This is a genomic window from Pelatocladus sp. BLCC-F211 (assembly GCF_041928655.1).
In the GTDB taxonomy this organism is placed as follows: domain Bacteria; phylum Cyanobacteriota; class Cyanobacteriia; order Cyanobacteriales; family Nostocaceae; genus Pelatocladus.
Genome location: NZ_JBHFLM010000242.1, coordinates 1 through 86,841, shown reverse-complemented (window position 1 = coordinate 86,841; position 86,841 = coordinate 1). Strand labels below are relative to the sequence as shown.

Sequence of the window (86,841 nt, the reverse complement as noted above, 5' to 3'; positions counted from 1 at the left end):
CCACGTTTTTTTGTCTGATTATTAACAACAAATATCTCAAATCCCTATTCTATCGTATAAACTAGCCTGATTACGAAACTGGCGATCGCACCCTATAAGCTAGTTACAGAGATACTTAGGCAGTTTTTGGAGATGTCTATTAGATCAGCCGACTGTGGGCGGTGTAATTGTAGGTGCCAAACTTGGGGTATCGGAACACATTGAAGATAATGCCAAGGTATTTACGTTTGGCCTTGATGCTGAAGACATACATAATATAGATGTCATATCTAGCAAGTCACGAGATTTGTATCAACTCATTGGTGACTGCGGCGATGAATATCGAAAATAGAAAATTCAGAAATCAAAACGTCAACCGCCCCACCCACAAGGGAATGTGCTTTTACCGTAATCAATAAAAAAGACTGGAGTTAAGTTTCAACTCCAGTCTTTTAGTCACAATTGTCAACCTCTATAAACTAGACCGTGAACTAGTGAATAGATGTTCTAGGGTGTCGTACTAAATAGAACATCCACCCAGTAATTGCTTGCAGCATAAGAGGAAGTAGGGAAAGCAGGGTTGGCACTATAAGTATAAAGGCCGTTACCCCCACTGTCGCCATCACGCAACGCGTGTAGTGGTGGTTTGTCCACACTGGAGGTAAAGTAATTCTCAGTTACGGAGTACTTACCAACATTGGTGTGATAAGACATTACGTAGACAGTATTGGCGTTAATTGCTACTGAATTAGCAAAGTTTGCTTGCTGCCAGCCGGAAGCTGATTCGCTGGTAAAGGTGACTTGAGCTAACTGATTACCACTGCTATCCCATAATGTTCCCACATGGGTGCTTGTATTTTGCGGACTCTTATAGAACCTGATACCTTTGATATAGCCGTTGACATCAGAGCGGAACTTCACACCTAATTCGACAGACGAATTGTCTGGGTCTGTAATAACCGCAGGTGTGGCACTATTATCCCAGATACTAACTAGTGATGTGGCAGATGTAGTAAATGACCAACTGTAGTTCTGGGCTAGGGCATTACCTGCCTGGTCTTTGACCCCATTTGTACCACCTTTGACTGTAGCAGTGTAAGTTGTGGAAGTTGTTAGTGGACTACTCGGTGTCAGGGTGGCGGTGTTGCTTGCCGTATCATAGCTAACTGTGGCAGCTACGGACGTGTTATTTGCATCACGTAACTCAAAGTTAGTAGTGTTAATTGTTGTTGTGTTTATCGCCTCACTAAAAGTGGCTCTAACGGATGTGCTGGTACTAACTCCTGTTGCATTGCTAGTTGGAGTTGTAGAAGTTACTGTTGGCGGCGTGGTGTCAGGGGCAACGCTAGTTGTAAATACTACATCTACCCAGTAGTTACTAGAGTTATAGCTGGAGTTGGGGAAAGTCGGGTTGGCGTTATAAGCATAAACCCCATTCCCACCGCTTTCACCATTACGTAAGGCATAAAGCGGATAGCTATCTACGCCGGAACTGGCAAAGTATCCTTCGTTAATAGAATAGCGGCCGACATTAGTGTGGTAGGAAGCAACGTAGGTAGTGTTTGCAGTAATCGCCACTGGATTAGAAAAATTAACTTGTTGCCAACCAGAAGCTGATTCGTTGGTAAAAGTTGCCCTTGCTAGTTGTGTTCCATTACTGCTCCATAGGGTGCCGACATGGGTTCCTGTATTTTGAGGGCCTTTATAGAAGCGGATACCAGTAATAGAACCGTTCACTTGAGAGCGGAATTTCACACCTAATTCTGTCGCAGAAGTTTCGGGATCTGTAACTACGCTTGGTGTGGCGCTATTATCCCAAATAGTGCTACACGGATTATTTGCGCTACATCTAGATCCAACTGTGACAGTAACCTGTGTTTCTGATGTCTGAAGATTACCGCTATCATCTATAGCACGGCTTTTTATAGTGACAGTTCCAGCTGTTGAAGGTGTCCAACTGTAACTCCAACTTTCACGACCATTAGCTGGATGCCAAGTTGCTCCACCATCAACTGATACTTCTACACCACCGACGACACCGCCACCAAAATCACTTGCTGTACCACTGATTGTGACTGAGGTATTAGTTTGTACAGTTGTGCCATTTGTAGGTGAGGTGATGGTCGATGTTGGAACTTGGATATCCCCTGAGACAAAGGCTTGCACCAGACCAGACTGGAGGGTAGCAGGCTGCACACCCATGTCAGCAAACAAGTTAACAGTTGCCTGCTGCATACGCACATCTGGTGTAGCACCTGATGGTACACGATCATGATTGATATCTAAACCCCAAGACCACTGTACAGTTCCGGCGCCGAATACTAAGGCATCTTTGCCAGTACTACCTTTATATTTATATAGCGTTAGGCTGTGAATGGCTGTACCAGATCCAAAAGTTGATCCGTAGTCTGTGAGTATAGGAGCATTGTTAACCGTGGTTTTTGACATGCGAAACGAGCCAGCAGGTCGAAAGCCGTTATCGATGTCTTCATCCCATTCATAGCCTAAGGTTTGACTGGACAGTGTAGCTGTACTTCCTGCTGAGAGATTGGCAATGCTAGTGTTACGCCAGAAGCGCATTTTTCCATCTGCTGCTGGTACTTGAATGGCGGTTGTAGCCCCATCGTTGACTGTAAAAAGAGTACCAGTCAGGGCATTTTCAGGACGACCGCCGTCAGCTGGTGGACTAAAGCGAGGGTCACGCCAGGTTCCCGTCCACTCTGAGGTGGGATCAATTTTTGCATTGGCATGTGTCTCTTTATAACAGACCAGCGTGCGATAGGCTGTACCGGAACCATCAATACTGTTTTCCCAACGAGTTTTCCAGAAGACCTCGTTACCACTAAAAAATGCTAGATGGACGCCCCCATCCCTCGCAGCTTCAACTTTCTGGCGCTGTTGCTTCGACCAATACTCGTCGTGACCTACGGATAGGAATAGCTTATGATTCTTGATCAAGTCCCCATAGCGATCGCTATCTACACCAGTAAAGTAGCTAACATTGTAACCATTAGCCTCTAACCAGCGCACCATAGGGTATTCAGCGTTGAATAACCAATCCTGACCGTTATCCACAGAACGAGTGTTGAAGGGACGGTTGTAGCTGACTTTGTAAGCACCTCCTTTAGGACCTGGCCCTCCGGTGTAGAGGCTTGCACCACCGTAACTGTTGTACGCTTGCCAAGTTGTATCTGATGTCTGGAAGAGGATATCTGATGTGCTGGAGTCATCCCTGACAATGAAAACAATATGGCTGCTTCCCGTCGCTCCAGAAGTAAGTACCGCTTTGGCAAAATAAATTCCTGACGTGGCATTTGTTGGAATAGTCCATGTTCCAGACACATTCCAGTTACCGCAATCATATAGTGCAGTTGTTGCGTTTGTATTACAAGCTGCTTGATTGCGAGCGTTGGAAATCTGTTGTGCGCTCGGCTGTACAGTAGCTACTTTGCGCGCACCGTTCCCACTGTAGTAACCCATACGGTAGATATCGAGGCGATAGTTAGTAGCATTGCTACTAGTTTTGATCTTGAAATTGACTGTCTCACCTCGGTTGTAACTAATATCAGTAGTAAAACCCTGGATATTGGAACTTCCAGCACCACTGATATCCCATTCTGATTTGGGATTACCTGGTAAAGAGTTCTCAATGGTTATCGGGTTATCTACGGCAAGCGCGCGCTGCATCGGCAGTTGAAAACCTGTATTCAGGGCGAACACCAGCAACGTCGTCAGCAACATAGTTGCGAGTATGCGAATGAGCTTTTTCATCTCGTCTCCTTCGCATATTGATCAGACTTAGCTGAGAAAGGCAGCCCTACATATATCTTGTGTGGTTTGAAGAAATTAGTTATCCCTTCTATCTCAGTAGTCTGCCAATTTAATTTGGTTGGATCAATAATGACTAAAAAGCCTTTCATACACTGCTTCCATTTGCAAAAAAAGTTTCATTAGGGCTGTATGCAACTGCCCCAATTTTGTTAAAAGTTGTTTTTGATTAAGTACAAAAAGGCAAATCAAAAAATATGCATATTTACACCAGTATTTCTGATTCCAGACCGAAAATTTTACACTGGTTTACATATTTTTATAATTGCCATCTGATTGCTAGTTAGTCTCGAAAGACCTACAAGTAATAAAATATCCAGACATGTCCCAGTCTCCTAGACTAGAACTACTTTAAAGCAGGAATTTAGGGGAATTAATCAATTATACGACTGGACATTGTGTTTTTTGGATATCCCCTAAATCTAATCCAAGTATTCATTGAAAATTATACAATTAAACTAGTCAAATTTCAGTAGCTCAAAAAGTTCTGCGACTACAAAAAAATAGTAGTTTATGATACTATTTTTTTAAGTATGTACAACAGATGATTACTCATAAATTCCGCAGTACGCTATATATTAGATCAGCTAACTGTGGGTGGTGTAATTGTTATTACTAAACTTTGGGTATCGGAACACATTGAAAATAGCGCCAACGTATTTACGTTTTGCTTTGAAGCTGAAGAAATACATAATTCATAGATGTCATATCTAGCAAGTCACGAGATTTACATCAACTCATTGGAAACTGCGATGATGAATACCACAGATAGCTGATAGCTTAATAGGCTGAGTTTTGCTTATGATCGTTGCTAACGACACCTAAAACGTTCATCCGGGACGTTTTCAAACTCTCTAAAGCCCGCTTCAGTACGGAAGAGTCTGTTTTTTCCATCCTCACTATTAGTAAAATGCCATCTGTATGGGGTGCTATTAAACTAGCATCAGCTAACCCAAGCAAGGGGGGAGCATCATAAATCACTAAATCATAGGTATTTTGAAAATCTTCCATCAGTCGCTTCATTTTTTCTGATGAGAGCAACTTTGTTGGATCAGGTGGTATTGGGCCAGAAGTCAATATAGAGAGTTGCTTCATAAATGGTGCTGGGCGGATTGCTTCTGTGATTGGCAAGTTTGTAGTAATTAAATTACTTAAACCCCAAAAGTTGCTGAGATTTGCTAGCTCATGAATCACAGGTTGGCGCAAATTAGCATCTACAAGTAAAACTCGTTGTTCCATTGCACAGGCGATCTCGGCCAAGTGGAATGCAACTGTAGATTTACCATCTCCTGGCATAGCTGAACTAATAACTATAGATTTGATTGGGCGATCGCTACTGAGTAGTTGAATATTTGTACTCAATACACGCAAAGCCTCTAAAAAACCTGTGCTGTAGCTAGTAGTATCTCGCAGAGCGATCGCGCCAGGTTCAGAAATGTCCTTTGGTAGGGAATCTGGTGTTGCCCTTGCCAAAATTTTTGGTAGAGAAGTATGCTGTTGGCTACCTTGTAGATGTCTCTCAAAAGGTATTGATCCTAATAAAGGCTCTTGAATCTTTTGCTTGAGAACATGAGCACTATGATAAGTACTATCCAACTTCTCCAGTAGCAAAGCCAGAGCAATTCCTAAGATTAAACCAGCCAACAATCCTGATATTAAACTACGTTTGATATCTACTAATGCAGGATTTTCTGGCAGAGTAGGTGCTTGAATTAATTCCCAGGGCAATTCTGTTTGTGCTACCTGAATTTCTAAGGTTTCGCGGGTATTGAGAAAACGGTTTAAACTCTCAGTTGCAACTTGTAATTTCCGTTGTAACTCAGTATATTGTCTTGTTAGGACAGGCAATTGCTTACGTCTTTCTTCAAGTTGCTGCTCTGCCTTGGCCAGTTCTTGGCTCTGCACCTCTAAAGCTTGAAGTTGTGTTGCCGCCTCCGCAAGCCTTGTACTCATAAAGCGTTCTGCTTCTTGACGTAGCAGCGGTAACAGGCTTTCTCGTTTTTCTTGCAAATTCTTGATAGTAGGATTTTCCTCCTGGAAAACAGTTGTCTGGGCAGCTATTTGAACCTCTAATGTACGCAACTGGGCAAGTAACTGTTGATACAGTGGCGCATTATTCAGTGTAGCCAGTTCTCCTTCTTCTCCCTGTAAGCTCGCTAAATTGTTACGAGCTACAGCTAACTCCTGATTGATGGTTTGTCTTTGTTGAGATAGACTACTAGCCTGAGCAACTATTTGTTGTGCCTGTGTTTCTGGATCAACAAAATCATACTTTTGTCGGAATATCTGCTGTTCTTTTTGCAGCTGATCTACCCGCCTCTGCATGACTACCAGTTGCTCTTTTACAAACTTGAGACCTTGTCGCAGACTAGTTTGCCGCTGTTCCAAACTATACTTTAAATAAGTTTTAGCAATCTCATCCAGTACAGCTTTGACTTTTACGGGATTATCACTCTGATAACCAACTTCTATAATCCTGGTTTCACCGAGACGAGTAATAGTCAAAGATTTTAGTAAATAATCATAATTAATGTCTGGATAGTCTCTTTGCAATCTCATAACAATATTTTTCATTAGTCCCGGACTTTTGAGAACCTGTATTTGGCTTTGATAATCCAGACTAGGGTTTGATGAACTAGAGTTTTGCTGAGAATTCAGTTCTGACAACTTGTTCTCATTATTCAGAGGTTCGACTAATAGCCTAAAACTGTTTTCATACACAGGCTTTTGCTTTAGGGATGAGTATACTGTAGCTGTCATCACAACAGCTACTACTCCGGCTATGACTAGTACTCGTCGCCTGACAACATTTAAAATATCTCGTAAATTCCAATCATCTCCCTGGGTGTCGGATAAAGGAAAAGGTGGAAATTGATTACTCAGTTGTTGCGGTAAGAAGTTCGGATTTCTGTCAGAACTTGATGGTTGATATGACCGATTATCCATAATTTATAAAGATTTGGTAAATATGTAGGTGCTATTTGCTATACGCAGTTTGAATGTAAGTGCAATCCCACAGAAAGTAGCTATAGTAATGTTTTTGTATAATTTTTAAGCATCACAGTATATATACTTGTCTTTGATTAAATAGCGATGATTACATAATTGTGACTAAAGTATATCATCGGTTTATAAATTCATGTGCTGCCTTACTCAAGCTTAATACCGTGCTTAATAATGTACTATGTGCAGCTAAATAGTACAGCTTGGTCAAAAGAGAATAGACAAAGATTTGTTTTACTAATACTATGCCGTCTAAATACTAAATTTTTCACGGTAGTTTTCAGCAATACAATCCTGTTTTATTAGTTTGGTAAATATTCAATCTGCATTTGGAATTGCTGTGATTTTGAGTAGCACTTTATGGCATTGCCCAATAATGGGATGATTTAGGCTGACTCTCAAACACTGAGACACGGTAATTACTGTTGATGAAAATGCCAAAATAATCGCGTAATTATGCAACGCCCACTTTATTTTCAAAGCAATAGAAATAGAAAACTCAACGACAGATTGTATTTCATACCCAGAAACCATCATGACAGTACGTTTTATACCACTAAAGTGATAAAAGAGGACTAAATTATATGTTTTCAAAAATCAAGCAAATAAGCACTTGATGCATTGCTAACATTAAAGATATATTAACGTTTTACCTCATGCCAAAGTAAATTTAATCACACTTAGTTTAAATAATTGCTATATAAGAGTCATTATTTATACAATATTTTTTTGTTTACTTTTCTTGGATTAAATTTAAGTTCTTTTGGAAGAGCAATTTAGAGACAGTTCTGCAAATAGGATACTTGACAACAAGAAAAACATGTATTTTTTATTACATGTCTTATTTTTAATATAAGACTAACATATTGTCTTCAGAGTCTCAATATAAGAATAAATTTGAAACATGCTAATATACTCATGCAGATCGATGTTATGACAAACAACCAGCAAAGTGATGATTTTTAATTATGTAAGATATAAAACAGCGTGTGTATCCTCCGAAATTTACAGGTGAAGATAAGTAAAAGATGTAGCTTCCTTAAAAAGCTATATTGCCACGGCTTTTAAGTAATGTTGTATAAGTGCATCAAATACACCAATAACAACATCATATTAAAAAATCGATATTCGAGTAGTTTTGTTTTTACATGTTGTGTTGTTCTATACTTTTGAACCTACACATGCCAATTCATGTAAGCAAACTAACTTTGTTTTTGGATGCAGTATAAAATTAACCAAGTCATTATCTTATAGTCTTAGAAAACCTCAATTAATAATTAACTAACAACTAGTTAGTATCAAAAAATACAATTAACTATCCAAAGTGTTTTCCCCTATTAGTGCTGAAAGAAGTTCAGCGCCATTTAGATAAGTCTTTTGATACAGGATAAAGTTGATGACGCTAATTAGTATTTTGTCAGAGTTACAGTTTGTTTATGAAACATATCTTTAAACACCGGAGATATTTCCATGTTTAAAAATTAGATAATGCTGATTGAGTGAAAATAGATTAGTTATCTTACAGCTTCTGTTGTAGGTTCTGTGTCTGTTTGACAAATACTTACCATGCTTTGAAATATTTTTTATGGCGATATTCGTTTACACACAATTTTACTCGTCTCAATTTTGTTTGTCTGTTCACCGAAAACTATGCAATTAATTTACTTTTTAAAGATTCCTTGAAACTTATATGAAAATACTTGTATTTTATGCCAAATATATTACCTTGACATCTAAATAACTATATAATTAAATCTACGGAGAAAAGCTTGTATATTTTCTAGAAAATAAATTCTTCTATTTAGTTTAGATTAAGTATTCTGAAGACACATAAAAATACTTTTCCCCTTTATTTGTGTTGGATTCAGTACTGAGAGATTCAAAATGTTTTTATTAAGTAATGTGTATTTTATTGCCTTCTTATATTAGAAACGGCGTCTAGAAAAGTATTTGTACAGGATATAGCCAATGACACTCAGTAAATGGATTAATCAGAAATTGTTTCTATCTAACTCGACTCATTCAGATAATTCAGAAGCTAAAAGTGAGCAGTTGCTAAAAACTGGAAAAATGGTCAAATTGTCGGTCATGACTCAGTTTTTTCCTCCAGATTACGCTGCCACAGGACAATTGCTAGAAGAACTCACCAGACAATTGGGATATCTTGGGGTGGACATTGAAGTTTTTACAAGTCAACCAGGATATGCTTTTAAATCTTCTCATGCCCCATCGGTACAGCACTTAGGTAAAGTACTAGTGCAGCGATCGCGTACTGCTCAATTATGGCCAGGACGAATTCGAGGTAAAGCAGTTAATGGAGTTCTATTTACTCTGCGTGCTGCACTCCATTTACTAAAAAATGGTCGTCGTTTCAACTTATTATTATTGACCACAGCACCACCATTTTTGCCAATTCTGGGATATCTTGCCCATACCTGGTTTAGACTTCCGTATGTTTGCATACTCTATGATCTTTATCCAGATATTGCGATCGCTCTGAATGTCATCTCAAAAGACCATTGGGTAGCAAAGCTGTGGCGAAAACTAAATAAGTTAGTTTGGCAAAAAGCCAAAGCAATAATAGTTCTGAGTCCCGCAATGAAAATGCGAGTGACTGCTATTTGTCCACAGGTCGAAGATAAGGTTTTTGTAATTCACAGTTGGGGAGATCCTGATTTAATTGTACCTATTGCCAAACAAGAAAACTGGTTTGCATGGAAGCATAACTTAGTCAATAAGTTTACTGTGCTCTACTCAGGTAACATGGGTCGTTGTCACGATATGGATACTATCTTGGAGACTGCAAAACTACTCCAAGATGAACCAATTCAGTTTGTGTTTATCGGTAGTGGAGCAAAACAAGAAGAAGTTATTAAGGAGGTAAATCGCTTAGGGCTAAAAAATTTTGTATTTTTACCTTATCAAGACAAAGAAGTATTACCCTACTCGCTCACAGCTGGTGACTTATCTCTAGTAAGTGTTGATGAGGGTATGGAAAGTTTGGTTGCTCCCAGTAAACTTTATCCAGCCTTGGCGACTGGGCGACCAGTTGCAGTCATTTGTTCCGAGTATTCATACTTAAGACAAATGATTACACAAGCCAATTGTGGTGACACCTTTGAAAATGGGGATAGCCATGGTTTGGCTGAGTTTATTCGCCTGCTGAGTCAAGATCGGGAATTAGCAAAGCGTATGGGTAAGGCTGGTCGTCAGTATATGCGATCGCACTATACGCCTGAGATCATATCTCGACAATATTTAGATGTATTGCAGCGGAGTATTAGTTAGGAACGTTATTAAAAGGCAAGCAACCCTATTTTTTAGTTACATACCTTTTTTTGCCTGATAACGAGCAAAACCAAATTTACTTAAAAACATAATAGATTGCTATTTGTTTAGGAGTTGGGCTTCGATGGTCTTTTGATCTCAGTCCCTCTAACGTAACCTTCATTTCTACTATTTGGAGGCGAATTGTAGAGAAGGTGTGATCATCATCGGAAACGTTCAAAACGAAGAGCTATATACAGATAATTATGAATAGTCGAGAAATCGCCTCTGACCAAGAATTAGTGATTGAGGCTGGACGCACCGAACGTCAGTATTGGAAAGACATTTGGCGCTACCGGGAGCTATTATATTTTCTTGCTTGGCGAGATATTTTGGTGCGTTACAAACAAACTGCGATCGGCATAGCCTGGGCATTAATCCGACCATTTTTAACAATGGTTGTTTTCACCGTAGTATTTGGAAATTTAGCTAAATTGCCTTCAGAGGGATCGCCCTATCCAATTTTAGTATTTTCTGCGATGCTCCCCTGGCAGTTTTTTGCCAATGCGTTGAGTGAGAGTAGTAATAGTTTAATTAGCAACGCCAACTTAGTTTCTAAAGTATATTTTCCCCGTTTGATAGTACCAATTAGTGCAGTAATAGTCAGCTTTGTAGATTTCATGATCTCCGGCATGATACTGTTAGCACTAATGGCATGGTATAACTTTGTACCAGACTGGCGAATTGTAACTCTACCAGTATTTATCTTGATTGCCTTTGCAGCATCAATTGGAGTGGGTTTGTGGTTGGCAGCATTGAATGTTGAATATCGTGATTTTCGCTACATAGTACCTTTTATTGTGCAGTTTGGCTTGTATATCTCACCTGTGGGCTTTAGCAGTAGTGTTGTACCGCAGCAGTGGCGATTACTTTACTCATTAAATCCTATGGTGGGTGTGATTGATGGCTTTCGCTGGGCAATTTTAGGTGGGGAGTCACAAATTTACTTACCTGGATTTACACTGTCTGTCGGATTAGTTGCCTTGTTACTAGTAAGTGGCATTTGGTACTTCCGTAAAATGGAACGGACGTTTGCTGACGTTATTTAGGAAGGAGTAGAGCAGATGTCTAATACCATAATTCGCGTCGAAAATCTGGGTAAAAAATTTATTATTGCTCACCAACAAGACAACTCTGGCCGCTACCGTTACAAGGCTCTACGAGATGTAATTGCGAATGGAGCTAAGTCTCTGGCAAAGAGACTGATTAAGCCCGACCCCAAAAAAATATCTAACCCTACCCGTGAAGAATTTTGGGCATTAAAAGATGTTTCTTTTGAGATTAAGCAGGGTGAAGCTATTGGTGTGATTGGACGGAACGGAGCCGGAAAATCGACACTCCTAAAAGTCCTGAGCCGCATTACCGAACCAACAAAGGGACGCATTGCTATCAAAGGGCGAGTAGCAAGCCTCTTAGAAGTAGGAACGGGATTTCACCCAGAACTTACAGGGCGGGAGAATATCTTCCTCAACGGTTCTATATTGGGGATGAGTAGAGTCGAGATTAAGAAGAAGTTTGATGAAATAGTTGCTTTTGCGGAAGTAGAAAAGTTTTTAGATACACCAGTCAAGCGCTATTCTTCTGGAATGTATGTACGCCTTGCTTTTTCCGTTGCTGCTCACTTAGAGCCAGAAATTTTAATTGTAGATGAAGTGCTAGCAGTGGGCGATTCCGCATTTCAAAAGAAATGCTTAGGGAAAATGGGAGATGTCGCCACCAAAGAAGGGCGGACAGTTTTGTTTGTCAGCCACAGTATGCAGGCTATTGCCCAGCTAACCAAACGTTGCATATTGCTTTCTAAAGGTAACATCCAGTTTGATGGTAATACTTCCAAAGCAGTGCAGTTATATCTTACAGGGCAAAAAGATGATTCCGAGCAAGCTGGCTATTACCAAGCTCCTACAAGCAAAACAGGCAATTATGTAGCTTGGGCGCGGGTACATGCTTCCGAAGGAGAAGGAATTCACTGCTGGGGAAAACCTATTACCTTTGAGTTTGCCTTAAATATAGAGAAACCTCATGAAAGTCTTTCCTTTTCGTTTCAAATAGTTAGTGCTTTGCAACAGCCTATAGCTATTTTTTGGTTTTTCTCTGATGCACCTTTTCGCCATGAACCGGGAACTCATATTTTTCGATGTGAGATACCTAAATTGCGGCTTTACATGGGTTCCTACACCTTAACAACATGGTTTTCCGAACGACGTAGCGATACTCTTTTAGAAAATCTCCGAGAAATTTGCCAATTTGAAGTCAGTATGCACGAATTTGAACGACCAGATTATCCATGGCAAGCTGATGAATGTACTTACTTAGAAGATGCGGTTTGGAAAACTGGAGAAAAATATTAATCAATTAATTAAAGGGGAATGAATAATGCCAATAAATGATGATGTCAAGCTAGGGAAGAATGTAAAAATTTTTCATCCCCAACTTGTAAATCTGTATAACTGCACCGTTGGGGATGACACAAAGATTGGTACGTTTGTGGAAATTCAGAAAAATGTCACCGTAGGCAGTCGGTGTAAAATTTCGTCCCATAGCTTTCTTTGTGAAGGCGTCATCATCGAAGATGAGGTGTTTATCGGTCATGGTGTGATGTTTACTAATGACCTTTATCCGCGTGCCACTAATGAAGATGGTAGTTTAAAAACAGATGATGACTGGGATGTTGTAGAGACACGAGTCAAACGCTGTGCATCTATTGGTAGCAATACCACCATCTTAGCAGGTGTGACCGTTGGAGAAAAAGCCATCGTTGGCGCTGGGGCAGTAGTTACTCGTGATGTTCCCGATTATGCAATTGTGGTGGGAATACCTGCTCGTGTCATCGGTGATGTACGCGATCGCTCTCAAAATGCAGAAATGACAGCCAGTATTTGTAGCTAATCAATCAGCATGAACACCAAAACTAGCAAACCAATGAAATATCAAAGCATCTGTAACCCCTAATTGAGAAGTTACGGATGTTGCATTTATGTAAAGTCAAAAGTTCATTAACAAAAACGTATAAGACAAAAATGGGTAACAACATTAATATCGGTGTCATCGGTTACGGATACTGGGGTCCGAATCTGGTCAGAAACTTTGCTGAAATTCCAGGAACACAAGTAAAAACAGTCAGTGATTTTAAACCAGAACTGCTGGCAAGAGTACAAGCAAGATACCCGAAAATAGATATTACAACAGATTGCCGTGATATATTTAACGACCCCAAAATAGACGCTGTGGCGATCGCCACACCTGTGTCTACCCATTTCGACTTGGCTTTGGCTGCATTACAGGCTGGTAAGCACGTACTGGTAGAGAAACCAATGACTGTCTCTTCAGAACAAGCTCTGCGGCTAATTGAAGAGGCTGAAAAACGCAACCTAGTATTAATGGTAGATCACACCTTTGTCTATACGGGTGCAGTACGTAAAATGCGGGATCTAGTAGTTACCAATGCCATTGGTGATATTTATTACTACGATTCTGTACGCGTCAACTTGGGACTCTTCCAACATGATGTCAATGTGATTTGGGATTTGGCAGTCCACGACCTCTCAATTATGAACTATGTATTGCCATCTCGGCCTTATGCAGTTTCGGCCACAGGCATGAGTCATGTTCCTGGAGAACCGGAAAATATTGCCTATCTGACTTTGTTCTTTGAAGGTAACTTAATTGCTCACATTCATGTCAACTGGTTAGCACCAGTGAAAGTACGCCGCACATTGATTGGTGGTAGCCAACGCATGATTGTTTATGATGACTTAGAACCAAGCGAAAAAGTCAAAATCTACGACAAAGGTATTACAGTCAATGGCAGTAATTCTGCGGAAAACGTATATCAAATGTTGATTGGTTATCGCACAGGAGATATGTGGTCTCCTCATTTAGATATGACGGAAGCACTACGGACAGAAGGGTTGCACTTTATTGATTGTATTGAAAAAGGCGATCGCCCCATAACAGATGGTCAAGCCGGATTGCAAGTAGTAAGAATTTTGGAAGCTGCTACCCAATCTATGAAGCAGCATGGTCAATTAGTTGAACTAAATTTAGCACAGGTAGCACTATGATTCCATTTGTAGATTTAAAAGCCCAGTACTTAAGTATTAAAGAAGAGATTGATACTGCCGTTCTCAAGCTATTGGAAAGTACCCAATTTATTTTGGGCAGTGAAGTCGCAGCTTTTGAGCAAGAATTTGCTGACTATTGCAATGCCGATTACGGTATAGCCTTAAATACAGGAACCAGCGCCCTGCACTTAGCATTACTGGCAGCTGGTATTGGTCCAGGAGACGAAGTCATTACTACACCTTTTACTTTTGTTGCAACGGTTGCGGCAATTGTGTATACCGGAGCGACGCCCGTATTTGTAGATATTGACCCGGTTTCCTACACCATCGATGTCACCAAAATTGAACAAGCCATTACCGAAAAAACTAAAGCCATTTTGCCGGTTCATTTGTATGGTCAACCAGCAGACATGAACCCGATTATGGAAATTGCTCGGCGTCATGGTTTGACTGTAATTGAAGATGCTGCCCAAGCTCACCGCGCTGAGTACAAAGGACAACGAATAGGTAGTATTGGGGATATTGGCTGTTTTAGTTTTTACCCAGGCAAGAATCTAGGTGCTTACGGCGAGGGTGGCGCAGTAGTCACTAATAATCCTGAATATGCCCGTACCATCAAGATGTTGCGGGACTGGGGACAAGAGCAAAGATATCACCATGTTCTTAAGGGTTATAACTATCGCATGGATGGTATCCAGGGTGCAATTTTGCGAGTCAAGTTGCGCTATTTAGATGCTTGGACGGAAGCACGCAGGAAACATGCAGCCTTGTATGATCAACTCTTGGCAAACTCAAGCATCACAACACCAAGGGTGATGCCCTATAGTTATCATGTTTACCACGTTTATGCCGTGCGTACTCACCAGCGGGATGCACTACAACAAAAACTAAAAGAGCGGGAAATTCAGACAGGTATTCATTATCCCATTCCTGTACACTTGCAGCAGGCTTATGCAGACTTAGGATATAAAGTTGGTGATTTTCCTTGTGCTGAATTGGTAGCCAATGAAGTGCTTTCCTTGCCAATGTGTGCAGAACTTTCTTCAGAGCAAATAGAATTTGTCAGTGCTGCCGTGCGTGAGAGTATTTAAATGTCTGAGCTAGTTAAAAGTAGGATAGTCAAAGCTGTACATGGTTCACAAGAATTGAAGCCAGACCCAGATTATGAGATGGGACTAGCAGAGTATTTACGCCATCAATACGGTAATAACGGATTAATCGAATTGTACGCTCGCTTTGCTATCGGTGATGGAGATTTTGATGTGTTAATGCGACGAGTCATTTGGCGTGCAGTCGCAAGTAGATTCGGACACGGCGTTCGTATTAGTAGTGGTGTAGGTTTCAAGCATTTAGAAACCTTTGAAATTGGTAATAAGGTCTTCATCGGCTCCCAAACTTATATTCAGGGAAGATTCGATGGTAGGTGTGTAATAGGGAATCAAGTTTGGATTGGTCCACAGAGTTACTTTGATGCCCGTGATTTAATTATTGAAGATTATGTAGGCTGGGGACCAGGTGCAAAAGTCTTGGGTTCGACCCATACCGCATTGCCGATTGATGTTCCGATTATCCAAACAGACTTGGAGATTAAATCGGTAAAAGTTGAAGAAGGAGCCGATATTGGCATGAATGCAGTTATTTTGCCTGGAGTGACAATCGGTAAGGGTAGTATTGTCGGTGCTGGGGCAGTTGTAAATAAGGATGTAGCACCTTATGCAATTGTAGCAGGCGTCCCAGCTCGGTTTTTACGTTGGCGAGAAGGATACGAACCATCGGAGAATATGGAAAACGCAAAATAGTGGAGTATTAATTGATAGAATTGTTGGGAATGCTTATCCTAACCTTGACAAAGTAAAATTTTTAGCAATTGTTAATGTTGATTTCCCAACCTCTCTAATCCTTTAATTTCATTTAGTATTTATCTTTTTAGTTCGTTATTAGTATGTAGTTGCACTACACACAACTGCACACTTTTTTGTTGGCAATCGCAGGCATATCAGGGTGTAAAAGTAAATAATTATACTTTGCAAAAAAGCCATGACTTTCCTCTTTACTAATCAAGCCCCAAGTATTACAAATTTCAGTGATGGCGTTCCCTACGAATTAGGCATGAAATTCCGCAGTGCGACAGCAGGGCAAATTTCTGCCATTCGCTTCTGGAAAGCTGCTAGCGAAACCGGAACTCATACTGGCAGGATCTGGACGGCAACGGGAACTCTCCTGGGAAGTGTCACTTTTGCTAACGAAACTGCCTCTGGCTGGCAACAGCAGACTCTCAGCACCCCAGTTGACATCCAAGCTAATACGACCTACGTGGTCTCTGTCAACGTAAATGCTTATTATGTAGCCACTTATGATCAACTGGGTAGTTCCATAACCAATGGCGATCTTAGCTCAGTAGCTGACGGCAACAATGGGGTATTTAATGGAACTCCAGGAGCCTTTCCAAGCAATTCCTACCGGAATACTAATTATTTTCGTGACATCAACTTTGTTGCTGTTGCTCTTCCAACGATCACCAAAGTTAGCGGCGACAATCAGACTGGTGCAACAGGGGCAACTCTGCCCAATCCCTTGGTTGTCCAAGTCAAAGACAGTGCAGGGAATCCTCAATCAGGGGTCACGGTGAACTTTGCTGTTACTGCTGGTGGGGGGTCAGTTTCGCCCACTAGTGCAGTAACTAATGCTAGCGGTCAGGCTAGTACCACCTTGACACTCGGAGCTAATCCTGGTGCGACACTTCCTATAACTAATACTGTAAGTGCCACAGCAAACGGAATAGGTAGTGTTACTTTCTCAGCCACTGCTACTCCATCAGGAAACGCACAAACAGTTTTGACGACTCAATCTCCGACTATTCCAAATTTCACTGATAACGTTCCCTACGAATTAGGGATGAAATTCCGCAGTTCTAAAGGGGGACAGATTACTGCCATTCGATTCTGGAAAGCCGCTAGCGAGACAGGAACTCATGTTGGCAAGATATGGACACAAACGGGAACTCTTCTGGCAAGCGTCACTTTTACTAACGAAACTGCCTCTGGCTGGCAGGAACAGCTTCTAGCAACGCCAGTTAGCATTCAAGCTAATACGACCTACGTCGTCTCTGTCAACGTCAATGCCTATTATGCCATAACTTATAACGAACTGGGAAGTTCCATAGTCAACGGCGATCTTAGCTCAGTAGCTGACGGCAACAATGGGGTGTATAACGTCAATCCGAATTCTTTCCCAACCAGTTCTTATCAGAATAGTAACTATTATCGCGATATCGCCTTTGTTGCTGGCAGTGCCTTGGTTAAAGTCAGTGGAGACAATCAGGTTGGCGCGATAGGAACGACTCTACCCAACCCCCTAGTCGTGCGAGTCGTAAATGCTCAAAACAATCCTCAGTCAGGGGTCACGGTGAACTTTGCCGTTACCAATGGCGGAGGGTCAGTCTCACCTGGGAGTGCAGTAACTAATGCTAGCGGTGAAGCAAGTACGACCTTGACACTAGGATCTGTTCCTAGCGGACCTGATGGGGTGATAGTAACTGCGACGGCAGTGGGCATAGGCAGTACCACCTTCTCAGCGACAGCAACTCCGGTCAATCCTAATCCCATCTATTTGGAAAACCAGAATCCTGGCACGACTAACTGGAAGGTTGTCAACCAAGCCAATGGCGAGATCGCCGGCTATGCCTCAGCGACCAGTGTCAATAAAGGGGGATCGCTGGACATTAAGGTTTCTCTTGGACAAGCAGGACAATACACCATCGACGTATACCGCCTGGGCTACTATGGTGGCACGGGAGGAAGGCTGATAGCGAGTAGTGGCCCGCTCAATGGCGTAACCCAACCTGCCTGTACCTTAGATCCCAATACCCGCCTAGTCGAGTGTAACTGGACAACTTCCTACGTCTTGCAAGTAGGCAATAACTGGACTAGCGGTATTTATGTTGCCAAGCTGACTGATCAGGCAACTAACAGGATGACACATGTGTGGTTTGTTGTCCGGGATGATAGCAGCACTGCCGACATCTTATTCCAGAGCGCCATTTCTACTGTTCTGGCCTATAGCACAACGGGGGGTTACAGCTTGTACAGCTTTAACAGCCTTGGTGGTCAGAGAGCTTACAAGGTTTCCTACGACCGACCCTTTTCCCAGTCAAGCAATCAAGGCGAGACTAATACACCCCTGCGATGGGAATACAATATGGTGCGTTGGCTGGAATCTCAAGCTTACAATGTCACCTACACTGACAACATGCAGATTCACGCCAACGGGCAAACATCGCTCAATCCCAACAATCACAAAGTATTCCTGTCTATAGGTCACGATGAGTACTGGTCTAAAGAAATGCGTGATGCCGTCGAAGCTGGACGCAATGCTGGAATTAATTTGGGATTTTTCTCTGCCAATACTTGCTATTGGCGAGTGAGGTTTGAAAATTCTACTTCTGCTGCTGGGCAAGTGAAGCCAAACCGGGTGATGGCGTGCTACAAACAAGATTGGGACTTAGATTCAGTCGCCCAGCAACAAGGAGCATCAGCAGCAACTAATAAATTCCGCAGTTTCCAGAATCAGCGACCGGAAAACGCCTTGTTAGGAGTCATGTACGGTAGTGATACCGGAAATATTTACGGCGGTTATAATTATGTTGTCACTAACAGTGGTAATCCTTACTATGCGAACACGGGACTCCAAAACGGGGATCAACTCGCTCTGTTAGTAGGCTATGAATGGGATTTTACCGTTAATAATGGATCTGCTCCTTCAGGTCTTGTGACCTTGTCCGAGTCAACAGTTGTGCCTGCTGGCGTATTGCCAAACTTCGACGAACCGCCTGGAGAAGAAGCCCTCCCTGCGAACCAGGATTTTACCAAGGCTAACTCAGTTCGCTACACAGCTAGTAGTGGAGCTAAAGTTTTTGCATCCGGCACCGTTCAATGGGCCTGGGGGCTAGACAGTGATGGTGTCAGCCCGGCTAGGGAAGATACTCGCGCCAAGCAAATAACTGTCAACATTTTAGCAGACATGGGAGCTAGACCCCAAACGCCAAATGCAAACCTCATTGTTCCTTAAAGTCTCCCAAAAAATATAATCATGTCACCTTTGAAACGCCGACAATTTACCCAACTGGCCGCTGCCGGTTTGACTTCCACCATTGTTGCCGATATCTCTAGTAAGGCACTTGCTCAAAATAATGATCAAAATAATGGGAAGAGTGAGGAGGTTCTTTATGGAATAAACCTTCCTAGTACATCCAATGCTCTAAATCGGGAAGACCAAACTCCGCCAGTGGAACTGAGTACTGCTGATGCGAAAACAGGAAAGGTTGTCTCAAAAACCAATGTACCAGTTCAATCTGTTGACAATCCATCGTCTGTACGGAAAAAATCTCGGGCCTTCTTTACTGGTGACTCTGACCGGATTACGAAATTGACAGCACTTGGAGATGGGAATCTAGTAATTCCCATAGTCTCTAACACGAGAGATGGTTATTTCAACCGTCTCATTTATACTGTCGGAAGTGCTAAGAACCCTCAATTCAGAGCGAAAAAAGTTCTAGATTTAGAGACAGCCGACCAGACTATTGAAAGCTTGTTAAGCCTTTCCAAAGATCAACTTTTGTGTATAGTGGGAACTGAAGGTCTTCCTCCTTTTACGTTCAAAACGATAGATTCCAGAAACGGTAAAATTATTTCTGAGGATGATCTGGATCTACCCTCATTGCCGCCCGCTCATCGATTTGCTAACCTATGCCAAGATCCGAAAGGAAATATTTTTGCAACCGAAACTGGTTCAGAAGGTGTGCCAATTTTAATCTCAATGAATTTGCAAGAGAAAGCTATTGTTACGGGCAAAGTCAAAATTCAGAGACTGACTCCATTGAACTTTGAAGGACGCCCTCAGATCAACGATGTTAAAGACTTGAACTTCTCTTCTTCTGGTCAATTGTATGCGCTTGCTGCTGACAAGAGTGGAAAAAAGAATGCCCTGTTTACGGTAGACGTGAGAAGCGGCAAGATGGGACTAGTAAATGAAGACTTTGCAGTCGAGAAGTTTGCATTCTCTGTCTAGTATTACTTAGTTAAAATTTACCAGAAAAATAGACTGTTTTGTTCAGTCGTGATTTTCTTCTTTTCCTAGCATTTATATATAACTTTCAGGAAAGTATTCAAATTCCTGAACGGGAAATAATTCAACTCAAAGAAAATGCAAAATAGTCGCGTATTAATTACAGGTGGCGCAGGTTTAGTTGGCTCCCATATTGCTGATTTACTAGTTAACGAGGGAGTTGCGGAAATTATTGTTTTAGATAATTTTACGCGCGGACGATTGGCGAACCTGGCTTGGGCAAAAGAACATGGCCCTCTGGTGATTGTTGAAGGCGATATTCGGGATCAAAAACTTTTAGGGGAAGTCATGCAAGGTGTAGATTATGTCTTTCACCAAGCAGCAATCCGTATTACGCAATGTGCTGAGGAACCCCGTTTGGCGTTAGAAGTGCTGGCTGATGGCACGTTTAATGTTTTGGAAGCCGCAGTCAACGCTAAAGTCAAAAAAGTAGTCGCTGCTTCTTCTGCTTCGATTTACGGAATGGCAGAGGATTTCCCCACCACGGAATCTCATCATCCCTATAATAACCGTACCCTTTACGGTGCAGCGAAAGTCTTTAATGAAGGATTATTACGTAGTTTCTACGAGATGTACGGTTTAGACTATGTAGCTTTACGCTATTTCAACGTCTACGGACCGCGTATGGATATTTATGGTGTTTACACCGAAGTACTGATCCGGTGGATGGATCGGATCGCCGCAGGTCAACCACCACTTATTTTTGGTGATGGTAAGCAGACTATGGACTTTGTGTATATCGAAGATATCGCCAGAGCCAATATTTTAGCTGCTAAAGCCGATGTTACAGATGAGGTATTTAATGTTGCTAGTGGTGTCGAAAGTAGTTTGAATGACCTCGCCTATAGCTTGACTAAGGTAATGGGATCGGACTTGCAGCCAGAATACGGTCCAGAACGCAAAGTCAACCCCGTACAGCGCCGACTTGCAGATGTTAGTAAAGCTCAGAAATTATTGGGTTTTGCAGCAGAAGTGTCTTTAGAAGAGGGGTTACGTCGGTTAGTGAATTGGTGGCGTTCTGAAAAGCAGACAAAGGAAACAAGTAATGTCTGAAAAGATACAAACTATTCCTATTGCTAAACCCTGGATGGGTGAAGCCGAAGCAGAGGCATCTAGGCGTGCAATTATGTCTGGGTGGGTGACACAGGGACCAGAAGTCTCCGGCTTTGAACAAGAGTTTGCGGCTTACGTAGGAGCAAGATTTGCTTGTGCTGTCTCCAATTGTACAACGGCGCTACACCTGGCCCTGTTAGCTTTGGGAGTGCAGCCAGGGGATGAAGTGATTACCGTCAGTCATTCCTATATTGCTACCGCCAACAGCATCCGCTATTGTGGGGCAATCCCAGTGTTTGTGGATATTGAGCCACAAACATATAACATTAACCCGATGCTGATTGAAGATGTGATTAGCGATCGCACTCGCGCTATTCTCATTGTCCACCAAATGGGGATGCCTTGCGACCTCAAACCCATCTTGGACATTGCCCGCAGTCACAATTTACCAGTAATTGAAGATGCAGCCTGTGCGATCGCCAGTGAAATTCTTTGGGATGGAAAGTGGGAGAAAATCGGTAAACCACACGGTGATATTGCTTGTTTTTCCTTTCACCCCCGCAAAGTGATCACCACTGGTGACGGGGGAATGCTGACCACCAATAACCCAGAATGGGATAAGCAATTTCGCCTCTGGCGTCAACACGGAATGAGCGTTCCTGATACCGTGCGTCACGGAGCAAAACAGGTAATATTTGAGTCTTACCCCATGCTTGGTTACAACTACCGCATGACTGATATCCAAGCAGCAGTGGGACGGGAACAACTCAAACGCCTCCCAGAAATTGTTGAACGTCGGCGTTATTTGGCACAGTTGTATCAGGAAATGTTGGCAGATGTACCAGGATTGAAATTACCGACAGAACCAGCTTGGGCAAAAAGTAACTGGCAGAGTTTCTGCGTGAGGTTGCCCGAAAAATGTGACCAAGTGCAAGTGATGCAGGCGATGTTAGATGCTGGGGTATCGACACGTCGCGGAATTATGTGCGCTCACCGGGAAAGCGCTTACAGTATAGAAGCTTGGTCTTGTGGCATTGATGGCGATGCTTGTGATTGCAAACAAGGAAGTTGTCAGCGCCTCACTGAAAGTGAACAAGCTCAGGAGCGTGCTATTATTTTGCCATTGTTTCATCAGATGACTGAAGAAGAACAGGATCGAGTGGTTGAGGTTTTGAAAACAGCCTGTCAAGTTTGAATCTTGAAAAGAAATTAACATTCATTGAAAAACTTCAAAAGATTGTAGCGATCGCTTTTGCTTGGGAGGCGATCGTTTTTTCGTTGAAGCTATGAAACACTTAAAAGATATGTTGATAGTTGCTACTGAATATCAAGGAATATGGGAGCGTTTAGCTGAAAGTTGACAATATCAAGACCACGGCATTATTTTGCCACTGTTTTACCACAATGAGCGAACAGAAACAGGAGCGGGTGATAGAGTTGCTGAAAAAAGCGTATCAGGCTTGAGTGTAGGTTTGAAAAATAAATGACAACTAGCGGTTTATATTTGGTGATTTTGAGTGCTGGGTTGACTGTAACAGCTAATATCTTGTTGCGGATTGGAATTATTCGCGCTGGTGGATTAGGAGGGAATCCAGCTGAACTGCTAAATTCTTTGTTTCGCTTGGTGAGTCAACCATCTTTCGACATCGGTTTTTTATTGTACGGCTTGGCTAGCCTTGTATGGTTTCGAGTTATTTCGACGGAGCCGCTCAATATTGCATACCCACTCTTAGTTAGCATGACATTTGTTTTAGTCACCTTAGGTGCCACAGTTGTGTTTCATGAATCAATGACATTTCGCCAGCTGGCTGGCTTGGCTGTAGTTTTAACTGGAATAGTTCTTATTAGTGGGAAATGATAGAAAACCTTATAAGTTTAGAGTATAAAAACCATGAGAGATTATGATTTACGCCTATCACCATCATTTGAAGACAAAATAAAAAGGTCTTTGCTATCGGTAATTACTCCAGCCTACAATGAAGCAGAAAATCTACCCTTACTTTACGAACGTCTTTCTAACGTACTAGATTCTCTTACAATTGATTGGGAATGGATTGTGGTGGATGACCATTCAGTCGATCAGACATTTGCAGCGATCGCCAATATTGCCAAACGAGATTCACGAGTTCATGGAATTCGTTTTTCTCGAAATTTCGGTTCTCACACAGCCATGACCTGCGGTTTACACTATGCCAAAGGTGACTGTGCTGTGATTATGGCAGCAGACTTGCAAGATCCTCCAGAAACTTTACCAGAACTTTTAGCAGAATGGCATGAAGGAGCGCAAGTAGTTTGGGCAGTTCGTAAACGTCGTCCTGGGGAAAAAACAAGTAAAGTAGGCTTTGCTCGCTTGTATTATTTCTTGATGCGTCAAGTAGTTGGCATGAAACAAATGCCAGCCACTGGTGCTGATTTTTTCCTCATCGACCGTCGAGTTATGGAAAGCTTACATACTTTTAATGAAAGCAATGTTAGCCTCATGGCATTGATTACCTGGATGGGCTTTCGTCAGGCTTACATTACCTATGATAAACGAGTGCGATCGCATGGACGTTCTGGCTGGAGTTTGGAGAAAAAACTTAAGCTGGTACTTGATTCGCTGACCTCTTTTAGCTACCTACCCATCCGCCTCATGTCCTACATAGGGTTTATTGTTGCCCTAGTGGGTTTTATTTTTGCTGGATTTGTTGTGATCAATGCTATCTTCGGTCATCCCACACCAGGTTGGTCATCTCTAATGGTTGTAGTCCTGGTATTGGGTGGATTGCAAATGTTGATGATGGGGGGTTTAGGGGAATATTTATGGCGGGCTTTGGATGAATCTCGTCGTCGTCCACGTTACATAGTTGAAGCTACAACTGATATCCCAGGAAATAAAACTTACAACTCATCACATGCTTAAAGCCTTACTGGAGTGTTGCAAAATCCTCAGATGGGATAACGTTGTTGCGATCGCTAAATGTTTATTTTCCTGCTTTTCATAATAATGGATAGAAATTAAAAACAGCTTTATCTTGCTAATAGGCAATGCCATTTGCCAAAGTTGAAAAACTCGGTATTACTTCTACAAACCTGTATGTTTCTATCATCTAATTCCTGGAAAGATCGTACCAGATTACCAAATTATCGCTTTTGGATTGCATGGTCTATCGCAATCGTTATAGTATTTGTCGTGCATTTGCTGACCCTAACTATTTCCCTGCCAATCTGGCAAGATGAGGTTCAAATAATTGAATATGGTAGGCTCACTCTTGAGCCACAGAGTGATTGGTCACTGAACTGGTCTGTACTAACAAATAAACCAATCTATTTGTTCTCTTACCTTGGAGTAATATTACAAGAACTGGCTTTTAGAGCTAGCAATCTCTCAATGGTTGGACCTAGACTAGCTTCGCTTCTAGGAGCAATTATTGCGGCTACAGCATTCTTGGGATGGTTATTATCACGCAAAACCCCCAAGAGAGTAGCATGGATATTAGCCTTAATTTTTCTGCTAGAGCCATTGTTTGTACAAAGCTACCGTGGCGCTCGTGTTGACTGTTGGGTTTTTGCATTATGTTTTGCTTCTTGCTGGATGCTAAGACTGGCAATGGAAAGAATCCAGAATGGCCAAAGATCAATATGGCTAGTAACTCTAGCAGGAAGTCTGACTGCTGCAAACATTTTTGTTTGGCCATCAGCTGTTCTCCTATATCCACTGGTAATAGTTGAATTAGTTGAATTAATTCAGAGAGTACAAACAGTTAGCAAAGACTGGAAAACTAGCTTGTCACAAATAATTCTCTTTGCAGTAGGAGCAGGGATAACAGCAATCTTATTAGTTATTCCTATATGGTGGCATATAACAAGGATATTAAGTGATTTGCAACTGATCGGAAGTGCTGACAAGAGACTGAACACAGAAACAGAAATTATATCTGCACTGAAGAACACGCTGTTCATCTATAAATTTAACCCATTACTACCGATAATTGTCCTAATTGGATTTATTTTTTCACATGAAAATAAATTAAGACTTACTACACTCTTTTTACTTGTATTTATTGTGATTACAAGAAGTTACGCACTTCGTGTTATTTATTTATCACCATATATTTTATGTCTATTTGGTGGAATATTCCAATATTTTGAACAGAAACGTCAGACAAAAATCCATCGTCGAATAGCTTCTAGCCTTTTGATACTTCTACTAACTTGGTCTATCGTTTTATCATTAGTTGTTCGCCCAGTAATGGTACTGAGTCAAAAAGAAGGTAGAAACCCTCAGCTTATCTACAACGCTGGCATCTCATCAATAGGTACAGGTTCACACAAAGTTTATTTAGACGTATTTCCATTTTATTATGTGGGTCGTTCATTGGGTTGGAAAATGTTTCTCCCATTTGGATTCCCATTTGATAGGCGATCTGAAGATTTACAACAGGGTAATGATGTTAAGTTCCGACAGTTGTTGTCTTCTGTTGACTATGCTATTGTTCCCCAAAATATTACACCTGAGATGATTTCTCTAATAGAAGAAGCGGGTCTCCGATATCAAAAAACTCTTGTTAATAGTGCTAAAAATGATTATATAAATGAAAAAGTTAAGCAGTTTATAATTCCACCTTATGGTCCCTACATGCTTTATATTCGCTGAAAACGATTAAATGGTATAACGCTTTTTGGTGGAAGGAATAAGCAGGAGTTAGAAAATGAATGAAATTGCACAAAAAAATAAGCCAAAACTAGTATTTTTTCAATATATACATGAAGATAGAGCTAAATTTGTGCTTTTGCACAAGCAACAACACGTCCAGTGCCTATCAGAGTTTTTTGACGTGATTGTTATTCATGAAGATTGTGATTATCAGCAGATTTGTGACAAGTACCAACCAGACATAACACTGTTTGAAAGTGGTTTTGCTGTAGCTAAAAGTCGAATTATTAAAAATACTCATGTTTACCCAGAGATACCTAAACTAGGTTTCTATAACGGCGATTCTTGGTGTGGTTCTCGTTCAAGCTTTATTTCTGATATGGAGCATTGGGGCATAACAACATTTTTTACAATGTCTGCTCCTTTGGCTGAGTACATGCCACCAGAGTTTAGCAAAAATTTATTTACCTGGCTTAACTGTATAGATCCTGAACTCTATAAAGATTATAGGGAGTCAAAAATTATACCAGTTTATTTACCTGGAAGTTTTACTGGTACAGAAACATTACTCTATTCTTGGCGGCAAAAAGTTTACAAAATCATATCTGAAAATTATCCATCATTAATTAGTCCACATTTAGGATATGAAGCACGCAAAGCATCACGAATGATTTACGGTGAGCAATATGCTCGTATACTAAACGCCTCTTGGTTTGTGCCAACTTGCGGCGCAATGGCAAAGGAAATTGTACGTAAGCATTTTGAGATTCCGGCGTGTAAATCCTGTCTGATCACAGAAAAAACTCCAGCTCTGGAAGCCGCAGGCTTTGTTGATATGCAAAATTGCGTCTTTGCCGATGAAAACGATGTATTAGATAAACTCGATTACTTGTTTCAAAACCCAGAAGAACTAAAGAAAATTACCAATGCAGGTTATCAACTTGTTCACTCACACCACACATTAAAACAAAGGGATCAAATCTTCCAATGGTTTAATCTTAATAAAATACTAAAGCCAGGTCAAAAAATTGTTCAGAAAAGTATTTTTGGATCGCTTATCATTACAGAAGAATCATCAGGAATTCAAAATTCACATATCATTGGTAATGGGCTAGATCGGATATTGCTACGCCAAGGAGATGAAAAACTTTTAGCAGGTAAATATGATGAAGCAGAAGCCTTATATCTTCAATGCCTAAAATATAGCCCTGTAATGCCTGAACCAAAATTACGCCTAGCAATATGTAAACTCTATCAAGGAGATGTGACAGCAGCACTGGAATGGGTTACTCAACCCATTCAATGGAATCTTGTATTTGGTAGAGCCTTAGATCCTGATCCTGTTGATTGGGCATATTTTATTATTTCTCTTCTGTGTCAAGGGAAATTAAATGAAGCGATAAAACGTTCTAATCAATTTCCATCACTTAGCCATCCTGAACTGAATCGTACTCGTTGGGTTATTAATGTTCTAGAAAATCCAGGGCAGCAAATTACTATACCTAATAGCGACAGTTCAAATTGTCGCCTCAGTGTTCAACAATTGCCTAACAGAAGCTTCAATAATTGGCTTGATAATGTTTGTATTATGCTTGAGTTCTGTAAACAGATTGATTTCGCAGAATCATTGAAGAAGGCAATTAATTCAGAATTTGAAGTATTGAAAACAATAGAAACTCGTTCTGATAGTGTGACAGCATTTTTGAAAAAACCTGTAGAAAAAATTTATAAAAGTTTCTCAAAAAAACTAAGCAATATTTTTGAGAACATACTTAATCATCATCCGCAAATTAAAGTAAAGATATACAATTTGTCAATCACTCCAGAACCTTTTTATATCACACTAATCACGCGGATAAGATCGAAGTTCAAAAAAAATAGCGCTCAAACGCTTAAATAGTAGCTCACTAAAAGTACTTATTTATCTGGCTAACTGAGATTCAAATAGATGAAAGTTACTTGTTCAATTCTTTGCTATAACTACGGTCGTTTCTTAGCTCAAGCTATTGAGAGTTGCCTAAGTCAAAAACCAGGTGACTACGAGCTTGAAGTCTTAGTTATTGATGATGGATCAACTGATGAAACTCCTGAAGTTTGCCAGGATTATCAAGGTCGTATTAGAGTATTACGTTCAGAAAATCAAGGGTTTGGTGCTAGCTTAGATAAAGCTATTGCTGAGGCATCGGGAGACTATGTTTGTTTGTTAGATGCGGATGACTATTTTGACACGAACAAAATATTAACTCTCCTTCCATTCATGCAAAAAGGTTATTTATATATAGAACATACAAAGTATTTTATCGATTCAGATGGTAAGCTCATAAACTCTACAGTTCATGGAGGTGGCAATACAAGTACTTTGTGTATTAATCGTACTGCTGCACTATCTCTTCTACCTATCCAAAACGAGATTTTTTTTCACCCTCTTAAATCAGCAGGACATGGCATTGAAATATCTCAACCTTTGAGTTTTTATCGTTTTCATGGAAATAACATGACAAATTATAAACAACCAGATGCTCAATATTCTTATTTAGCTAGAGTAACGCATACTTTAGCTGACCAACTTCTATCAATGTCACAAAACCCTCCTTTCTGGGTTGATTCATATACCTTAGAAAAAATTAGTAGAGATTATCGCGCTATTGCATATTATGACGAAATGGAAGCTGCTTTGCTTAAAGATAAATGGGGAAAAGTACTATTAGCTTGCATAAGAATCATTTTAGCTGCTCTTCGCTCTAGAACTGGTCTTACTATTTGGCACTGCAAAGTAATCATAAGAGGACTTGTGTTGAGAAAACCTATTGAGTTAAAACCAGCCAGTTAAACAAAATTTAAAAAATTAGGGAAAATTTATAAAATTGACAACATTTTTTGATGATTGTCACTAAAAACTTCACTAATTGATTAGTTTTAACAAGGCTCAATATTTAATCAATAAAGTAATTTTCTCAAGATATATAAGGTAGTAAGTGAAGGAAATAAATCAGCACCTTAAAATTATTCAAATTGTTCCTCAATTACCACCATTTATTAATGGTTTAGGGGATTATGCTCTGAATTTAGCGCGTCAGTTACGGAAAGATTACGAAATAGAAACAACCTTTATTGTTGGCGATCGCAACTGGCAGGGTGATACTGCAATCGAAGATTTTTCTATCCAAAAAGTGGATACTGACTCTGCTGAAGCATTGCTATCTCTATTATCTTCTGACAGTAATCAATCAATTTCAGCGTCCACAGTCCCGATTTTACTACATTATGTAGGCTATGGGTATGCCAAGAAAGGCTGTCCGGTTTGGTTGGTTCAAGGTTTAGAACGTTGGAAAGCTAAACATCCCAACTCCCAGTTAGTAACAATGTTCCATGAAGTGTATGCTTCTGGATCACCTTGGACGAGTGCTTTCTGGTTATCTCCCTTGCAGCAAAATTTGGCAGGTCGGTTGCTTAAATTAAGCGATCGCAGCCTGACTAGCAAAGTAAGTTATGCCGAAACTCTATATAAACTAGCACGGGTTAAACAAAACTCTATTACTTCAGTCCCTGTTTTTTCTAATATTGGTGAACCAGAGTATCTCCTACCCCTAGCAAAACGTACTCGCCGACTCGTGGTGTTTGGACATCGTAACAGCAGAACACAAGTTTATCAGCAATGTCACAAAGCTTTGGAGCAAATCTGCCAGAGTCTGAAAATCATAGAAATATGTGATATTGGCGTTTCTACTGGTTTAGGGCTATCTGAAATTAATGGTATTCCAATCGTGGAAAAGGGCGTGGTTGAAGCAACACAGGTGAGCAAAATTCTGCTCGATTCGATCGCAGGTTTTTTAAATGTTCCCCCACCAACATATTTAGCAAAATCAACTATTTTCGCTGCTTATTGTGCTCACAAGCTGATTCCTTGCATGGTTTCTTCCAGCACGGTTCCGATTGATGGCCTCCAAGGTGGTAAGCATTATTGGTCTACTGGTGATCAAAGTAGGCAGTTATACCTGGATGTGGGGCAGGAAATTGCTGATAATGCCTATACCTGGTATCAAACTCACAACCTGTCTGCACAAGCCAAAGTTTTTGCTAACTGCCTACTCGCAAATATAAAGTTTGATTTGTAGCTTCTCATCCTGTTCGGTATTCTGCCCCATTTTTCCGGTTGATGGCACAACATCTAAACCTGGATATTTTAGTAGCTTACTGTAGTTTACAAGGTTGTCAAACTATTTTTATAAGGTGAAGTATGAATTTAGTTACAAGATTAATAAAAAAAGCTGAAAGAAGTTTATCGTACACCTCTTGTCTAAGAAAATTAAGAAAAGAAAGATTAGAGTTTGATGGAATTAACTATGTAGACTATTCTTGGATAAAATTAATATTTACAGATGACGGTGATGCTCAAGAAATTTATTATCACCAAAATTGTCTAAAATATTACGCAAATGAAATGCCAATATTTTTGAAATATATAAAAAAAGAAGATACGGTTGTTGATGTTGGTGCAAATATGGGATTTACTACTACCATGTTTTCCTCAATAGTTGGAGAAAGGGGTAAAGTTTTCTGTTTTGAACCTTCAAAATATATTTATGAGAAGTTAATTAAGACAATTAAATTGAATAATTTAAGTCAAGCTATTCCTTTCAATTTTGGATGTGGAGAACAATCATGCAAATTGAAATTAAACAAAGTGAATAATTCTAGCGGGAATAGTTCTCTTTTGAAAGAATCGAGTACTAGCAATACAGAAATTGTAGAGATTGTTCCTTTAGATAATGTGGAAAAGCTCAATAAGTATGGAATTAATTTTTTGAAAATAGATACTGAAGGTTTTGAACCATATGTTCTTTTAGGAGCAGAAAAGTTGATAAAAACTTACAGGCCTTTTATTTATATAGAAATGGGTGGCGATTATATAGAATCAACACATAAAACGTTAGAAATTTTGGAGCGATTTAATTATAAAACTAACTTATATAATAATATTAATTGGTCACTTATTGGTAATGGTTACAATGTGATTGCTACTCCAAATTGAGATGATTATTAAGATGCACATTTTATAATCCTGATACAGCAAGGGTTTTAGAACTCCAGAAAAATGTGCTTCTTTCATTATGTTGCTGGGGGCGATCGCCACTAGTCTGAGGAGGACTAAAACAATGAATGATCGTAAATATAAAGTTTTATTTGTAGCTTCTCATCCTGTTCAGTATTCTGCCCCACTTTTTCGGTTAATGGCACAACATCCAAAGCTGGATATTCTAGTAGCTTATTGTAGTTTACAAGGCGCTGAAGCAGGAGTAGATTCAGAATTTGGTATAGAAGTAAAATGGGATATACCACTTTTGGATGGCTATCCCTGGATTCAAATTCCTAATCAATCTCCGAAATGTGGCTTACATAGCTTTTTCGGACTAATCAATTTAGATTTATGGGAAAAAATACGCACTGGCGGATTTGATGCTGTAGTCGCCTACACAGGCTATGCCTATGCAACTTTTTGGATTGCAGCAGCAGCAGCAAAAATCAGTGGAACTGCTTTACTATTTGGTACAGATGCTCATGAGTTAAGTCCCAGAGATGGCTCAGGCTGGAAAGTCCATCTGAAAAAGTTACTATTACCTTGGATCTTTGGTCTTGCAGATACTGTTATTGTCCCCTCATCTGGAGGTGTCAAATTCATTCATTCTTTGGGGATTCCCGAACAAAGGATACAACTGACTCCTTATGTTGTTGATAATGAATGGTGGATAGCTCAAGCAAAACAGGTAAATAGAACTGTTGTGCGCCAGGAGTGGAATATTCCAGAAAATGCCCCAGTTATACTTTTCTGCGCTAAACTTCAACCGTGGAAACGTCCACAGGATGCTTTACGAGCATTTGCCAAAGCAAATGTCTTAGAGAGCTATCTAGTATTTGCTGGTGAAGGTCCATTGCGGTCAGAATTAGAAGCAGAAGCGAAATCTTTAGGCGTAGCAGAGCGAGTCAGGTTCCTTGGTTTTGTCAATCAGTCTCAGTTACCCTCAGTTTATCGCTCTGCTGATTTGTTCGTTTTTCCATCAGAGTACGAACCTTTTGGTGTTGTTGTAAATGAGGCGATGCTCTGTGGTTGTCCTGTGGTAGTGAGCGATCGCGTCGGCGCTCGCTACGATCTTGTCGAAAATGGTGAAACAGGACTTGTTTATTCCTGTGGTGACGTAGATGCTTTAGCAGAAATTTTCCAAAGACTTCTTACCGATCCTGAGAATTTGAAAAAGATGAGTACTGCTGCTGCTAAACGTATGGAGACTTGGTCGCCTTACCAAAATATAGAATGTCTAGTGCAAGCTCTAGAAAAAACTTGTGATAGGAAAGTTTAAAAAATTTTACAGTAATCATAAATAGGATGAAAACAATAAGAATAAATCAACTAAAAAAAATCAATATGAAATTAATCAGTTATTTACGAAGACCAGAATATATTTTGAGACCAATTCAAATATATCGTCGTATTATGCATTCGTTTGACAGTGGCGAAAATGAGTTTGAAAATGTACTACTCCCTTGGAATATTAAAATTAGAATTCGTCCACATGAGCAAATTGGACGGTCAATATGGTTAATAGGAATCTATGACTTGAGTGTAACAGAAGTACTTTGGAGATTGATTGATCGAGGTGAAACCACTATCGACATTGGTAGCAATATTGGTTATATGACCAGTATTATGGCAAAACAAGTAGGAGAAACAGGTAGCGTTTATTGTTTTGAGCCACATCCAGAAGTATATGAAGAGTTAACTGAAAATATTAGAATTTGGCAAGCTAGTATGGGATGGCATCAAATAAATACCTACAGAATAGCATTGTCAAACAAATCGGGTGATGGAGTACTCAAAATTCCTGCCGATTTTCTAGAAAACAGGGGAACAGCTGCACTTTTTCCATTGTCAAATGACGCTTGCATTTATAATCATGACAATTCTTCACCAACATATACAGTGACATTAAACTCTCTCGATGAATTCATAAAAAATCATCAAAATATAGAAAATATAAGTGTTATTAAAATTGATGTTGAAGGCCACGAATTAGAAGTACTAAAAGGTGCTAGGAAGTTAATAAATCAACAGCAAATTCGCGACATTGTTTTTGAAGAACATGCAAGTTATCCTAGTAATGTAACTAAATTTTTAGAAGAAAATGGATATACTATATTCAGAATTTGCAAAGGATTTTGGGGACCACTGCTTCAGCCACCAATGATGAATCGGGTTGGTTGTTCACAATATTGGGAAGCACCTAGTTACTTGGCAACAACAGATCCATCTCGTGCAATGAAGCGTATGCAAAAGCGAGGATGGAATTCACTTTATGGTCAAGATTGATTAAGAATGAATGATTGAAATATTCTAAAAAATTTTCTTTTTTAAGCCTACAAATTCATTGTTAAATCACATTTCAATATTCTAAATTAGAGCCTCATTTAAATAGATGAAATAACCTGATGTTAATACTAGATGAATATACTTATTTATTCCCCAGTGTTTTATCCAAGTATAGGTGGACTAGAGACTGTTGTCTCTATACTAGCTCACGAGTTTTTCTATCAAGGGCATGAAGTAAAACTAGTCTCCCAAACACCAGCAACAGATTCAAAAATTTTCCCTTTTGAAGTTATCCGGCAACCTCGCCCCAATCAACTATTAAAACTAACTAATTGGTGTGATGTTTATTTCCAACCCAACATTAGTCTCAAAGGAATTTGGCCCTTGCTTATTAGTCGCAAACCTTGGGTTGTAGCGCACAACGGTTGGTACACTCGCACCGATAACAATTTAGGCTGGCAAGACCATTTAAAACATTTTGCTATTCGCTTCGCTACTGGTATTTCAGTTAGTCAGGCTGTTGCTGATCACGTCTCAACCCCATCAACAGTTATTCCTAATCCTTATCGGGAAGACATATTCTACGATATACCAGAAATTTCTCGTGACAAAGAACTTGTTTTCTTAGGACGGTTAGTCTCTGACAAGGGAGCAGACTTATTATTAGAGGCTTTGGCTAATCTCAAAACTATTGGAATTACTCCCAAATTGACTATAGTAGGCAGTGGTCCAGAAGAATCTAAATTACGTCAACATGTTAAGGACTTAGATATAGTCAATCAAGTAAATTTTGTTGGTGTGAAAGTCGAAAATGAATTAGCTAAATTATTAAATGCTCATCAAATTTTGGTAGTACCATCTCGCTGGCAAGAACCGTTTGGAGTTGTGGCGTTGGAAGGTATTGCCTGTGGTTGTGTAGTTGTAGGTTCAGAGGGTGGAGGTTTAAAAGAAGCAATTGGTCCTTGTGGGGTTACTTTTCCTAATGGTGATGTTCAAGCCTTGACTCAAGTGCTGAGTAATTTACTAACTGATAATAGTAAGTTGGTTCAGTATCGAGAAAAAGCAGCCTTACACCTCTGCCGACATCGTCAAGCAGATGTAGCAAAAGCCTACTTACAAGTATTTGATCAAGCTATTCAGCCAATTTCTTTAGTAAAATAACTTTATATAATAGAAAATTATGGTATTTTCTATAGTTTTATTACTATGTCCTTCTGAAATTACAATAGGAGCATCGTTCAAGGAATTACTTGGTAGGCGTGGACAAGAATCTGTTAAGGTAGGAGATTACTTTGTCAAAGTAAGAGGTTGCCATCTCACATTACATGATTTATTGCACATTGAGATTAGCTCTCTAGAAAGAATTCAAATAGGGAAAAACCAAGTTAGTGGAATCCATGGGATAAATTTACCCATATTCCATGACTTTCCTATTCAACAAGAGTACGATGGCAATCTAGATGAAGCCCGTGTTGCACTTCATGAATTTCTCAATCTAACATCAATATTCAGTATGCTGAAAGCAATTGGCTGGATGATATGGTTAATGTCAAAAGGTACAAATCCCTTAGCAGTCTTATTTCGGCATGTTAGAGTAATGAAAAGCCATAAGTATTTTATGACTTTAGTAGAGAATCGTACACTGTGTAATAAAATCAATTTCTCTCTCTTAAGAGATTAAAATCATAAATATTAAAAATTTTTAGTCTTGTTTGTCAGTAATGTTCTTATGTTAAGAAAAAATAGATTATAAAAGGCAAATAAATTGAACATATTATTTTATATAATACCTATTTGTATAATTGTATTTTATATAAATTATCTTTTAAGACTCAACTGGCGTAGTGCAGTTAAAACTGTTTTTTTAATTCTAGTTATTGAAGGTGTACTACGAAAATGGATTTTACCTCAAGCGAGTGATTTTATTTATTTTTTGAAAGATTTAGTTCTTTTAGGTGCTTACCTTCGTTACTATGTTTTCTCAAATTCTCAAAGACCATTATTGACTAAAAATCGTATCGTCACAGTTTTAATTATTTTTGTTGCCGTATGGTGTATATATGAGTCTTTCAATCCCAGTTTAGGTTCACCTCTAGTTGCATTGTTTGGATTAAAAGCTTACCTCTTTTATATTCCTTTAATTTGGATGCTGCCCAATCTATTCCAATCAGAGGAAGAGCTATATAAATTCTTGCGATCGCATTTATTGTTATTAATACCTGTTGGTATTTTAGGTATTGTACAGTTCTTTAGCCCTGCTTCCAGTCCTCTTAACGTTTATACTCCTGGTACAGATCAAGGTGTAGCAACATTTGGCAGTGAAGATAATAACAGTGTTCGGATTACAGGCACTTTTTCCTACATTAGTACTTATGGAATATACTTAGCAGCCTGCTTTGGTTTAACCATACCGATGGTTTTTAGAAACCAGTCAAAGTTGTGGCATTGGCTAACTATTGTTGAATTACTATTGGTGTTAGTTAACTCGTTAATGACTGGCTCTCGCAGCACTGTTTTTCTTCAAGTTTTAATGTTATTAGGTTATTTTGGCATTCAATTTCTTAGCAAACCCACAAGTACATTGCATTCGTTCAAGAAGTTTTTAGTGCCAGCAATCATTGTTGTCATTGCTGCCTCTATCTGGTTTCGTCCCGCAATCGATGCTTTTTGGCTACGTACAACTGGTAATCAAGATGTGTCAAGCCGTGTTTCGGGCAGTTACCTTGAACCTCTTGAGTTTATTAAGTATACAGGACTTTATGGCTACGGTACGGGAGCAACGCATCAGGCAACACCAATGCTTCGTAATATATTAAAGTTACCACCTGGGGAAGTAATTCCTGTGGCTTATGAATCAGAACTGGGCAGAGTTACTCTAGAATTAGGTCCTTTTGGTTTTCTTTTTTGGTATGGACTGAGAGCTAGTACTGCAATAGCTCTTTGGAATGTTTACTTAAATCTGCAAAGACCATTCCTACGTCAATTAGCACTTACTGCTTTCCTATTTCAAGCTATTCAGTTCAATGGTCCATTGGTTTTTAACTATGCTTTTTCACTTTACTACTGGTTTTTTACTGGTTTTATATTCTTATTACCTCAATTGGAGCAAGTAGAAAACTGGTATCAACAACAGCAATTATTACAACAAAATGCATATTTCCCTGATTCACCCTACAGGTAATCCAAATTCCCGTGAAGCAGCACTTGCTTTGTCGGAAGCTAATTTACTTTATGAAGTGATTACAACGATTGCCTATGATCCAAACAGTTCTGTGTCCTGCTACCTAAATCTACTGCCCAAGAACATCAGCAAGCGTATAACTGATGAATTAGGGCGGCGGACATGGGTTTCTCCCAACAGTGTGCAAATGCGAACCCATCCTTGGCGAGAAATAATCAAGATAGCACTTGTTAAAACTGGTCTGAGTGAGCGTTTAGGGTTAAGACAACAACAATTGGTTGATTGGGTATATGCTGCATTGGATGACCATGTTGCCAAGTACCATTTAGAATCTCTGACTGCCGTTTATGCTTACGAAGATGGAGCTGCAAGTACATTCCAAGCTGCCAAACAACACGGTGTTATTTGTTTGTACGATTTGCCCATTCCCTTCTATCGCAAAAATCAAGAGATTCAAACACAAGAAGCTAATAAGTTTCCAGATTTGGCTTCTGCATTGCAGGCAGTTCAGGAACCGACTTGGAAAATCGAGCGTAAGGAGCAAGAAATTCAATTAGCAGACCATATATTTGTAGCATCTTCTTTTACTAGAAAATCACTCTTGGATGTAGGTGTACAACCAGAAAAAATCAGCGTGATTCCCTATGGTTCACCGATTCAATATTTCCAACCACAAACAAAAACTGATCAAGTTTTTCGTACCCTATTTGTTGGTCGTGTAGCCCCTGGAAAAGGAATTCACTACTTATTAAAAGCTTGGCAAGAGCTACAACTATCTGAGGCAGAGTTATTATTAGTTGGGATTAATGAATTTCCCAAAAATTGGCTTTCTCAATACAGGGATATTTTTCGCTATGTGCCATCAGTCCCTCATGCTTCGTTAAATGAATATTACAGTAGTGCCAATGTTTTAGTTTTTCCTTCCCTCTTGGAAGGATTTGGATTGGTACTTTTAGAGGCAATGGCCTGTGGTATTCCTATAATTACTACAACTAACACAGCTGGCCCTGATATTATTACAGATGGTGTTGAAGGCTTTATTATCCAAATTCGGGATGTAGAAGCTCTTAAGGAAAAATTAGAGTGGTGCTACTGCCATCCGCAAGAATTAGCTGAAATGGGAAGAGCCGCGCGTCGTAAAGCTGAACAGTTAACTTGGGATTTATATCGCAAGAAATTGGGCAGTAAAATTAAAATGATATTAGCAAGTTGTTGAAATTTTATAACCTTATCTTAATTATTAGTAAGAGCATAAGTTAAGTAGGAATGAGCTAGTATTATTATGCTTATCATAATCATTGATTATCTAATAAATAAAGGGTTAGGCAATGAAAATAAATTTTGCCAGATACATCCGACTAATTAAACAAGGTATTACAGATTACCGATGGATTTTATTTTATATTCAAAGAATTAGTTATAATCCTAATCACCGTAGATTTGTCACACGTTTTTTATCTTATTTTTTGCCAAAAAGCTCAATTCTTAAAACTACTACAGAAATTCAAAAAATGATTCAAGTCTTACAAAAAGATGGACTATTCATATTAGATAACTTTGTGACAGAAAGCGAGATTAAAGAAATGCGAGCATATCTTGCTACAAAGTTTTGTTTTGATCCTAAATATCCAGGAGAGGAAGGATTTAATTCTCCAGAATATGTTCCTAAATCCTGCTTACACTGCTATTATAAGCCTGAAGATATTGTTGATGTACCGCATCTATTGGATTTAGTCAATAATTGGAAAATATTAACTACAATTGAATGTTTATTTGGAGCAAAGCCAACCATTTCTCTCATTCAAATTTGGTGGCTATTGCAGGGTTTTGATTTCAAGGCAAATTTAGAAAAAAGAGACATTACAAATCCAGATGAATTTCATAGAGATATAGATGACTGGTCAGAAATTAAGTTATTTATCTATTTAACTGACGTAGATGAAGATTCTGCTCCTCATGCATATATAAAAAAATCTCATAAGTGGTTGCTTCCTTTTAGAGAGAGATTCCTAGATATCAATAATACTAATTTCCCTGTTGCAGATAACCTAATAAAACTCACTGGTAAGGCTGGCTTGGCTTGGCTTGAAAATACTTATGTATTACACAGAAGTCTTATTCCTACCAAGAACCATCGCTTGATTATTGCAGTGACTTACAGCCTATTTCCTTTACCTTATGCACCTAAAAAACCTTTATTGTATTGCCTAGATAAAAATAAATTTGATTCTTATATCAACAGAATTTATTTAAACTAAATATTAAGTAAAAATTAGATAAAAATATTTATTATATAATTTAATTAGTAACAAAAACAAAGTATTGAAGTTATTATTTATATATGGGATATTGCCAATTACAGCGAAAAAAATATCAAAATTTATACCTTTGGTTTCCTAATATTTTTGAATTTAAAGGTGGAATACAAGTCTACTCAGCCTTTTTACTTGAAGCATTACAGAGCTTATATCCTCATATTGAGTATGATGTTTTTCTCAAGCACGATACTTACTGTTCACCAAATTCTTCTTTTATAAGAAATACCAGATTTCACGTTGCAGGAAATTGGCATATAACTTTACGGACACTTGCCTTTGCCACCCAAATAATAGGACATGGGTTTTGGCAACGCCCTAACCTGGTTATCACCTCTCATCTCAACTTCACAGTTGCAGCCTATTTACTGAAACGTCTAACTGGTATACCTTACTGGACAGTTGCCCACGGTATAGAAGCTTGGGATATTGAACCTTCTACTCTAAAGGTTGCTCTCCAAAATGCCGATCGCATCTTAGCAGTGAGCAACTACACTCGCGATCGCCTCCTGAAGCAAGGCTTTAACCCAGGTCAAGTTTTAGTTTTACCCAATACATTCGACGCCAATCGTTTGAGAATAAAGACTAAGTCTTCTGTCCTCCTCAAAAGATATGGGTTGAACGCTGAACAACCGATTATCCTCACTGTTGCTAGACTTTCCAAATCAGAACAGTACAAGGGCTACGACAAAATTCTGACAGCTTTACCCCAAATTCGTCAAACTATCCCTAATGTTCATTATCTTCTAGTAGGTAAAGGAGATGACCAATCACGCATTGAAGAGTTAATTTCCAAACTTCAACTCCAAGACTGTGTAACCTTAGCTGGGTACGTCCCTGATGAAGAATTGAGCGACCACTATAATCTGTGTGATGTCTTTGCAATGCCAAGTAAAGGTGAAGGGTTTGGTATCGTGTATTTAGAGGCACTAGCCTGTGGAAAGCCTACACTTGGAGGTAATCGAGATGGAACACTAGACGCACTGTGTAATGGAGAACTAGGGGCGCTTGTCGATCCAGATAATACAGAAGCGATCGCCCAAACTCTAATTCAAATATTACAGGGCCAGTATCCAAATCCCATATTATATCAACCAGAGTTACTCCGACAGAAAGTGATTGAGAGATTTGGCTTTAAAAGTTTTCAACAAACTCTTGGCAGTTACCTAGAACACTACTTTGAATATATATAAATGTGCGGTATTGCAGGCATTCTTACAACTGAATCCTACCAAAATAATCTGGAACACTTGATTGTGTCGATGCAAAAAGCATTACAGCATCGAGGACCAGACGATCAGGGAGTGTACATTGCAAAAGATCGTCAAGCAGCTTTTGCTCATACTCGTTTATCAATCTTGGATCTAAGTCCTGCGGGACACCAACCCATGTCCACACCAGATGGACGCTACTGGATTACATTTAATGGAGAAATATACAATTTTCATCAGTTACGATCTGAACTAGAAGCCCAAGGAGAACAATTTTACTCTCAAACTGATACCGAAGTCATCCTCAAGCTCTATCAGCGCATTGGCACAGACTGTGTTAAACAGCTGCGAGGAATGTTTGCCTTTGCTATTTGGGATGACCTAGAAAAAACCTGCTTTCTAGCACGCGATCCTCTGGGTATCAAACCTCTCTATTACTGGCACTCAGGTTCAACATTAATATTTGCCTCTGAATTAAGGTCACTTTTAGCCTCTGGTCTTCCTAAAATTTGCTTAAGTCAAGAAGGATTGTATGGCTATTTGACCAGTGGCTCGGTTCCTGAACCTCTAACACTGATTGAAAATATTTGCATGTTGGAAGCAGGAAACTGGTTGTTTTGGCAAGCAGGAAAAGTTCACCAGTCACGGTATTGGCAAATAGCCTTTGCAGCCGAATCGATAGCTGCCCCAGAGGCAATTACAATGGTTCGCAAAGCACTCCTCGATTCAATTGAGCATCACTTTGTTAGTGATGTTCCGGTAGGAGTTTTCCTAAGTGGCGGCATTGATTCTACTGCCGTTGTTGCCCTTTCCCGTCAAATTCAATCTGGTTCATTAAATACATACTCCATAGCCTTTGAGGAATCAGAATGGAATGAGGGGGACTTGGCTCAAAAGGTAGCAAATAAATTTAACACCGAACATACTGAGTACAAAATCACGGCTTCTATGGGGCGATCGCTACTGCCCCAATATTTAGCTGCGATCGATCAGCCCAGTATTGATGGCTTTAATACATTTTGCGTGTCTCAGATTGCCCATAAATCCGGAATGAAAGTTGTGTTATCCGGGTTAGGTGGCGATGAGCTGTTTGGTGGCTATAGATCGTTTCAAAAAGTGCCGCGAATGGTTCACTTCGGTCAGCAGTTGCAGCCACTTAAACCATTAGTTGCTTCTATTGGTATCGGCTTAGAACGCTGGGGAAGGTCAACACAGGTTCGGCGGTTAGGAGATTTTTTACAGCAATTTCCCAGTCCTGTCGTTGCATATCGCAGTTTCCGAGGCATTTTCTCCCATTGGGAAGCTTGTCAGATCGTGAAGTCTTACTTTCCGGACCGGGAACTACCCTCTCGTAACAGCCCTTACATAGAAAGTAATAGTCCACCTTCTTTGGAAGATGAAATTAGCTACATGGAAATTAGCCACTACATGCGAAATCAGTTACTGAGAGATAGTGACGTTATGAGCATGGTTTGGGGACTCGAGTTGCGAGTTCCTCTTGTAGATCATAACCTGCTAGAAACAATTGCCTGTATTCCTAGCAATTTGCGTCTAGCTCCTGGCAAACAACTCCTGATTAAAGCTGTTCCTGAAATACCCGACTGGATTGTTAATCGTCCCAAACAAGGATTCTTTTTCCCTTATGAGCGTTGGATGCAAGCAGAATGGCAGGACTATTTCCAGGAGATTAATTGCCCTGCTAATATTCCCTTAAAACCCTGGTATCGTCGCTGGAGCATAGCAATTCTCCAGCATTGGTGGAGGACTATTTCACGATGAAAATTCTGCATGTGATTCCCTCGATAGGTCCTAAGCGAGGTGGTCCGAGTAAAGCTGTCTTAGCAATGGTTAAGGCATTACGAGAGTGTGGGGTCGATACTGAAATTGCCACAATCAACGACAATGGTCCATATGTGCTAGATGTTCCTTTTAACCAACGAATTGAGTATGAAGGAGTACCAGTTTGGTTTTTCTCTAAGTTTTCTCCACAAATTCAAAGGTTCGCCTTTTCTGTAGGTGCGGATAAAGGGTTTATATTTTCTACAGATTTGACTCGATGGCTTTGGCAACATGTCAAAGACTATGACCTCATAGAAACTCACTATATTTTCTCCTATGCTTCTACCTGTGCTGGGATATTCGCTCGATGGCAAGGAGTTCCTTATGTAGTCCGGACAATAGGCCAGCTGGCTCCTTGGGGATTAACTCAGAGCCGCTTGAAAAAACAGTTATATAGTCTGCTAATCGAGCGACATAATCTGAACAATGCCGCTGCTATTCATTGCACCTCAGCTAGTGAAGCTGAAGATGTTCGTAACTTTGGCATTAAGACTCCTACTATTACCTTACCTTTAGGAGTAAATCAACCAATTTATTTGCCAGATGCCAAGCAAAAGCTTCACTATCTTTACGAAATTCCCACTGATACACCTGTAGTGTTGTTTCTTTCTCGCCTTCACTACAAAAAGCGTCCCGATTTACTGGTGCGATCGCTCGGTCAATTAGCTGCTCAAGATTATAATTTTCATCTCATCTTAGCTGGCTCAGGAGAGCCAGACTATATTGACGATCTAAAAAATTTAATAGCATCCCTTGGTTTAAGTTCTCAAACTTCATTTACTGGTTTCGTCACGGGTGATAATAAACAATTACTACTCCAAGGCTGCGATATCTTTGTCTTGCCTTCGTTTTCTGAAAACTTTGGCATAGCAGTAGCAGAAGCTATGGCAGTAGGATTGCCAGTAATCGTTACTCCTGGTGTGCAAATAGCTCCGGAAATTGCCGAAGCCAGAGCTGGACTAGTTGTAGAGGGAGAAGAGGATACTCTAGCAAATGCGATCACTCAATTGCTCAAATCTCCAGAACTACGGCAACAACTAGGTAAAAACGGTCAAAATCTGGCAAATAATCGATACTCTTGGAATGCGATCGCTCAAAATTTAAGCACCGCTTATCAATCTATCCTTGCTCAAAAGTCTATTCATAAATAAGTAGCAGTTAATCAAAAAAAAGGAGTCAGAAATGATTAATTACGAACTCTTGGAAAGCCGCATTGATGAGTATGCCCAAAAATTTCGTGAAGCTAAACCCCACAGACATTTAATCATTGATGGTTTTTTAGATCCAGAAGTAGCAATGCAAGCCTACCAAGTCTTCCCAAAAATGGAAGAAATGGACAAGCTCAAAGATATCAGGCAGTATAAAGCCCAAGATCCTGACATTAGTAAATTTGATCCCATATTTAGCAAGATAATTTTTGAGCATCTCCAATCGCAACGCCTCTTGCAAATACTGACGAAAATTACTGATATTCCTAACTTATACGCCGATCCAAAATTGTATGCATCCGGACTTGCTCAGGGTACTAACGGTAGTTTCCTGAATGTTCATATTGATAATAGCTCTCACCCTGCTGAACCCTGGTATCGCCGCCTCAACATACTAGTTTATCTAAATCCTAACTGGACAGAAGAAAAAGGTGGTCACTTAGAACTATGGTCTCCAGATATGTCTGAATCTGTGGCTATACTGCCCATTTTTAATCGGATGATGCTTTTTGCCACCGATAAGCAATCTTGGCATGGTCATCGTCGCGTAAATACACCCGATGGCGATACTCGCAAATCTATCAATATTTACTACTTCACTGAAGAATCTCCAGATGGCACAGACTATTATCACGTAACTTCTTTTCGTGGTCGCAAGAATGAAGTAGTTAATAAAGTTCTCTATCCAGTAGACAATCTTGTTCGTACAATCGTTCGCACAATCAGACCCAAAAAAGATGCTCATGCTGTCCTTTATGAAAGAGATAAAAATGATTAGTTTATCTCAATAAAACTGAGCATACACTGTCTTGAAAATGGGTGTAGGGGTGTAGGGGTGTAAGGGTGGTGGAAGAGTTATATTTTTATATCATCGTCGTTTAATTGATCACATACTCTTCTAGCTTGAATAGCTTCCGCAGGTTGTCTAAAACGAAAATCTACGGAAGAAAAATTTATCTTTAGTATTTGCAAAACACATATGTATATAACAAGAACCAATCAATACTTTATTTGTCAATCATCTCTAAATCCAATTCCCTGGAATATATCAGATGCTGATGAAACCTTCCCTGTTGATTGTGTTTATTTTGGCAAAGTTTTTAAAGCTATGGAAAAGGATTTGAAGGTGAAAGATTTAACCTTCTACCTTACCTGGGACATTAATCAGCTTCCTTCTTATGGGCAAAATGTTGTTGCGATAGTTCTAGGAGACGAGTGGTGTCGCATACCAAAGTATTTTCAGAAAGTGAAAGCCATATTTAAATGTTATGGCACACGTCCAATGCTTGGGTGTAACCCACTACTTAATCCTTCATATCTTAATATCATTTCATTCATCCAATTCTTCAGAAATTATGCCGCTTCTTTACCAAGAAGATTACAATATAGACTGTATAAATTTAAAAATATATATTTAGGTGTGTTAAAACATCCATATATATATGAGATCCCTTTGGGATACTACAATCAAATAGAACTTCCAGTTAAAGATATAAAAGAACGTTTATATGATGTTTTTTTTGCTGGAAGTCTAACGCTGGAAGCATCTCATAAAGAGTCTTTTCTAAAGCGTGTTTTAAGCGCCAAAGCTGTCTCTAGACAGCAAATGATATCAAAAATATATAAAATACAAGAAAAGGATGTTGATTTAAAAATTGAATTATTAATTCAACCGAGTTTTGGTTTTCAAGGTACAAGACATGACGCAGCGAAAGTATACTCGGAAAAATTAATGAATACTAAAATTTGCTTAGTTCCTAGAGGTAGCTCCCCAGAAACATTTCGTTTTTTTGAAGCATTAAGGTATGGCTGTATTATCATATCAGAGAAATTACCTTCTCATTGGTTTTATAATGGAGCGCCTTATATTGAACTGAGTAAATGGGATGAATTAGAAAATATACTGATCAAGTTGAAAGATGATGAAAATTTGATGCAAAAAATGCATGAACAATCATTAGATTGGTGGAAAACCAAATGTTCGGAAGATGCTGTTGGTGGATATATGGCTGAAAAACTAAATTCAATCTAAAAAAGCCTTCTAGTCTACTTTTTTTCTAAACTCGACCTTATCCAATCAAACAGTTTTCACAAGCCGAGTAATCCTCCCTATATATATTCAACAACTACTGCTGGATTAACTCTACTGTTATATAGAAAATCTGAAAATATTCTGGTTCCTATCTACACACTGGGAGTGAAAAAACATAGGAGGAAACCATTGAAACGGTTGCATCCTCAACTCAAAAAATATTGGATTTTGGCTTTCATAGGTTTTAGTCTCACCCTGTTTAGCATAATTCCTATTCGTTTGGCGATCGCTTCTTACCAAGCTCCTCAACCCCAAGCTATTCTCATGCTTGGTGGTACTTCACTGGGAGAAAGGGAAACATTTACTGCTGAATTTGCTCAGTGGTATCCATCCCTAGAAATTTGGGTTTCTTCTCCTAATATTAATCCTAATAAGGCACATCAAATTTTTCGAGATGCAAATATCCCAGATCAGCGTGTTTATCTAGATTACCGTGCTACTGACACCGTCACTAACTTTACTACACTCATCTCAGATTTCCAAAAACACAGAATTCAACATCTGTTTTTAATTACCTCAGACTATCACATGCCCAGAGCCAAAGCGATCGCCACTATCATCCTCGGTAGCCAAGGAATTGCCTTTACTCCACTTTCTGTTCCATCCAACCAACAAAAAGAACCTATATTTCCTATTCTTCGTGATATTGGTCGCTCCTTTTTTTGGATGATCACAGGTTACACAGGAGCTAGCCTTAAATCTGATGTAGTTCGTTATTAAGCAAAAATAACTTTCAAATTTTCTAACTCATCTATAAATCAAAGTAAAACTCACATGAACATTCTTGGAATTAACGCTTATCACGGTGATGCATCAGCTTGCTTGATTCAAAACGGTCAACTTATTGCTGTAGTCGAAGAAGAACGGTTCACCCGGATTAAACATTGGGCTGGGTTCCCGGCTCAATCTATCCGCTACTGTTTGCAAGTGGGTGGTATTAGTGCAGCAGACTTAGATCATGTTGCTGTCTCTTTCAACCCCAAAGCCAACCTCAACCGCAAATTACTATTCACCCTGCAACAACGTCCTTCTCTATCATCACTTTTGGATCGGTTTAGTAAACAAAGTAAATCTGCGAGTCTCAAGGAACAGTTAGCAGAAGCTTGCCACTGTCAACTAGAAGACATTAGCGCTCCTATCCATACATTAGAACACCACACAACCCACCTAGCCAGTACTTTCTTTGTTTCCCCATTTGAAAAAGCTGCTATTTTATCTATTGACGGGATGGGTGATTTTGTGAGTACCCTTTCCGGTGCAGGCGAAGGCAATCATCTTGAGTATTTCTCCCGTACTCACTATCCTCATTCTATCGGTTATCTTTATAATGCCATAACCCTGTATTTAGGTTTTCCTGCTTATGGTGATGAATATAAAGTTATGGGATTAGCACCTTACGGGGAACCAGAATATCTGGAAGCATTCCGGAAAATTATTTATCCCAAAGGCGATAGTTTTGAGTTGAACTTAGATTATTTCACTCATCATGAGCAGGGTATCGCCATGAAATGGGACAATGGTGCGCCCCAGGTTGAACCTTTCCACAGCCCAGAACTCGAAAAATTACTAGGCCCAGCGCGACAACCCAAGTCAGAAGTGACATCAAAACATCAAAATATTGCAGCATCTGTGCAAGCAGTCACCGAAGAAATTATATTTCATTTAATCAACCGCTTGAGCGATCGCTACAAGAGTGAAAATCTCTGTTTAGCAGGTGGTGTAGCGATGAACTCTGTTGCGAATGGCAAGATTACTCAAAATACTCCTTTTAAAAACGTATATATTCCGGTGGGCGCTGCTGACAATGGTACATGTATTGGAGCAGCCTTCTTTGTTTGGAATCAAATGCTCAAACAACCTCGTCATTTTGTTCTAAATCATGCCTATTGGGGTTCGGAATTTACTGATGAAGAATGCTTGCTAGCATTACAGTCTCATGACTTGCAACCCAAACACCTAGAAACAGAAGCCCTACTCAACCAAGTTGTTGATTTTCTGTGCGAAGGTAAAGTAGTTGGTTGGTTCCAAGGCAGAATGGAATTTGCTGCTAGGGCTTTGGGGAACCGTTCTCTCCTTGCTGATCCGCGTCGCTTGGATATGCGCGATATCATTAACCTCAAAATCAAGTTCCGGGAAAAGTTCCGCCCCTTCGCTCCCAGTATCTTAGAAGAAAAAGTCGGTGAATATTTTGAACTCGATGAACCTGCGCCGTTCATGGAAAAAGTCTTTAAAATTCGTCCAGAAAAAAGAGAGTTAATTCCTGCTGTGACTCATGTTGATCGTACAGGGCGTTTACAAAGTGTCAGTCGTCAAACAAATCCTCTCTATTGGAACTTAATTAACACTTTTGCTCAACGCACAGGTGTTCCTATTGTTCTCAATACGTCTCTCAATGAAAATGAACCCATTGTTCGGACTCCGACTGAAGCAATTCAATGCTTCTTGAGAACTAACATGGATGCTTTGGTATTGGGTTCTTATTACGTAGAACGCAGTGATATTAAATCATAGATTGAGTGGCATGATACTTGTACTCGATTTATCTAATTTTTTTGCATATGTCCTGAAGAACTCTGATATCTAACGTATTAGTGTAGAGACTTTCACTGTAAAGTCTCTTTTATAACTATGCTCCTGTTTGGTTATTGTTGGCGGGTGAGCTAATTTTTAGTTGACTTATCTGTCAATTAGAGACATAACAACGAGCAATGACACTGAAGTTCAAGTGGTAAGCACACAACTAAAAAATGACAAAAAACTGGGCCTTGGTAATTGGTATCAACCAGTATGAGTTCCTGCAACCCCTCAAGTATGCCAAGAGAGATGCACAGTTAATGCAGGAATTTCTCTGTAATGAAGCTGGTTTTGAGCAGGTTTGCTTGTTCTGTGATAACTCACCCAAAGGGTTGGAGACTTCTACTTACCCTCCTCAGAATAACTTGTTGCAATTTTTACAGGATTTCTTTGAGAAATCCTGCTTGGAGCCAGGAGATAACTTTTGGTTTTTCTTCAGTGGTCATGGCATTGTACATGCCAATCAAGACTACCTCATGCCCTGTGACGGGAATCTACAAGATATAGAAAATACGGCAATTCCCGTTAATTATCTGACTGAACGTTTACGTAGCTGTGGAGTTGGTAATGTTATTCTCATCTTTGATGCGTGTCGTCATCAGAACAAAACTTTTGGGGAAAAATTTGGGCGACAAGCTCAACAAACGGCACTTCAAAATGGATTCACCAGCATTTTTTCCTGTAGTTTCGATGAATACTCCTATGAAATTGAGACGTTAAAACAAGGAGTGTTTACCTATGCATTAGTGGAAGGTTTAGGCAATCAGGGACAATGTGCCACAATAGAACGTTTGAATCAATATCTCAGTTTTCGGGTTCCACAACTTGTTCATCAATATAAACATGCTCGACAAACACCCTACATAGTTGCTGAACCAAAACCCAAGTCACACCAAATTATTCTACCAAAACATGCGACTTTAGACGATATTTCTAAACTCAAAATCAGTGCTTTTCAGGCTGAAGTTGACAACAATCTGGAACTAGCAGAACAACTATGGATGCAGGCGAATACAATAGCTTCTACTCCAGATTTAGATGTGATCGCAGCAATGCAAAGAATTGCTCAGTTGCGGTCTGAATTTTTATATTCTCAAACCAATATTGTACTCCAAACTTCTTATCTAGAAAAAAATGGAAGGTTAAATTTACCACTCCAAACATTAGAAGTAACAAGCACTAATCATTATCACAATCAGGTCAATCAAACAACAGAGAATTTTCTCCAACTTAACAATATTTCAGTCTTCAATTCCAACTTTAAAAACGATAAAATTAATAACATAGATAATATTAAAGATAAAGATATTCATCTTTGCTCTGCATTAGAAATCAACTATCAGCGATTAAAAGATTTCCTCGCAGCTGGTAAATGGAAACAAGCAGACCAAGAAACTCTCACTTTACTGCTCAAGGCAGCAGATAGAGAAAAACAAGGCTGGCTGAATATTCAATCGATCAATCAACTTCCCTGCATTGACCTTTGTACTATAGACCAATTGTGGCTGAAATACAGTCATGGGCGCTTTGGCTTAAGTGTGCAAAAGAGTATTTGGGAAAGTGCCGGCGCTCAAACTGATATTGATTATGAAATATGGTGTAAATTTTGTGAGCATGTTGGCTGGTGCGTAAATGACGATTGGTTGTTTTATTCTGACTTAACTTTTAGTTCAGATGCTCCTCAAGGACACTTCCCCGCAGCAGGCCTAATTCACTCTTTAACAGAATGGCGAGGTTGGGTTGTAGGTTCTTTGAGTTGTGTGATTGGTTTTTCTGCTCTTATATCTAAAATGGAGATATGCGATTTGTAATAGACTCTAAATTTAGATTTGAATTTAAAATTGTGTGTTGGTAAAAATATCTCAACTCCAATTGTCCCAGCCTTGTTTTTACGCTAATAGCTAGCAAAAACATCAGCTATTGGCTAACCTAAATCTAGTTGGTCACAAATCTATCATCATGTACCAAATAGATCCTCCGCTTTCGCCAAAAGAAGTTCTACCTACCATGTATGATCTCAAGAGTGAAGATCCGGAGGAGTCTGGTTTGCCTGATGAATTTCATATATATCAACCCCAACTTTTACGGGAAACCTTTCGTCCGCCAACTTATTCTCCAGATGAAGTTTTTGTTGCCAGTGATTTAAATCTTTACTACGACTCTCGCCATCCCTTATGGTACAAGCGGCCTGACTGGTATGCAGTGGTTGGTGTCTCCAGATTATACGAAGAAAAAGACCTACGTTTAAGTTACGTCGTTTGGCAAGAAGGAGTCAATCCCTTCGTTGTGGTAGAACTACTTTCTCCGGGTACAGAAAAAGAAGATTTAGGACGTAATCTCAGGGCTATAGATCAGCCGCTAACTAAATGGCAGGTTTATGAACAGATACTGCGTGTTCCCTATTACATAGTTTTTGATAGATACACAGATAAATTAAGAGCATTTATTCTCCAAGCAGACCGTTACACTGAAATAAATTTGGAAGAACAGCGTATTTGGATGCCAACCTTAGAATTAGGTTTGGGGCTTTGGCAGGGTACTTACCAAGGTATCGATCGCTTGTGGCTGCGCTGGTATGATGTCAATGGTAATTGGATTGCTACCCCAGTAGAACAAGAACGTCAAAGAACTGAACGTTTAGCAGCAAAACTGCGAGAATTGGGTATGAACCCCAACGAGTTGTAGGGCGTGGCAATTTCTGGCAATGGTAAGGGCGCAGAGGTTAAAATATTACCAGTTATTGATCATTATTCAGTAAACACTGGTAACTGTTTACTGGAAACTGATTTCGCCTCAAAGCCAGGAGTCGGTCAGCCATGAAAGCACCTCTTGATATAGAATGGATACTTGCTCAGTTTCCGGCATTGACCCAAAAAATTAACAACCAACCTGTGATTTTTTTTGATGGGCCGGGAGGTACACAAGTACCAGGGTCAGTAATAGATGCGATCGCCGATTATCTGGTGAGGTCAAATGCTAATGCTCACGGGACTTTTGCGACTAGCACCCGGACAGATGCGCTAATTGATTCGGCTCGAACTGCGGCGGCTGATTTTCTTGGATGTCACCCAAGCGAAGTAGTCTTCGGTGCAAACATGACCACCCTCACCTATGCATTGAGTCGGGCGATTGGTCGAGAAATTCAACCCGGTGATGAAATAATTGTGACGCGTCTCGACCACGATGCTAATGTTTCTCCTTGGTCTGCATTGGCCGAACGTGGTGCAACTATCCGGTTTGTTGATATTAATGTTGAAGATTGTACTCTCAACTGGAGCGATCTCGAACAGCAAATTAGCGATCGCACACGTCTAGTAGCAGTTGGGTACGCTTCTAATACAGTCGGTACAATTAATGATATCGCTGCGATCGCCCGACTTGCCCATACTGTCGGGGCGTTAGTTTTTGTCGATGCAGTCCACTACGCACCCCACGCTCCTATTGATGTGCGATCGCTCGATTGTGATTTTCTTGTCTGTTCTGCCTATAAATTTTTTGGGCCTCATGTCGGGGTTCTCTACGGGAAACACGAACATTTAGCCCGTCTCCAACCTTACAAAGTCCGCCCCGCTTCTGATGAAACACCAGCTCGTTGGGAAACAGGTACACTAAACCACGAAGGTTTAGCAGGGATGGTGGCGGCGATTAATTATTTGGCAAAACTCGGTTGTCATGTCTCGCCTTCAGTGGAAAGTCAGTTGCTTTCTAGTCTCTTAGAAGCTGATACGGGCAAATGGGAAACATTTCGCTGTCCCCCCAGACATGCAAAATCGTCATCTTATCCCAATCGGCGTACGGCTTTAGTAACTGCAATGACAGCTATTCAACAATATGAAGCAGAACTCAGTAAACAATTGATTTGTGGGCTTTTGGATATTGGTGGCTTAACTCTCTACGGAATTACCGATCCAGCACGTTTTGCTTGGCGCACACCAACGGTAGCATTTCGACTAGAGGGACAATCTCCCCAAATGGTGGCAAAAATTTTAGGCGATCGCGGTATTTTTACCTGGTATGGTAATTTCTACGCCATAAACTTGACTGAAAAGCTAGAAGTAGAAGCTAGCGGTGGTTTGTTGCGAGTTGGATTAGTACATTACAACACAGTGGCAGAAATTCAGCGGTTGTTGGAAGTATTACATGAGATAGCAATGCTATCAAAATAATTTAGAAGTGTGGCAACCCGAAGATCAGCAATCATGCTGTGATTTAAGTTTTACTTAACTATACGCAACTCACATCTTTTCAGATTTTTGAGCATTTTTTGCAACTGCGGATCTTTTTTGGAAAATAGCATCGGCAAACAGGTTTGCTGACGCCTACATCTGTCGCAAAGCATACTACTTTACCCCCTTTTGTGGATTTTGCAGAGATTGGTTGCTCCAGAAAAAGCTGACTCTAGGGAGATAACTTTTCTGGAATGTTAGTGTGTTAGGAGTAGTATTTTTATCACCCTACTATCTTGACTTGGGGATCACTCCATGTGGTATCAGAGGAGTTAAAAAATACTTAAAGTTTATTTAAACCACGTCTACTTTGAGAACTGTAGTCGTCATTTGTCATTGGTCATTGGTAGAGACGCGATGTTCCTCGCGTCTGCACTTTTTGAGCTTGCTTGCTTTTCGTAACACAGTTAGGTTTATTTCCACCGACTTACTTATTAACAAAAATAATGTACGATTATGTAATTATTGGTGCAGGTTCAGCAGGTTGTGTTTTAGCAAATCGCCTCACTGAAGACCCAAACACAACAGTATTATTGTTAGAAGCAGGGAACTCAGATCAAAAACAAGAAATTCATATTCCCGCAGGTTTTCATAAGTTATTTAAAACAGAATATGACTGGGCTTATTACACAGAACCACAGTCTCACCTCAACAATCGCCAATTATATTGGCCTCGTGGCAAAGTCATCGGTGGAAGTAGTTCAATTAATGCGATGATTTATATTCGTGGTAATTGGCGTGACTATGATGATTGGCAGGAATTAGGTAATTTAGGCTGGAGTGCAAAAGATGTACTTCCCTACTTCATCCAAGCTGAAAATCAGAATGTGCTGAAAAATGCATATCACGGCGTAGATGGACTTCTCAACGTTACCAATCAGCGCTGTATTAATCTACTTTCTCATGCCTTTGTTAAAGCAGGACAACAAGCAGGTTTTTCACTGAATTATGATTTCAATGGTGCAAAACAAGAGGGAGTAGGATTCTATCAAGTTACTCAAAAAGAAGGGAGACGTCACAGTGTCGCAGCAGCTTATCTGAAGCCAATATTACGACGTTCCAATCTTACAATTAAAACCAATTCCCAAGTCACAAAAATCAATTTTTCAGGTAACAAAGTTTTTGGTTTAACCTATATTCATAATCAAGTCAGACATGAAATCAAAATTGCCAAAGAGATTATTTTGAGTGCTGGTGCGATTAATTCACCACAGTTATTAATGCTCTCAGGAATTGGAGATGCGGAAAATTTAAAATCTCTGGGGATTCCTGTAGTCATAAATTTATCTGGTGTTGGCAAAAATTTACAAGATCATCTGTGTGTACCTGTTGCCTATAAATGTACACAATCTATATCTCTCGCAAATGCAGAAAAGTTTAGAAATATTCTGAAGTATGTAGTTTTAAAAAATGGCCCTTTGACCACAAATGTTGCAGAAGCAGGAGGTTTTGTTAAAATCCATCCTGACTTAGCAAGAAGTGATCTACAATTTCATTTTGCGCCTGTTTTTTTCCTAAATCACGGTTTTATCCGACCAGAGGGACATGGATTTACTTTCGGTGCGACTCTTTTATATCCGCAAAGCAAAGGTAGCATTAATTTACGTTCTATTAATCCTTTAGAAGCACCCATCATTCAACCAAATTATTTAGAAAAAGAAGCTGATTTAGAAGTTTTGGTAGCAGGTGTCAAACTATCGCGTCAGTTAGCAAAAATGCCAGCCTTTGATTCTTATCGGGGTGAAGAATTAGTCCCCGGTTTGCAGGTACAGAATGATGAAGAAATACGTGCTTATATTCGAGACACTGTAGAAAGTTTGTATCACCCAGTTGGCACTTGCAAGATGGGTAATGATTCTATGGCGGTAGTTAATTCCCAACTGCAAGTACACGGAGTTCAAGGACTGCGAGTAGTAGATGCATCAATTATGCCATCTATTATTGGTGGAAATACTAATGCTCCTACTATTATGATTGCTGAAAAAGCTGCTGATTTAATTAAAAATTCTTGATAGCAAGATAATAACTACTTAAATTACACCTAAACGAGGTAGACGATGTTTGAAACCGCAGAGGATTTCCCAGGAAATCGTGTTTAATTGATTTGCCCAATCATCAGCAGATATTTGTTGTTTACCGTCTTGACCGAGTAAAGTGACTACTTCACCTTCTTGTATATCTGGTAAGGCACTGATATCTAGCATCAGCTGATCCATTGTAATCGTACCGATTTGTTGCACTCGTTGACCACGGATTAATACCTGCATTTTATTGGAAAGATTGCGCGGTACACCATCTGCATAACCAATTCCGACAACAGCAATACGCATTTCTTGCTTGGCGATAAATTGATGACTGTAACTCACACCAGTACCAGCAGCAATGGTTTTGACTTGAGTAACTCTCGCTCTGAGTTGCAAAACAGGTTTGAGATCAATTTGCGATCGCAAATGTGTAGCTGGGTAAAGTCCATAGATCAACAAACCTGCACGCACCATATTGTAGTGTAATTGTCTATCGCTGAGGGTAGCGGCTGAATTTGCCAAGTGCAAGCAAGGTGGTTTAATTCCTAACGCTTTAATTTGAGCGATCGCTTCTTGAAAGCGACGGTGTTGTAGTTGCATGACAGTCGGATCAGGACTATCTGCTGTTGCTAGGTGGGAGTATACACTAGCTATCTTTAAATGTGGCAAATTCTGGACTAGCTGAACAAACTCGCAGGCTTGTTGCCAATTAGTTCCCAAGCGGGACATACCCGTGTCTAATTTAATGTGTACAGGTATAGGAGAACTATGATTGATCGCTTCTAAAATATTAGAAAAAACTAGGGCTTGTTTGGGACTGCATAGTGTAGGTTGAAGTCCCCAATGAGCGATCGCATAAATTTGTTCTGGAGTATGAGTTGCACCTAAAATCAAAATCGGAGCTTTAATTCCAGCTTCGCGTAATTGAATTCCTTCTGGAACTGTAGCAACACCAAGCCAACTTGCTCCTGATTGTAATGCTGTTTGAGCAACTGTAATTGCTCCGTGTCCATAAGCATCTGCTTTCACAACAGCCATTAGCTGGGTATGTGGTGATAGGAATTGACGCAGTTGTTGGACGTTATGCGACAAAGCCATTAAATCAATTTCCACCCAAGCACGTTGTGAAAACCAAGCATAAGTGTCACATTGCCCAATTGCAACACCCTGAGATTGCTCATGACTTAACATCCTGTTTACTCCTATCACACCACTGTTCTACTTTCAGCTTATATACTTATTCATATTGCTGAAAGTTACTCTGGAATAATCACAGAAGTTTACCGCTCATCGCGTCAAGGCACAAGCCTCATGCTTTACCCAAAAAATAAGGGTGTAGGGGTGTAGGTTTTTAATAAAGCAATGAGTGATGACTATAAAACTAACGGAATAATCATCGTTTCATAAGTTCCTACACCCTTAAACCCTTATACCCTTACACCCTAAAACCAGCATTCTTTGGGCAAAGTGTAAAAAACCTACGCCTGTCAGCATACCCTTATAGCCCTACATCCTTATTTTTCTACTCAATTTAGACCAAAAATTCAGGAGTATAATTTATTCTCATTACCGAACCAGAGTAAATTATGTGTTAATATATGTAAAACTAATACCTCGAACGATTATCAATGGGGAAGGTTTTAGTACTGAACGCCTCTTATGAACCGCTCAATATCACGAGCTGGCGTCGTGCTGCGGTTCTCTTAATCAAGGGTAAGGCAGAGCGGGTAGAACACAATGGCAAGTTTCTCTACTCCGGTTTCCCGCTTCCAACGGTAATCCGATTGCGCCATTATGTCCGGGTTCCCTATAAAGAAATTCCTTTGACGCGTCGAAACATATTGCATCGGGATGGTCACACTTGTCAATACTGTGGCTACACAGGAGATGAGTTGACCTTAGATCATGTGTTACCGCGATCGCGTGGAGGAGGAGATTCCTGGGAAAACATTGTTACAGCTTGTGTCCGCTGCAATGTTAAAAAGGGTTGCCGCACCCCCCATGAAGCACATATGCTGCTACGCCATCAACCTCGCAGACCCTACAGCAGTTTGTACTTTGAGGTCACAAAGCATCTCAAAACTGGAACACACAAGGAGTGGCAAAAGTATGTTATAGGCCTTTAACAATTACCTTTTTTAATATCAATCGGTAAAAGTTTTTTATAGCTTTTGCTGTTCACCAAGTGTGGACGAGGTTGGTTTTTTTGGCTTGTTGTCGGCTATTTTCCTCTTTACAAGCTGGCGTAGGAGTTTGTAAAGTTTTATTGCGGATTTTTTATCAACCTCGTCATTATAACACATTTTGCGGTTTTAGCAAGTAGTTCAATTTTTTAATTTGCCAGAATATAGTAGATACAGCAAATTGATTTATAGATAAAGCATACTTCGGTTATTCGCCAAATATATGTAGAAAAAATAGACCCATATATACATTCTCAAGTTCATTGATTTTTGCGAAGATCGAGATAGTGTGGCTAAACCAGTGATTTGCTGGTTGTAGTCTTGATTGTTGAACTTAATATCACGCCACACTGTACAAACCATTTACTATGCAGTTTCATTCTTCCCTTACTCAGTTTGAGAGATTGCCATTGACAACAGATCCAACTCCAGAAGCGAATCCGGATGAGGTAGACATAGACAAAGAGTCTTTGGATGCTTCACTCATCAGGCAGTCAGCTGGAACGATAACATCAACAGAAGGAGGCAATTCTCTAGGTCAGCGTGCCAATTCTGTGACACTACAGAAATCAGAAGAATTGCGTCAGCTGATGCTTGCACACCGTCATGATCGCCAGTTAGTAATTCTGCAAGATTTCCCTGATCCAGACGCTCTTTCTTCTGCTTGGGCTTACCTGTTAATCGCTCAACAGTATGATATTAAGTGCGAGATAGTCTACGCTGGTACTCTCAGCCATCAAGAAAATATTGCCCTTGTGAAGCTAACTGGTCTACCAGCTACTCGTTGTTCGCTGCCCAATCTTAAAAGCAAAGATTTGTCTTCTTACCAAGGTTATGTCTTAATTGATAACCAAGGAACGACCTCTGGATTAGTGCCAGTGGTGCAACAGGCAGGAATTCCACTAATGGCAGTTATTGACCATCACAATTTGCAAGGAGACCTCAAATCAGAATTTGTTGATATTCGTCCTGCTGTCAGAGCTACAGCAACAATTTTTACTCAATACTTACAGGCAGGGTTGCTGCCTTTAGATAACAGTGTTAATCAGCATGTCAAATGTGCAACAGCCTTAATGCATGGTTTGCGTTCAGATACCAACCTGCTCATGCAAGCCAGAGAAGAAGATTTCATGGCAGCAGGCTATCTGAGCAGATTTTACGACGCCCAGCTACTTAATGCCATACTGCAAGCTAACCGTTCTAAACGGGTGATGGATGTGATTGAGCGATCGCTCAAAAACCGTATCGTCCAAAATAACTTTTCCATTGCTGGAGTCGGCTACTTGCGCTACGACGACAGAGACGCCATTCCCCAAGCCGCAGATTTTCTCGTCACCGAAGAAAACGTCCACACTGCCCTAGTTTACGGTATTGTTCACGATGAAGACGAAGAATTAGAAGTGGTAGTAGGCTCTTTGAGAACAACTAAACTTACCCTAGATCCTGATGAGTTTATCAAAGAAGCTTTTGGACAAGATAGCAGTGGTCGATTTTTTGGTGGTGGACGCACCAGTGCAGGTGGTTTTGAAATTCCTATGGGTTTCTTATCAGGCAGTAACGAGAATTCTGCTTATGCAAAAATGAAGTGGGAAGTTTTCGATACTCAAATTAAGCAAAAGCTGCTGAGATTAGTTAACCCCAAAGACAATCCGATTCAATCAGAATAAGTCATTGGTCATTGGTAAAGGTTTGGTGGATGTTTTCTTTTCCTAACTTGCGTTATGTTTCTTTGGTCTGACTTGCTCTAATTTTGCTGGAGATTAATTTCTTGAAATGATTGAGAAGATTCTTCTAATTGCAAATTATCAGGTAAAGCTGGTTTGCCGTTAACTTCTAGAGCATAATTTCCTTGTGGCAATCCTTCAAGATAATAAACTCCCGCACCGTTAGTCACAGATAATCGCCGCAAACCTGAGTTTGCTTGAACAGCTTCTACCCGTACCCCTGCAACTGGCTGGCCTTTAACATCAGTTACAACTCCGGTACGGGTGTAAGATTTGATTAGAGGTAACTCTACTGTTGTATAACTACCAGCGACAACATCCACGGCTAAAGCGTCTGTTGTAGCTTTCCAATCAAGGGGAAACCCTGCTGGATCGAGATCAAGGCGATATTTCCCAGGAGACAAACGCACCAAAGCTGCTTCATTTTGAATTTCTGGTTGGAAAAACTTCAAGGGACGGTTATTGAGGATCAGCATTAACTCTAGCTGATTGAGATAAACAGCTTCATTAGGATCGCGTTTGCCATTTTGATTGCGATCAAAAAATGGTTGAATCAATATACCGCCTTGGGTACGAAAATAGTTAGAACGTCGGGAAGAATCAGGCTTAATTCCTCTTTGCATGTCAAAGCTAGAAACTAACTCTATCCCAAAACTCGGTTGATCTGAAGTGAGGGATACCCCTTGGTAACGTCCCCGCAGCATTATACCTGGGATAATTGTTGTTCCCAAGCTGGCGATCGCTCCTGAACCTTGCGAACCAATACCATAACCTAGTTGTGCTTCCCACAAGTAACTCCCATCAATGGCGCGTGCTGGAGAACGATAACGCCAACTCGCACTAGCTAGACTATTTTCCTGGGTGAAAAAATTACTAGTTTCGTAATTCACAAGCAATGAATGTCCTGTATCTAAAGGACTTTTCCCGGAAAAATTGTAAGCCAATTGGGATAGAGAACCAACTTCATTTCCACGAGTTGTAAATTCCATATCACCCAAGCGTTGCAGAAAACTCCAACGGAAGTGATTTTGACTATCTAAAGTAGCACGAGCAAAGGTAAAAGAATTTTTCCCACTATGGGAAATTTCCAAACCACCAAAAGCACCATCTCGACTGTCATAACCTCCAAGGAAACCCAGCCAAGGAAAGATTCGCCAATCGAAATTAAAATTAGAACCAAAGCGATCGCTAAAAAATCGGGTACGTGCAGTCCGAGACAAATCAAACCGAATATCAGCGTTCACATCCCAGTGATTATTTTCATCCCCGCTTAAAGCTGAAACAGCTACTGTTAAAGGTAAATTTTGCGGCTGATAAAATATTTCTCCCAACCCCCGAAATGAATTGTCATAAACTCCACCAATTCCTATAGTTAAGCTTTCCGACAAACCCCAACGTTGAGCCACACCCCCTCTAAAATCAGTAAATTCTCCCAATAAATTTGCACTATCTGTGGAAAATTTCCTCCGCAAACCACCAGAAAAAATCAACGCATTCGCACCAGCTGGTAATTGTCCTGGTGCGGAAGAAAAAGTCAAATCGCGAATTTCAGGTGCTTCGGTGAGTCGTCCTTGGGGGTAAAGTAGTAGGCGGTAATTACTAGCTAAAAAACGACTATTAACTTGAAGATTGTCAAAACGATAAATACCAGAAGAATCTACTAAGACTTCTGCAATTGGGCGATCGCTAAAAGCTTGAGTCAATCTTACCAATGTTCCTGGCTCTGCTTTTCCTGTAATCACTCGCCCAATTTCAGCAGCTTGCAAACGCTGACGCGGATCTGGGGTCGCACCTAACAATGTTTCTTTTGGCTTATATCCCTGGCGCTGAATTGTCGTGAAACCCCAATAATCCCCTGTTTGTTGACCAAACCAAAACGGTGTCTGTGAACCAAGAATATAATCAGCTCGATTTGTCTGGCGCAGAAATTGAGCCTCAGAAATTTGCCAAGTAGCAGCATTTTTGAAGTTTGGTTGATTGGCGCGGATAAACCAACTACCACCTAAAGCTGTACCAACCGCTGTCAAGTTACCTTGATAACTAGTAGCATAATTAGTCAAACCATTAACATACAAACGTTGTTCAACATTAGTAATGCTAAAATCTGGAGGGATAACTTCCGGTAGTCCCGCCATTTCTGGTGGCGCTTCTTGGGGTTCGCTAAATACCTGCGGTACTGGAGTTTTTAACCAAGGTGGAAGTAAGCGCACTGCATAATCATTGATATCAAATTCAGCCGGAACGCCAAATAAAGTTTGCAAGTCTTGCACAGAAAAAACTAACCCTAATTTTGGGTCATTGCGGAGTAGTTTGGGATTAATGCGAATCACAAAACCAGGCGCACGCACTTCTTGCAGCCCATCTGGCAAGGGTGTAACATTTAAATTTAAAGCCTGAATTACCGTATCATAAGGTATGAGCCATTGCTCAAAGTCAATGGCTTGCATTCCGTCTTCTTTTCCTCGTACTAAAACACTTTTAATGATATTGCGCTGTCCGACATCTAAGCCTACAGGAAAAACCTGAGAATTCCCAGCGATGGAAGGAATTGATGATCCTGTTGCTGCGGTTGATTTCGATACAGAAGTTTCCGGGACAAAGCTTTCTGGTGGTGTGATCGAAGGGATAATTTGTGGTTGAATAACTGGAGCGATCGCCTGATTTTTGTTACCGGAGCTAGTTTTTAAATCTGCAACTAACTTTTGATGACTAATAGAAAATTGTGGTTCTGAAATCTCTGGTAATGTAGATTTTGGATTGATTTTTGTAGTCTCTTCTGTGACTAAATTAAAATGTTTTCTACCAATATTTACAGATATTAAATAGCTATCATTAGGTAATTCTGGAGGAGATATTACATGAGTCATATTCACAAAAAATTAGCTTTTTGGTGTCTTTAATTTGCATGTCAAATTCTGCCTTGGCTTCAGATAAAGCAAGATTTAAAAAATATTGAATAGTTTTAATTACAAAATTTATATAATTTTATTTATGCTCCTTGATCCTTGATCGCTTAGAAGGAGCATAAAAAAGTAAGTAGAGAACAAAACTACTTACTAGGTACAATAATATTCATGTTGAAAGGTAGAGAGGTTTGATTAGGAGCTTGACCCCAAATCAATTCACCAGAAAGCTCATAGTTTCCAGAGGAAATTGGTGTTTTTTCCTGACCTGCAAGATTCAATAATAAATTGCGATCGCTCTGTGCAGTAATTCCTGTTGCTTCTACCTTACCACTGCGGATAACTTTTCCTTGTTGTTTTAAAGTCCAATTAGCGATCGGGAGAACAGATGCTTGACCAATGTTGCGAACTAACAATTTTATTTGGTTTTTAGCTGCATCAAAACTACTACTATCTACAGTCAGTTGAGGAGATAAATTTCCTTTACGTACATAAAAAGTAGACCCGATTTTTGCTCTGATATTCAGGGAATTGCCGTTTTGATCAGTTGTTTTAATTTCCTTTAAATTTTCTGTGAAAACTACAACTCGATATTCACCATCAGGAAGATTAGGAGGAAGTTGAGCTATTAAACGTATCCGTCTGGTAGTACCTGGGGGTACAACTAATTCACCCGGTGAAAATTGCAAATAAGGACTCAGGTCGGTGGGGCTAGATGACAAAGTTTCAAAACCTTTATCCCGGTTATAACTAAAAGGCTGAACGTAAACACGAGCGCGAAAAGGTTCATTTGTAATATTCGTGACGTTAATTACTCCTTCGGCTTGGTTACGATTTGCTTGCGCCTCAATTACCATTGGAGAAATTCTCACCTGTGCCTGAACTGCACTAGTAGATAAAACTGCTGATAAAGTACAGATACCTAGCAAAACAGCAGAACCAAGAATTGATTTTTTCCTATTGAAACTATTGTACAAAACAGAGGTTATTGCTAGTATAAATTTATGAATCATTTTTCCAAATTAGTGAACTTTAAAAGCTTGGGAAGGACTTGATATTCACTTCCCAAATTTTTTATTAGTTAATACGTGAAACCTTGTAGATTACAAACAACTTCTTAAACATCTATAAGGGCTTATAAATCCCCAACTTCTTATAGACACCCGTAGGATAGCTTCCCAGAGGGTAGAAGTCAGGGAACTGAACACCCGAAACTCATCAAAATTAATAGACCAAACCAGACTTTGACTTATAGGCAAAGTACAAGATATCTATTGTGAGATTTAGTCAGAAAATCCAAAAAGTAGCAAAATTTTACGGTGTGACTGTCATATCAACAGTGAAACCGTAGGTTCCTGCTGGTAAAGCAGCAGTATCAACTACATCCATGTTTACAATTAAAGGGATAGCAAGACCAGGAAGTACTGGTGCGGGAGTAGAAACACCTGCGGTATAAGTAGCGTTAACAGCTCCTCCAACAGCAGTTGCATTATAAGTGGGAGAAGTGAGATTAGGACCAGCCGTTTTGGTCACGCCAGTAATTTGAAGACTTCCAGTAGCACCACTACATTGCACAGTTGCAGAACCAGCTGAACCACCCACCAAGCTACTTAAAGAAAATGGAGTTGGGTTAGCCAATGTACCAGAACCAGGAGTACCAGAGAAAGAACATGATGCGGTTACTGTTCCACCAAATGGTACATTTACTGTACCAGCGGCAAATGCTTTGGGAACAGTTACAATCCAACTTCCCAACACTAAAGCTGAGGTAACAACAATGTGACGAATCATTCCAAATTCCTAAAAAATAGTAAGTGAACTTTGGTTTGAGTCATCAACAGAAATTTATTTTGGTAGCGTGATAGTTAAGGTACAAAACAGGTAGATTCCCCGATAAATATTTCATTCCTGTTGAGACCTGTGTTTTCGTAAACACCATGTTTTTATTGTGATGTTTAAAACTTTGCACGGCTTCAGAATTTATACTGAAAAAATGAAATGTAATAGTTAAAACCAACAAAATATACAATTTATATGTAAAAACAAACATTCTCTAGTGATTTAGGTTGATTTATCAACTTACTCATAAAAAAGAAAATCACAAATCATCAGCAATAACTTTTGCTGTAAAGTGCTTGATTAAGCATTAAAAACTAAAATAATGGAACTATACTTAATTCGTCATGGCATTGCTGAAGCAGCAACCGACGACATTAAAGACGAGGAAAGACAACTCACAAAAGAGGGGCGGCAAAAAACAGAAAAAGTTGCTCGACGCTTAAGAAAGTTGGGTTTGCACTTTGATTTAATAGTAACTAGTCCCTTAGTGAGAGCAAAACAAACAGCAGATATACTTATGGCAGCTGGATTGAGTTCGCAGATGGAAGAATGTACTCATCTAGTCCCTGATGGTCATATCTACAGTTGGGTTGTAAACTGGTTAGAGCCAAAGAATTTTGCACCAAATACCCAATTGGCTTTAGTTGGACACGAACCGTGTTTGAGCCATTGGGCAGAAATTATCGTTTGGGGGGAAGTCAAAGAACGTTTGGTGCTGAAAAAAGCGGGTATGATCGGGGTAAAGGTACCAGAAACAGGCTCTGTTTTGGGTTGTGGTCAGATGTTTTGGTTGACGCCACCCAAATACTTGCTCTAACAGTTTTTCCACAATTCCGTAAAGAATTTGTGCGACCAGGAATACTGTTATGGCAATAATTATTTCTGGTAAGTTAGCCTGGTCAAATCTTTAAAAATCAGATGGTGTTGCCATGATGGTGTGCGAATACAGGCCTGGTTTGGAAGGCATTCCTGCTGCCCAATCGAGTATTAGCTTTGTTGATGGGCAAAAGGGATTACTAGAATATCGTGGCATCCGGATTGAGGAACTAGCAGAAAAAAGTACATTTCTGGAAACTGCTTATCTTTTGATCTGGGGTGAGTTACCAACAGCAGAAGAACTAGCAGCATTTGAGGATGAAGTTCGCCATCATCGGCGGATTAAATACCGCATTCGCGACATGATGAAATCCTTTCCAGAAAGCGGTCACCCCATGGATGCCCTACAAGCCTCTGCTGCTGCTTTAGGCTTGTTTTATTCACGTCGTGATTTAGATAATCCTGTTTATATCCGGGATGCAGTAGTTCGCTTGCTAGCAACTATTCCTACAATGGTAGCCGCGTTCCAGTTGATGCGAAAAGGAAACGACCCAGTACGTCCTAAAGATAATTTGGACTACGCTGCTAACTTTTTGTACATGCTCAACGAAAAAGAACCAGATCCACTAGCAGCAAGAATTTTTGATGTCTGCTTGATATTACATGCAGAGCATACAATGAATGCTTCTACGTTTAGCGCTAGGGTGACGGCTTCTACCCTGACAGATCCCTATGCAGTTGTCGCTAGTGCAGTCGGAACCTTGGGAGGCCCGTTACATGGCGGAGCTAACGAAGAAGTAATTCAAATGCTAGAAGAAATTGGCTCTTTAGACAATGTACGTTCTTATATAGAGGATCGGCTACAACGTAAAGCCAAAATCATGGGTTTTGGACATCGTGTCTATAAAGTCAAAGATCCACGCGCTACGATTTTGCAAAACTTAGCAGAAAAGCTGTTTGCGAAATTTGGCAACGATAAATTCTATGACATTGCCCAAGAGATGGAACGGGTAGTAGAGGAAAAATTGGGTAACAAAGGAATTTATCCTAATGTTGACTTTTATTCGGGTTTAGTGTATAGAAAGCTGGGAATTCCCACAGATTTGTTCACACCAATATTTGCGATCGCCCGTGTCGCTGGTTGGTTAGCACATTGGAAAGAACAACTCGCAGAAAACCGGATATTCCGCCCTACTCAGGTATATAACGGTCTGCACGACATTCCTTACATGCCGATTGAGAAAAGGTAGGGATCGGGGATAGAGGACAGGGGGGACAGGGGTGACAGGGGAAGGGGGACAAGGGAGCAGGGAGAGTAACCAATCCCCAATCCCCAATCCCCAATCCCCAATCCCCAATCCCCTCAATTCTTACCATAAGTAGAAACTCTACATTTGGCTGATCGAGGTAAAACCCATCCAACGATATACTAGGCATGGACATTGCAAAAAATCTTAAATTTTTGCCAAGTTTATGCAGTGTTTATCGATGGATAAATTTACAGTTATTAACAAGTGTAGATAGTTGTAAACGACCATGAATTAGTGACTTGAAGAGCAACAAACATGAATTCAGGAATTGATCTGCAAGGAACTTTTATTCAATCTCTCACAGAGTTGGGAGTACCTGGAGACTTAGCCAAAGCAATTTGGATGCCACTGCCAATGATTTTGATGATTATTGGTGCAACAGTGGGTGTTCTGACCTGTGTTTGGCTTGAGCGGAAGATTTCAGCAGCAGCACAGCAGCGGATTGGTCCTGAATACATTGGTCCTTTTGGTTTGCTGGCTCCTGTAGCGGATGGCCTGAAGCTCGTATTTAAAGAAGATGTAGTACCAGGCAAATCCGACCCTTTGTTATTTACCCTTGGTCCGATTATCGTTACGATCCCGGTTTTTCTGTCCTATCTCATCGTGCCATTTGGACAGAATATACTCATTACAGATCTTAGCATCGGGGTTTTCTTGTGGATTGCCTTGTCTAGCGTTGCCCCAATTGGCTTGTTGATGGCAGGCTACGCATCCAACAATAAATACTCCCTTTTGGGTGGACTGCGTGCAGCAGCACAATCAATTAGTTACGAAATTCCTTTGGCGCTGGCGGTACTAGCGATCGCCATGATGTCCAACAGCCTCAGCACAGTTGATATTGTCAATCAACAATCTGGCTACGGTATCTTGGGATGGAATATCTGGCGACAACCAGTCGGTTTCCTCATCTTTTGGATCGCAGCCTTAGCAGAATGTGAACGATTACCTTTTGACTTACCAGAAGCAGAAGAAGAAATAGTGGCAGGTTATCAGACAGAGTATTCTGGCATGAAGTTTGCTCTGTTCTACCTAAGTTCTTACGTCAACCTCGTACTCTCAGCACTTCTGGTATCAGTTTTATACCTCGGTGGTTGGGATTTTCCCATTCCCATTAGCACCTTAGCTAGTTGGTTTGGAGTTAGTGAAGCCAATCCGGTGTTGCAAGTAGTCACCGCTTCATTGGGTATCACTATGACCGTTCTTAAAGCCTACTTCCTAGTCTTTTTGGCCATTTTATTACGTTGGACTGTACCCCGTGTTCGCATTGACCAACTACTAGACTTGGGATGGAAGTTTTTATTACCAGTCGGTTTAGTAAATTTACTATTAACCGCAGCTTTGAAACTAGCTTTTCCCGTCGCCTTCGGCGGGTAATGGGTAATGGGTAATGGGTAATGGGTAACATTACCAATTACCAATTACCAATCACCTGTCATCCCAAAGGAGAGAGAAACACAATTATGCTAAAGTTCCTCAAACAAGTTGGTGATTACGCCAAGGAAGCAGTAGAAGCCGGTCGTTACATTGGCCAGGGACTTGCTGTTACCTTTGACCACATGCGCCGACGTCCGATCACTGTACAGTATCCTTACGAAAAATTGATTCCCAGTGAAAGGTTTCGCGGTAGGATTCACTTTGAGTTCGACAAGTGTATTTCCTGCGAGGTCTGTGTGCGGGTTTGTCCAATTAACTTACCTGTAGTTGATTGGGAGTTTGACAAAACCAGCAAAAAGAAAAAGCTCAAGCACTACAGTATTGACTTTGGTGTTTGTATCTTTTGTGGTAACTGTGTGGAATATTGTCCAACAAACTGTCTATCTATGACAGAAGAGTACGAACTTTCCACTTATGATCGCCACGAGTTGAACTACGATAACGTAGCGCTGGGTCGTCTCCCCTACAAAGTCACAAATGACCCAATGGTAACTCCACTACGTGAGTTAGTTTACCTGCCCAAGGGAGTTATGGACCCCCACGATTTACCAGCAGATGCACCTCGTGCAGGTTCCCGCCCTGAAGAACTCGTAGAAAAAGGGTAATAGGTAATGGGTAATGGGTAATGGGTAATAGCAATTACCAATTACCAGTTACCATTCACCAACTATCATTTACCAATTATTCAGATATCAAAGGACGACAAATTGTGAATCTAGCGGAAGGAGTACAGGTTGTTTCGTTTGGCATATTGGCTGCAATGATGATTGGAGCAGCACTGGGTGTAGTGCTGTTCTCTAACGTTGTTCATTCCGCCTTTTTGCTGGGCGGTGTATTTGCCAGTATAGCTGGGTTGTACCTGTTGCTAAATGCTGATTTTGTAGCAGCAGCGCAATTGTTAATTTATGTTGGTGCGGTAAACGTGCTAATTTTATTTGCCATTATGTTGGTGAATAAGCAGCAGAATTTTGTTCCTTTCCCCACTGCTTGGGTGCGTAAAGCTCTAACAGGTGTGGTAAGTTTAGGACTATTTGCGCTGTTGAGTACGATGGTATTAGCGACACCCTGGTCGTATTCCACTGCTACTCCTGTAGGCAACCCCATAGTTGCCATTGGTCAGCATTTCTTTAGTGACTTTTTACTACCGTTTGAAGTCGCTTCTATCCTGTTATTGATGGCAATGGTAGGCGCAATTATTTTGGCACGTCGCGAATATTTGCCAGAACAAGTTGTCTCATCTGATTTGCCACAAACAGTTTTGACATTGCCAGAACGCCCCAGAGAATTGGTGTCCGCTGGTAGCGACAAGGAACAGTGAATAGTGAACAGTTAACAGTTAACAGTTACCAGAAAAACCATGATTAATAACTGATAACTGATAACTGATAACTGAATAGCTAACAAATAAAAAACATTAGTAGAAGTTACGAAGATTTATGCAACTCCAGTACTTTTTGTTACTAGCAGCAGCATTGTTTTGCATTGGCATTTATGGTTTGATTACCAGCCGCAACGCTGTGCGAGTATTAATGTCGATTGAATTGCTGCTTAATGCTGTCAACTTAAACTTAATGGCTTTTTCTAACTTCCTAGACCCAACAGGGATTAAGGGTCAGGTTTTTACTGTGTTTGTTATCACTGTAGCGGCAGCAGAAGCGGCGGTAGGTCTAGCGATCGTACTGGCAATCTATCGCAACCGTGACACTGTCGATATGGAGCAGTTTAATCTCCTCAAATGGTAATGCTGTGGACCTTAAAAAGGTAATTATTGCTTATAAAGCAAGAGATGCTCAAAGTAAGCGCTGGGCAGAAATTTGTGCAAAGCAACTAGAAAATCACCAATGTCAGGTATTAGTGGGACCAAGCGGAGCTAAGGATAATCCTTACCCAGTATTTTTGGCTTCGGCTGGACAACCAATCGACCTGGCATTGATACTTGGTGGTGACGGTACTGTTTTAACCGGTGCCAGACATTTAGCCCCAGCTGGCGTACCCATTTTAGGAGTAAATGTGGGTGGTCACTTGGGGTTTTTAACTGAGTCAGTAGAAGAATTTCAGGATACAGAAAAAGTTTGGGAACGGCTGTTGGAAGATCGTTATGCTATCCAACGCCGAATGATGGTGCAAGCAGCAGTGTATGAAGGGCATGGTAGCAATTTGGAACCTGTAAGTGAACGCTACTTGGCTTTGAATGAAATGTGTGTCAAACCTGCTTCTGCCGATCGCATGATTACTTCTATTCTGGAGATGGAAATTGACGGCGAGGTGGTAGATCAATATGTAGGAGATGGATTAATAGTTTCTACACCTACAGGTTCTACTGGTTATACTGTTTCTGCTGGTGGTCCAATTGTACATGATGGTATGGAAGCACTCACTGTCAGTCCCATTTGTCCGATGAGTCTTTCTAATCGTCCTTTCGTCTTACCCCCTGGTTCAGTTGTCAGTATTTGGCCATTGGGTGATTACGATTTGAGTACTAAACTATGGATGGATGGGGTGTTAGCTACTTCGATTTGGCCCGGACATCGCGTAGACGTACGAATGGCTGAGTGCCGAGCTAAGTTTATAATTTTACGGGAGAACAACTCCTATTACCAGACGCTACGAGAAAAGTTATTGTGGGCAGGGACAAGGGTTCGCTACAACACTACTAGTCATAGCAATTAGACTTCTTGCACAAGTTGACTCAAGCTGGAAAATAAAGGGTTAAAGGGGGTGATCTTTTCCATTTCTCTTTAACCCTTAAAATTTTCCCATTTTTTCTAAAACCTTTGCATCTCAAAAAACTACACATCCAGGCAAATAGCATCTACTTCTATCTCTATTAACATAGCCCAATACGGTTCAGTTAAGGCTAAAAACTAAAACTAGCGTAGGTTGGGGAGCCAGTGCGTTGCGGGGGTCCCAAGAGTTGTAGCACCTGGCGTTTGAAGAACGTAGACGCGCCCTGCGCGGCTGATCGCAGAGTAACCCAACATTATCAAAGCTTTGTTGGGTTTCGCTTGCACTTAACCCAACCTACATTTCTTCTTAACTGAACCGTATTGTAACATAGCCGGGTCAATTAGAGATTTAACTTCTACCATTGTTGTTGCAGGTGGATTTTTACCAAAAAATTCTTGATGCGCTTGTCCAAATTCTGCCCAACGACTAATATCTGTGACAAACATGCGAGTTCTAACTACAGAAATTATAGAAAAAATTTGATTATGCGGCGTCTTGTACTTGCTCCCAAGTGGTTGCAGTTTTTTATTGTTGTATTAGTGGTATTTGGTATATTTTTTCGCTTCGTTAATCTTGATGGCAAAGTTTATTCAGCAGGTGAAACTAATACTTTATTACGAATTTATGGTTATACAAATAACGAAGTAAAAGAACAGCTTTTTAATGATCGGCTAATTACAAAACAAGCTTTGATCAAATTTCAACGTTTCAATCCTGAGAAAAATTTTGGAGACACCATTAAATCATTAGCAATTGATACCCCGTTAAATCCTCCATTTTATTACCTATTAGCACGATTTTGGTCACAAATCTTTGGTGACTCAATTACAGCAATTAGAATTTTATCTGTTGTGATTAGTTTATTAGTTTTCCCTTGCATTTATTGGTTATGTAGTGAATTATTTAAGGTACCTTTATCATTACCCGGTATCGCGATCGCACTTTTGGCGATCTCTCCTATGCAAATTATCTATGCCCAGGAAGCACAGGAATATATTCTTTGGGAAGTCACTATATTATTATCTAGCGCTGCTTTGCTAAGAGCTTTGCGCTTAGAATCAATACAGCAAACAGATGAAAAGCGTCTCTTTAATTGGGGATTTTATACATTCAGTTTATCATTGAGTTTGTATACATTTTCATTAAGTATATTTTTAGTTTTTGCTCATATTTTTTATGTAATTGCAACTGCAAAATTCTTTGTTAACAAGACAGTTAAAAATTTTTTAGCATCTAATTTGATAGGAATTTTAAGTTTTATGCCTTGGATATTGGTTATATTTTATAACCGATTTGGATTTAATGGATATTCTAATGTCATCAACCAAGATTTATCTTTAATTAATAGAATTATATATTGTTTAACACAGACAAATCGTGTTTTTTTTGATTTAAATTTTAATGATGCTAACCCTTTATATTTAATAGCATTCACACCATTAATTTTTACTTTAGTTGGATATGCAATTTATTGGCTTTGGCGTACCAATCACCAAAAAGTTTGGTTATTTGTGATCAGCTTAATGACGTTAGGTACAATACCTCTGTTAATTTTTGATTTACAACTATATTTAATACCATATTATTTAAGTATACAAATAGCTGTAGCTTATTTACTAGCAACACAGCTATATAATGGCAGCATTTCACGACAAAAAACTTGGCAAGCAATTTTAGTGGTGTTAATAATGCTTGCACTATTTTCTGATACTTTATATTCTCATAGCAATAATTCATGGATTAAATTTAGTAGCAACGATTATATAAATATAGCTAATATTCTGAATCAGAATTCTCGTTCGATAATAATTATCAGCAATCAAAAAAATAGTTATGAAGATATATTTTCTCTGAGTTATCTTATTGAACCAAAAGTTAGATTTTTATTATTAAAAGAAAGTAATATTCCGAAAATACCCAAAAATTTAAATAATTTATTTTTACTAAATTTTTCTGATACATTTCGCCAATCAATGGAAAAAAAATATCGATTTAAGACTAATATGATTTATCAAGGTCAATATTCTTCATTATGGAAACTATCTAAATGATTCAGGTAAATCTATTTTAAGTTCACAATTAAACTGAAATTTAAATTATGAAAATAGAGGTTGAAATCTTTACGGTTAACAAGCGGTTTCCCTTAACGATCAGTCGTGGTACAACCGCACAGACGACCAATGTCTGGGTTAAGATTTCCGATGATGGTATTGAGGGATGGGGAGAGGCTTCACCGTTTAGTGTAGGCACTAATCCACAATCAACGGAGATAATTAAAGATACTTTGCAACAACTTGCTCCTGCTTTGCAAGCATATAGCCCTTTACAAAAACAGCAAGTTGAACAGATTTTCACAACAGCCAAAGTTCCTTCAGCAGCTAGGGCGGCGTTGGATGTGGCGATGCACGACTGGTTGGGAAAGCGTGTCGGATTACCACTATGGCAAATATGGGGACTTGACAGAAACGCGATCGCACCAACTTCGGTAACTATTGGAATTAATTCACCAGCTGGCGCTAAAGCTAGGGTACGGGATTGGTTAGAATTTCTGGATGTTCGGGTTTTCAAGATCAAATTGGGTAGTCCAGAAGGGATTGACGCAGATCAAAAAATGTTCATGGCTATACGAGAAGAAGCACCAACCCAGGAATTATATGTTGATGCTAACGGTGGTTGGAATTTAGAAGATGCAACCTACATGTGTAGTTGGCTGGCAGATTGGGGTGTAAAGTATGTAGAACAGCCACTAGCAAAAGGTCAAGAGAAAAATTTGGCTGAACTAAAGATGCGATCGCCTTTACCTATTTTTGTTGATGAAAGTTGTTTCACCAGTACTGATATCCCGCAATTGGCTAAGATTGTCGATGGTATCAATATCAAACTGATGAAATCCGGGGGATTAACTGAGGCGATGCGGATGGTAAATACAGCCCGCGCCAATGGCTTACAAGTAATGTTCGGTTGCTATTCTGACAGTGCGCTTCTTAACACAGCAGCAGCACAACTAGCACCATTAGCTGACTATTTAGATTTAGATAGTCATCTGAATTTAATTGATGACCCTTTTACAGGGGCATTTATACAAGCAGGAAAAATTATACCAAACGACTTACCAGGCTTGGGGGTACAACGCAGTGCGTCTGCCGCTTAATCAAAGAATAGCTATCTTATTACATGAGGGAATTAAGGGAACTCGTGGTAAAACAGGGTTATCACTTTTACGTTACAGTGAAGCCCCGATTGTAGTAGTGATCGATCGCGAATCTCCAGGAGAATCTTTACCAGAGTTAACGGGTATTCGCCGTGAAGTACCAATAGTTGCATCAGTAGCCGCAGCACTTGAGTATAAACCACAAGTCTTAGTCATAGGCATTGCACCTCTAGGCGGCGTTTTACCAGATAGTTACTGGCATGATGTCAAAGATGCCTTGGCTGCTGGAATGTCGCTGGTAAACGGTTTGCACGCGCCACTATCAACCATACCAGATTTAAAAGCACTCCTAAAGCCCGGACAAATGATTTGGGATGTGCGGAAAGAACCACCAAACTTGGATGTAGCTGGTGCTCTTGCCCGTACTCTTCCCTGTCGGCGGGTGTTGACAGTGGGAACCGATATGGCAGTCGGCAAAATGTCAACTAGTCTAGAATTACACTGGGCATCAAAATTGCGAGGTTGGCGTTCTAAGTTTCTGCCTACAGGGCAAACTGGTTTGATGTTAGCAGGAGATGGTATAGCATTAGATGCAGTCCGTGTAGACTTTGCTGCTGGGGCAGTCGAACAAATGGTCATGCGCCATGGTAAAAAATATGACATTTTGTACATTGAAGGACAAGGTTCTCTACTGCATCCCAGTTCCACGGCCACATTACCCTTGATACGCGGTTCCCAACCAACCCAGATGATCTTAGTCCATCGCGCAGGACAAAAAGAAGTTGTCGATGGTGTACCAATTCCCCCTTTAATAGATGTAGTCAAACTTTATGAAATAGTTGCCAGTGCAGGTGGTGCTTTCCCAAAAGTACCAGTTGCAGCTATTGCTTTAAATACTCGTCACTTAAACGAAGCCGAAGCAAAAACAGCGATCGCCCAAACAGAAGCAGAAACCGGACTAGCTTGTACAGATCCGATTCGTTTTGGTGCTGACAAGTTGTTAGATGCAGTCATGCAGACCTGTTGAGGGGATCGGGGATCGGGTATTGGGCATCGGGGATCGGGCATTGGGCATTGTTATTCTCCCCACACTTCCCACACTTCCCACACTCCCCACACTCCCTTGTCCCCTTTCCCCCATCCCCTTTCCCCGATCCCTTATTTGAAATTTCTGGGATTGAGACGAGTACCAGATTGAGTTCTGGTTTGGGTTTGGGTTTGAGTTCTAATTGCTACGCCTTTTTTGAGTTGGCTACCAGTACCACCATCTTTTTGATCTAAGAAAGGTTTCAAGTTGACTGGTTCCTTAGATATACGGTTGTTATTGGTGTTATTATTACCACCACCGAAAATAGTTCTAGCCTGGTTATATATTTGTTCGACTTCGCTACCACCATTATTACGGCTGGTATAAGTATTGACAGCTATGGTTTGTTGCCCATTGTCAGCAGAAATCAAGTTTTGAAATACACTGTTGCGTACATTATAGGCATCGTATCCGGGGGGTACTGTCAAAACAATTCGGCAAGCTGGGTTAGATTCGCTAGTTACACACAGAACATTGTATCCATTCTGGGTGGAGGTGCGGAGTTCTGTTAAGCCATCTGGACGGTAACTTTCCAAACGTTCAGCGATGGTAGCGCAGCGTTTGTATTCATCCCAACCACCGCCTAATCTTTGCGGAGTTGCCCAAGCAAAAAATTGCCCTGCTTGACTTTCAGGTTGGTACATCACTGTATACTGTCCGTTATAGTTTTGACAGCTAAACCGGGCATTTGTACTGTATGTAGTTGTGGTGTTTGAAGAACTAGTTGTAGTTGAAGTGCCGTTAGCTGGTCGTGTTGGGACTACTACATCACCAACTTGTGCTGAGGCGATCGCATTACCGACAAATACAGTTAAACCTAAACCACTGGATAGAAGTAATTTAAACACTCGTGAAGGCATAAACATACATTTACACTGATATCAAAATTTGGGAGTTGTTATATTCAATGACGAAAAAATTTTAGTTTTGATTCAGCGATCGCGTGTCTTTTTTTCTTCCCTGTGTTTACGTTCTTTTTCTTCTTTGAGAATTTGTTTGGCTTTGGCTTGCATTTCGAGGTGTTGGGCTACACCTTCGTAAGCATAACGATTGTAGTTGTTGTCTGTAATCAATTTTTCTAGATATGCTACTCGCTCTTTGCTACCTGGGTGAGATGATAACCAACTAGGAGGAGAATCTTTTTGTTCTTCTTTGAGTGTAAGCATCAAGTTATATACACCATCAGCCGCGTAACCATTACTAACAATCAGACGTGTACCCAGCGTATCTGCTTGACGTTCCATGTCACGACTGTAGGTGAGTGCAAATAATTGACCGACAATCCCACCAAAGGGAAGATATTGAGTTAAGTTACCAATTAAGTTACCTTGAGTCACTAGTTGGAAACCGTGAGAAAGCAGGACGTGAGATAATTCATGACCAAGTAATCCAGCTAATTCGGCTTCGGAGTTAGTTTTGCCGATCGCACCAGCATGAACGAAAATTTTCCCTCCAGGTAATGCAAAAGCATTTAGAGATTCTTCGGGAATCACAAAAAATTCGTACTTAAACTCATCACGTCCGCCGACTTTTGCTAATTTTTGTCCGATAGAATTGACATATGCCACAAGTTGTGGATCTTTAACTAAAGGTAGTTGTTTTTTTGCTTGTTTTGCTACCGACTCACCCACAGACTTTTCACCCTGTAGCAATAATACAGTGGAGTTTAAAGCGGAAAATGGCCCGACAAGGCTACCAGTCAGGGCATATCCTAAAGCACCAGTGATAATATTGGCGATCGTGTTACCCCTGATCTCTGAGCGAATATGAGATTTATAACGTTTGAGATTTTCTTCTGCTAGTTGATTAAATTCAGCCGCTTGGGAGTCATTAGGATTGAGAATTGCAAATTGTCGTGCTGCTAAAGACGCTTCCATCCATTTTTTGTTACTTGCGAGGGTTGTGACTTTAGCTTTAATCAAATCTGCTTGATTTGGATAAAGTGTAGCAGCCCGTTCTAAAATCTCCAGCGCTTTTTTCTTCTCACCAGAATTTTGCAGTTGTTCTGCATATGTAATATGACCAGGAATAAATTCTGGATTCTGCTTGACTAAAAGTTCTAGTGGAACAAAAATTCTCGTTGACAGCTTACTTGCAATCCCAGCTTGGGTTTCTCGCCAATAGACTTTACCTCCTGGGGATAATTGGTTAACATCAGCGATCGCTGGTTTAATTTGGGGTGCGTTAGATATATCCGCAAATGGTTTTTTCACCTCGCGATATATTTTCTGTGCAGCTGTGTAGTCTCCTGCTAAATACAGCTTGTCTGCTTCGATCAATTTTTGCCGACGGGCAATTGCTTCTGGACTGGGTGCGGGTTCTGCTACTGTTGAATCTGGCTTTTTATCATTGCTTGCTTCTGGTGTCGGTGCGGGTTTGAGAGTTTCAATCACAACATTAGGCTCTTTAGCAGAAGTTGGTGCCAGAGGTTGTGTCAGGATAATGAAAATAGATGTTCCAATAGCTAGCATTACCCAAGTAGCAGCCAAGAATAATGACTTCCAACGTCGTTTCATGATCAAATCTACCTATGCAAACAGACTCTTCTTTTTAATGTATGAGGAGTTACAAAAATCGCCCAGAGCGATCGCTTCAGAAAATCGCAATCGAGCTAATCTTGGTATACAAGCGATCGCACACCATACCTTAACAGTACTTCATCGCAGTTGTTGGGGAAATAACTGTATATTTAAATCCATGACACGCCTGGGGAGTCACACCCATGACAACCATACAGCATGGATGACAATGAAAAATAATACTTCACGTCGTGCAGTTTTACAAAGTTTGATTGGCAGTGCAATTGTTATCGGGTTTGATTTATGTAATCGTAGTTGGGTGACATCCGCCAGTGCCGCATCTAGGTTTGAAAGTTTGCCACCTCTAGATGGAGTACTTTATACCGATAATACAAAACTTGCTGCTGTAAGTGATGACTTTGGTCATATTGTGCATCGTCAACCAATTGCCGTACTAGAACCAGGTTCAATATCTGATATTATTCGCATCATCCAATTTGTTCGCACTTACAAAATTAAGATTGCTGCACGCGGTCAAGGTCACTCCACCTACGGTCAGTCACAAGTAGAAGCAGGCGTAGTCATTAATATGAGTACGCTTAATCAAATTCACTCTATCGGTGCAGACCGAGCTATTGTTGATCCTGGGGTGGTGTGGAGTCAATTACTACAACAAACGTTACCGCATTCGCTGACACCACCTGTTCTGACTGATTACATCGAACTTTCCATTGGCGGTACTTTATCAGTGGGAGGTATTGGCGGCGCAACTCATCGTTATGGTGTACAGATTGATAATGTCTTGGAAGTTCAGGTAGTAACTGGTGAAGGCAAACTTGAAACCTGTTCTAAATTTCAAAATCGCGACTTGTTTGAAGCAGTGCTGGGTGGGTTGGGTCAATGTGGAATCATCGTGCAGGCAACAATTAAACTTATCGCCGCCGCTACTAATACCCGTGTGTTTCTTTTGTTTTACGACGATTTAGCTACCTTTACTCGTGACCAACGTTTACTTATCAGTGATCAAAGGTTCAACTATGTAGAAGGTCAAGTTGTAGCCAATGACAATGGTGGATGGCGCTACATGCTAGAAGCAGCTAGCTTTTATAATTCCCCTGCTACACCCAATAACAATGTACTGCTTGCAGGCTTAAACTACATTCGTGGTACAGAAAAGATAGAGGATAAATCTTACTTTGATTTTCTTAATCGTTTAGCTGACACGGTTGCTTTCCTTAAATCAATTGGTGTTTGGTCTTATCCTCATCCTTGGTTAAATTTGTTTGTGCCTGGTAGTGTAGTTGAAAGCTTTGTTGGTGAAGTCGTTTCCACCTTAACACTAGCTGATACAGGACAAGGGCCAATTCTGCTATATCCAGTTAAAACAAACTGTTTTCACCTACCCTTGTTCCGGGTTCCCACAGAAGAAATCGTGTTTCTATTTTCTATTTTGCGAACAGCAGCACCACCAGAAGATGCTGTAGTTACACGGATGGTATCTGATAATCGCAGACTATTTGAGCAAAACCGTGACTTGGGTGGTTACAAATATTCCGTAAGTACTATTCCCTTCTCCCAAGACGATTGGCAGCAGCATTTTCGTCCGGTTTGGGGCAAGCTAGTCAGTGCAAAGCGACGTTACGATCCTGACAATTTGCTAACGCCCGGTCAGGGTATTTTTTAATACTTATAATCTCCAGCAAACAGGGGTGACAGAGCTTGCTCCTGGTAATATGTACAGATGTGCATACTATAATTGAGATGGTTTACCAATGGAATCAGGACAAGGCAGCAGCCAATCTCCGTAAACACAGTATTGATTTTGCCGATGCAGTATCCGTCTTCTCCGACGATCTGGCAATTACTATTCCAGACGAACGGTTCGATGAGGAAAGATTTGTCACGATCGGTATCGATGCATTTGGACGAGTTTTGGTGGTTGTCTACACGATGCGGGACGATGAGATCCGGATCATCTCTGCCCGCAAAGCAACTCGGCAAGAACGGCAGCAGTATGAGGAGGGATGATTATGGAAGCTGAATACAATTTCAGTCAGGGTAAACGAGGGGCGATCGACCCAATACCACCAGGAAAAACTCGCATCACGATTCGGTTAGATGACGAGGTTTTAGCATGGTTTCGTGAACAAGCTCATAGTGCAGGTGGAGGAAATTATCAAACGATGATTAACGAGGTTTTGCGTCAGCATATTCAACAAAGCCGCGAACCTTTAGAGGAAACTCTACGTAGAGTAGTTCGTGAAGAATTGGAGCGTATTGAGCGGTGAGGTGCTTGCTGAGGGCTAACCACGGCATCCCCGCAGAGTAATTCCTTTAAGTCGTGTTCCATCTCGAACCAAATATTCCGCAGTGGCTCCAAAATCTAAAATCTAAAATCCAAAATCCAAAATCGGATGGCTTTTTCTTCACTCATTGGACAACCACAAGCCGTAGAATTACTGACGCAAGCTGTAATCAACAACCGAGTTGCCCCGGCTTATTTATTTGCTGGGCCGGATGGTGTGGGACGGAGTTTAGCCGCACGCTGCTTTATGGAGTTTTTATTTACTTATTCCCAATCCGAGAATACTGGTGTCATTCGTACTAAATTGCAAAAAGCAAATCATCCTGATGTGTTATGGGTACAGCCAACCTACCAGTATCAAGGAAAACGTTTGACAGCCGCAGAAGCAGCAGAAAAAGGACTCAAGCGCAAAGCACCACCAGTAATTCGTTTAGAACAAATTCGTGAGATTACTGAATTTCTCTCTCGCCCACCTTTGGAAGCACCAAGACATGTAGTCGTGGTGGAACAGGCGGAAACAATGGCAGAAGCAGCCGCTAACGCCCTACTTAAAACTTTAGAAGAACCAGGACGGGCAACACTGATTTTAATTGCTCCTTCGCCAGAGTCAATCTTACCAACATTGGTGTCACGCTGCCAGCGTATTCCCTTTTATCGCTTAGATAAAGCGACAATGGCTGAGATATTAACACGCACGGGTCATCAAGAAATTCTCCAACATCCTGCGGTTTTGAGTATTGCTGGTGGTAGCCCTGGGGAAGCGATCGCTGCTTATCAACAACTACAAGCTATTCCTTCAGAACTACTTGAAGCTGCCAGCAAAAAACCACAGAACTATCGCCAAGCCTTAGATTTAGGTAGAAATATTGATAAAGCTCTAGATACAGAAGCTCAACTGTGGCTAGTTAATTATCTCCAACAATCTTACTGGCTCCAGTGGCATCAACCCCAGATGATCAAACTATTAGAACAAACTCGTAAATCCTTACTTTGTTATGCCCAGCCGCGCCTAGTGTGGGAATGCACATTTATTAAAATGTGTCAATAGTTTAGATACTTACAAATTTTCGTAAGTAAGTTGTGGATCTGCCCAGTTTGTTTCTTCTAAGAATTCGCTAAATGTGGTTAAAAGTCCGGGAAACTCTGCTCGCAAGTGCTGAACATTAGCTTGATAACCTTTGTGTCGATACCATTGTATTAAATTAAACAGGTCTTTGCGGAAGAGAAGTAAAAAAATCCACGGTGCAACTTCCTTATGAACAACAGTCATTCTCTGCACTTTGGAGAATTCTGCCGCCATCTGTTTAGGAGTCAACACATCACCAGCCAGTTCTATCTCTTTACCTATGTACTGAGAAGAATTTTTGATCACATAAGCGGCGATTCGACCCATATCCTTAGTTGTAATTAAATGTATGGGTTTGTCAGGTTGAATGGAAAAAGGAAAGACTCCCTTGAGGATAGACGGTCGTGTGTACTGCTTCCAAAACTCCTCCATAAATAAGCAGGCTCGTAACATCGTTGTCGGTAAGCCTGCCTCTTTAAAAACCTGTTCTACTTTATACTTTTGCTCTATGTGACTAATTCCGGATTTCCTGTCTGCTCCTCCTGCGGAATTATATACCAAATGTTTAATCTCAGCTTGTTTGGCAGCTTGAGCAACTCGTTTTGCTCTTTCTACTTCTCGCGGGTCAGGTTTAGCAGCATCAGCAGTGGTAGCATGGCAGTAAACAGCTGAAATATCTGCAAAGGCTGGTGAAAGCGAGTCCTCGTCATCTAAATTCGCCTCTACAAGCTCAACTCCTGCATTGCTCATTTTTAATAACGAGGAGCGGTTGAGATCAATTTTTCTAGTGATAGCACGCAAATTTCTGATTCCCTGTTCAAGAAATCCCTTAACTACATTTGTGCCTGTACCACCAGTAACTCCAATAAGTAACACTTTGCCGACATCTGCTTGCTGTGGGATTTGACCATTATCTAAAGCCATAATTTTCACCCCAACCTACGCTGATTTCTATTTTTCACCCTAACTTAACCATGTTGCTCTTTGGGCAGTAAGGAATAGTTGGTAAGTTCAAAGCCATTACTAGCAAGCACTTCACGTACTTGGCTACTTAAGAGAGCAGTCAGTTCTGCTTCCCCTGATGTTGGTGGGCCATTCAGAGGTTCGCCATTAATTGCGATCGCTGGATGACAATAAATTTCTACTACATCTGATCGAATTTGAGGTATTAAGTTAAGCAAGTATTTCTCTGTAACACAACCAGTTTGCAGCAATCCGTAAACTCGTTCTGTGAAGTTAATACCTTGAGACTTCAACAAATTTTCACCGTAGCGGCGCAGTCTACCAAATACTCCTGACCAAACTAGCTTAGTCAGCAAATTACTAGATTCTAGCCTGAGATTCAGTCCCAGTTCTTCAGATGGCAAACGAATGGCTTTGATGTCAAACTCTGCTGCCAGTTCAACTAGAATACGGAGGATCACTGGATGCATATGCATATGTAAATGTCCATCCACATGGGAAAGAGGTAAACCAGTAGAGCGGAATTTTTCCAGTTGGGAACGGATTTCTTCTCGCAGTTCCTCGCGAGTTTCTCTGACAAATTGATAACGCAACCCAGCCATTAATGAACTGTTGGAAAAATTGCCTTGTTCGTCAACCAAATGGGGGATTTGCTCTGGTGGTAAGGCGGATCGTCCACATACCAACACTAGATGCAAACCAACTGACAAGTTAGGATGTGTGCGTGCTAAGGAAAGAGCTTCCTTGGCAGCATCAGCAGTTACCATCAGGCTGGTACTAGTTAGTATACCTTGTTCGTGAGCCTTGATAATTGCTTGATTAACGCCACTAGAAAAACCAAAATCATCACCATTAATAATGGCGAATCTCTTCTGCATAGATTCTTTTGTTGTAATTCACTATAAGTAGTGGCTCATTGCACACATTTTGATAGGTTTGTGGTAAGCACCAAGCGTGCTTAAGTGCTTAAATATTTGAGGACTAAAGTCCTTACTACAAACTCAGTATATTTAAGCAGTGACTTCTTCTTGCTTGGGTTGATTTTGCAGCCAAGCATATAGTCTATTTAAGGCATTAACATACGCCTGCGCCGATGCCACAATAATATCGGTATTTGCGGCATGACCAGAGAAAACTCTATCTTCATATCGCAGACGAATAGTTACTTCTCCTATGGCGTCTATTCCAGCAGTGACTGATTGCACAGAAAATTCTATTAATTGGTTAGGTACATTAACAACACGGTTAATAGCTTTATAGACCGCATCCACAGGGCCTGTACCAATCGCAGCATCGATTAATTCTTCACCTTCTGGGTTACGTAGGGTGACTGTCGCTGTGGGTTTAGCGTTGCTACCACAGGAAACTTGCACTAACTCTAACTTAAACAGGTCTGGAGCTTGTTGGATTTCATCATTAACAATAGCTTCCAAATCCCAATCTGTAATTTCTTTCTTTTTATCTGCTACTTCTTTGAATCTGACGAATGCTTTGTTTAATTCTGTTTCTGTTGCTTCATAACCTAATTCTCGCAGACGTGTGCGGAAAGCATTTCTACCAGAATGTTTACCCAAGACAATTTGATTTTCTGTCAAACCAATTAATTGGGCGTCCATAATTTCATAGGTGAGCTTGTTTTTCAGCACACCATCTTGGTGAATTCCTGACTCGTGAGCGAAAGCATTTGCACCAACAATTGCTTTGTTTGGCTGCACCAGCATTCCTGTTAAATTAGAAACCATACGCGAGGTTCTATAAATCTGCTTGGTGTCGATACTTGTGAGTGATTCTTCAGATTCTGCTGGACGTCCTAAGAAGGAATTAAAATATTGTCGCCGTACATGTAACGCCATTACCAATTCTTCTAGTGCTGCATTTCCGGCTCTTTCTCCAATACCATTAATGGTACATTCTAACTGTCTAGCGCCATTTTTTACTGCTTCTAAGAAGTTGGCTACAGCTAAACCTAAATCATTATGTCCGTGAACAGAAATAATTGCTTGATCAATATTGGGAACGTTTTCTTTAATTCCTTTGATTAATCCTCCAAATTCTGTTGGAGTTGTGTAACCAACGGTATCGGGGATATTAACAGTTGTTGCACCAGCTGCGATCGCTCTTTCTAAAACTTCGTAGAGAAATTCTGGATCGGAACGTCCTGCATCTTCAGGAGAAAATTCTATATCATCAGTAAAGCTTTTCGCATAAGCAACCATTTCTTCTGCGATCGCTAATACCTCTTGTCTGGTTTTTTTCAGCTTGTATTTGAGGTGAATATCAGAAGTAGCTATAAAAGTATGAATTCTGTTTTTTGCAGCTGGTTGAATGGCTTGAGCAGCTGCTTTAATATCTTCGTGTTTTGCTCTTGCCAAACTACAAATTACAGGCCCATTTTCTGTCCCCACAATTTGAGCTATTTTATTGACTGCTTCAAAATCTCCAGGACTTGCAAAGGCAAAACCAGCCTCAATTACATCCACACCTAGACGTGCTAATTGCTTGGCAATAGTGAGCTTTTCATCAATATTTAAAGTTGCACCAGGACATTGTTCGCCATCTCTAAGAGTAGTGTCAAAAATAATAATTTTTTCTGGTTGATTTTTCATTGTCTGCTAGTTGTTTAGAATTTACTTGTGGCTTAAAATACCTTAAAACTTAATTTTTTTGCTTTTATAATTTGTAAATAGATGTCAAACTTACAATGCATCAACTTTTTCGATTTGGTCACGAATATCATTTAAATCTATATATCTGTCCGTAGCATTACGTAATTCTCTGGCTATCATTCCCTCTGTTGATACAACTGTAATATGAGTATTTTTAGAACGTAATAATTCAATTGCTCTTTCAAAATCTCCATCTCCACTAAATAAAACTACTCGGTCATATTGGTCTACAGTGTTAAACATATCGACAACTATTTCTATATCTAAATTAGCTTTTTGTGAATAACGACCAGAAGAATCATCATAATATTCCTTGAGAACTTTAGTTCTTACTGTATATCCTAAACTAATTAGAGCATCTCTGAAACCTCGCTGATCTTGTTGATCTTTTAAGCCAGTGTACCAGAATGCATTTATTAAGGTTGTGTCTGGCTGCTCATGTCTGAAGTATTCTAAGACTCGCCGCGGATCAAAAAACCAGCCATTTTTTTGTTGAGCATAGAACATATTATTTCCGTCTACAAAAATAGATAGACGATTCATAGAGGAACCCATAATAAAGTTACACCTAAAAGATAGATAAAGTAGAATTTAGATTGAACAATAGATTATAGCAATTATAAAATCACAAATTTGCTATTATCTATAAATTATAATGTCATATATAAGTTATATTTAACCCCTCTTAAAGTATAAAATTGCTGAAAACATAGTTATTAACGTTAACCGAGTGCTTAACATTTTTCACACTTGGCGCTGTTAATTGCACCCTATAGCCAAAATCTACCAATAAAATTGACTTAAGTAACAGCTTATAACGACTGTATATCAATTAAGTTTACTCCTAAAATGGTGTAATCTAGGCTGAGTGTAAGGTGAGGTCGAGAATATTTCTTCGGACAGAGCAAGGACTGCACACAATACGAGATAACTTTTCAGTAAAGGCTTTAAACTGAGAATACTTCTTCGGCTAGAGCAATGATTTCACTCTTAGACACAGCTAATATAGTCTGTTGGGGATCAACTTCTGTGGAAGTGTATCCTTTAGAAGGAATAGCCGCTTACTCTATAGCAGTAATATTTCTTTGCGACCCATGTCTTGTTGGAAAAATAACTCTAAAAGGCTAAGTTAAGTCAAAATTCGGGTATTGTCTAGCTAATATGTCAAATATTTTCGTATTCACTACTAATGGAACTTTGGTAAGAAATAAAGGTTAGTTTACAAATGTATAAGATTTTCATTTAAGCCAGATTTTAAGTTTATTGTTCTAAAAGAGTGTGTAAATAAATAAAATCACAGTAAATCAATGAGCAAGAGGATATGGCAGAAGAACCTATATATACATTAACTAAAAAAGATGTCTCAGCTGCCAATCAAACCTCAAGTAAATCAACAAAAGCAACTTTAACAACATCAGTACGTCAGACAAAGCTGATGGGGCGTTTAGGTAATTTACTTGCTGGTAGTTGGGTATTTGGAGCAGCACTGCTGAGTGCTTATAGTCTCGGCTGGGTAGAATTACTAGAGAATCAAGCATATTCTGTTTTTTTTATTCTCCGAGGCTCCGTAGTTCCAACGCAAGACATTGTAATTTTGGCAATTGACGAACAATCGATATCAGTGCCAGGACAATATTACAAAACAGATCCGCAAACCTATGCTTACTTAGAGCCACTGCAAGTTTTTCCCTATCGACGTGTAGCATATGCCCAAGTCATCGAAAAGCTAGTGCAAGCAGGAGCGCGTCATGTAGCGGTAGATTTGTTATTTGATTTACCAAGTAATAATCAAAACGATCGCAAATTGCAGGCTGTTTTGCAGCGTTATGGAAGCAAAGTATCCTTAGCTGCAATTTACGAAAATACAGAAACTCATCAAGGCGTTTTTTGGCAACTAACCCAACCTCACCAGATGTTTCGTAAAGGTTCGGTGTCAATTGGGTCAGTGAATTTTCCCAAAGAGGTAGATGATAAAGTACACCGTTTAGCTAGCGAGTTTCCCAAGTTATTAGAGGCGCAAGCAGGTTTTGTTACTACCGATAAAATTCCCTCTTTTGGCGAAGCAGTTTTAAGGGCAGCCCAAATTAATTATCCCCGACCAAAAGGTGATCGCATATATTTTTATGGCAGTGCCGGTACATTTGAGACTTATCCATTTTGGCACGTACTCGATCCGGAAAATTGGAACACTTATTTACAACAAGGAAAGGTATTCAAAGACAAAATAGTCCTGATTGGAGTCACATCCCAAGCCTCAAAAGATTATTACTTAGTACCTGCCGCTTCTAGCTGGTTATATCCAGAACCCATGTCAGGAGTGGAAATTCATGCCAATGCGATCGCAACTTTGATGGAAGGAAAAAGCATTGCCCAAGCAATAAAAACATCACCTTTACGTGGTTTATTTGTATTTAGTTTAGTGGGCATATGTGCAGTAGTTATTGGTAAAACAAAGCGCGTAGTCAGGAAATTTATCTATAGTGCAATTTTGGCTATTAGTTGGGGGGGAATTAGTTATGTATTATTTATCTATAGTCAGTTAATTGTCCCTGCTGCCATTCCGATGATTGCGATCGCTGCGATTGGATTATCCTATTTGGCAACGGAAGCAGCGAAGGAAATTTTCCGAAAACATCAATTATTAGTTATTTTTAATAAATACAAATCTTCTCCCGTTGTCCAAGAAATTATCAGCCAACAAGATGATTTGCAAGACCTACTCCAAGAACTGGACATAGCGTTATCAGGAAAAATTTTGAGTGGACGTTATAAAATTGTCAAAGTACTTGGTGCAGGAGGATTCAGTGAAACCTACATAGCTCAAGATATCCAACTTCCAGGTCATCCTTTATGTGTTGTCAAGCAACTAAAACCAGCTACTCATAAACCCGAACAATTGGCAGTTGCTAGACGACTATTTAATGCAGAAGCTCAAACATTGCAAAAATTGGGAACATACAACCAAATACCCCAACTTTTAGCTTATTTTGAACAAGAAGAAGAATTTTATTTAGTTCAAGAATACATTGATGGTCATGCTCTAAGTCAAGAAATGCCACCAGGTAAACAACTTGCAGAAGCCGAAGTGATCGAGATTTTGCGAGAATTATTGCAAATATTGATATTTGTCCATCAAAATGGTGTAATTCACCGAGATATCAAACCCAGCAATATTATCCGCCGAGAATCAGATAACAAGCTGATACTTATTGACTTTGGTGCTGTTAAAGAAGTAACCACACAAATTTTGGGTAGTCAAGAACAAACTGCTTTTACAATTGGCATTGGTACTAAGGGTTATGCACCCACTGAGCAATGTTTTGGGCGTCCGCAATATAATAGTGACATTTATGCAATTGGCATGATTGCGATTAAAGGGCTAACTGGTATACCTCCTCACGAGCTGCAAAAAGATGTTGACGGTGACTTGCAATGGATGCACAAAGCAAATGTTAGTCCTGCTTTGGCTGAAATTATTTCTAAAATGGTGCAGGAAGACTTTCAACAGCGTTACCAATCTGCATCAGAACCAATACAAGCACTCAACACTTTAATTAGTGATGAAAACACATATACTTTACCGAACGATAACTCATTGTTGAATTCCCTTCCTTTGAAAGAATCAGATATTCTGACTACACCTTGGTTCGACGAATCCCTAGAAGATACTTTAGTACAAGAAAAAAGAGAAGAAGAAGGGAAAACAGATAAAAGCTGAGTGTGCGAATTTAGATTTTGGATTCAAGAAAAAGTCTGAAATCCAAAATAGACTTATTGCAGAAGTCGGGAAAAGCTAAAGGGGTAAAGGGAGAAGGAAAGAACCATCCCTTTACCCTATTAAATTTTTCTGGTGCTTGTATGAAACCACCTTTAGTCTACTGATTTGTTGGAGGTCCTGGTGTTACTCCAGTCGATTCAACTGGAGTAGGAGGTGTTTGTTGTGGTTCTGGAGTTGTGTTGACTCCAGTTGATTCAACTGGAGTAGGAGGTGTTTGTTGTGGTTCTGGAGTTGTGTTGACTCCAGTCGATTCAACTGGAGTAGGAGGTGTTTGTTGTGGTTCTGGAGTTGTGTTGACTCCAGTCGATTCAACTGGAGTAGGAGGTG

67 protein-coding genes and 2 pseudogenes are annotated in these 86,841 nt (G+C 40.1%); 55 read left to right on the top strand and 14 right to left on the bottom strand.

Features of this window, described 5'->3' with window-relative positions:
- Positions 1–130 precede the first annotated feature (130 nt).
- Positions 131–331: pseudogene (locus ACE1AT_RS28965) on the top strand (aldo/keto reductase); the annotation flags it as partial.
- Between the two features lie 155 nt (positions 332–486).
- Here the strand turns inward: ACE1AT_RS28965 and ACE1AT_RS28960 are convergent.
- Both ACE1AT_RS28960 and ACE1AT_RS28955 read right to left on the bottom strand, forming a co-directional pair.
- On the bottom strand, positions 487–3,750 hold the full coding sequence (locus tag ACE1AT_RS28960) for a DUF4082 domain-containing protein (RefSeq protein WP_374874596.1): 3,264 nt from the start codon (positions 3,748–3,750) through the stop codon (positions 487–489).
- An 837-nt stretch (positions 3,751–4,587) separates the two neighbouring features.
- A complete protein-coding gene (locus tag ACE1AT_RS28955; protein ID WP_374874595.1) occupies positions 4,588–6,753 on the bottom strand; it encodes a GumC family protein in 2,166 nt (721 codons plus the stop codon).
- A 2,025-nt stretch (positions 6,754–8,778) separates the two neighbouring features.
- Between ACE1AT_RS28955 and ACE1AT_RS28950 the strand changes: the two genes are divergently transcribed.
- From ACE1AT_RS28950 to ACE1AT_RS28770, 37 genes are all read left to right on the top strand, one after another.
- On the top strand, positions 8,779–10,098 hold the full coding sequence (locus ACE1AT_RS28950; protein WP_374874594.1) for a glycosyltransferase family 4 protein: 1,320 nt from the start codon (positions 8,779–8,781) through the stop codon (positions 10,096–10,098).
- 245 nt (positions 10,099–10,343) lie between these two features.
- Positions 10,344–11,186, top strand: coding sequence for an ABC transporter permease (locus ACE1AT_RS28945; RefSeq protein WP_374874593.1), 843 nt, complete (start codon positions 10,344–10,346; stop codon positions 11,184–11,186).
- 15 nt (positions 11,187–11,201) lie between these two features.
- Positions 11,202–12,485 carry a polysaccharide ABC transporter ATP-binding protein gene (locus ACE1AT_RS28940; RefSeq protein ID WP_374874592.1) on the top strand — a complete coding sequence of 428 codons (1,284 nt, stop codon included), beginning with the start codon at positions 11,202–11,204 and terminating at the stop codon, positions 12,483–12,485.
- Between the two features lie 25 nt (positions 12,486–12,510).
- Positions 12,511–13,023: an acyltransferase gene (locus ACE1AT_RS28935; protein ID WP_374874591.1), complete on the top strand. Its 513-nt coding sequence runs from the start codon at positions 12,511–12,513 to the stop codon at positions 13,021–13,023.
- Between the two features lie 131 nt (positions 13,024–13,154).
- The gene (locus ACE1AT_RS28930; RefSeq protein ID WP_374874590.1) at positions 13,155–14,198 is read left to right on the top strand and encodes a Gfo/Idh/MocA family protein; all 1,044 of its coding nucleotides are present in this window, start codon (positions 13,155–13,157) and stop codon (positions 14,196–14,198) included.
- A complete protein-coding gene (locus ACE1AT_RS28925; protein ID WP_374874589.1) occupies positions 14,195–15,289 on the top strand; it encodes a DegT/DnrJ/EryC1/StrS family aminotransferase in 1,095 nt (364 codons plus the stop codon). The genes ACE1AT_RS28930 and ACE1AT_RS28925 overlap by 4 nt, the downstream gene beginning before the upstream one ends.
- On the top strand, positions 15,290–15,997 hold the full coding sequence (locus ACE1AT_RS28920; protein WP_374874588.1) for an acyltransferase: 708 nt from the start codon (positions 15,290–15,292) through the stop codon (positions 15,995–15,997).
- A gap of 238 nt (positions 15,998–16,235) precedes the next feature.
- Positions 16,236–19,265: a N,N-dimethylformamidase beta subunit family domain-containing protein gene (locus ACE1AT_RS28915; protein WP_374874587.1), complete on the top strand. Its 3,030-nt coding sequence runs from the start codon at positions 16,236–16,238 to the stop codon at positions 19,263–19,265.
- A gap of 21 nt (positions 19,266–19,286) precedes the next feature.
- Positions 19,287–20,264, top strand: coding sequence for a hypothetical protein (locus ACE1AT_RS28910; protein ID WP_374874586.1), 978 nt, complete (start codon positions 19,287–19,289; stop codon positions 20,262–20,264).
- Positions 20,265–20,399: 135 nt separating this feature from the next.
- On the top strand, positions 20,400–21,374 hold the full coding sequence (locus ACE1AT_RS28905; protein ID WP_374874585.1) for an NAD-dependent epimerase/dehydratase family protein: 975 nt from the start codon (positions 20,400–20,402) through the stop codon (positions 21,372–21,374).
- Positions 21,367–22,569, top strand: a complete 1,203-nt coding sequence (locus tag ACE1AT_RS28900; RefSeq protein WP_374874584.1) for a DegT/DnrJ/EryC1/StrS family aminotransferase — start codon at positions 21,367–21,369, stop codon at positions 22,567–22,569. The genes ACE1AT_RS28905 and ACE1AT_RS28900 overlap by 8 nt, the downstream gene beginning before the upstream one ends.
- A gap of 288 nt (positions 22,570–22,857) precedes the next feature.
- Complete coding sequence (locus ACE1AT_RS28895) at positions 22,858–23,232, top strand: hypothetical protein (protein WP_374874583.1); 375 nt, start codon at positions 22,858–22,860, stop codon at positions 23,230–23,232.
- A 33-nt stretch (positions 23,233–23,265) separates the two neighbouring features.
- On the top strand, positions 23,266–24,276 hold the full coding sequence (locus tag ACE1AT_RS28890; RefSeq protein ID WP_374874582.1) for a glycosyltransferase family 2 protein: 1,011 nt from the start codon (positions 23,266–23,268) through the stop codon (positions 24,274–24,276).
- A gap of 174 nt (positions 24,277–24,450) precedes the next feature.
- Positions 24,451–26,010 carry a hypothetical protein gene (locus ACE1AT_RS28885; RefSeq protein ID WP_374874581.1) on the top strand — a complete coding sequence of 520 codons (1,560 nt, stop codon included), beginning with the start codon at positions 24,451–24,453 and terminating at the stop codon, positions 26,008–26,010.
- A 55-nt stretch (positions 26,011–26,065) separates the two neighbouring features.
- Entirely contained in the window at positions 26,066–27,910 is a 1,845-nt protein-coding gene (locus ACE1AT_RS28880; protein WP_374874580.1) for a glycosyltransferase, read from the top strand.
- A gap of 48 nt (positions 27,911–27,958) precedes the next feature.
- A complete protein-coding gene (locus tag ACE1AT_RS28875; RefSeq protein ID WP_374874579.1) occupies positions 27,959–28,840 on the top strand; it encodes a glycosyltransferase family 2 protein in 882 nt (293 codons plus the stop codon).
- A 145-nt stretch (positions 28,841–28,985) separates the two neighbouring features.
- A complete protein-coding gene (locus ACE1AT_RS28870; protein WP_374874578.1) occupies positions 28,986–30,125 on the top strand; it encodes a glycosyltransferase family 1 protein in 1,140 nt (379 codons plus the stop codon).
- A 122-nt stretch (positions 30,126–30,247) separates the two neighbouring features.
- The gene (locus ACE1AT_RS28865) at positions 30,248–31,042 is read left to right on the top strand and encodes an FkbM family methyltransferase (protein ID WP_374874577.1); all 795 of its coding nucleotides are present in this window, start codon (positions 30,248–30,250) and stop codon (positions 31,040–31,042) included.
- Between the two features lie 124 nt (positions 31,043–31,166).
- Positions 31,167–32,366: a glycosyltransferase family 4 protein gene (locus ACE1AT_RS28860; protein ID WP_374874576.1), complete on the top strand. Its 1,200-nt coding sequence runs from the start codon at positions 31,167–31,169 to the stop codon at positions 32,364–32,366.
- A 26-nt stretch (positions 32,367–32,392) separates the two neighbouring features.
- Positions 32,393–33,373, top strand: coding sequence for an FkbM family methyltransferase (locus ACE1AT_RS28855; protein ID WP_374874575.1), 981 nt, complete (start codon positions 32,393–32,395; stop codon positions 33,371–33,373).
- Positions 33,374–33,505: 132 nt separating this feature from the next.
- Positions 33,506–34,534 carry a glycosyltransferase family 4 protein gene (locus ACE1AT_RS28850; RefSeq protein WP_374874574.1) on the top strand — a complete coding sequence of 343 codons (1,029 nt, stop codon included), beginning with the start codon at positions 33,506–33,508 and terminating at the stop codon, positions 34,532–34,534.
- A gap of 19 nt (positions 34,535–34,553) precedes the next feature.
- Entirely contained in the window at positions 34,554–35,054 is a 501-nt protein-coding gene (locus ACE1AT_RS28845; RefSeq protein WP_374874573.1) for a hypothetical protein, read from the top strand.
- Between the two features lie 321 nt (positions 35,055–35,375).
- The gene (locus ACE1AT_RS28840; RefSeq protein ID WP_374874572.1) at positions 35,376–36,554 is read left to right on the top strand and encodes a hypothetical protein; all 1,179 of its coding nucleotides are present in this window, start codon (positions 35,376–35,378) and stop codon (positions 36,552–36,554) included.
- A complete protein-coding gene (locus ACE1AT_RS28835; RefSeq protein WP_374874571.1) occupies positions 36,523–37,770 on the top strand; it encodes a glycosyltransferase family 4 protein in 1,248 nt (415 codons plus the stop codon). Before ACE1AT_RS28840 ends, ACE1AT_RS28835 begins: the two co-directional genes overlap by 32 nt.
- Before the next feature lie 112 nt (positions 37,771–37,882).
- Entirely contained in the window at positions 37,883–38,812 is a 930-nt protein-coding gene (locus tag ACE1AT_RS28830) for a hypothetical protein (protein ID WP_374874570.1), read from the top strand.
- Positions 38,813–38,895: 83 nt separating this feature from the next.
- Positions 38,896–40,062, top strand: a complete 1,167-nt coding sequence (locus ACE1AT_RS28825; RefSeq protein WP_374874569.1) for a glycosyltransferase — start codon at positions 38,896–38,898, stop codon at positions 40,060–40,062.
- Positions 40,063–41,859: an asparagine synthase (glutamine-hydrolyzing) gene (gene asnB, locus ACE1AT_RS28820; protein WP_374874568.1), complete on the top strand. Its 1,797-nt coding sequence runs from the start codon at positions 40,063–40,065 to the stop codon at positions 41,857–41,859. It begins immediately after the preceding gene.
- Entirely contained in the window at positions 41,856–43,070 is a 1,215-nt protein-coding gene (locus ACE1AT_RS28815; protein ID WP_374874567.1) for a glycosyltransferase, read from the top strand. The genes asnB and ACE1AT_RS28815 overlap by 4 nt, the downstream gene beginning before the upstream one ends.
- A 31-nt stretch (positions 43,071–43,101) precedes the next feature.
- Positions 43,102–43,905 carry a 2OG-Fe(II) oxygenase gene (locus tag ACE1AT_RS28810; protein WP_374874566.1) on the top strand — a complete coding sequence of 268 codons (804 nt, stop codon included), beginning with the start codon at positions 43,102–43,104 and terminating at the stop codon, positions 43,903–43,905.
- 201 nt (positions 43,906–44,106) lie between these two features.
- A complete protein-coding gene (locus ACE1AT_RS28805) occupies positions 44,107–45,159 on the top strand; it encodes a glycosyltransferase family 1 protein (protein ID WP_374874565.1) in 1,053 nt (350 codons plus the stop codon).
- A 189-nt stretch (positions 45,160–45,348) separates the two neighbouring features.
- A complete protein-coding gene (locus ACE1AT_RS28800) occupies positions 45,349–45,939 on the top strand; it encodes a YdcF family protein (RefSeq protein WP_374874564.1) in 591 nt (196 codons plus the stop codon).
- 54 nt (positions 45,940–45,993) lie between these two features.
- A complete protein-coding gene (locus ACE1AT_RS28795; RefSeq protein ID WP_374874563.1) occupies positions 45,994–47,730 on the top strand; it encodes a carbamoyltransferase in 1,737 nt (578 codons plus the stop codon).
- A gap of 236 nt (positions 47,731–47,966) precedes the next feature.
- Complete coding sequence (locus ACE1AT_RS28790) at positions 47,967–49,604, top strand: GUN4 domain-containing protein (RefSeq protein WP_374874562.1); 1,638 nt, start codon at positions 47,967–47,969, stop codon at positions 49,602–49,604.
- A gap of 148 nt (positions 49,605–49,752) precedes the next feature.
- Complete coding sequence (locus ACE1AT_RS28785) at positions 49,753–50,478, top strand: Uma2 family endonuclease (protein ID WP_374874561.1); 726 nt, start codon at positions 49,753–49,755, stop codon at positions 50,476–50,478.
- A 3-nt stretch (positions 50,479–50,481) separates the two neighbouring features.
- Positions 50,482–50,613: a hypothetical protein gene (locus ACE1AT_RS28780; protein ID WP_374874560.1), complete on the top strand. Its 132-nt coding sequence runs from the start codon at positions 50,482–50,484 to the stop codon at positions 50,611–50,613.
- Entirely contained in the window at positions 50,610–51,959 is a 1,350-nt protein-coding gene (locus tag ACE1AT_RS28775) for a cysteine desulfurase-like protein (protein WP_374874559.1), read from the top strand. The genes ACE1AT_RS28780 and ACE1AT_RS28775 overlap by 4 nt, the downstream gene beginning before the upstream one ends.
- Before the next feature lie 506 nt (positions 51,960–52,465).
- The gene (locus ACE1AT_RS28770) at positions 52,466–54,031 is read left to right on the top strand and encodes a GMC family oxidoreductase (RefSeq protein WP_374874558.1); all 1,566 of its coding nucleotides are present in this window, start codon (positions 52,466–52,468) and stop codon (positions 54,029–54,031) included.
- 18 nt (positions 54,032–54,049) lie between these two features.
- Here ACE1AT_RS28770 and alr read toward each other — a convergent pair whose 3' ends face one another.
- The gene (gene alr, locus ACE1AT_RS28765; RefSeq protein WP_374874557.1) at positions 54,050–55,234 is read right to left on the bottom strand and encodes an alanine racemase; all 1,185 of its coding nucleotides are present in this window, start codon (positions 55,232–55,234) and stop codon (positions 54,050–54,052) included.
- A gap of 437 nt (positions 55,235–55,671) precedes the next feature.
- Here alr and ACE1AT_RS28760 point away from each other — a divergent pair, with 437 nt between their 5' ends.
- Both ACE1AT_RS28760 and ACE1AT_RS28755 read left to right on the top strand, forming a co-directional pair.
- A complete protein-coding gene (locus ACE1AT_RS28760; RefSeq protein ID WP_016860699.1) occupies positions 55,672–56,169 on the top strand; it encodes an HNH endonuclease in 498 nt (165 codons plus the stop codon).
- A gap of 425 nt (positions 56,170–56,594) precedes the next feature.
- On the top strand, positions 56,595–57,893 hold the full coding sequence (locus ACE1AT_RS28755; RefSeq protein ID WP_374874556.1) for a bifunctional oligoribonuclease/PAP phosphatase NrnA: 1,299 nt from the start codon (positions 56,595–56,597) through the stop codon (positions 57,891–57,893).
- 77 nt (positions 57,894–57,970) lie between these two features.
- On the opposite strand, the gene ACE1AT_RS28750 is transcribed toward ACE1AT_RS28755, so the two are convergent.
- The 3 genes from ACE1AT_RS28750 to ACE1AT_RS28740 form a co-directional block, all read right to left on the bottom strand.
- Entirely contained in the window at positions 57,971–60,817 is a 2,847-nt protein-coding gene (locus ACE1AT_RS28750; RefSeq protein WP_374874555.1) for a carboxypeptidase-like regulatory domain-containing protein, read from the bottom strand.
- Positions 60,818–60,999: 182 nt separating this feature from the next.
- Positions 61,000–61,866 (bottom strand): P pilus assembly protein, chaperone PapD, encoded by an 867-nt coding sequence (locus ACE1AT_RS28745; protein WP_374874554.1) that lies wholly within the window; start codon positions 61,864–61,866, stop codon positions 61,000–61,002.
- A 301-nt stretch (positions 61,867–62,167) separates the two neighbouring features.
- Positions 62,168–62,644: a hypothetical protein gene (locus ACE1AT_RS28740; RefSeq protein ID WP_374874553.1), complete on the bottom strand. Its 477-nt coding sequence runs from the start codon at positions 62,642–62,644 to the stop codon at positions 62,168–62,170.
- A gap of 370 nt (positions 62,645–63,014) precedes the next feature.
- Between ACE1AT_RS28740 and sixA the strand changes: the two genes are divergently transcribed.
- From sixA to ACE1AT_RS28705, 7 genes are all read left to right on the top strand, one after another.
- Positions 63,015–63,509 carry a phosphohistidine phosphatase SixA gene (sixA, locus tag ACE1AT_RS28735; protein ID WP_374874552.1) on the top strand — a complete coding sequence of 165 codons (495 nt, stop codon included), beginning with the start codon at positions 63,015–63,017 and terminating at the stop codon, positions 63,507–63,509.
- A 112-nt stretch (positions 63,510–63,621) separates the two neighbouring features.
- Complete coding sequence (locus ACE1AT_RS28730; protein ID WP_374874551.1) at positions 63,622–64,758, top strand: citrate synthase; 1,137 nt, start codon at positions 63,622–63,624, stop codon at positions 64,756–64,758.
- A 315-nt stretch (positions 64,759–65,073) separates the two neighbouring features.
- Positions 65,074–66,192, top strand: a complete 1,119-nt coding sequence (gene nuoH, locus ACE1AT_RS28725) for an NADH-quinone oxidoreductase subunit NuoH (RefSeq protein WP_374874550.1) — start codon at positions 65,074–65,076, stop codon at positions 66,190–66,192.
- Between the two features lie 86 nt (positions 66,193–66,278).
- Positions 66,279–66,857: an NAD(P)H-quinone oxidoreductase subunit I gene (ndhI, locus tag ACE1AT_RS28720; protein WP_374874600.1), complete on the top strand. Its 579-nt coding sequence runs from the start codon at positions 66,279–66,281 to the stop codon at positions 66,855–66,857.
- A gap of 104 nt (positions 66,858–66,961) precedes the next feature.
- Positions 66,962–67,570 carry an NADH-quinone oxidoreductase subunit J gene (locus tag ACE1AT_RS28715; protein ID WP_374874599.1) on the top strand — a complete coding sequence of 203 codons (609 nt, stop codon included), beginning with the start codon at positions 66,962–66,964 and terminating at the stop codon, positions 67,568–67,570.
- A 118-nt stretch (positions 67,571–67,688) separates the two neighbouring features.
- Entirely contained in the window at positions 67,689–67,994 is a 306-nt protein-coding gene (gene nuoK, locus ACE1AT_RS28710; protein WP_016860688.1) for an NADH-quinone oxidoreductase subunit NuoK, read from the top strand.
- Between the two features lie 4 nt (positions 67,995–67,998).
- Positions 67,999–68,922 (top strand): NAD(+) kinase, encoded by a 924-nt coding sequence (locus ACE1AT_RS28705; RefSeq protein WP_374874549.1) that lies wholly within the window; start codon positions 67,999–68,001, stop codon positions 68,920–68,922.
- 341 nt (positions 68,923–69,263) lie between these two features.
- Here the strand turns inward: ACE1AT_RS28705 and ACE1AT_RS28700 are convergent, their stop codons facing one another.
- The gene (locus ACE1AT_RS28700; RefSeq protein ID WP_374874598.1) at positions 69,264–69,446 is read right to left on the bottom strand and encodes a Rid family hydrolase; all 183 of its coding nucleotides are present in this window, start codon (positions 69,444–69,446) and stop codon (positions 69,264–69,266) included.
- An 18-nt stretch (positions 69,447–69,464) separates the two neighbouring features.
- Here ACE1AT_RS28700 and ACE1AT_RS28695 point away from each other — a divergent pair, with 18 nt between their 5' ends.
- Genes ACE1AT_RS28695 through ACE1AT_RS28685 form a run of 3 tightly spaced genes read left to right on the top strand, consistent with a single transcriptional unit; the run spans position 69,465 to position 73,157 of the window.
- Positions 69,465–71,030, top strand: a complete 1,566-nt coding sequence (locus tag ACE1AT_RS28695; RefSeq protein ID WP_374874548.1) for a glycosyltransferase family 39 protein — start codon at positions 69,465–69,467, stop codon at positions 71,028–71,030.
- Between the two features lie 47 nt (positions 71,031–71,077).
- Positions 71,078–72,130 carry a dipeptide epimerase gene (locus ACE1AT_RS28690; RefSeq protein ID WP_374874547.1) on the top strand — a complete coding sequence of 351 codons (1,053 nt, stop codon included), beginning with the start codon at positions 71,078–71,080 and terminating at the stop codon, positions 72,128–72,130.
- Entirely contained in the window at positions 72,114–73,157 is a 1,044-nt protein-coding gene (locus tag ACE1AT_RS28685) for a DUF1611 domain-containing protein (protein ID WP_374874546.1), read from the top strand. Before ACE1AT_RS28690 ends, ACE1AT_RS28685 begins: the two co-directional genes overlap by 17 nt.
- 131 nt (positions 73,158–73,288) lie before the next feature.
- Here the strand turns inward: ACE1AT_RS28685 and ACE1AT_RS28680 are convergent, their stop codons facing one another.
- Positions 73,289–74,077, bottom strand: coding sequence for a COP23 domain-containing protein (locus ACE1AT_RS28680; RefSeq protein WP_374874597.1), 789 nt, complete (start codon positions 74,075–74,077; stop codon positions 73,289–73,291).
- A 72-nt stretch (positions 74,078–74,149) separates the two neighbouring features.
- Complete coding sequence (locus tag ACE1AT_RS28675) at positions 74,150–75,733, bottom strand: M48 family metalloprotease (RefSeq protein WP_374874545.1); 1,584 nt, start codon at positions 75,731–75,733, stop codon at positions 74,150–74,152.
- Here ACE1AT_RS28675 and ACE1AT_RS28670 point away from each other — a divergent pair.
- The 4 genes from ACE1AT_RS28670 (at position 75,660) to holB (ending at position 79,089) form a co-directional block, all read left to right on the top strand.
- Positions 75,660–77,420: an FAD-binding protein gene (locus ACE1AT_RS28670; RefSeq protein ID WP_374874544.1), complete on the top strand. Its 1,761-nt coding sequence runs from the start codon at positions 75,660–75,662 to the stop codon at positions 77,418–77,420. The genes ACE1AT_RS28675 and ACE1AT_RS28670 overlap by 74 nt on opposite strands.
- 35 nt (positions 77,421–77,455) lie before the next feature.
- Positions 77,456–77,764 (top strand): BrnT family toxin, encoded by a 309-nt coding sequence (locus ACE1AT_RS28665; protein WP_374874543.1) that lies wholly within the window; start codon positions 77,456–77,458, stop codon positions 77,762–77,764.
- Positions 77,765–77,766: 2 nt separating this feature from the next.
- On the top strand, positions 77,767–78,024 hold the full coding sequence (locus ACE1AT_RS28660; RefSeq protein WP_374874542.1) for a BrnA antitoxin family protein: 258 nt from the start codon (positions 77,767–77,769) through the stop codon (positions 78,022–78,024).
- Positions 78,025–78,150: 126 nt separating this feature from the next.
- Positions 78,151–79,089: a DNA polymerase III subunit delta' gene (gene holB, locus ACE1AT_RS28655; RefSeq protein WP_374874541.1), complete on the top strand. Its 939-nt coding sequence runs from the start codon at positions 78,151–78,153 to the stop codon at positions 79,087–79,089.
- A gap of 9 nt (positions 79,090–79,098) precedes the next feature.
- On the opposite strand, the gene ACE1AT_RS28650 is transcribed toward holB, so the two are convergent.
- From ACE1AT_RS28650 to ACE1AT_RS28635, 4 genes are all read right to left on the bottom strand, one after another.
- Positions 79,099–80,031: an NmrA family NAD(P)-binding protein gene (locus ACE1AT_RS28650; protein ID WP_374874540.1), complete on the bottom strand. Its 933-nt coding sequence runs from the start codon at positions 80,029–80,031 to the stop codon at positions 79,099–79,101.
- 44 nt (positions 80,032–80,075) lie between these two features.
- Positions 80,076–80,948 (bottom strand): hopanoid biosynthesis-associated protein HpnK, encoded by an 873-nt coding sequence (gene hpnK, locus ACE1AT_RS28645; RefSeq protein WP_374874539.1) that lies wholly within the window; start codon positions 80,946–80,948, stop codon positions 80,076–80,078.
- Positions 80,949–81,080: 132 nt separating this feature from the next.
- Positions 81,081–82,676, bottom strand: coding sequence for a 2-isopropylmalate synthase (locus ACE1AT_RS28640; protein WP_374874538.1), 1,596 nt, complete (start codon positions 82,674–82,676; stop codon positions 81,081–81,083).
- A gap of 90 nt (positions 82,677–82,766) precedes the next feature.
- Positions 82,767–83,291 carry an NYN domain-containing protein gene (locus tag ACE1AT_RS28635; RefSeq protein WP_009454098.1) on the bottom strand — a complete coding sequence of 175 codons (525 nt, stop codon included), beginning with the start codon at positions 83,289–83,291 and terminating at the stop codon, positions 82,767–82,769.
- Positions 83,292–84,057: 766 nt separating this feature from the next.
- Here ACE1AT_RS28635 and ACE1AT_RS28630 point away from each other — a divergent pair.
- Positions 84,058–86,454, top strand: a complete 2,397-nt coding sequence (locus ACE1AT_RS28630; RefSeq protein ID WP_374874537.1) for a CHASE2 domain-containing protein — start codon at positions 84,058–84,060, stop codon at positions 86,452–86,454.
- A gap of 157 nt (positions 86,455–86,611) precedes the next feature.
- On the opposite strand, the pseudogene ACE1AT_RS28625 reads toward ACE1AT_RS28630, so the two are convergent.
- Positions 86,612–86,841, bottom strand: a pseudogene (locus ACE1AT_RS28625) (hypothetical protein); the annotation flags it as partial.

Coding starts and splice junctions, on each gene's coding strand:
- ACE1AT_RS28960 (WP_374874596.1), bottom strand. CDS start 3,750: ATGAAAAAGCTCATTCGCATACTCGCAACTATGTTGCTGACGACGTTG.
- ACE1AT_RS28955 (WP_374874595.1), bottom strand. CDS start 6,753: ATGGATAATCGGTCATATCAACCATCAAGTTCTGACAGAAATCCGAAC.
- ACE1AT_RS28950 (WP_374874594.1), top strand. CDS start 8,779: ATGACACTCAGTAAATGGATTAATCAGAAATTGTTTCTATCTAACTCG.
- ACE1AT_RS28945 (WP_374874593.1), top strand. CDS start 10,344: ATGAATAGTCGAGAAATCGCCTCTGACCAAGAATTAGTGATTGAGGCT.
- ACE1AT_RS28940 (WP_374874592.1), top strand. CDS start 11,202: ATGTCTAATACCATAATTCGCGTCGAAAATCTGGGTAAAAAATTTATT.
- ACE1AT_RS28935 (WP_374874591.1), top strand. CDS start 12,511: ATGCCAATAAATGATGATGTCAAGCTAGGGAAGAATGTAAAAATTTTT.
- ACE1AT_RS28930 (WP_374874590.1), top strand. CDS start 13,155: ATGGGTAACAACATTAATATCGGTGTCATCGGTTACGGATACTGGGGT.
- ACE1AT_RS28925 (WP_374874589.1), top strand. CDS start 14,195: ATGATTCCATTTGTAGATTTAAAAGCCCAGTACTTAAGTATTAAAGAA.
- ACE1AT_RS28920 (WP_374874588.1), top strand. CDS start 15,290: ATGTCTGAGCTAGTTAAAAGTAGGATAGTCAAAGCTGTACATGGTTCA.
- ACE1AT_RS28915 (WP_374874587.1), top strand. CDS start 16,236: ATGACTTTCCTCTTTACTAATCAAGCCCCAAGTATTACAAATTTCAGT.
- ACE1AT_RS28910 (WP_374874586.1), top strand. CDS start 19,287: ATGTCACCTTTGAAACGCCGACAATTTACCCAACTGGCCGCTGCCGGT.
- ACE1AT_RS28905 (WP_374874585.1), top strand. CDS start 20,400: ATGCAAAATAGTCGCGTATTAATTACAGGTGGCGCAGGTTTAGTTGGC.
- ACE1AT_RS28900 (WP_374874584.1), top strand. CDS start 21,367: ATGTCTGAAAAGATACAAACTATTCCTATTGCTAAACCCTGGATGGGT.
- ACE1AT_RS28895 (WP_374874583.1), top strand. CDS start 22,858: ATGACAACTAGCGGTTTATATTTGGTGATTTTGAGTGCTGGGTTGACT.
- ACE1AT_RS28890 (WP_374874582.1), top strand. CDS start 23,266: ATGAGAGATTATGATTTACGCCTATCACCATCATTTGAAGACAAAATA.
- ACE1AT_RS28885 (WP_374874581.1), top strand. CDS start 24,451: ATGTTTCTATCATCTAATTCCTGGAAAGATCGTACCAGATTACCAAAT.
- ACE1AT_RS28880 (WP_374874580.1), top strand. CDS start 26,066: ATGAATGAAATTGCACAAAAAAATAAGCCAAAACTAGTATTTTTTCAA.
- ACE1AT_RS28875 (WP_374874579.1), top strand. CDS start 27,959: ATGAAAGTTACTTGTTCAATTCTTTGCTATAACTACGGTCGTTTCTTA.
- ACE1AT_RS28865 (WP_374874577.1), top strand. CDS start 30,248: ATGAATTTAGTTACAAGATTAATAAAAAAAGCTGAAAGAAGTTTATCG.
- ACE1AT_RS28860 (WP_374874576.1), top strand. CDS start 31,167: ATGAATGATCGTAAATATAAAGTTTTATTTGTAGCTTCTCATCCTGTT.
- ACE1AT_RS28855 (WP_374874575.1), top strand. CDS start 32,393: ATGAAAACAATAAGAATAAATCAACTAAAAAAAATCAATATGAAATTA.
- ACE1AT_RS28850 (WP_374874574.1), top strand. CDS start 33,506: ATGAATATACTTATTTATTCCCCAGTGTTTTATCCAAGTATAGGTGGA.
- ACE1AT_RS28845 (WP_374874573.1), top strand. CDS start 34,554: ATGGTATTTTCTATAGTTTTATTACTATGTCCTTCTGAAATTACAATA.
- ACE1AT_RS28835 (WP_374874571.1), top strand. CDS start 36,523: ATGCATATTTCCCTGATTCACCCTACAGGTAATCCAAATTCCCGTGAA.
- ACE1AT_RS28830 (WP_374874570.1), top strand. CDS start 37,883: ATGAAAATAAATTTTGCCAGATACATCCGACTAATTAAACAAGGTATT.
- ACE1AT_RS28825 (WP_374874569.1), top strand. CDS start 38,896: ATGGGATATTGCCAATTACAGCGAAAAAAATATCAAAATTTATACCTT.
- asnB (WP_374874568.1), top strand. CDS start 40,063: ATGTGCGGTATTGCAGGCATTCTTACAACTGAATCCTACCAAAATAAT.
- ACE1AT_RS28815 (WP_374874567.1), top strand. CDS start 41,856: ATGAAAATTCTGCATGTGATTCCCTCGATAGGTCCTAAGCGAGGTGGT.
- ACE1AT_RS28810 (WP_374874566.1), top strand. CDS start 43,102: ATGATTAATTACGAACTCTTGGAAAGCCGCATTGATGAGTATGCCCAA.
- ACE1AT_RS28805 (WP_374874565.1), top strand. CDS start 44,107: ATGTATATAACAAGAACCAATCAATACTTTATTTGTCAATCATCTCTA.
- ACE1AT_RS28795 (WP_374874563.1), top strand. CDS start 45,994: ATGAACATTCTTGGAATTAACGCTTATCACGGTGATGCATCAGCTTGC.
- ACE1AT_RS28790 (WP_374874562.1), top strand. CDS start 47,967: ATGACAAAAAACTGGGCCTTGGTAATTGGTATCAACCAGTATGAGTTC.
- ACE1AT_RS28785 (WP_374874561.1), top strand. CDS start 49,753: ATGTACCAAATAGATCCTCCGCTTTCGCCAAAAGAAGTTCTACCTACC.
- ACE1AT_RS28775 (WP_374874559.1), top strand. CDS start 50,610: ATGAAAGCACCTCTTGATATAGAATGGATACTTGCTCAGTTTCCGGCA.
- ACE1AT_RS28770 (WP_374874558.1), top strand. CDS start 52,466: ATGTACGATTATGTAATTATTGGTGCAGGTTCAGCAGGTTGTGTTTTA.
- alr (WP_374874557.1), bottom strand. CDS start 55,234: ATGTTAAGTCATGAGCAATCTCAGGGTGTTGCAATTGGGCAATGTGAC.
- ACE1AT_RS28760 (WP_016860699.1), top strand. CDS start 55,672: ATGGGGAAGGTTTTAGTACTGAACGCCTCTTATGAACCGCTCAATATC.
- ACE1AT_RS28755 (WP_374874556.1), top strand. CDS start 56,595: ATGCAGTTTCATTCTTCCCTTACTCAGTTTGAGAGATTGCCATTGACA.
- ACE1AT_RS28750 (WP_374874555.1), bottom strand. CDS start 60,817: ATGACTCATGTAATATCTCCTCCAGAATTACCTAATGATAGCTATTTA.
- ACE1AT_RS28745 (WP_374874554.1), bottom strand. CDS start 61,866: ATGATTCATAAATTTATACTAGCAATAACCTCTGTTTTGTACAATAGT.
- ACE1AT_RS28740 (WP_374874553.1), bottom strand. CDS start 62,644: ATGATTCGTCACATTGTTGTTACCTCAGCTTTAGTGTTGGGAAGTTGG.
- sixA (WP_374874552.1), top strand. CDS start 63,015: ATGGAACTATACTTAATTCGTCATGGCATTGCTGAAGCAGCAACCGAC.
- ACE1AT_RS28730 (WP_374874551.1), top strand. CDS start 63,622: ATGATGGTGTGCGAATACAGGCCTGGTTTGGAAGGCATTCCTGCTGCC.
- nuoH (WP_374874550.1), top strand. CDS start 65,074: ATGAATTCAGGAATTGATCTGCAAGGAACTTTTATTCAATCTCTCACA.
- ndhI (WP_374874600.1), top strand. CDS start 66,279: ATGCTAAAGTTCCTCAAACAAGTTGGTGATTACGCCAAGGAAGCAGTA.
- nuoK (WP_016860688.1), top strand. CDS start 67,689: ATGCAACTCCAGTACTTTTTGTTACTAGCAGCAGCATTGTTTTGCATT.
- ACE1AT_RS28695 (WP_374874548.1), top strand. CDS start 69,465: ATGCGGCGTCTTGTACTTGCTCCCAAGTGGTTGCAGTTTTTTATTGTT.
- ACE1AT_RS28690 (WP_374874547.1), top strand. CDS start 71,078: ATGAAAATAGAGGTTGAAATCTTTACGGTTAACAAGCGGTTTCCCTTA.
- ACE1AT_RS28680 (WP_374874597.1), bottom strand. CDS start 74,077: ATGCCTTCACGAGTGTTTAAATTACTTCTATCCAGTGGTTTAGGTTTA.
- ACE1AT_RS28670 (WP_374874544.1), top strand. CDS start 75,660: ATGAAAATAGATGTTCCAATAGCTAGCATTACCCAAGTAGCAGCCAAG.
- ACE1AT_RS28675 (WP_374874545.1), bottom strand. CDS start 75,733: ATGAAACGACGTTGGAAGTCATTATTCTTGGCTGCTACTTGGGTAATG.
- ACE1AT_RS28660 (WP_374874542.1), top strand. CDS start 77,767: ATGGAAGCTGAATACAATTTCAGTCAGGGTAAACGAGGGGCGATCGAC.
- holB (WP_374874541.1), top strand. CDS start 78,151: ATGGCTTTTTCTTCACTCATTGGACAACCACAAGCCGTAGAATTACTG.
- ACE1AT_RS28650 (WP_374874540.1), bottom strand. CDS start 80,031: ATGGCTTTAGATAATGGTCAAATCCCACAGCAAGCAGATGTCGGCAAA.
- hpnK (WP_374874539.1), bottom strand. CDS start 80,948: ATGCAGAAGAGATTCGCCATTATTAATGGTGATGATTTTGGTTTTTCT.
- ACE1AT_RS28640 (WP_374874538.1), bottom strand. CDS start 82,676: ATGAAAAATCAACCAGAAAAAATTATTATTTTTGACACTACTCTTAGA.
- ACE1AT_RS28635 (WP_009454098.1), bottom strand. CDS start 83,291: ATGGGTTCCTCTATGAATCGTCTATCTATTTTTGTAGACGGAAATAAT.
- ACE1AT_RS28630 (WP_374874537.1), top strand. CDS start 84,058: ATGGCAGAAGAACCTATATATACATTAACTAAAAAAGATGTCTCAGCT.